Below are 114,974 nucleotides of genomic sequence, written 5' to 3' on the forward strand. Positions count from 1 at the left end.
GACCGTCGCTCCTCCGTCCTGACCGATCACGACGACGGTGTCGACCGGGGGTGGCTCGGCCTCGGGCCGGGCCCCGCACGAGGTCGGCGCCCGGACCACCACGCAGTCGATCGCCGCGGCCGCGTCGACCGACGATGCCCCTGCGGCCCGGAGCTGACGGCGGAGGCCCGACGCCACGGCCTCGGCCACCACGGGTGGACCGACGACCCTCACGGCCGACGAGAGGGGCACGCACAGCGGAGCCTCGTCGAGGGTGGCCGCCTCGGCCCGGAGGCGTGCCAGACGTTCGGCGACCGGGTCGCCCGGCTCGAGGTCGTCCTCGGGACGCCCCTCGAGGACGAGCCCGCTGGAGGCGCGACCCACCCCGAGCACCAGCACCCGGGTCGGACGACGTGCGACGTCGCACTCGTCGAGCCGATCGGCCGTCGGGTACCAGTCGGCCAGCTCACGCGACCGCACCGCCCGGAGGCGCGCGACGACCTCGTCGACGTCGTCGAGGGCGGCCAGGAACCTCGACCGTTCGCGCCGTGCCGTGAGCGTCGCCCCGACGACACGGTCGACGGCCCAGCCGACGAGGACCGCGAGAGCCGTCGCGAGCGAGAGCCCGAGGACGGCAGGCGGCGCGGTCCACGGGACGAGAGCACCGCACGCGGACACGACGGCACCCGTCGACATCGCCGCCACGGGGGTCGCCGTCGGGCGGGGTCTGGCCGGCCCGGACGGCAGCCGGACGCGGGACGGCAGGACCGGTGACGCCGCGGTGGTCGAGGAGTTCATGACTCCAGTGGAGCGGAGCACCGGCCGCGGCGGGTACCGGGTGGTCGGGTCGGGGGAAGGACCGACCACCCTGCCGCGTGGGGAGGAGCCGTGGGTCAGACCACGACGAAGAACTGCTCGCCGATCTCGACCCGGGTGCCACGCGTCACGCGGACGCGGACTCCGGGATCGGCACGGCGGGGCGGGAGGTCACGAGGACGGACGACCGTCCCGTTGCCGGACCACCGGTCGCTGACCCAGAGGGCTCCGGCCTCCTGACCGAACTCCAGATGCGTCTTCGACACGGACTTGCCGGGATCGACGATGCGGACGAGCTGGTCGAAGCGCTCCCCCGGCTGGGGCGTCGGTGCACGGCCGACGAGGCCGGTCCCGTCGACCGTGATGCTCTCACCGGTGCTGAACTGCAGCACGTACTCGGTCCCGAGTGCGCCACGACGGACGATCCGGGTCTCGTCGACGTCGGCGTCGTCGGTCAGGTCGACGGGCGCCCGACGCGGGCGCCAGGACGGAGCCGACGACGACGTGGGAGCAGGGGGGACGTCGGCGACGCTCGGCGTCGCAGTCGCCGCCGGTCGTTCGGCGCGGAATCCCGGGACGTGGTCGATCGGTTCGGGTGCCGGGCGTGGCGTGTCGTCCTGCCGGTCGTCGGCGCCGTCTCGGACGGGTACGTCGTCGCCGGAGCCCGGGCCGTCCGGAGAGGTCCCGGCGTCGTCGGAGCCCGATCCGGCGCCCTCACGGTCCTGTGTAGCGGGACGACGGCGGAGGACGGACTCGTCGTCGGGTCGCCATTCGGGCGGGAGCGGGACGACAGGCCCCGTGAACGACAAGGCAACCGACTGCACGACCGCACCGCATTCGCCGCAGAAGATGTCGTCCTCGTCGATGGGTGCGCCACAGTGCGTGCACCGTTCGGGGACGACGGCGGAGCCCGGTTCGACGAGCGGTACGGGGTCCACGAGCGGTGCGGGCTCGACGAGCGGTACGGGCTCGGGGCGGTCGGAGTCGGGGAGGGCGGGCCGGGACCCGCTCGGGACCGGCGGGCGGAGGTCACGGCCGAGGGCGGCCACCGGGGCGGTGTCGCCGTCCCGCGGCCCGTCGGCCGTCGGCCGCACGAGAGGCGGCGGGCCCGCAGGAGGCGCGACCCGGTCGCCGGGGACGACCTCGGAGGAGGAGTCGGACGAGGGAGCGGACTCGTCCGGCATCACCGTCGCCTCGGGGTCGGTCGCGCCCTCGGTGTGGTCGTTCTCGACCGGCCGGGTTCCGTCAGGGGCGGTGGACGTCTCGACCTCGCCTGACCGGACCTCGCCGTCGTCGTCTCGACGCCCGTGGGACGCCTCGGCGGAGGGGGGTTCGACGGCGGTCACCACGTCGGGAGAGGACTCGTCCGATGCGAGAGGCGTCAACGACGCCGTCCAGAGCGGGGCGGACGAGGGGCGGGGCCCGTTGTCGGGGTGCTCGGAGGGCACTCGGAGCGGTGTCGGCGATCCGACCGTCTCGGGTGCCGGCGTCGCGAGGGCCCCGACGGGGCCGTCGGGGACGGCGGGGATGCCGGAGACGGTGGTGTTGCCGGGGTCAGGGGTCCTCGGGGACTCGGCCCGCGCCTCCTCGGAGGCCGTCGGGCGGTCGTCCTCGCCCGTGGGCACGACGGTTCGATCGTCGACCGGCCACACCGGGGGCTCGGGAGCCGACGCGGGCGCTTCGGACCGGGCGTGATCGACACGGTGAGGCTCGGCCTCGGCCTCGGGCACGCCGGTGTCGGCCTGACGGTCGCGCACCCACCACGGGGGCTGCGCATCGCTGCGGCGGGGGTGCGAGGTCGCATGCGGAGGAGCCTCGGGCAGGTCGGGCGCACTGGTGGCGTCGACGTGCTCGGCGGCGGCGTCGGCCCGACGTCGGGCAGCCGCGAGGTCTGCGCTCGAGACCGCCCGACCGCACTCGCCGCAGAACATCGCGCCGACGGGCAGGGGGCTGGCACAGGTGGGGCAGTACATCAGTCGTTCCTCTGTCGCTCGGGAGGGGTGCGCCCATGGTAACCACGCAAAGACCGGAGCGAGACCGCCGCGGCGAACCGCTGCCGCCTCGTGAGCCCGACGCCGAGGGCGTGTCTCATCTCGGCGACGGCCGTCCAGACGCGGTCGGCGTCGGACTCCGCGGGCGGGTTCGGCGAGAACACCGCACGGTCCGCCACCCGGGCGAGCACCGCAGGACGCGAGCCACCGACGACGGCGGCGACCTCGCTCCGGGTCGCCGCGGGCGGGGTGCGGATGCCGTGGTCGACCACGGCGTCCTGGAACTCGTGCCAGCCGCCGCTGATGCGGTCGGAGGGACTCGTCGCCGTCCGGCGGCGACGACGCCTCCGCGCCTTCAGGACCACGATCGTCACGAACGGGGCCGCGAGCAGACCGGCGACGAGGGCGCTCCAGCCGACGACCCGCACGACCGCCAGGACGATGGCCAACCAGGCCGGGGGCGTCTCGGGATCGTCCTGCTCGGACTGCGGCGGCGTCTGGTCGTCCCGCATCTGAGGGTCCTGGGGTGGGGGCTGGACGACGGACTCGGGCCGGGAGATCTGCGTCGGGTCCTGCACCTGGTCCTCGGGTATGGGACGTTCGGCCGGGTTCGGGTCGAGCGTCACCCAGCCGTACTGAGCGGTGTCGACCTCGATCCAGGCGGTCACGCTCGACCCCGTGACGTCGACGGGGCCCCCGTCCGTCTCGGGGGCGAATCCCATGACGACCCTCGCCGGGAACCCCAGCCGGTCGGCCATGAGCGCGGCGGCCGTCGCGTACTGCTCGGCGTCGCCGATCATGACGGGGTCGGTGAAGAGCTGGGCGATGCGGTCCGCACCGTGCCCGGATCGGCTGACGGGTTCGTCGGCGGTGACGCCGTGGCTCACGTAACCGTCCTCGCGCAGGGCGCTCAGCGCCGCCCGGAGGCGCGCCCCGGGGCCCTGGACCCCGGCGACGTCCTCCTCGAGCGAGGAGGTGAGCTCGTCGGGTACGTCCCGCGGCGTCGGCACGGTGGCGGTCCCCGGTGTGAGCGCGTCGAGTTCGTCGTCGCCGGGCTGGCGGGGCTCGACCGCGTCCAGTCGGTACGAATCGCCCGGCCGCAGTCCGCCGAGGACGGCCGCCGTGCCCGTGAGGTCGTTGTAGAAGAACGCGTCCCGCCGCGCATCCGCCGTGGGTCCTCCGAACGAGACGGATTCGAGTCGGCCGACGGTGGGGAGCCAGAGGTCGTCGTAGGCACCGATCGTGACGTCCACCGCGGTCGCCTGCCCGTCGACCCGGGATTGGTCGACGTCGGACGGCACGCGGGTGAAGAACCCGGAGGCGCTGTCGACCTGGCCGCTGCCGACGCTGTAGACGACACCGTCGTAGGTGTCGAGCGTGGCCACGCGCAGTCGTTGACCGTCACGGAGGCCCGAGACCGTGAGGAGCGTCTGGTCGACGGTGGGCTCCTGTTCGTACGCCCGGAAGCCGCTGAGCGGGCTGACGTGGTCCCGCGGGTCGAACGGTTGCTCGACGACCGTGCGCGCCACGGTCCGCGAGGTGACCGGCGGGATCGCGGCGACGGCGACCGTGCCGGCCGTCCCCGCGACGGCCAGCGTGGCGAACGCACCGACGACGGCCCGGACGGCCACCGGGCGGTGCCCGGCAGACGTCGTGACAGCACGGGTGGTGAGGGCCCCGAGCGCGATGCGACGTCGACGGAGGCGCCACCAGACGACCCAGGCGACCACCGTCACCAACACGGCGAGACCGGTGACGCGGGGCCACCAGGCCTCGCCCGGACCGAGCACGATCGCCGCGATCCAGACGACGACGGGAACGACGACGGCGAGTTCTCCGCGTCGGCTGCGGAGCGCGACGGACAGGCCGACGACCGTGCCGACGAGGACCAGCGCGAAGACCGGCACCAGCAGGGCCTCGTAGCTGCCCACCGGCAAGGCGATGGTGACGAGCTGCTTCCAGCCGAGAGCGGTCGCCGAGACCAACGTCAGGAGGCCCCGACCCGTGGGCAGCACGCCGCCGAAGGCTTGCGACGGCACGGCGAGCGGCACCCCGAGCAACAGGTACGCCACGATCGTCGCCGCGAACACCCACACGCTCGACAGCCGGAGGGCGGCCGTGCCCAGCGCGATGACCACGCCGACGGCGAAGGCGACGACGACGAGCACGACGAAGGCGGCGCTCTCGTACACCGGCCAGAAGGTCACGGTCGCGGCGCCGAGCGAGGCCGCGAACAACGCGACGACCCAGGCGACGAACGGGGCTCGCAGTCGTGACGGCCGCGCGCGGGACCGTGCGCGCGGAGGAGGCGCCGCGGGCCCCGCGGGCGTCCGGACCCCGTCGACGACGCTCATGCGCTCGCCGTTCGGGCGAGCGACTTCTGCAGGTCCTCGAGGAACCCGATGGTCAGCACGGTGAGGTCGGCGATGCGCCTCATGCCGGGGACCGTCTCGGGGTCGCACACGATCGCCACCGCCTCCACCCCCAGGGGGAACTGCAGGGCTGCGGCGCGCATCTCGGTGACCGTCGTCGTGGACCCGACGACGAGGAACGCCACCGAGATCCCCACGACCTGATCACCCGCCACCCGCGCGACGTCGGTGATGGCCAGCGCCGACTCCGCCGACGTGACGACCGCGAGTTCGTCGAGCAGGCGGTTCCGGGTCAGCGTGCTCAGGGAGCGGATCTCGAGGTTCTTCCGCTTGGCGAACTCGGGGGTGGTCTCGCCGACGACGACGCTGACCTCACGCGCGTCACGGATGGCGCGGGCACCGAGAGAACCCGCGACGCTGACGGCCAGTTCGAACTCGTCGTCGTTGGCGAAGTCACCGGCCGCGAGGCTCAGGGCGATGACCAGGTGGCTGCGCCGGCTCTCCTCGAACTGCCGCACCATGTAGGTGCCAGTCTTGGCGGTCGACTTCCAGTGGATGTTCCGTCGTTCGTCGCCCGGCTGGTACTCGCGCAGGGCGTGGAACGAGATGTCGCTGGGCGAGAGGTCACGCGTCGGGTTGCCCTCGAGGTCACGGATGAGACCCGTGCTCGTGCTCGGGATGCCGATGGTGCGAGGGTGCACGAACACCTCGGTGACGCCGGTCCACTCGATCTCGCGTCGGGCGAGGCCGACCGGGTCGCCTCGCACGGTGCTGACCGGACCCACGGCCACGACGCCGCGTCGCGTGGTGGGCAGGTCGAACGACTCGGCGACCTCGTCTCCCGATCGGAGGCTCGGCAGGCCGATCTCGGCGAGACCCGGACCGACGGGGACCTCGACGGACACTCCGAGGATGCGGCGGGCGCTCGCGTTGCGCACCCGCACGGTGCCGGCCGCCGGGGCGCCGACGGCCACGCGCTCGTGCGGGATCTCGAGCGTGATGCGGACGGTGTTCCGTCCGACGAGAGCGAGCCCTGCGACGAGCAGCAGGACGATCGCGGCGAAGCCGACCACCACGAGCTCGGTCCAGCCGAGCAGGTAGCCGACGAGCAGCCCGACCGGTGCGGCGACGAGCATCGACCACCCGAAGGGCGTGACCACCGAGGAGGCGCTGGTGAACGCCCGGCGGACGGAACGGCGAGCCCCACGCGTCGTCCTGACCAGCAGGACGAGCAGGTCCGCTCCGATGCCGGTACGGTCGCCGACGATCCGGGTCCGGGCGTTCGTCAGTCCTTGCGTTCCCGTCGAGAACGCGGAATCGAATCGCTGGTCGGCGCCGCGGGTGCCGACCCGCGGTCGTGTCCGGCCGGCGCGGGACCCGTCCACGGTCGACCCCGGCGCGGGCCGGGCGGCCCGGTCGGTGCCTCGAGGACGCTCGCTCACACGGCTACCCGCTCGGCGGGTGGCGCCGTCTCGATGAGCAGCTGGCTCACGACGCTGGACGGCGTGACCCCGTCGAACTCCGCTTCGGGGTCGAGCACGAGACGGTGGGCGAGCACGGGCTCGGCGAGCGACTTGACGTCGTCCGGGATCACGTAGTGACGACCGAGGGACGCCGCGTAGGTCTTGGCCGAACGGACGAGGGCCAGCGCACCGCGGACGCTCACACCGAGACGGACCTCCTGGGCCGTTCGCGTCCCGTCGACGAGCCGGGCGACGTAGTCACTGATGGTGGGCTCGACGTGCACGGTGCGGGCGAGTTGCGCCATCTCGGTGATGACCCCGGCCTGGACGATCGGGTTGAGGCTGCCCTCGTGGACCCTCGTGGCGGAGCCCTCGAGGATGCGGACGGTCGCCGCGTGATCGGGGTAGCCGATCGAGGTCTTCATGATGAACCGGTCGAGCTGGGCCTCGGGAAGACGGTAGGTGCCGGCCTGCTCGACCGGGTTCTGGGTGGCGATCACCATGAACGGCGAACCCACGGCGTGGCTGACGCCGTCCACGGTCACGCGGCTCTCTTCCATCACCTCGAGGAGGGCGGACTGCGTCTTGGGGCTGGCGCGGTTGATCTCGTCGGCGAGGACGATGTTGGAGAAGATCGGCCCGCGGTGGAACTCGAACCCACCGGCCTTCTGGTCGTAGATGCTGACGCCGGTGATGTCGCCGGGCAGGAGGTCGGGGGTGAACTGCACACGGTTGCTCGAGCCCTGGACGCTCTGGGCGATCGCGCGGGCGAGCGAGGTCTTGCCCGTGCCCGGGAAGTCCTCGAGCAGCAGATGCCCCTCGCTCAGCAGAGCCGTGAACGACAGTCGCACGACGAAGGTCTTGCCCAGCAGCACCTGGTCGACGTTGGCCACCAGTCGCCCGAAGATGTCGGAGAACCAGGTCGCCTGCTCGGGGGTCATGCTCATGTGTCTTCGTTCCTCGATGTGTCGTTCATGGGCTTCAGCTGCAGGTGACCCGTGCGTAGCCGCTGTCGGTCTTGCCGTCGACCGTCCCGCGGATGCGGACCTCCGTCGCCGAGGGATCGACCCGGGACGTCGTCGTGTACGCGCCGTTCCTGTCTCCGGACTGCCAGTTGTCCAGGATGAGGGGCGACACGTTGAACTCGACCGTCGCCGAGAAGTCGAGGTGACCGTTCGACGGCGGGTTGACCACGAGGGGTTCGCCGGGGACGCACGAGACGATGACGGGCCGCACCGTCACGGGCGTCGCGGCCTGACGATCGGACGCGGCGCCACAGAACGTCTCGGAAGCGTCTCGACAGCCTCGGACGTAGACCTGGAGTTCGGTGCCGTATCCCCCGGTGGAGACGAAGCCGTCGGCGGCCAGGGGCTGCCAACCCGTCTGCCCGTTCTGCGACCACTCGAATCGGGCTGCCGTACCCGACACCACGTCGGTCGCGGAGACCCTGACGTCGAAGCGTCCCCCACCGTTCTCGATCGACGCCACGGTCGCGCGAGCAGCACCGGGGGCCTTGAGTGCCGTGGTGCGACCCGAACCCGCGGAACAGAAGGTGCCGTTGTCCGCCTTCACGACGTAGAGGTAGGTGACGCCGTCCTCTGCGGACGAGTCCGTCGCTCCCCCGCCGGCGAGGGGAACGGGGTCACCCGGGGTGTCGCAGGACACCGGCCCGTCCGAGCCGGCGACGCGGACCACCCGGTACGTGGGAGCCGATCCGCCGTTCGCGGTCGACGGCGTCCAGGTGATCTGCACGCCGCCGCTCACGGGGGTGGCCGTGACCTGGGGTACCCCGGGGCTCCCGACGGGTACCACCCGCGTCAGGGACGCCCGGGCCCACGCCGCCTCGCTGTCGACGTCGGCGTCGTTCTTCGCGAAGACGTTCACCGTGTAGTTCTGGTTCGGGACGAGGCCGGGGATGACGCTCTGCTGCACCCCACGGCGAACGGTCTGGGATCCCGTCGTGGGCCCGGACCATTCGACGACGTACGACTGGATCGCGGAGCCCGGCCGGGGATCCGGCGAGTCCGTCCACGTGATCCGGGTGTCGCCCTGGCCCGACGGCACCGCAGTCGCGCTCAGGCCCGTGGGTGCGGCGGGCACGTAGTCGGCACTGTAAGCGGGACTCGGCGCCGATGCAGCGGAGTCCCCGACGCCGTTGGTGGCGACGACCGTGAAGGAGAACCGCTGGCCCGCGGGCAGGTCGGTCAGGGTGCAGACCGTCGCCAGCCCGCAGGCCTTGGAGTACGAGCCCCCGGCCGAACCCGCCCCGGTCAGACGGTAACCGGTCAGCGGCGAGTTGTTGGCCGCGGGAGCCGTGTAGCTCAGGGTGAGCTGTCCCCCCGTGAAGGTGCCCGTTCGGACCGGGGCATTGGGGGCGTTCGGGACGTCCTGCACGCTGATGGTGACGGTGCCCCAGACGTATCGGTCGGGGTCGTCCGTGACGTCGGCGACCTGGTACTGGAGGTTCGTGTCGCCGGGGGCCGCGGAAGCCGCGACCGAGACAGCGAGACTCCGGTTGTCACCGCTCGGCGTGATCGAGACGCCTGCCGGCACGCTCGACCCGTTCAGCCCACGGATCGCCACCACCCGCAGCGCCTGCCCGGGGAAGGGATTGGTCGCCTGGTCGTTCTGCAACACGTCGACCGAGGTCGAGGCCCCGCGCTTGACGACGGCACGATCGGCGGCCGGTTGAGCGAGCGGGCGGGTCGATCCCACGACCGACACGGTGACGGCACCGCTCCGACCCGGGTTGAGGGCATCGCTGACGGCGACGGGGAGCGACCTGCTCGTCCCCTTCGCGGTGCCGGCCTCGGCCGAGACGGTGAGCTTCGACCCGGACAGGTCGAAGCCGAAGCCCGCGACGCCGCCCTGTTCGACCGAGTACCGGAGCTCGTCGACGTCGTCCGGATAGGGGTACGTGGTGAGCCGAGCGAGGTCGAGCGTGCGGGACTGGCCCGGTTCGAGGTCGATCGAGGTGCCGTTGAAGACGGGTGGCTGGTTCTCTCGCGACGTCACCGTGATGGGCAGCACGAGCGACGCCGTCCGACCGTCCGGGTCGTCGGCCGAGCGACCGTCGGTCACCTGGAACGAGATCGAGGCCGTACCCGAGAACAGGTCGGCGGACGTGAACCGGAGGGTCGTGTCGTCGACCACGAGGTCGTCGCCGTTCGAGTTCGTCGCCCGGACCGTCGCGGGGTCGGTCAGTCTGACTCCGTTGGTGCCGGCGGAGATCACGTAACGGTCGAGGTCGATCGTGACGGCCTTCTCGCTCTCGACCGTGATCGGACGGACCGTCCGGTCGACCTGCGGCAGGGCGTCGTCGAAACCGGGCACGACGATGAACGCGTAGGAGCGGACGCCCGGGTCGTCCTTCCTCGAGACCGAGAACGGGACGATCTGGCTCGAATCGGTGATGCGGACGGTCACGCGCGAGTTCGGCGTCACCTCGGCCGTCGAGCCGAATCCCGGGGCAAGTCCGAGGTCGAGCTGCGAGGTGCTGCCGTCCGAGAAGAACACGTTGGTCAGGGGGTTGACCGTCACGGTCTGCCGACCGGCGATGTCGCTGAGTCCGAGCACCGTGTCGTCGGCGAGCGGGTAGTTCAACGGTGCGTCGGGGTCGACGGTCACGGTGACGAAGGTCGAGCTCTGCCCGCCGCGCTCGTTCGACACCGTGTAGACGAGGCCGTACGTCCCGGGGGTCTCGGGGGGCGTCACCGACACCATCGTCCCCGACACGACCTTCGCGACGACACCCTCGCCGTTCGGCTCGACGGCGTCGACCGACAACGCGCCCCCGTCGGGGTCGGAGTCGTTGTCGAGCACCCGGACCGTGATGGAACCCCCGGGTCGCATCGTCACGGCGTCCGCGACGGCGATCGGGTTGCGCGATCCGTCGGCGCGGGTCGAGATCCCCACGCGGACCGTGCCCGTGGCCCGGGCACCCAAGCCGTCCACGACCGCGTAGGTGAAGCTGTCGGTGCCCGCCGAGCTGGCGTTCGCCTGGTACTCGACGTAGTCGGTGCCGACGGTCGACACGCTGCCCTTCTCGGGGTTCGTACCCACCCCGAGCAGCTGGACCGAGTCGCCGTCGGGATCGATGCCGTCGAGCGGAACGCCGATGCGCACGGTCTCGCCTGCGACGACGCGCGCCGTCACCGACTGGGGCGCGGGGGCGGCGTTGCTGCCCGCGTCGACCTCGCGGACCGCGATGGCGACCTGAGCCGAGGCCCGCTGCCCGTCGGGGCCCTCGACGGTGTAGGTCGCCGTGACGTTGCCCGGGGTGGTGGGGGCCAGGTACCGCAGACGGTTACCCGACGCGAAGAGCAACCCGCTGCCGGCCGGGACGTCCCTCTCGAGTCGCGGCACCAGCGTCAACTCGTCGCCGTCGGGCTGCTCGTCGTTGGCGAGGACGTCGATGTCGATGGAGTCCCCCACCCGGACGGTCACCTGGTCGTCGGTCGCGATCGGCGGCTGGGTGATCGCCCGGCGCGGGATCTCGACCACCGTCACGGTGCCGGGCGCGGAGGCGAGGCCGTTGCTGACGGTGTAGCCGAAGGTGACCGGCCCGTCGTCGAGCGGGGCCGCGAGCGTGATGCGGGCGTAGCGCTGATCGAGGGTCTCGACCCTGACCCCGGACGCGGCGGGCACGGCATCGGTCGCCGTGAGCATGAGGACGTTGTTGGCCGGGTCACGATCGGTCGCGACGACGTCGAGCGTCTGCGTGCCCAACGTCTCGACGAAGATCGTCTTGGGCGTCGTGACGGGCGGTGTGCCCGCGTCCGGAGGGGATTGGACGTCCACCCTGACCGTGCCGGTCGCCGTCTGGTCGCCGTCCGTCACGGTGTACTCGAGCAGGTGGGTCCCGGGCACGTCGCTGAGGAACCGGAACGTGCCCTGTTCGTAGTTCGGCGTGACGGTGACGTCGGCCTTCGCCGGGACGCTGTTCAGCTTGACGGTGCCCGTGCCGCCTCGAGCGTAGGTCAGCGGCCGCACGGTCAGCTGCTGGCCCGCGTAGGCCTGCTGCGAGAAGGGCAGGGCTTCGAGGGGCACCTGCCCTGCCCCCATCACGGTGATCGCGAGCGATCCTCGCCCCTCGTCACGGCCGTCCGAGACCGTCAAGGGGACCTCGACGGTCGTGTCGCCCGCACCGGCGTCCTGGTAGACGACGTCCCCCGAGGGCTTGTACGACACTCCCGCCGCCCCTCCTGCCGAGGTCAGGTAGAAGGCGTCACCGTCGGGGTCGATCCAGTCGCCGAGCACCGAGGTGGTGACCCGCCCCGACGACGACACCGACGCCGACGTCCTGCGCGCCTGCTGCGGCGGCGAGTTCTCCGACGGTTGGCGGACGGTGAGGGTGACCGTCGCGCTGGCCTGACCGCCGCGTCCGTCGGAGATGGTGTAGTCGACCGAGAACGTGCCGGAAGCCGAGTCGGTGAGGGTGAGGAGCACCTGTTGTCGGTCGTTGACGAGGTCGATCCGGCCGACGGCATCGTCGAGTGCGGACACGTCGTCGATCACGAGCGGGTCGCCGTTCGGGTCGTAGTCGTTGAGCAGCACGGGCAGGGTGCTCGCTCGACCGGGTCGTGCGCCGAGCGCGTCGTCCACGGCGACCGGTGGTTTCTGGTCGAGATCCAGCTCGGGCGGTTGCTGGTCGTCGTTCTCCTGTTGCTCTTCTAGGTCGCGGTCCTCTTGGAAGAGGTCCGACCAGTTGTCGATGAGCTCGCCGGAACGCTGGACCGCCCACGACCGACCCGACGCCGGATCGTTGAGCACGACCCGGCGCGCGTTGACGTCGAAGACCAGGCTCGCCCCTCCGGTGACCTGGTCGAGGTCGAGGACTCCCCCGCGGGCCGACGCACAGTCGCTCCACGCCGACCCGCCCGCCCAGGCGCCGAAGCGGCAGTCGCCGACGACGACGGGTCGCGCGGGCTTGCCCTCGCGTCCGCCGACGACCTCGGCGACCCGTGAGGAGTCGATCGACACGGACAAGAGGCCGGTGGACGTCGCGACCAGGACCTCGTCGCCCGTGTCGGACCCCGTCTGCAGGGCGAGCCCGCCCGAGGCCCGGTCGGACAGGTCGACCTGCCGTCCGTCGACGACCAGTTCCCCCGTGACGGCATCGAGCACGGCCCAGTGACCGCCGACCGAGGCCACCTGGTACCCGGAGGACGACGAGGCGGGCACGTCGTGCGTCTCGGCGACGTCGGGTGACACCGTTCCGTCGAAGATCGACACCCTGCCGGTGTCGGACGAGTAGGCGACCACACGGCCGTCGGGCGTGACGTCGGTGACCAGTCCCTTGCCGAGGCTGAGATCGGGGTCGACCTCGTTGCTGAAGGACGCCAGGTCCGAGAGCGGTTGGCTCCAGACCTCCCCCGTGCCCTGTGACACGACGAGCACACGGTCCCCGGCGATCGACACGTCGGGCGATTCGGGCGGGAGCGGGACGCTCTCGGCCACCTCGGCCGTGGCGGTGTCGACGACACCGACCGTGGCGTTGCTGCGATCCACGAGCAGGACGTCCTGCTCGCGTTGGACGACCGAGAGGTCGGCACCGGTGCCGCGCACGGCGGAGTTGAGCTGCAGGACGTCGGTGTTCGCCCGACCGATCGCGGCGCGTTCTCCGTTGGCGACCCAGACCGTTCCGTCGGAGAGGTCGACGCGCTGGGCCTCGTAGCCACCGCTGGCCACGGCGACGGTCGTCACGAGCGTGGCCACCACGACCACTCCGACCCCGGTGACGACGGCGGATCGACGACGGGAGGCCCAGTCGAGCAGCCGCCCCATCAGCCCTGACCCGCCGTCGCGCAGTTCTCGTTGCTCTCCGGGCCGGTCGAACCACCGCGGCTCACGGAGACGGTGATGCAGACCTCGTCACCCGGGTCGGCAGGGGTGGCGACGAACCGGTCGGCGGATTGCTGGCTCGTCTGCCCCCCGGTCGAGATGACGTAGGTGTCACCTGCCCGGAGCCCCGGGTCGCTCCAGGTGAAGACCACCGAGGAGCCGTCGCTCGACGACGCGACGTCGGCCACCCGGGGGATGTCGGTCGACGTCGAGCGGACGAGCACCAGCGTCGCGGCGGCTGCGAGACCGATCCCCACCACCGACGCCGCCACGAGGGCCCACGTCACGACGAGCAGCGACCGACGCCGCGTCGGACGTGTACCCGTGCTGCGAGGCACGGCGCGGCTCTGCTGGAGCGAACCGCCGTGCTGCGCCTGGACCTGGGCCTCGGTCGCCCGGCGCCGGCGGCGACGCCGCGAGGCCTGCACGGGGGTCACACCCCGGAGGCGCGTCTTGTCCTCGAGGTCGGCCACGGTCGCCAGGGCCCAGTCGTCGACCGCCACCTCGATGGGGGTCTGCGCGACGCCGATCTCGCTCTCGACCTGCTGGAGCTCGCGCACGAACTCGAGGACGCTGGCCTGGCGGTTCTCGGGGCGCCGCGACATGGACCTCGCGAGCAGTCGCTCGAGGGTGGGAGGGACGTCCGTCCGTCCGGTCGGCACGAGCTTGGCCTTGTCGATGCGACCGATCAGGTCGGACGCGCCGTTCTTGTCGCCGCCGAGGACCTCGAAGGGGCTCCGGCCCGCGAGCAGCGAGTACACCGTCGCCCCGAGGGACCACACCTCGGACTCGATGGTGCCGTTGGTCTCGTCGAGCAGCACCTCGGGGGCCGACCACGGGATCGACATGCCGACGACCTCTTGCGGCTCGCTCTCGCTGAGGGACGCGGCGATGCCGAAGTCGGACAGCACGGGGTGTCCGTAGGCCGTCATGAGGATGTTCGACGGTTTCAGGTCGCGGTGCAGGACGCCCTGCCGGTGGGCCGTCTCGACCGCGCTGCCGATCTTGACGCCGATGCGCAGCACGTCGGCGACGGGGATGCGGTCGCGCCGGTACCGCTCGCTCAACGACGACGAGCAGAGTTCCATCACCAGGTACGGACGGCCGTCGGCCGAGACGCTGGCCTGGAACACCGTGAGGATCGACGGGTGGGCACTCAGCTGGGCCATGAGGTTCGCCTCGGCCTGGAACATCTGGCGGACCTGGTCGTTCACGACCTCGCTGAGCATGACCTTCACCGCGACCTGCCGGCGCGGCATGTTCTGTTCGTAGAGGAACACGTCGGCGAAGCCGCCCGACCCGAGCACGCGCACATGCGAGAATCCCGGCAGGACGGGGGGCGCCGAAGGCAGTCGTCGAGCCACGTCGCCTCCTCTGGGGATCGATGCCGGGTCGGCTGGGCGGAACAGGTCGGCGTCGGTCCGACCGCAGCCATTCTACGTGGGGGTCCCCGACGCCCGAGAGGCCCGTGGGCCCCCCTGTGGACGGACCCGGTCCCCCCATTTCGGGGGCGGGGCCGTCCGTGTCCGCGTGTCGCGCCTACTCGGCGTCCGTCGTCTCGGCGCTCCGGACGTCCACGACGACGGCCGTGACGTTGTCGCGTCCACCCGCCTCGACGGCGGCCTCGACGAGGGCCGTCGCCGCCGGCTCGGCACCGTCGACGCCGCCGAGGAGCTCGGCGATCCGCCCGGCGGACAGTTCTTTGGTCAGGCCGTCCGAGCAGACGAGGAGGCGCAGGCCGGGTCGGGCGGGCACCCTCCAGTAATCCGGACGCGGGTCGACGTCGAACCCGACCGCCCGGGTGATCACGTTGCTGTCGGGGTGCTTCTCGGCGTCGTCCGCGTGCAGGAGCCCCGCGTCGACCATCTCCTGGACGACGGAATGGTCGACGGTCACCTGGCGGAGACGGCCGTCTTCGAACATGTACACGCGGGAGTCGCCCACGTTGAAGACCGTGAAGTCGACCTCGGCGCCTTCTCCCTCTCGTGAGAGGAACGCCCCGGTGGCCGTCGTGCCGACCCCGAGCTCGGTGTCGGCCGCCGCCACCGCGATGTCCTCCGTGGCCACGCGGAGGGCCGTCTCGACGTCGTCCGTGGTGGCGAACGGGCGTGACGCGATCTCGCTCATGCGGCGCACGACCGCGTCGCTCGCCACGTCGCCCGCGCTGTGCCCTCCCATGCCGTCGGCCACGACGAACAGCGGCGCCTCTGCGAGGTAGCTGTCCTCGTTGTGCGCTCGGCGACGACCCACGTCGGTCACCCCCGCCCAGTCGAAGGTGAGCCCCGGGCCGTCGAGGCCGAGGGCGTGGGCGGTCGTGGGGCGGCCGAGCTCTGTCACAGGAGGGGTTCTTTCGTCGGGATGATGCGCTGGGGAGGCAGGATCTCGAGAAGGTTCCCGTCACCTACGTCCACTATCGTGCCTGCACGGGCGACGAGCGACTCGCCTTGCCGGAGAACGACGGGAACGCGTCCGGGCTCGATCACCCGGGTCCCGTTCGTCGAACGCAGGTCGGTGACGACGACGGTGCCCCCGTGCTGGCGCACGTCGACGTGCGCCCCCGAGACCTCGTGTCGCGGAGACGGCACGGTCACCAACCGTGGCAGGGGTCCAGAGCCCACGCGCGGCCCGGTCGGGCGACGCCCCACGATGACGGGCACGTCGAGCGACAGGTCCTGCCCGGCGACCCTCACCCCGTGGAGGCGCGGGGTGGGTCGGCCCGACGGGTTCGGCTCCCCGCTCGTCGGCGGCCGTGCCGGCGGGGAGACCCGGAGGACCGTGTCGTCCGCGTCCGTCTCGTCGACGCCCGAGGGGCGGGCCGGGCGACCGACGACCGTGTCGTCGATCGAGCCGACTCGGTGCCACGATCCTGGTGACTGTTCGGTGGGCATCTCGTTCCTCTCACCGGGGGCTCTGGCGCGGTTCGGCGACCACGACCTCCACGCTAGCGCCCGGTGACCGGTCCGTTCGGGTGCCGCGTCCACACCCGGGCCCAGGCTGCACCACCGCACGTCTCCTCCCCACGCCGGGTGCGGCAGCCGTCGGTTCACACCCGGCCCGTTCTCCGGCGTCCCGACCGGGCGGCCGCCCTAACGTGACGCCATGACCGACCTCGTCCTCGTACCCCCGCTGCCACCCGGCCGTGCCGACGACGACGAACCGCCGGGGCTCGTCCGACTCGACTCCCCCGTGGGACGAATCGAGATCGTCAGTCGGCACTTCGCCGTCGAGGGCCTCGCGATCGAGCGTGAGGGCGTCCTGCCTCACGACGGTCAACCCGAGCGGCCCGACAACCTGCTCGATGCAGCCCGACGTCAGGTCGACGGCTACTTCGAAGGAGTGCGCACGCGCTTCGATCTTCCGCTCCGCCTGGTCGGTTCGAGCTTCCAGCGCTCGGTCTGGTCTGCGCTGCTCGAGGTCGAGTGGGGACGGGCCACGACCTATGGACGACTCGGCGGGACCTTCGGCAATCCTCGGGCCGGGCGAGCCGTCGGTGGAGCGGTGGCGGTGAATCCGCTCCCCCTGCTCGTCCCGTGCCACCGCGTCCTGGGCCGGACGGGCGGCGTCACCGGCTACACCGTGGGCACAGGGGTCGAGACGAAGAAGTGGCTCCTCCGCCACGAGGGCATCGCGTTCCGAGAGGGTCCCGTGCCCCTGGACTGAGACAGAGCCGAAGCGTCGCCGCCCGCCCGGCGATCAGACGGACGCCTGCAGGACCGACTCGGCCACGAGCACGCTCTCGTCTCCGGGTTCGAGCACGAAACCTCGACCGCGGGCCCACTCCGTCAGGTCGCCGATGTCGGCCAGGTCCGGACGATCGGCCAGGAGGGCGCGAACGAGCAACCCCTTGCTCTTCTTGTTGAAGTGGTTGAGGGCTCGGCGTCGGTCGCCCGCGTCCGAGACGACACGGACGTACGTCGACGGCGTCCCCGCCGGCCCCAGAGCGACGTACCCCTCGGATCGCAGGTCGACGACGAGGTCGCCGACGCCTGCCAGGACCGAGGACACGGGCCCTCGCCAGAGTTTCTTCAACGACGTCCGGGGAACCCTCGAGTCGTGCGAGAGCCGGTACGCGGGGATCTCGTCACCAGCCCTGAGCAAGCCGAACAGGGCCGAATGCACGAGTACGTGCCGGTGAGCCCACGTCCACGCGTCGGCACTCATGCCTGCCACACCGAGAGGGTCGAAGAGGACCCCCGTGTAGCGCGACAGAGCGGGCATCGTGGGCGACACGGTCACGAGCCGGTTGCGCTCGACCTCGTGAGCCTGCGTGGGACCGAGTTTGAGGGCAGCGGCGGCCGCCGCGACGTCGGCCGACATCTCGTCGAGCAAGGCCAAGGAGGCGCGGCGAGGGCCGTCGAGCTCGTCGAACGACAGTGCCGTCACATCGAGCCGCGAACCGACGCTGCCCCCGTCGAGTTTGGTCTCGGACGGGGGCAGCAGGAACAGCATGTCGTTCGGTGGTGCAGACGGGCGGAGCTCAGTTGAGCTGTGCGTTGCGCGCGACGACCGTCACGGTGTCGTTCTCGACGGACAGGAAACCGTCGTCGGCAGTCGCCTCGACGGTGGTGCCGTCGGACAACCGGACCCTGACCTGACCCGAGGCCAGGATGGCGAGGATCGGCTCGTGACCGGGAAGGATCCCGATCTCACCCTCGGCGGTGCGAGCGACGATCGACGACGCCTCGCCCGACCACACTTCGTGGTCGGCCGAGACGACGCTGACAGTGAGAGCAGCCACGATCAGCCGTTCTCCTTCTGGATCTGAGCCCACTTCTCTTCGACGTCCGAGATGGAGCCGACGTTGAAGAATGCCTGCGTGGCCACGTGGTCGAATTCGCCGTCGGCGATCGCGGTGAAGGACTCGATGGTGTCCTTCAGCGGGACGGTCGAGCCCTCGACACCCGTGAACTTCTTGGCCATGTAGGTGTTCTGCGAGAGGAACTGCTGGATGCGGCGCGCACGCGACACCGTGATCTTGTCCTCTTCGGAGAGCTCGTCGACACCGAGGATGGCGATGATCTCTTGCAGCTCCTTGTTCTTCTGCAGGATGGCCTTGACCCGGATCGCCGTGTCGTAGTGCGCCTGGCCCAGGTAACGCGGGTCGAGGATGCGGCTGGTCGAGGTCAGCGGGTCGATCGCGGGGTAGAGACCCTGCGACGCGATCTCACGCGACAACTCGGTGGTCGCGTCGAGGTGCGCGAACGTCGTCGCGGGAGCCGGGTCGGTGTAGTCGTCGGCAGGCACGTAGATCGCCTGCAGCGAGGTGATCGAGTGACCGCGCGTCGAGGTGATGCGCTCTTGGAGGACGCCCATCTCGTCGGCCAGGTTGGGCTGGTAACCCACGGCCGAGGGCATGCGACCCAGAAGGGTCGAGACCTCGGAACCGGCCTGCGTGAAGCGGAAGATGTTGTCGATGAAGAGGAGCACGTCCTGCTTCTGCACGTCGCGGAAGTACTCGGCCATCGTGAGGGCCGACAGCGCGACGCGGAGACGGGTTCCCGGCGGCTCGTCCATCTGGCCGAAGACCAACGCGGTCTTGTCGAACACGCCCGCTTCGTCCATCTCGGCGATGAGGTCGTTGCCCTCGCGGGTACGCTCACCGACGCCGGCGAAGACCGACACACCACCGTGGTCCTGCGCGACACGCTGGATCATCTCCTGGATGAGGACGGTCTTGCCGACACCCGCACCACCGAAGAGACCGATCTTGCCGCCCTGCACGTAAGGCGTGAGGAGGTCGATGGACTTGATGCCCGTCTCGAACAGCTGGGTCTTGGACTCGAGCTGGTCGAACTTCGGGGGCTTGCGGTGGATGGGCCAGCGCTCGGTGATCTCGACCGTCTCGTCACCCTCGAGGTTGAGGATCTCGCCCGTGACGCTGAAGACCTTGCCCTTGGTGACGTCGCCGACGGGCACGGAGATCGGCGCGCCGGTGTCGATGACCTCTTGCCCACGGACGATGCCGTCGGTGGGCTTGAGGGCGATGGCACGGACGAGGTCGTCACCGAGGTGCTGGGCGACCTCGAGCGTGATCTGCGTGGTCGTGTCACCGATGGTGATCTTCGTGGTCAGCGCGTTGTAGACGCCGGGGATGGCATCGTGCGGGAACTCGATGTCGACGACGGGGCCCGTGACCCGGGCGATGCGCCCGACGCCGGGAGCCGACTCGGTCGCGACCGGTGCGGTTGCGGTGTCAGTCATGGCTTCTCTCTCTTCGGATGATGATGCTGTGGTGCAGAGCTCTACTTGGCCGACCCGAGGGCGTCTGCGCCGCCCACGATCTCGGAGATCTGCTGCGTGATCTCGGCCTGACGCGCGTTGTTGGCCAGACGGGTGAAGTCGCGGATGAGGGTGTCGGCGTTGTCGCTGGCAGCCTTCATGGCCTTCTGACGGGCGGCGTGCTCGGAGGCGGCCGACTGCAGCATGGCGTTGAAGATGCGGCTCTCGATGTAGACCGGCAACAGGGCGTCGAGGACCTCGGTCGGATCGGGTTCGAAGTCGTACAGCGGCAGGACCTCGTCCTCTCCGGGCTCTTCGATCCCCTCGACGACCTCGAGGGGAAGCAGACGGACGACCTCGGGAACCTGGCTGACCATGTTCACGAAACGGTTGTAGACGATGTGGATCTCGTCCACGCCGCCCTCGGCCGCCTCGGTGAGGAACTTGGAGACGACGGCGTCACCGATCTCTTTCGCCGTGACGAACTCGGGCTGGTCCGTGTTGCCCGTCCACACCTGCTCGGCGTCACGACGACGGAAGGCGAAGTACCCCTGGGCCTTGCGACCCACGAGGTAGTAGACGACCTCTTTGCCCTGGCTCCGCAGCAGCTGCGCGAGCTGCTCGCTCTCTTTCAGCGTGTTCGAGCTGAACGCACCGTTGAGGCCGCGGTCCGACGTGAACACGACGATCGCGGCACGCTCGACCGTCTCGGGCTCGGTGGTCAGCACGTGGTCGACGTCCGAGAACGTCGCCACGGCCGACACCGCGCGGGTGATGGCTCGCGAGTACGGCCCGGAGGCTTTCATCCGGGCCTGCGCCTTCTGGATGCGCGAGGCCGAGATGAGCTCCATCGCGCGAGTGACCTTCTTGGTCGTCTGCGCAGAGCGGATCCTCTGCCGGTAGACCCGGAGTTGGGCTCCCATTACTCTCCTGTTGTCTCGTCAGTCGTGAACGTCGAACGGGCGCGTCAGCGCTTCGTCTTGACGATCTTCTCCTGGTTGACGTCGTCGGCGTCGGTGGCCTCGAACTCTTCACGTCCCACCGAAGCGAGAGGCTTGCCCTCACCGGTCTGGAATTCTTGCTTGAACGAGTCGATGCCGCTCTCGAGAGCCGCGACGATGTCGTCCGACAGCACGTTCTTCTCCCTGAGATCGGACAACACCGACGTGTTCCGGCCCATGTAGTCGAGCAACTCGCGCTCGAAACGCAGGATGTCCGGCACGGGGACCTCGTCGAGCTTGCCGTTGGTGCCGGCCCAGATCGAGACGACCTGGTCCTCGACCGGGTAGGGCGAGTACTGCGGCTGCTTGAGGAGCTCGGTGAGACGTGCACCACGTGCGAGCTGACGACGGCTCGCCGCGTCGAGGTCGGACGCGAACATCGCGAACGCTTCGAGCGAGCGGTACTGGGCCAGTTCGAGCTTGAGCGTGCCGGAGACCTTCTTGATCGACTTGACCTGGGCGTCACCGCCGACGCGCGACACCGAGATGCCGACGTCGACCGCGGGACGCTGGTTCGCGTTGAAGAGGTCGGACTGCAGGAAGATCTGGCCGTCGGTGATGGAGATCACGTTGGTCGGGATGTACGCCGAGACGTCGTTGGCCTTGGTCTCGATGATGGGCAGACCCGTCATCGAGCCGGCGCCCAGCTCGTCGGACAGCTTCGCGCAACGCTCGAGAAGACGCGAGTGCAGGTAGAAGACGTCACCCGGGTAGGCCTCGCGTCCCGGCGGACGACGAAGGAGGAGCGAGACGGCACGGTAGGCCTCGGCCTGCTTCGACAGGTCGTCAAAGATGATGAGGACGTGCTTGCCGCTGTACATCCAGTGCTGACCGATGGCAGACCCGGTGTACGGAGCGAGGTACTTGAAGCCGGCGGGGTCCGAGGCGGGAGCGGCGACGATCGTCGTGTACTCCATGGCTCCGGCCTCTTCGAGGGCACCCTTGACCGAGGCGATCGTGGAGCCCTTCTGGCCGATGGCGACGTAGATGCAGCGGACCTGCTTGTTCTCGTCGCCGGACTCCCAGTTGGCCTTCTGGTTGATGATCGTGTCGATCGCGATGGCCGTCTTGCCGGTCTGGCGGTCGCCGATGATGAGCTGGCGCTGCCCACGACCGACGGGGATCATGGCGTCGATCGCCTTGATGCCGGTCTGCATGGGCTCGTGGACCGACTTGCGCTGCATGACACCGGGGGCCTGGAGTTCGAGGGCACGACGACCCTCGGTGGCGATGTCGCCGAGACCGTCGATGGGTGCGCCCAGCGGGTCGACGACGCGACCCAGGTAGCCGTCGCCGACGGGGACGGAGAGGACCTCACCCGTGCGGGTGACCTCCATGCCCTCTTCGATGCCGGAGAACTCGCCGAGGACGATGGCGCCGATCTCGTCTTCGTCGAGGTTCTGAGCGAGACCCTGCGTGCCGTCCGCGAAGCGGATGAGCTCGTTGGCCATGACGCCGGGGAGCCCCTGGACGTGGGCGATGCCGTCGGCTGCGTCCGTGACGTGGCCGACCTCGGTGGTGGAGGCCTTCGAAGGGTCGTACGACGAGACGAAGTCCTTCAGCGCGTCGCGAATCTCATCCGGGCTGATCTTGATGTCTGCCATTGTGATTCCTATTCGTAGCGAGGCTTCGGGAGGCCTCGAGTCTGTGTGTGAGAGCGTGACTAGCCGGCGAGCTGCAGGCGGAGCAGGCTGAGCTTCGTCGCAACGGTGCCGTCGATGACCTCGTCGCCCACCTGGACGCGGAGGCCGCCGACGACGGCGGGGTCGATGACCTGGTTGATGCGCAGGCTACGCCCGAACTGCCTGGCCAAACCGTGCTGCAACCGAGTGACGTGGGCGTCGTCGAGGTGGACGGCGCTCGTGACGGTGGCGACGAGCTGATCGGACTGGTCGGCGACGATGTCGGCTGCGTGACGGAGGAGCTCACCGATCCGACGGCCACGGGGCTGCTGCACCAGGTGCATCACGATGGCGACCGTCTGACGACTGGCCTTCCCTCCGAGCAGGCGCTCGACGAGGTCCGCCTTGGCGGCGGGATCGCCCAGCTTGGAGCCGAGGGCCAATTCGAGCTGCGAATCCGTGCGGACGGCGGCATCGAAGGCGAAGAGCTCGTTCTCGATGCTGCTGTCGGCAGGCGTGGTCGTCGCGATCGCTCGGAAGGCGACCTCTTCGATGCCGGCGAGCAGATCGTCGGACGACGACCAGCGGCTGCCGACGACCGATACGAGCACCGCTCGCGTCGACTCGGAGAACGACCCGAAGAGCCGGTCGAGCAGCTGCTTCTTCGTCGCCACGTCGACAGCGGGGTCGGCGAGGTACGACTGCAGCTGAACGGAGCCGCCGATGACCCGACCGGCGTCGAGCAACTGCTCGCCGGTCGTCAGGTCGACCGACCCGCCGAGGTCGGACAAGACCGACCGCGCCGAACCGAGTGCTTCTCGGGACATGGAACCCATCGTCAGTTGCCCGCCTTAGCGTTCTCGTCCGCCTCGAGGTCGGCCAGGAAGCGGTCGACCACGGCCGACGCCTTCGCGTCGTCGCTCAGCGACTCACCGATGACGCCGGAGGCGAGGTCGATGGCCAACGATCCGACTTCGGACCGGAGCGAGGCCACGGCGGCCTGGCGCTCGGCCTCGATCTGCGCGTGGGCGGAGGCGGTGATGCGGTCGGCCTCGGCCTGCGCCTGCTGCTTGAGCTCGGCGATGATCTCGTTGCCCTCGGCGCGCGCAGCCTCACGGATGCGAGCGGCCTCGGCACGAGCGTCGGCCAGCTGCTTCTTGTATTCGTCGAGGGCCTTGGCAGCCTCGGCCTGTGCGGCCTCGGCGTGCTTGATGCCGCCTTCGATGCGCTCGGCACGCTCGTCGAGGATCCTGCGGAACTTGGGGATCGCGAAGAGCCCGAAGAACGCGGCGATGACCACGAAGACGACCAAGGACCAGAGGATGTCGTAACCAGCGGGGAAGAAGATGGCGGCGCCTTCGGGCGCACCACCCTCGGCCGCGAGGATCGTCTCGATCATCGGTGTGTCGTCCTAACTGATCAGGAGAAGATGAAGCCGGCGGCGAGGCCGATGAAGCCCAGCAGCTCGGTGAACGCGATGCCGAGGAACATCGTGACCTGCAGGCGGCCGGCCAGCTCGGGCTGGCGGGCCATGGCCTCGACGGTCTTGCCCGCGACGATGCCGATACCGATGCCGGGGCCGATCGCAGCGAGGCCGTAGCCGACGGTCGCGATGTTGCCGTTGATCTCAGCGAGGATCGTGGTGGTGTCCACTTGTGTTTCCTTCCGGTTGGGCGATGCACGTCGGATGACGTGCGTCGTCTGTATTTAGTGTTCTTTCGCCGCGGCCTGTTGGATGTAGACCGAGGCGAGGAGCGTGAAGACGTAGGCCTGCAGCACGGCGACGGCCATCTCGACGATGGTCATCACGAAGCCACCGATGAGGGTGAGAGCACCGAAGGCCATGAAGCCCCCGCTCATGCTGAAGAAGAAGAAGTGCGTCGCCGCGAAGCAGAGCACCAGCAAGAGGTGGCCGACCATCATGTTCAACAGGAGTCGGAGGGCCAGCGAGATCGGCCGCACGATGAAGATGTTGATGAACTCGATGGGCGTCAGCAGGATGTACATGACCCACGGCACACCGGGCGGGAAGAGGGCGTTGCGCAGGAACGTCGCGCCACCGGCCTCGCGGAAGCCCGCGTAGATGAACATGATGTAGGCCACGACCGCCAGCAGCAGGGGCATGGCGATGACCGACGTGCCTGCGATGTTGAGGCCGGGGATGATGCCCGTGATGTTCATGGCGAAGATGCCGAAGAACATGGCGGCCAGCAACGGCAGGTATTTGCGTCCGAGCTTCTCGCCGAGGATCTCCTCGACGATCTGGATGCGGACGAAGTCGAGGCCCAGCTCGGCGATGCTCTGCCCGCGGGACGGGATGAGCCGCCCCTTGCGCAGGGCCAGCCAGAACAGCAGCAACATGACGGCGATCGCGAAGAGGCGGACCAGCATGATGCGGTTCAGCTCGAAGGGGGTGCCCTCGAAGAAGATGGCGGGAGGGAAGAACTCGTCAAGAGTCGGGGCATGGAATCCCCCGTCCCCGTGGCCGGCTTCGGCAGCGGAGAGCAGGTTCACAGCGTTCGCTATCAGCGCTATCTCCTGTGTCGGGGCGAGCACCCTGAAGTGTCGCGACGATTGGTGGGGTTTGTCATCCGTGCACGCTGGAGACGCGGCCGGGGAACGTCGTCAACCCTATCAAGGTAATGGTTGCTTCCACGAATCGGTCGAGGTAATTTCACCGTGTGCACGCATGGTCGTCAGTCCTGCGGAGCAGGGGGAAGCGTGGCATCGCTCACGTACGACAGGCGCCCCCGGACGACCACGAGGGCGTCGACTGCCAGCGTGCCGATGATCGAGACGACGAGGGCCAGGAACAACACGACGTCGTCCACGAACGGTTGGTCGCGCAGCAGGACGAGCAAGACGATGAAGATGACCAGCTTGAGGAGCCAGGCACCCATCACGATGCCGAAGAACGCACCGAGGGTGAAGCGGATCGCCACGAGCATGCTCGCGGCCGTGATCGCCGCGAAGAGGATCGCGAGCCCCACCCCCACGAGGGCGCTCCACAGGCCGTCGGTGCCGGCGAAGAGGTAGCCGAGCCCTCCTCCGACCACGGCGATGACGAGGGCGAGTGCGCCCGTGTACTTGAGGATCTGGGTGAAGATCGAGCTGGCGTTCATGGGTGGTCCTTCGGGTTCGTCAGTTCGGGCACCTCGGCCTTGGCCGCGGTGTCGGTGTCGTGCGGGTCGAGGACGTCCGCGGCGGCGTCGAGCGGGTCGAACCGGTCGGACTCCGTCGTCGACAGGTCACCCGTGCGGGTCGTCTGGACGGCGATCTCGACCTTCTTGCGACGGCTGAGCGGAGACAACGTGGCGGCGGTGCACGCGACCAGGCCGACGCCGAGGAAGACGGCGACCAGGTAGGTCGGCTTCACGAAGAGGAACATCAGGCCCCCGACGGCCGCCACGATCGTCCAGGCGTAGAAGATCAGGACGGCCTGGAAGTGCGAGTGTCCCATGTCGAGCAGGCGGTGGTGCAGGTGCTTGCGGTCGGCGGTGAAGGGGGACTTCCCGGCACTGAGTCGGCGGAGGACGGCCAGGCCGAAGTCGAGCAACGGCACGACGAGGATCGCGAAGGGCAGGACGATCGGGATGAACGCCGGCAGGAGTGCCGTCCGGGAGATCCCGGCCGGGTCGATCTGCCCGGTGACCGAGATCGCACTCGTGGCCATGACGAGTCCGGTGAGGAGCGCACCCGCGTCGCCCATGAAGAGCTTGGCCGGGTGCCAGTTCAGCGGAAGGAAGCCGAGGCAGGCCCCGATCAACACGGCGGAGAGGAGGGCGGCGAGGTTGAAGTACTCGGTCTGGCCGATGGTGATCGAGATCACGAAGCTGTAGACGAAGAAGACGCCGTTCGCGATGATCGCGACCCCGGCCACGAGACCGTCGAGTCCGTCGATGAAGTTCACGGCGTTCATGACGAGGACGATCGTGAGGACCGTGAGGACGAGCGACATGTAGGGCGAGCCGATGGCCAGGCTGCCCCCGATGGGCAACGAGACGAGTTGGACGCCCTGCCACGCGAGGACTCCCGCGGCGACGATCTGGCCCGCCAGCTTGGTCATCCAGTCGAGGTCGTACAGGTCGTCGACGACTCCGATGACGACGATGATCGTGGCGGCGCCGATGATGGCCAGAGGAGGCCCCGCGTCGGCGAAGACGAGACGGAAGTAGTCGACACCCGAGATCAAGGGGAAGACGAACCACGCCGCGAGCAGCGCGACCACGATGCCGGCCCACATCGCGATCCCCCCGAGACGCGGCGTGGGCGTCTGGTGGACGTCCCGCTCGCGGATCTGGGGATAGAGGCGGTACTTGAGGCCCACCCGCCAGACGACGACGGACAACACGAAGCTGACCCCCGCCGAGATCGCCAGCGCGAGGAGGTAGTACCTCACGCGAGGGCGTCGACCCCGACGACGCGGATGATCTCGGCGTCGGACAGGACGCCGTGGCGCACGATGCGCAACACCCCGTCGGCGCCGCCCGTCGCGTCGACGATCGTCGACCCCGTGTTGGCGCCGGCCCGGTGTTCGTACGTGGCCCCCGCGGGGCCGTCGTCGAGGTACACCGACACGGAGTCGCCGAGCATGCGGCGGGCGTCGCCTGCCGTCTCGGCCGCGGGCTGGCCCGTGAGGTTGGCGCTCGACACCGCGAGCGGGCCGGTCTCTTCGAGGAGCTCGAGGGCGATGCGGTGGCTCGGCACGCGCAGGGCGACGGTGCCGCGCGTCTCGCCGAGATCCCAGCTGAGCGACGCCTGCGCACGGAAGACGACCGTGAGCGGGCCGGGCCAGAACTCGTCGAGCAACGGACGGACGACCTCGGGCACCCGGTCGGTGAGAGCGGCGAGGGTCTCTTGGCCCTTGATCAGCACCGGAGGCGGGGACTGGCGACCACGACCCTTGGCGTCGAGCAGGCGCTGCACGGCGGTCGGGTCGAACGCGTCGGCCGCGACGCCGTACACCGTGTCGGTCGGCAGGACGACGAGCTCGCCTCGACCGATGGCACCGCGCGCCATGCGCATGCCGGCGAGGAGTTCGGAGTCGACGGAGCAGTCGTGAAAAGTGGCCATGACCTGACGATGATAGTGCGACGGACCGGGAGAACCCGGTCAGCGCACCGCCGTCGTGGCCCGGTCGCGGCCGGTGAGGTCGGGATGCGTGGCCGGGGAGCGCCAACCGTCGGCCGTCAGGAGGTCGCGGATGGCGCCTCCTTGGAGCTCGCCGTGCTCGATGACGAGCGCTCCGCCCGGGCGCAGCAGCCGCCGGGCCGTGAGGGACAGTGCGCGGACCAGGTCGAGGCCGTCCTCACCGCCGTAGAGGGCGAGCGCAGGATCGTGGAGTCTCACCTCGGGGTCGCGCGGGACCATGCCGACGGGCACGTACGGCGGGTTCGACACCACGACCGAGACCGTGCCGTCGAGTTCGGGCAGGGCGTCGGCGAGGTCGCCCTCGACGAGGCGCGCGTTGTCGACCCCCACCGCGTCGATGTTGCGACGAGTCCAGACGGCCGCCTCGGGAGACAGCTCGACGGCGACGACCGTGGCCGTCGGCACCTCGGAGGCCATCGCCAGGGCCAGGGCACCGCTCCCGGTCCCGAGGTCGACGGCGACGGGTGACGCGTCCGCCACGGAGCGCAGGGCGTCGATCGCCAACTGGGCGACGCCTTCGGTCTTGGGTCGCGGGACGAAGACACCCGGCCCCACGCGCAACTCGAGGTGGCGGAACGACGCCCGCCCCGTGATGTGCTGCAGGGGCTCGCGGGAGGCGCGGCGCGTGATCGCGGCGACCAGCGCCTCCTGCTCGTCCGGCGTCAACGACGCGGCCGTGACGGCCCTCGCCCGCACGGCTCCCCTGGTCAGGCCCGTGACGTGGCCGAGCAGGAGTTCGGCGTCGACGTCGGGCGACGGTACCCCGGCGTCGACGAGGACGGTCGACGCGACCCGGAGGGCCACGTCGACCGTCGTCACGCCGTCGAAGGCCGTGGCGATCGCATCGGTCACGACGCGGTGTCGCCGATCTCGGCGAGACGTGCCTCTTCGTCGGCCTGGATGCACGACTCGACGACCGCGTCGAGCGCACCGTCCATGACGGCGTCGAGGTTGTACGCCTTGTAGCCGGTGCGGTGGTCGGCGATGCGGTTCTCGGGGAAGTTGTAGGTGCGGATGCGTTCCGACCGGTCCATGCCCCGGATCTGGCTCTTGCGGGCGTCCGACGCGATGGCCGCCTGCTCTTCTTGCTGACGGGCGAGAATGCGGGCCCGCAGGACGCGCATGCCCGCCTCGCGGTTCTGCAGCTGGCTCTTCTCGTTCTGCATCGCGACCACGATGCCCGTGGGCAGGTGGGTGATGCGGACGGCGGAGTCGGTCGTGTTGACCGACTGGCCGCCGGGTCCGCTCGACCGGTAGACGTCGATCTTGAGGTCGTTCTGGTTGATGTCGACCTCTTCGGGCTCGTCGACCTCGGGGAACACGAGCACGCCCGTGGTCGAGGTGTGGATGCGGCCCTGCGACTCGGTCGCCGGCACCCTCTGCACGCGGTGGACGCCGCCCTCGTACTTGAGGTGCGCCCAGACGCCCTGCGAGGGGTCGGACGCGTTCGACTTGAGCGCGACCTGCACGTTCTTGTAGCCACCGAGGTCGGAGTCGTCGCTCGCGATCATCTCGGACTTCCAGCCCTTCGACTCGGCGTAGTGCAGGTACATGCGCAGCAGGTCGGCCGCGAACAGGGCGCTCTCGGCCCCGCCCTCGCCGCCCTTGATCTCCATGATGACGTCGCGCCCGTCGTCCGGGTCGCGCGGGATCAGGAGGCGCCGCAAGCGCTCCTGGGACTCGTCGAGCGCCTGCTCGAGGACGGGCACCTCGTCGGCGAACGCCTCGTCCTCCTTCGCGAGTTCGCGCGCGGCCTCGAGGTCTTCAGCCGCCTGCTGCCACGTCGAGTGAGCAGCCACGATGCGGCTGAGCTCGGCGTAGCGGCGGTTGATCTTCTTGGCGCGTGCGGCGTCGGCGTGGACCGCCGGATCGCTGAGCTGCGTCTGCAGGTCGTCGTGCTCGGCCAGCAGCACGGCCACCGACTCGAACACGCTCAGTGCTCCTTGTGGCCGGAGTCGTGTCCGTTCGACGCGGGGACCGACTTCTGGACCTGGACGAGGAACTCGACGTTCGACTGCGTCTCGCGCAGGTTGCGCAGGACGATCTCGAGGGCCTGCTGCTGGTCGAGCCCGGCCAGGGCGCGGCGCAGACGCCAGGTGATCTTGACCTCGTCGGGGCTGAGCAGCATCTCTTCACGTCGCGTGCCCGAGGCGTTGACGTCGACCGCGGGGAAGATGCGCTTGTCGGCCAGGTGGCGCGACAGGCGGAGCTCCATGTTGCCGGTGCCCTTGAACTCCTCGAAGATGACCTCGTCCATCTTCGAACCGGTCTCGACGAGCGCGGTCGCGAGGATGGTGAGCGAGCCACCGTTCTCGATGTTGCGCGCGGCACCGAAGAAGCGCTTGGGCGGGTACAGGGCCGACGAGTCGACGCCACCCGAGAGGATGCGGCCCGACGCGGGTGCGGCCAGGTTGTACGCACGGCCGAGACGCGTGATCGAGTCGAGCAGCACGACGACGTCGTGGCCCAGCTCGACGAGGCGCTTGGCGCGCTCGATGGCCAGCTCGGCGACGGTGGTGTGGTCCTCCGCCGGACGGTCGAACGTCGAGGCGATGACCTCGCCCTTGACCGTCCGCTGCATGTCGGTGACCTCTTCGGGGCGCTCGTCGACGAGCACGACCATGAGGTGGACCTCGGGGTTGTTGATCGCGATGGCGTTGGCGATCGACTGCAGCACGAGCGTCTTGCCCGCCTTCGGCGGCGAGACGATCAGACCACGCTGCCCCTTGCCGATCGGCGACACGAGGTCGATGATGCGGGTCGAGAGCTTCTGGGGCTCGGTCTCGAGACGGAGGCGCTCCTGCGGGTAGAGCGGGGTCAGCTTGCTGAACTCGACGCGCTTGGCGGCCTCGTCGACGGGCTGACCGTTGATCGAGTCGATCCTGACGATCGCGTTGTACTTCTGGCGCCCCTGGCCCTGGTCGCCCTCGCGGGGCTGACGGATGGCGCCGACGACCGCGTCGCCCTTGCGCAGGTGGTACTTCTTGACCTGACCGAGCGAGACGTAGACGTCGCTGGCACCGGGCAGGTAGCCCGTGGTGCGCACGAAGGCGTAGTTCTCGAGCACGTCGAGGATGCCCGCGACGGGGATGAGGACGTCGTCCTCGCCGATCTCGGGCTCGACGTCGTCGTTCTGCGCCCCACGACCGCGCTTGCGGTCCCTCTGACGGCCACGGCCCTGTCGGCCGCCCTCGTCGTTCTGACCGCCGGACTGGGGCCCGTTGCCGGACTGCTCGCCGCGGGCGGCGTCGTTCTTCTCGCCGGCTTCGCGCTGGGCCTGCTGCTCGGCCCTCTGGTCCGCGCGCTGCTGGTCGCCGCGCTGCTGGCCGTTCTGGGGGGCATCGGCCTTCTGGCCACCGTTCTGCGGAGCGTCGGCCTTCTGGCCACCGTTCTGCTGGTTGCCGTTCTGCTGGCCACCGTTCTGGTCGGCCTGGGTCTGCTGCTGACCGCCCTTGCCGCGGTTGCGGTTGCGGCTCCGGCGGCCCCCACCCTGCTGGCCACCGTTCTGCTGGTCGCCGCCCTGCTGGTCGGACTGGCCCTGCTGGTCGGACTGGCCTTGCTGGTCGGACTGGCCCTGGTCGGACTGGCCCTGCGCTTCGGAACCGGCCCCGTCGGAGGGCGCGGACGGGGAGGTCTCGAGGGAAGCCGAGCCGTCGGCGGCCGGGGACTCGACCGACGCACCGGGCTGCGCCGCGTCGGCGGCGACGGACGCGTCGGAGGCGCGGCGCGAGCCGCGACGACGCGACGGGCGCTCGGAGGCGGCCTTCTCGGTCGGAGCCTGCTCGGTCGAACCCTGCTCGGCGTCGGCGGCCTCGACGGCCACGGCCTCGGTGGCGGGCACCTCGACGAGAGGAGTGACACCGGTCTCGCCGGCGTTGACGTGGGCACCGGCGGCGCGGGACTCGGGAGCCCCGGCAGCCGACGTGGCGCGGCGCGAGCCCCGGCGGGCACGGGTCGGTGCCTCGGTGGGCTCGGTGCCCGTCTCGACGACGGGGGCCTCGGCGCCTTCGGCGACGGCGGTCTCGACGGAGGCCTGGACACCGGCGTCGACGACTCCGTCGAGCGTCGGCTGGGGCGCGACCTCGGTGGCCGCCCCCTCGCCCTGCTTCGCCGCGATGGCGGCCACGAGGTCGCCCTTGCGCAGCTTGGAGATGCCGCTGATGCCCAGCGACGAGGCGAGGGCCTGCAGCTGGGGCAGGCGCATGGCGGTGAGTTCGGGCGTGGACGGCGCAGCGGCGCCGTTCTGGACGTCAGTCACGAGTGATGGGTTCCTTTCGCTCCCCCGCGTTGATCGGCGGGGCAGAGCTGGTCACACCTCGTGGCCTCTCACCTGCACTGAACGGGTTCGCCCCGAGGGGGCGACCCTGTGCCGGCTCTGCCCTGAACGAGCAGCTGCCCGGGATGAGCAGGAGGCCTGGGAGGTGCGGTGCGCGCCGACCAGATCGGCAGACGAACACTGCTAGATGTGCACTACGGGATGTGCGACCCGGGGACTCGAAGACTTGTGACCCCACGCGGTAGCCCCTGCGAAGAACTGCGGGGACGAAGCTAGATGCCCAGGAAATCTGAGTTTTCTACCGGGTGCGGCACCACTGTAGCACCTTTGAGATCGACGGCCAGCATCAACGGACGCCACGCCGAGACGGCGTGTTCGCGCACCAGTTCGGCGGCGAACAAGCGCTGTGCCGGGTCGCTGCCGAGGACCAGGAGGGAGGGGCCGGCCCCCGACACGACGGCCGCGAGACCGGCGTCGCGCAGCATGCGGATGAGGGCGTCGGTCTCGGGCATGGCACTGGCGCGATAGCTCTGGTGCAGGCGGTCCTCGGTCGCCGCGAGCAACAACTCGGGACTCTGCACGAGGGCCGCCACCAGCAGAGCGGACCGCGACACGTTGAACGTGGCGTCCTCGTGCGGAACGGAGGCGGGCTGCAGGCTCCGCGCCAGCTTCGTCGAGAGGGTGGATTCGGGCACGAACACGACGGGCGACACTCCACGGTGCACGAGCAGTCGCTTGTGGGACGGGCCGTGCGAGTTCATCCAGGCGATCGTGAGGCCGCCGAACAGCGCGGGTGCCACGTTGTCGGGGTGACCCTCCATCTCGGTCGCCAGGGCGAGCAGAGCCGCGGAGTCGAGTTCGACCGTGCCCTCGAGCAGTCCCTTGGCGGCCATGATGCCCGAGACGATCGCGGCTGCGGACGACCCGAGTCCCCGGCCGTGCGGGATCGCGTTGCGAGCCCGGAGCCGCAGCCCCGGCAGAGGGACGTCGACCGACGCGAAGGCCGCGGCGACGGCCTGGACGACGAGGTTCGAGCCGTCGGTGGGCACCTGACCGGCCCCGACGCCCGTGACCTCGACCGAGACCCCGGGTTCACCGGTCGCCGTGACCTCGAGCTCGTCGTAGAGAGACAGCGCGAGCCCCAGCGTGTCGAAGCCGGGACCGAGGTTGGCCGAGGTCGCGGGGACCTTGACCAGCACCGAACGCCCGACGACCCCGGGGGTCATGCAGAGGCCGGCGCGAGACCGAGCACCTCGGCCACCCGGGCCGTGTCGCTCGCGACCACGGTCGGTTGCACGTCGCTGCCGTCGGCGCGCCGCAGGGCCCATTGGGGGTCCTTCAGGCCGTGGCCCGTGACGGTGAGCACGACGGTGGCCCCGGCGGGGATGACCCCGGCGTCCGCCCGCTCGAGCAGACCCGCCACGCTGATGGCCGACGCGGGCTCGACGAAGATGCCGACCTCGGCCGAGAGGATCTTCTGCGCGGCGAGGATCGCTTCGTCGGTGATGGCCCCGAACCAGCCGTCGGTCAGGTCGCGCGCCTCGAGGGCGAGCTGCCACGAGGCGGGGTTGCCGATGCGGATCGCGCTGGCGATGGTCTCGGGAGCCTTGACCACCTCACCGGCGACGATCGGCGCCGAGCCGGCGGCCTGGAACCCGAACATGCGCGGCAGCTTGGTGGCGCGGCCGATCTCGAGGTCTTCACGGTAGCCGCGCGTGTAGGCCGTGTAGTTGCCGGCGTTGCCGACCGGGATGAAGTGGAAGTCGGGGGCGTCGCCGAGCACGTCCACGACCTCGAACGCCCCGGTCTTCTGGCCCTCGATGCGGTCGTTGTTGACCGAGTTGACGAGGTGCACCGGGTAGTTGGCGGCGAGGTCGCGTGCGATGTCGAGGCAGTCGTCGAAGTTGCCCTGGATCTGCAGCAGCTGACCGTCGTGCGCGACGGCCTGGCTCAGCTTGCCCATGGCGATCTTGCCCTCGGGGACGAGCACGGCGGCCGTGATGCCGGCGTGGGCGGCGTAGGCGGCGGCCGAGGCGGACGTGTTGCCGGTCGACGCACAGATGACGGCCTTGGCCCCGTGTTCGACGGCCTTCGAGATCGCCATCGTCATGCCGCGGTCCTTGAAGGAACCGGTCGGGTTCATGCCCTCGTACTTGACGTAGACCTTCGCGCCCGTGCGGTTCGACAGGGCCGGAGCCGGGATGAGCGGCGTTCCGCCCTCGCCGAGGGTGACGATCGGGGTGGCGTCGGTGACGTCGAGACGGTCGGCGTATTCGCGCAGGACACCCTGCCACTGGTGGGCCATCAGGCTCCTTCGACTCTCAGCACGCTCGTGACGGAGTTCACGACCGTGGCGTTCTTCAGGGCGGTCACCGTGGCGGCGAGGTCGGACTCGCGCGCCCGGTGGGTGCCGATGATCAGCGTAGCGGTGGCCACGGCGTCGCCCTCGCCCGTGACGCCCGGCGTCGCACCCGACGTCTGTTCGACGTTGTGCACGCTCACGCCGTGGTCGCTGAGCACCCCGGCGACCTCGGCGAGGACGCCCGGCTGGTCCGCCACGTCGAGCGTGATCTGGTACCGCGTGGACACGCGACCGATCGGCAGGACGGGCAGGTTCGCGTGGGTGGACTCGGCGACGCCGGGGCCGCCGATGACGTGGCGTCGCGCGGCCGAGACGAGGTCGCCCAACACGGCGGACGCCGTCTCGACTCCCCCGGCTCCGGCGCCGTAGAACATGAGGTCTCCGGCCGACTCGGCCTCGACGAAGACGGCGTTCTTCGCTCCGTGCACGGCCGCGAGCGGGTGGCTCAGCGGAACGAGCGCCGGGTAGACGCGTGCGCTGACGCCCTCGACGCCGTCGTCGTCGACCAGGCGCTCGCAGATCGCCAGGATCTTCACGACGTACCCGGCCTTGCGAGCCGCGACCACCTGGTCGTGCGTGACGGACGTGATGCCTTCGCGGTGCACGGCGGAGAGGGGCACGGCCGTGTGGAAGGCGAGGCCGGCCAGGATGGCCGCCTTCTGCGCCGCGTCGTAGCCCTCGATGTCGGCCGTGGGGTCCGCCTCGGCGTAACCCAGGGCCGTGGCCGTCGCCAGGGCGTCCTCGAGGCTCGAGCCGTCGGTGTCCATGCGGTCGAGGATGAAGTTCGTCGTGCCGTTGACGATGCCCATGATGCGTTGGACGCGGTCGCCGGCGAGGCTGTCGCGCAACGGGCGGATGATCGGGATGGCACCGGCCACGGCGGCCTCGTAGTACACCTGCGCGCCCACCTGCTCGGCGGCGTCGAACAGCTCGGGACCGTGGCTCGCGAGCAGGGCCTTGTTGCCCGTGATGACGTCGGCCCCCGAGTTGAGGGCCTGCAGCACGTAGCTGCGGGCCGGCTCGAGTCCGCCGATCAACTCGACGACGATGTCGGCGCCGACGATCAGCGACTCGACGTCGGTCGTGAACAGCTCGCGCGGCAGGTCGACGTCGCGCGGCGCGTCGACGTCGCGCACCCCGATGCCGACCAGCTCGAGCCCGGCACCCGCGCGCCCGGCGAAGTCGTCGCCCTGCTCGAGCAGCAATCGCGCCACCTGCGACCCCACGGAGCCGGCGCCCAGCAGGGCGACCCTCACGTTGCGGTATTCGATCATGTCAGTCCGTTCTCGGGTGCTTCGTCGGCGGGGTGCGGTGCTCGCACGAGGTGAGGAGGCGCGGATCGCTCAGTCGAGGCCGGCGTCGCGGGCCAGCAGGTCGGCTTCGCTCTCGCCCCGCACGATCACGCGTGCCCGGCCGTCGCGCACGGCCACGACGGGCGGACGCCCGACATGGTTGTAGTTGCTGGCGAGGCTGTGGCAGTAGGCCCCGGTGGCGGGCACCGCGAGCAGGTCGCCGGGGACGACGTCGCCGGGGAGGTAGTCGGCGAGCACGACGAGGTCGCCGCTCTCGCAGTGCTTCCCGGCGACCCGCACGAGGGCGGGCGGGGCCGAGGAGGTGCGGTTCGCGATGCGCACGGAGTAGTCCGCCGCGTAGAGGGCCGTCCTCGCGTTGTCGCTCATCCCGCCGTCGACGCTGACGTAGCGGCGCACCGCGCTGCCCTCGTCGATCGCGACCGAGACGTCCTTGATCGTGCCGACCTCGTAGAGCGTCGTGCCGGCCGGACCGACGATGACGCGTCCGGGCTCGACCGCGAGGAGCGGCACGTCGACGCCGAGGCGGAGGCACTCCGCCTGGACGATGTCGGCCAGGGCGACGGCGAGGTCGTCGAGCGGGCGGGCGTCGTCGGCGCTCGTGTACGCGATGCCGAAGCCCCCGCCGAGGTTGAGCTCGGGCACCGGGCCGGACGCCAGCAGGTCGGCGTGCACGGCGAGCAGGCGGCGGGCGGCCTCCGCGAAGCCGTCCGAGCCGAAGATCTGCGAGCCGATGTGCGAGTGCAGGCCGACGAACTCGAGCGACGGCTGCCGGCGGATCGAGTCGACGATGTCGGCGGTCTCGGAGAGCGGGACGCCGAACTTCTGGTCTTCGCGGGCGGTGGCGAGGTACTCGTGCGTGGAGGCGTGGACCCCCGAGTTGACCCGCAGGCGCACCCGCTGGACGCGTCCGTGCCGTTCGGCCGCCGCGGCGACCCGTCCGACCTCGGCGGCGTTGTCGAGCACGACGGTGCCGATGCCGGCCTCGACCGTGCGGTCGATCTCGGCGAGCGACTTGTTGTTGCCGTGGAACCCCATGCGGGCGGGGTCGACTCCGGCGGCCCGGGCCACGGCGAACTCGCCGCCGGTGCAGACGTCGACGGCCATGCCCGCCTCGGCCACCCAGCGGGCGACCTCGGCGGAGAGGAACGCCTTGGCCGCGTAGTAGACCGTCGCCGTCGTGCCGATGCGGGCCGCCTCGCGCTCGAACGAGCGGACGGCCTCGACCGCGCGGGCACGGGCGTCGTCCTCGTCGAGGACGTAGAGCGGCGTGCCGTACGACGCCACGAGGTCGGAGACGGTGACGCCGCCGAGCACGAGTTCGCCGTCGGAGGACCGCTGGGCCGTGGCCGACCAGACGGCCGGGTCGAGGGCGTCGGCGTCGGTCGGCTCGTGGAGCCAGGCGGGAGCCAGGGGGTTCGGGGACACGCGGACCTCGGGGGTTCGAAGGACGGGGAACGACATCAGAGCCTACCGACCGCCGAGGTGCGTGACGGCCAGGGTCGTGGCGACATGGTCGCCACACCGGAGGTCAGGAGCAGGACCCCTTGGTGCCGATGCCGCTCGACGAGATCGGCAGGCCGGGCGACGTGACGTCGAGGGTCGCCGCCGACGGCGTGACGTCCACGGCGGTGAGGGTGGTGCCCTGGGGCAGGTACTGCGCGGCGCACACGTCGAAGGCGTAGCCGCCGATGAAGGGGGCGAGGTCGAGCGACACCGACGTGTCCCGCAGCGACGCCGTGGTCGGGGTGAGCGAGATGACCCGGCCCTCGCTCGTGATCGAGGGGGTCGCGACGACGTCCACGGGCACGACCGTGTTCACCAGCGGGATCGTGAAGTCGCGGGCGTAGGTGACCTCTCCGTCGCCGAAGGAGATCGCTCCGCCGCTCTCCTGCACGGCCGCGAGCCCGTTGACGGTCGCCGAGTCGGCGGTGACCGTGCCGGTGATGGCCCCGGTCGATCCGCTCAGGTCGGTCGGCACGTCTCGGACGTCGAAGTCGAACGACAGACCACCCGAGGACCCGGCGGACGAGATGGTGGCCTGCTCGATGGTGCCCTGCACCAGCTGCCAGAGCATCGAGAAGCCGCCGATCTGCACGTCGACGGGACCGGCCGCGTCGCCGAGTTGCTGCGAGATCTGCTTCTCGGCCTGGTCCTCGGCGACCGTCCGCACGACGAGGTCGGCGACCACGGCCAGGATCCCCAGGACGACCACGATCCCGAGCAGGACGAAGACGACGATGCCGAAGCCCCGGCCTCGGCGACGGGCGACGGGCTTGGCCTCGAAGAAGTCGGAGTCGATGTCGCTCATCGGGCCATCTTGTCAGCCGGGTGGCGAGGGACGCTCACGCCGCGCCTCCTGCGGTCGAGACCGAGGAGGCGCGGCGCGCGAGGTCACATGCGGTCGGGTGCCGAGACGCCCAGCAGTCCGAGGCCGTTGCGGATGACCTGGCCCGCCGCGTCGTTGAGCCACAGACGGGTGCGGTGCAGGTCGGTGACCTCGTCGTCGCCGAGCGGTGTGACGCGGCACGTGTCGTACCAGCGGTGGTAGGTGCCGGCGAGTTCTTCGACGTAGCGGGCGACGCGGTGCGGCTCGCGCAACTCGGCGGCCTGGACGACGACGCGGGGCAGCTCGGACAGGGCGCCGAGCAGGGCGCTCTCGGTCTCGTGCGTGAGCAGCGACGCGTCGAACGCGTCCCGCGTCACGCCGGCCGCCTCGGCGTTGCGCCCGACCGCACGGGTGCGCGCGTGGGCGTACTGGACGTAGAAGACGGGGTTGTCGTTGCTGCGCTTCGTGAGCAGGTCGAGGTCGATGTCGATCGAGCTGTTCACCGGGCTGCGGACCAGCGAGTACCTGCCGGCGTCGACGCCGACGGCGTCCACGAGGTCCTCCATCGTGACGACGGTGCCCGCACGCTTGGACATGCGCATCGGTTCGCCGTCGCGCAGCAGGTTGACCATCTGGCCGATGAGGATCTCGAGGTTGACGCCCGGCTCGTCGCCGAACGCCGCGCACATCGCCATCATTCGACCGACGTAGCCGTGGTGGTCGGCGCCGAGCATGATGAGGTTGCGTTCGAAGCCACGTTCGCGCTTGTCGAGGTAGTAGGCCAGGTCGCCGGCGATGTAGGCGGCCTCGCCGTCGCTCTTGACGATGACGCGGTCGCGGTCGTCGCCGAAGTCGGTGGTGCGCAGCCAGGTGGCGCCCTCGGACTCGTAGACGTGCCCGAGCTCGCGGAGCCGGGCGATGGCGCGCTCGACGGCCTGGGATTCGTGCAGCTCGTTCTCGTGGAAGTACACGTCGAAGTCGACGCCGAAGTCGTGCAGGGACGACTTGATGTCGGCGAACATGAAGTCGACGCCGGCGGCGCGGAAGACCTCTTGCGCCTCGTCACGCGGCAGGGCGGCGGCGTCGACGCCGGTCGAGGCCACGACGCGCTCGACGATGTCGCCGATGTACTGCCCGCCGTAGCCGTCGTCGGGGGTGGGTTCGCCGAGTGCGCTGGCCAGGAGGCTACGGGCGAAACGGTCGATCTGCCCACCGTGGTCGTTGAAGTAGTACTCGCGGGTGACGAGCGCGCCCTGCGCCTGGAACACGCGGGCGAGGCTGTCGCCGACCGCTGCCCAGCGCACGCCGCCGAGGTGGATCGGGCCGGTGGGGTTCGCCGAGACGAACTCGAGGTCGATGGTGACGCCCCGGTAGTAGTCGCCGCGACCGTAGGACTCGCCCTGCTCGACGATCGAGCGCGCGAGGAGGCCCGCGGCCGCGGCGTCGAGGCGGATGTTGATGAACCCGGGGCCCGCGACGTCGACGTCGGCGACCCCGTCGACCTCGGCCAGGTCGGCCGCGATGTCGGTGGCGAGCTCACGGGGGTTCGTGCCGACGCGCTTGGCGAACTTCATGGCCACGTTCGACGCCCAGTCGCCGTGCTCGCGGTTCTTCGGACGCTCGAGCGCCACGTCGCCCTCGGTCACCGCCACGTCGACGGTGCCTCGGCGTTCGAGGACGCCCTGGACGACGGCGAGCAGGGACGTGGAGAGTTCGGCGGGAGTCACGAGGGTCGATCTTACCGGGAGGCACGGAGACGACGGCGAGCCCGCCGTCGGTGATGATGGAGGGATGAGCCCCGCCTCGACCCGCTCCCCCGTCGTCCTGCGCACCCTCGTCGTGACGGGTGCCCTCGCCCTGACTCTGACCGCCTGCACGGCACCGTCGCAGGCCGCGCCGAGCGCGACCCCGACCACGGGCGAGGAGTCGTCCTCCACCCCCGTCGCGACGCCGACGGCGGCGGCCACGCGCGAGCTCGTGAGCACCCCGTTCGACGTCGACTGCGGCGAGCTGCTCGATCCAGGCTCGCTCGCCTCCTGGTACCCGGGGTTGACGGCCGTCGCCGACGACGAGGCGAGCGGCGACGCGAGCCGCGACGGCGAGGCCCTGCAGCAGGTCGCCGACGCGGACGGCACGACGTGCACGTGGCAGGACTCCAGCGGCGCCACCGTCACGGTCGGTGTCGCGCACTTCGACGCGGACAGCCTCGACGAGCTGGCCAACGACCTCGTCGCGACCAGCAACTCGGTGCCGACCTTCGGCGTCGAGGGCTACTTCGACACCCCCGGTGAGATCGGCACGGCCGAGGCGTTCTCGTCGCCGGCGTTCGTCGTCGCCCGTTCGACGACCTTCCTCGAACCCGGCGACGCCGAGCCGGTCGTGTCGGCCGTGCTGTCGGCGCTGAAGCAGGTCGACTGAGACCGAGGGCGGGAGGCGCGCTCGGGTGAGGGGCGCGGCCTAGGCGACCAGCGCCTCCTGGTCCGTTCGCGAGGCGGAGGACGCGGCGAGGCGCCCCGCCTCGACGGAGGCGGCCAGGGACGCCAACAGTGCCTCGAGCTGGCCGACCGGGGCTCCTCTGTCTTCGGGGTGCCACTGCACGCCGACGACCGGGGCCGAGTCGTGCTCGACGGCCTCGACGGTGCCGTCGGAGGCGCGGCCGACGACGCGGAGTCCCTGGCCCAGGCGACCGACGGCCTGGTGGTGCGCGCTCTGCACGACCGGCTCGGTGCCCAGGGCCCGCGCGAGGCGACTACCGGGCTCGAGCCCGACGGCGTGCGGGTGCATGAGCTGGTCGACCGGCGCGTCGGGGGTGCGGTGCACCCCGTCGTGGTCGTCCAGGTGTTGCACGAGGTCTCCGCCGAGGGCGACGTTGATCAGCTGGTGGCCGCGGCAGACGCCGAGCAGTGGGGTGCGGCGAGCGACCGCGCGGCGCACGACGGCGAGCTGGGCCTCGTCGGCCACGGGGTCGTGGCGACCCTCCCCCGGGTAGCCGGTCGCGCCTCCGTAGAGACGGGGAGAGAGGTCCTCGCCACCGAGGACGACGATCGCATCGGCGTCGGCGGTCACGCGCAACAGCTCGTCGGTGCCGAGGTCGCCCGCGGCGAAACGCGTCGCCTGCCAGCCCGCGGCCTCGGCGGTCGCGCGGACTCGGGAGTTCATGTCGTCGACGTAGGCGTGGTACTCGGGGGCGTGCGGCCGGTGCCGGGCGACCTCGACCACGGCGAGACGCATCGAGGCGACGGCGGGGTCGCTCGGGCGGGTCGACGGGGCGGCGTACGAGGTCATGGCTCCATGCTGCCGTCGGGACGGGCGCCCTGCCAGGTGCGTGTCGTCGCGTTACGCCGCTGCGGCGGCAGCGGTCGCGCCGCCGGCTCCCTCAGGGGTGGTCAGGGCCACAAGGAGGCGCGGGTCCAGCCGTCGCCGTCGCGGTCGTACCGCAGGCGCACCTGGTCTCGGCCCGTGGTGGCCTGCCAGAACTCGATCGAGGTGGGGTCGACCCGCCAGGCCGTCCAGTCGTCGGGGACGAAGGTGTCGTCGGACTCGATCGTGGCCTTGGCCTCGGCGAGGCGACGCCGCGTCTCGGCCTCGTCGGTGATCGGGCTGCTCTGCGGCTGCGTCATCGCGACGGCGCGCGAGTCGGGGTGGCGAGCGGTGAAGTCCTTCTCGCTGACGTCGCGCGGACCGGGCGTCGCCCGGCCGAGCACGCGGACCTGGCGGCCCTGCTCGCGCCAGTACAGGGTGAGCGCCACCCGGGGGTTCTCGGCGATCTGCCGTCCCTTCGGGCTGATCGACGAGGTCGCGAACCAGAGGGCACCGTCGTCGACGTCCTTGAGGAGCAGGGTGCGGGCCGTGACGTCGCCGTCGGACGACGAGGTCGAGATCACCATGGCGTGCGGCTGGGCGACGTCCTGGTCGACGGCCTCGACGAGCCACGCGACGAACTGGTCGACCGCGTCGTCGGCCACGTCGTCGACGTCGAAGGTGGGCAACTCGGGGTGGAAGACCTTGGCGGAGCGGAGACGCTCGCGCAGCGTCGGACCCTCGGGGTCGGTGCGGTCGGAACGGGTGCCGGAGTCGGCTCGGTCGGTGCTGGTGTCGTCGGTCACTCCCCCACGATGCACCTCCCGCGGCGGGGCCGTCCCAGGCCGGACCGATTCGCTGCTAACCTGGACGACGTTCCCGGGCCCCCATAGCTCAGGGGATAGAGCACTGCCCTCCGGAGGCAGGGGCGGCAGTTCGAATCTGCCTGGGGGCACCACTTGTTCTCTCGATGCGACGGCCTTCCGATGCCGCGGTCGAACGGAGCCGGCAGGTCAGTCGGACTGCTGGCGGCGGGCGCGGTCGGCGTCGTCGCGGTCGAGCTCGCGACGCAGGACGCGTTCGGGGACGGCGACGTGCTCGGCGGCCTCGCGCATGCTCGCTCCCCCGGCCCGTAGCTGACGGGCCGCGTCGAGGCGGCGTCTCGAGACGGGGGGCTTCGGGGTCTGCGCCACCCGCGCCTCCTGCCGTTTGCGGGTCTCGGCACGGTGCAGCTCACCGCCGACCTGCTCGTCGAAGCGGGCCAGGGCGGCGGTGACGCGGAAGAAGAAGCGGCCGTAGGCGTTGAGCTCGTCGATCTGCTCGTCGATCGAGCGGAAGGCGACGCCCAGGGCGTCGAGGGTCGCCATCACCCCCACCAGCTCGGCCACCGAGCGGCCGATCCGGTCGACGTTCGTCACGACGAAGACGTCGCCTTCCCGCAGGCTGCCGATCGCCTTGGCGAACTCGGGGCGGGACTGCCTGGTGCCGGTGGCGTGGTCGACGAAGACCCGTTCGCACCCGCCCGCCCGCAGGCGCTCCTCCTGGCGATCGGACGACGGGTCGTCTCGCGAGATGCGGGCGTACCCGACGACGGTCACGGTGGGCCTTCCGGCGAGGCGAGGGTGGACAGAGAGGTGAGGCCCCGCCGACGGCGAGGCCTCGAGGACGTCCGCCCGGAGGCGTGCGTCAGTGGTGGGTCGAACTCAACTGTAGGTGAGCGCGATCACCGCGACGTCGAGCGTGCGGTACGAACCCTCACGCCGGACGGCGGTGCGGACGCGCCCCCGCAGCACCTCGAACAACCCGTCGGACTCGTGCACGAACCCGATCACCCCGGCGGTCGGCGTCGACACGCGGTGGAATCCGTCGCCCAGGGGGACGACCTCCGCTCGGGACGTGCGCTCCAAGACAGCACCCATGATGTCTCCTTCTTCGTTCTCCGGCCCTCGTACCGGGCCGTGATCGCAGCGTACCCCGCATCTGGGGTACAAGTCCCCGTGGGGTTGTCAGACTGGGCCTCTGACTCGTTCCTCGGACAGGCGCGAGGCCTCGCCGTCCGATCAGGCCGGCGGAGCCTCGGGCAGGGCCCCACGACGCCGCCGGCGACCGGCCGCGATCGTGACGCCGACGCTCGCCGCCGTGACGCAGGCGAGGGCGACGACCTCGCGCACCCCGAGTGCCTCGCCGAGCACGACGAGGCCGGCCAGGGCAGCCACCGCCGGCCCCAGGCTCGACAGGACGCCGAACACGCGCGTCGGCAGCCTCCGCAGCGCCACCGACTCGAGCGCGTACGGGATCGCGGAGGTGAGGGCGGCCACCACGAGGAAGACGAGCAGGAGGCGCGGTTCGGCCCGGACGGCCACCGTCGCGTCGTGCGCCCCGAACGGGACGACCACGAGGGCGGCGACCAGCATCGCGGTCGCGAGGGCGCCCATCGGGTCACGGCCTCGCCCCAGGGCGGCGTTCGCGAGGATGTAGCAGGCCCAGAACGCCCCCGCGCCGAGGGCGAGCAGCACGCCGACGACGGGGATCGCCCCGGTCGAGTCGGAGCCGAGCAGCACGACCCCGGCGAGGGCGAGCAGGGCCCAGGCCGCGTCCCACCAGCGTCTCGTCTGCACGAGTGCCACGACCAGCGGACCGAGGAACTCGAGGGTGACCGCGACCCCGAGCGGTACGACGTCGATCGCGAGGTAGATGAGCGAGTTCATCCCGGCGAGGGCGAGACCCAACAGGACCACGCCCAGCCACGTTCGACGGGGCCATCGCCAGGGGCGCGGTCGGAAGACGAGCACCAGGAGCGTCGCACCGAAGGCGAGGCGCAGGCTGGCGGCGCCCAGGGGTCCCAGGGCCTCGAAATGCGTCTTGGCGAGGGCGGCCCCGAACTGCACCGAGACGATCGCCGCGACGGCGAGCAGGGGCGACGGCACACGGCCGAGGGGGCTGGGGTTCACGGGGCTCCGGGTTCGTCACGGGGTGCGCGGCGGCACAGTACGATCGTGGCATGAGCGACGCCTTCTCCGTCATCTCGCCGGTGGTGGAGCTCTTCGGCTGGTTCGGGTTCATCGTCGGCACGCCCTTCCTCCTGGCCGGGTGGGTGCTCCGGCGCCGAGCGACCCGCCTCGAGAGCACCGTCGGCGTGGTCATCCCGCCGCCCGACTGGGCCCGTGCCGCCACCGCCCGATGGATGGACGTCGACGGGCAGCTGCACGAGACGCAGTTCGGCGACGTCCCGGTGACGACGCCGCTCGAGACCGAGCTCACCGTGCACTACGACCCCGACCGACCCCACCGGGCCCGCGTCCACCCCCCGCACGACGACGGACGGGCGCCCCGCACCGTGGGGGTGGTGCTCTACGCCGTCGGGGCGGTCTGTGCCGTCGCGTCGGTGGGCCTGCTCTTCGTCTCCTGACCCGTCTCGCGGCCGGTTCGACGTCACCCCCTGCGGGCACAGGGCACCCCGGGCGGTCTGACGGGGGCCGTCGATAGACTCCCCCGCAACGAGCGAGGGGAGCGTCGTGAGCACGAGATCCACGACCGGCCGACGACCGGCGAGACGAACGGTGACCGCCGTCGCCGCGGCGGTCCTGGCCGTGGTCGGCACGATCGCCTTCGGTGCGGTCCCGGCCCAGGCCGTCGAACCGGTCGAGTTCTCGGGCGCCTACGTGGTCGACCAGGCCGACGTGCTGTCGAGCGCGGACGAGGCCGAGGTGACCGACGCACTCGACCGGCTCGCGACCGACACCGGCGTCAACCTCTTCGTCGTCTACGTCGACTCCTTCTCCTCGCCTTCCGACCGCACGGCCTGGGGCGAGGCGACGGCCTCCCTGAACCAACTGGGTGCGAACGACGTGCTGCTCTCGGTGGCGGTCGACGACCAGTTCTACGACCTCTCGGCCGACACGTCCGTGATCTCGGAATCCGACCGGCAGGCGCTGCAGACCGACGTCGTCGTGCCCGAGCTGCGTGACGGCGACTGGGCCGGTGCCGCCGTCGCCCTCGCCGACGGCATCCGCAGCGACGAGGCCGGGCCCGACCTCAGCTGGGTGCTCTGGGCGCTGCTCGTGCTGGTCCTCGTCGCGGCGGCCGTCGCCGTCGTCGTCGTGGTCCGCCGGGCACGACGTCGACGCAGCGAGTCCGATGCGCAGAAGGCCCGCCAGGACGAACTCGACAAGCGTGCCGCGCGGGTGCTGGTCGCCCTCGACGACGAGTTGACCGCAGGCGCACACGAGGTCGGTTTCGCGGCGGCACAGTTCGGGGACGACGCGGCCCGGCCGTTCGCCGAGGCGCTCGACGCGGCCCGGGTGCACGCCCGCGAGGCGTTCGCCCTGCAGCAGAAGTTGGACGACTCCGTCCCCGACTCCCCCGAACAACGCCTCGAGTGGACCACCCGCATCATCGAGTTGTGCGAGGCGGCCGACGCGTCGCTCGCCGAGCAGTCCGCCGCGTTCGACGAGCTGCGTGAGGCCGAGGGGCGGGCGCCGAGCGACGTGGCGGCCCTCCCCGGCGAGGTCGCGACCCGACGAGCCCGGCTCGCCTCGGCCCGCACCCTCATCGGCGAGCTGACCACGATCTACTCGGCGCGGGCGGTCGCGTCGATCGACCAGAACGACGACCAGGCCGACCGTCTGCTCGAGTTCGCCGACGAGAGGGCCGGTACGGCGGCGACCGCGCTGGCGTCGTCCTCCACGTCGGAGGCCGTCATCGCCGTCCGAGAGGCCCGTCAGGCCCTGGCGCAGGTCGACCAGCTGCTCAGCGCGGTCGACGGGGCCGCCGAGTCGCTGCGGACGGCGGGCAGCACCATCTCGGCCATGACCCTCGACCTGCGGCAGGACATCGCGACGGCCGAGGGGCTGCCCGACGGTTCGGCCCCGCAGGGCGTCGACGTCGCCGGCTCCGTCTCGGCTGCGCGGGCCTCCATCGCGCTGGCCGAGACGACGACCGACGACCCGCTCGCCGTCGTCGCCTCGCTCGGTGCTGCCAACGACCGCATCGACCAAGTGCTGGCGGCCGTGCGCGACGACTCCGAGAAGCAGCGCCGGGCCCAGGCGGCCCTCGACCAGGCGCTGCTGACCGCGCGGAGTCAGATCAGCGCCACCCGCGACTTCATCGAGACCCGTCGCGGCGGCATCGGCCCGCAGCCGCGCACCCGGTTGTCCGAGGCCGAACGTCACCTGGCCACCGCGGTGTCGCTCGCGACGTCCGACCGCGACGCCGCACTGTTCGAGGCCCACCAGGCCGTCCAGTTGTCTCAGGCCGCAGCCGCCGGTGCCGAGGCCGACGTCTCGTCCTACCAGCAGGCGAGCCCGTTCGGCGGCGGAGTCGGCACGCGGGGGTCGGCCGGGGCCGATCTCGGCGGCATCGTCACCGGCATGCTGCTCGGTGGACTCTTCAGCGGGGGTGGCGGCGGCGGCTTCGGCGGTGGCGGCGGAGGCTTCGGCGGGGGTGGCGGCGGCTTCGGTGGGGGCGGTGGCTTCGGCGGCGGGGGTGGCGGCGGAGGCGGCCGCCGCTCGGGCGGCGGCCGGTTCTAGGGTCCGCCCGTCACGGTCCACGGCCCCGTTCCGCCCCAGCCGTTCCATCCGCCCCCTCAGCCCCGAGACAGCAGCACGACCGACAAGACGAGCACCACCCCACGGCACCACCTCTCGAAAGGACGCACCATGGCAAAGCAGTCGATCTTCGGACGCATCGCGCAACTGACCCGCGCGAACATCAACAGCCTGCTCGACCAGGCCGAGGACCCCAGCAAGATGCTGGACCAGATGGTCCGCGACTACACCAACAGCATCGCCGAGGCCGAGGAAGCCGTCGCGACCACCATCGGCAACCTGCGCCTCCTCGAGCAGGACCACGCCGAGGACGTCGCCGCCGCCGCGGACTGGGAGCGCAAGGCCCTAGCAGCGAGCAACAAGGCCGACGAGCTGCGCTCGTCGGGCAACACGGTCGACGCCGACAAGTTCGACGCCCTCGCTCGCGTGGCCCTCGGCAAGCAACTGCAGAGCGAGAAGGAGGCGAAGACGGCAGAGCCGCAGATCGCCTCCCAGACGGACGTCGTCGACAAGCTCAAGACGGGGCTGGGCGGCATGCGGTCCAAGCTCGACCAGCTCGCCGCCAAGCGCGACGAACTGAACGCGCGCTCGAAGACCGTCGAGGCCCAGACCAAGGTCGCCGACGCCGTCCAGAGCATCGACATCCTCGACCCGACGAGCGAGATCAGCCGCTTCGAGGACAAGGTCCGCCGCGAGGAGGCCAAGATGCTCGGTCGTCAAGAGCTCGCAGCCTCGAGCCTCGACGCCCAGTTCGAAGGCCTCGACGACCTCGGGGAGCAGACCGAGGTCGACGCCCGCCTCGCCGCCCTCAAGCTCGGCGCGCTCGACAAGTGAGCCAGCCGCCGCCCGTCACGCCTGCGCCGGCGGACGTCCCGCCGGTGCAGGCGCGCCGGGCGGCACCCCGCCTGATGGGCGTCGACGTCGCCCGCGGCCTCGCCGTGCTCGGCATGTTCGCCGCCCACATGTGGCCGCGGCCGCTGCTCGACGAGCGCGTCTTCGACGGGCGGTCGGCGATCCTCTTCGCGACCCTCGCCGGCGTCTCGCTCGGTCTGATGTCGGGAGGCGCCCAGCCGACGCCCCGTGGCGGTCGAGGGCGGGTCGTCGGTGGGATCGCCATCCGGGCGGGCCTGCTCGTCGTGCTGGGCCTCGCGTTGCAGGCCTGGAACCCGTACCTCCTGGTGATCCTGCCCTACTACGGCGTGATGTTCGTCCTGGCACTGGGGCTGCTCTTCGCCCCCCGGGCCGTACTGTTGGCGGCCGCCGCCCTGCTCGCCGTCGTGGCCCCGTGGCTGGCCTCGTCCGTCCCCGTCGACGCCTACGGCGACACCGCGGTGTCCGGCGCCGCCGGCCTGGCGACCCAGGCCCTGCTCGTCGGCGCCTACCCGGCGCTGGTCTGGACGCCCTTCCTGCTCGTCGGTCTCGTCGCGGCTCGTTCCGACCTGATCCGCACCCGGACCCAGGTCACGCTGATCGTCGCCGGGACGTCGGCCGCGATCGTGGGGTACGCGGCGCGGTTCCTGCCCGGCGCCTCCTCGATCCCCTGGTTCGACCCGGCCGACCACGAAGGCATGCCCGCCGAGATCGTCGGCTCGGGCGGCGTCGCCGCCGCCGTGCTCGGACTGCTCCTGCTCGCCACCACCCCGCGTCGTCCCGTGACGCCCGAGGGTCGGGGACGAGGAGGCGCGGCTGCGGTCGTCCGCACCGTCCTCCGGCCCCTCGCGGCCACGGGCGCGCAACCGCTCACCGTCTACGCGGCCCACGTGCTGATCACCGCGCCGCTGTTCACCGTGTACCGGTTGTCCGACCCGGCCGCCGCCTACGGTCTGCCCCTGGGCCACCTGGTCGTCGCCGTCGTCCTCACGCTCGTCTACGCCACCCTCTGGCAACGGTACGTCGGGCGCGGGCCGCTGGAGCGTGCCGTCGGGGCGCTGAGTCGTCCCTGGGCCTGGAGCACGGGCCCCCGCCCGTGACAGACTGACGCGCGTGAGGTTCGTCGTGGTTCCACAGTGGCAGGGTTCTCCGTCGTCGCGCGCCATGCGGCTCGCCGAGGGTGCGTACGCCGTCCTCGGAGACCTGCCGTCGACGGCCACCACCCTGGTCGAGGTCCCGGTGGGTGCGGGCGACTCGCTCGGCACGCGGGTGCACCGGCTCTCGTCGGTGCTCACCATCGCCGAGTCGGTCGGACGCGAGCTGCGGGCCGACGACTCCCCCGCGATCGTGGTGGGCGGCGACTGCGGCGTCGAGTTCGCCGCGGTCCGCCACGCGGTCACCCCCCGCACCGCCGTGGTCTGGTTCGACGCGCACCCCGACCTCCACAGCCCGCGCAGCAGCGAGAGCGGTGCCTTCAGCGGCATGGTGCTGCGGGCCCTGATCGGTGACGCCACCGAGGACCTCCCGACCATCGGCCCCGGTCCGACGCCCGAACCGCTCGACCCCGCCCGGGTCGTGCTCGCCGGGGCTCGCAGCTACGACGACGCGGAAGACCGCTACATCGAGAGCCGCCACGTCCCCACGGTGTCGTCGCTGGACTTCGACCCGGCCGAGGTGGTCGCCGCCGTCGAGGCGTCCGGCGCCACCGAGGTGTACCTCCACGTCGACCTCGACGTGCTGGACCCGGGGGTGATCGAGGGCCTCCTCGACCCCCAGCCGTTCGGTCTCGAGCTCGGGGTGTTGATCGAGACGATCACGGCCCTGAAAGAGCGCTTCTCCCTGGTCGGCGCGGGCCTGTGCTCGTTCGCGCCGGTCGACGCCGAAGCCGCCTCCGACGACATGGGCCCGATCCTGCGCATCCTCGGAGCCCTGTCCCGATGAGTGCGGGCCCCCCGAGCGCCGACCCGGCCGACCCCGCCGCCTCCGCCGCCGACCGTCCGCGCGTGACGGTGGAGCGGGACGGCCACGTGCTGCTGATCGGCCTCGACCGGCCCGAGAAGCGCAACGCGGCCGACCTGCGGATGCTGCGCGAACTGGCCCTGGCCTACGGCGAACTCGACCGCGACCCCGACCTGCGGGTGGGACTGCTCTTCGCCCACGGCGACCACTTCACCGCGGGACTCGACCTCGGCGACGTCGTGCCCGCGGTCACCGCGGAGGGCCTCGACGTGGTCCCCGAGGGTGGTCTCGATCCGTGGCAGGTCCACGGTCGCCAGGTGGGCAAGCCCGTGGTGATGGCCGTGCAGGGGACCTGCTTGACCCTCGGGGTCGAGCTCGCCCTGGCGAGCGACGTCGTGGTGGCGAGCCGGGACGCCCGCTTCGGTCAGATCGAGGTGAGCCGCGCCATCCTCCCCTTCGGTGGCGCGACGATCCGCCTCCCCCGCCGGGTCGGTTGGGGCGACGCGATGCGGTACCTGCTGACCGGCGACCTCCTCGACGCCGAGGAGGCGCGGCGCATCGGACTCGTGCAGGACCTGGTGGACGTCGGGTCCGCATTCGACCACGCCCGCGACCTGGCCCGTCGCATCGCCGCCCAGGCGCCCCTGGCCGTGCAGGCCACCCTGGCGAACGCCCGGCTCGCGGTCCGTGACGGCGACGCCGCGGCCGAGGCCCGCCTGCAGCCCGAGCTCGTGCGGCTGCTCGCCACCGACGACGCCCGGATCGGGTTCGAGGCCTTCGTCTCGCGGACCGTCGCCGAGTTCACGGGACGGTGACCGCGCCTCCTCGGTCGTGGGCACACGAAAGAACCCGCCCACCCCGAGGGGTGGACGGGCCCGAGAACGAGGCGGATCGGCCTACTTGAAGACGTCCTTGACGTCCTCGCCGACCTTCTTGGCGGAGGCACCGGCCTGGTCCTTCTGACCTTCGGCCTTCAGCTCGTCGTCGCCCTTGCGGTCGCCGAGAGCTTCTTTCGCCTTGCCGGCGATGTCCTGAGCGGCGTTCTTGATCTTGTCGTCGAGTCCCATGTGTGCCTCCTCGTAGGTTGACGCGCTCCCCCGCAACGATCGCGGTGGTGCGCTGATGTGAGGGACGCTACCCGTGCCTCCCGGATCTCGCTCGTGCCGTTCAGGAAAGACCCAGCAGGGTTTCACGAAACGGCCACGTCCGCCCGGGGACCCGCCTGAGAACGCCAGGCCCCGGGCGACTAGCGTCGGGGCCATGACGACTTATGACCTCATCGTGATCGGAGCCGGCGCTGTCGGCGAGAACGTGGCCGACTACGCCACCCGCAACGGCCTCAAGGTGGGGCTCGTGGAAGCCGAGCTCGTCGGGGGCGAGTGTTCGTACTGGGCCTGCATGCCGTCGAAGGCGCTGCTCCGCTCGAGCGCCGTCGTCCGTGCGGCGAAGTCGCTCGACGGGGCCAAGCAGGCCGTGACCGGTGACGTCGACGTCGCCGCCGTGCTGCGTCGCCGCGACTCGTTCACCAGCAACTGGGACGACTCGGGCCAGGCCGACTGGGTCGAGGGCGCCGGCATCGACCTGATCCGCGGGCACGCCACCATCACCGGCGTCAAGGAGGTGACGGTGAACGGCGAGGTGCACCACGCGACGTACGCCGTCGCCGCGGTGACCGGTTCGTCGGCGCTCCTGCCCGACATCCCCGGCCTCGCCGAGGCGAAGCCCTGGACCAGCCGTGAGGCCACGAGCGTCGAGTCGATGCCGCAGAGCGTCGTCATCGTCGGCGGTGGCGTCGTCGCCGCCGAGATGGCCACGGCGTACCAGCAGCTCGGCTCGACCGTCACCCTGATCGCCCGCAGTGGTCTGCTGGGTGGCCAGGAGCCCTTCGCCGGCGAACTCGTGGCCGACTCGCTGCGGGGTCTCGGCGTCGACGTGCGCCTCGGGGTCTCGCCCTCGACCGTGCTGCGCACCGAGCACGACACGGTCGAGGTCACCCTCGACGACGACTCCACGGTCGTCGCCGACGAGATCATCGTCGCGACCGGCCGTGTCCCCCGCACCTCCGACCTCGGCCTCGAGAACGTCGGGCTCACCCCGGGCGACTGGCTCGACGTCGACGACACCATGCTCGTCAAGGGCACCGACTGGCTCTACGGCGTCGGCGACGTCAACCACCGCGCCCTGCTCACCCACCAGGGCAAGTACCAGGCCCGCGCCGCCGGCGAGGTCATCGCCGCCCGCGCCTTCGGAAAGCCCGTGCACGCCGAGCCGTGGGGTGCACACGTCGCGACCGCCGACGACACAGCAGTGCCGCAGGTCACCTTCACCGACCCCGAGGTCGCGAGCGTCGGCCTCACGGCCGACGCCGCCGGCAAGCGAGGCATCGACGTCAAGGTCGTGGACTACGACCTCGCCGCGGTCGCCGGTTCGGCGATCCACTCGGACGAGTACAAGGGCCAGGCGCGGCTGGTCGTCGACGAGTCCCGCGGGGTGATCGTCGGCGCGACCTTCGTCGGCCCGGACGTCAGCGACCTGCTGCACGCCGCCACGATCGCCGTCGTCGGCGAGGTGCCGATCGACCGGCTGTGGCACGCCGTCCCGTCGTACCCGACGGTGAGCGAAGTCTGGCTGCGCCTGCTCGACGCCTACGGCCGTCCGTGAAGAACCCCCTGCTCGACTCCCCGATCTCGAGACTCGGCTGCGCCTGGGCGACGGTCGTCGGTCTCGCGGTCGGGGTGCCGCTCAGCGTGGGGCGGGTCCGCATGGTCGGTGACCTGATCGTGTGCAGCGGCCTGCCCCGCTGGGCGTTCAAGCGGGGAGGCACCTGTGTCGGTCGGGTCTACCTGACCCGGGACAACGACGGGCCACGCGTCCTCGAACACGAGGCCGTGCACGTCCGTCAGTGGCAGAGGTACGGCATGCTGATGCCCGTACTGTACTTCCTGGCCGGCAGCGACCCGCTGTCGAACAGATTCGAGATCGAGGCCGGCCTCGAGAAGGGCGGATATCGATGACCCGCACCGTGATCATCACCGGGGCGAGCAGCGGCATCGGCCGCGAGGCCGCCCGCGAACTCGCGAAGGGCGGCGCCGAGATCGGCGTCGTCGGACGCAACCCGGAACGCACCCAGGCGGTCGCCGACGAGGTGGGCGGGACGGCCTTCCTGGTCGACTACGACCGGCTCGACGACGTCCGGTCGTTGGCCGACCGGTTGCTGGAGCGCTATCCCCGCATCGACGCCCTCGCCAACAACGCCGGAGGTCTCGTCAGCGAACGAGGCCTCACCGCGGACGGGTTCGAGCGCACCCTCCAGTCGAACCACCTCGCACCGTTCCTCCTGACCAGGCTCCTCCTGCCCCGCCTCGTCGAGAGCGGTGGCCGGGTCGTGTCGACGGCCAGCGCGGCCAACCTGCTCGGGCACGTCCGACTCGACGACCTCAACTGGTCGAAGCGTCGATGGGCCGGGGGCTGGCGTCAGTACGGCACGACCAAGATCGAGACCGTCCTGTTCATCCGTGAACTGGCGAAGCGCACGGGCCTCGACGCGTTCTCGTTCCACCCGGGCATCGTGATGACCGGCTTCGGCTCGGATTCACGCTCGATGCGGGTCGCGAACGTCCTGACCAACGGCAACTACGGCATCTCGGCGTCGGCCGGCGCCGTGCCGTTGATCCAGCTCGCCGGGCCCACGACGATCTCGGTCGAGAGCGGCACCTACTTCGACCAGCTGTCGCCGCACGGTCGCCTGCACCGCCAGGCCACCGATCCCCTGCTCGCCGAGGCCCTCTGGGAGCGCACCTCCGAGCTCGTCGGTGTGCCCGCCGAGGTCTAGGCGCGACCACGATACGAGACGAAGGAGGCGCGACCGACGTGGTCGCGCCTCCTTCGTCGTCGAGGGCCTGGCCTCAGGACTCGGACTTGCCGACCCGCCAGTAGCCCATGAAGGCGACCTGGCGCCGGTCGATGCCGACCTCGCTGACGAGGAAGCGTCGGAGCGTCTTGATCGCCCCCGCCTCGCCGGCGAACCAGGCGTACAGGTCGGAGCTGACGGCGGTGCCGCGCGGATCGTCGCCCTGCGGGACGTCCCAGAGGATGTCGTGCTCGATGTCGACCTCGCTCACCTCGACGCCGTGGTGCCAGGCGGTCACGTAGCGGGCGGTCCAGCGGCGGACGGCGACCACCAGGGCCTCGCCGTGACCGGACGTGGCGTCTCGCCTCGGCAGCCAGTGGACGTCGACCCCGGGAGGCGCGACGAGGTCGAGCTCGTCGGCCGCGGTCGGGATCTCGATGAAGACGCACCCCCGGGCGTCGACCGGCAGGGCCTCGACGATGGAGCAGATGGCCGGGGCCGCCGTCTCGTCGCCGGCCAGCAGCACGGTGCGCGCGTCACCCGGTGACCACTCGACGCCGCTGCCGGTGACGCCGCTCGTCGCGTCGGGCCCGATCAGCATGAGTTCGTCACCGACGCGCGCGCGCCCGGCCCAGGCCGAGGCGGGGCCGGTGTCGCCGTGGCAGACGAAGTCGACGTCGACCTCGCGCCTCTCGGGGCGGGCGGCCCGGGCCGTGTAGGTGCGGAAGGCGTTCTGCTGCTCGGGCGGCAGGGCGCGCCACGAGGCGTACCAGTCGTCGGTCGGGAACGTGTCGTAGCCGGTGGCCTCGAGGGGCAGGACGACCTTGATGCGCTGGTCGAGGCCGTCGACGCCGAAGTCGCCCAGGTCGTCACCGGTGAACGTGATGCGCACGAACGACGGAGCGAGCCGACGCACGGCCGCGACCCGGACGCGGTAGGGGCGGTGGGCCGGCTTCGCCGGTCGTTCGACGGTGGCGGCGGACGTGGACGTGCCCGGGGACGTGATCGTCATCGAGGGAGCCGGTCAGGCCGCGGCGGGGGTGCCGACGTGGAAGAGCTGGTGCAGGTCGTGCCGCAGGTCGTAGGCGAACGAGGGCGGGCCGCCGATCCAGACGACGTGGTCACCCGTCGCGACGGTCTCGGGTTCGACGTACATCTCGCCGAGCCACGCACGGACCGCCCGCTCGAGGGCCTGGCCGGGGGCGCAGGCGGTGCCGGTGCCGGGCACGCCCGAGCGGCGGTCCCGCGCGAGCCAGGTGACCGTGACGCGACCCGGCGAGGCGAGCGGCACGACGTCGGCAGCGCTCTCGACCTCGACGAACACCTGGCCCCTCGCGCAGATCGGCAGGACCGAGAGCATCTCTCGCAGGACGGGGATCGAGGTCGCGTCGGCGGCGAACAGGACGCGCAAGGCGTCGTGCGGCAGGGGCGGGTTCTGGTCTACGAAGAGCATGACCCCTTCAATATAGGTAAGGCTTGCCTCATCCGCCACACGGGTCTCTCGATTGACAGCGACCTCGCTGCCGTGATGGTAAGTTCTGACGGGTTCGGGAGTCCGTCAGCGACGCCCGGCGCAAGGGGCCGTGCCGTGTCCGACAGCAACACGGTGACGGATCGCGTGGACCGGTTCAGCAGCGACCGGGACTCCCCCGCCGAACGACCGAGGGGCTCTCCCGCGCCCCCGGTCCCCCGTCGCCGTGGACGATCCGCCACGGCCATCCCCGGAAGGCCCCACCAGGTGCGCACCCTCCCCCTCTCCGCCGCCGTCGCCGCGCTGTTGCTGCTCGCGACGGGTTGCTCGTCCGCCTCGTCCCCCGACGGGTCGGGCACCCCCGACCCCGACGCGACCGTCACCGTCGGCCTCGTGCTCGAGCCGAGCGACCTCGACATCCGCACCACGGCCGGCATCGCGCTCGACCAGGTGCTGATCGACAACGTCTACCAGGGCCTCGTCGGCCGCACGCAGGACAACGAGATCCGCGACGTGTTGGCCGCGAGCCACACGGTCAGCGACGACGGCCTGACCTACACGTTCACGCTGCACGACGGCGTGACCTTCCACGACGGGGCCGCGATGACGGCCGACGACGTCGTCTGGTCGCTGTCCCAGGTCAAGGACGACGCCTCGCTCGCGAGCCATTCCGACCTCGCCGCGGTCTCGACCATCACGGCGCCCGCCGCCGACACCGTCGTGCTGACGCTCTCGCGACCCGACTCGTCCCTGCTGTTCGACCTCACCGGTCGCGCGGGCCTCGTGCTCCAGCAGTCCGCGACGAACGACCTCTCGACGACGGCGAACGGCACCGGCCCCTTCGAGCTGACGAGCTGGCGACAGGGCGACAACCTGCAGCTCGGGCGCTTCGACGACTACTGGGGCACCCCGGCGAAGGTCGCGGGCGTGACCTTCCGCTACGTGACCGACCCGTCCGCGGCGATCAACGCCTCGATCTCGGGTGACGTCGACGTGCAGACCGCGGTCGACGCGACCCTGTCGACCCAGCTCGACGGCGTGGACGGCATCACCCTCGAGAAGGGCAAGACGACCGACAAGTACACCCTCGCGTTCAACAACGCCGTCGCCCCCTTCACCGACGCCAAGGTCCGCAAGGCCCTGCGCCTCGCGATCGACAACGATGCCCTGATCGCCGCCGTCGGCGGGTCGGCGGTGGACCAGGGGGGCCCGATCCCCGAGCTCGACCCCGGCTACGAGGACCTCACGAGCGTCGACTCCTACGACCCCGACGAGGCGAAGGGCCTGCTGGCCGAGGCCGGTCACGACGGTGACCTCTCGCTCACCCTCGAGTACCCCAACGTCTACCCGGCCGCCATCGGCGACGTGCTGACCACGCAACTCAAGGCGGTCGGCGTCACGTTGACGGTGCAGCAGGTCGACTTCAGCACCTGGCTCGACGACGTCTACGTGAACAAGGACTTCGAGCTCAGCATGGTCAACCACGCCGAGACGCACGACTTCGCGAACTGGGCGAACCCGGACTACTACTGGGGCTACGACAGCGCCCCCGTGCAACAGCTCTACGCCGAGTCGATCGCGGCGACCGACCCGGAGGTGGCCGACGAGAAGCTCGCCGAGGCGGCGACGATCGTCTCGGACGACGCACCGGCCGAATGGCTCTACACGGCCACGACGCTGACGGCGATCCACGACGGCGTCACCGGCTTCCCGACGAGCTCGACCACGACCCGCCTCGACCTGGCTGACCTGGCCACGACGGAGTGACCCGCTTCGTCGTCGGCCGCCTGCTCCTCTTCGTCGGGGGGCTAGCCGTCGCCAGCGTGCTGATCTTCGCGACGCTGCGGTTGCTGCCGGGCGACGTCGCCCAGGCGATCGCCGGCACGACCGGCTCACCCGAGCAGGTCGCCGCCCTCCGTCAGCAGCTCGGCCTCGATCGTCCCGTCGTCGTGCAGTACCTCGACTGGGCCGGCGGGCTGCTGAGGCTCGACCTGGGCGAATCGCTCGTCACGGGGACGCCGGTGGTCGACGAGGTGCTCGACAAGCTGGCCGTCACCCTGCCGCTCGCGGGGCTGTCCCTGGTCTTCGGATTGCTGATCGGCATCCCGCTCGGCGTGACGAGCGCGCTCCGCCGTGGCCGCGCCTCCGGGGTCGTCCTCGGCACCGGGGCCCAGCTGCTCGCGGCCGTGCCGGTCGTCTGGGCGGGCATGCTGCTGATCGGCGTCTTCGCCGTGACGCTGCGGTTGCTGCCGACGCAGGGGTTCCCGGCCGACGGCTGGAGCGAGCCCGGGCGGGCCTTGCGCTCGCTCGTGCTGCCGGCCCTCACCATCGGCATCGTCGAGGGGGCCGTGTTGTTGCGCTTCACCCGGTCGGCGGCGCTCGGGGCCCTGGACCAGGACTACGTGCGGACGGCCGCCGCCAACGGCATGACCCGGTCGCGCGCCCTCGTGCGACACGGGCTGCCCAACGTGATGCTCAGCATCGTGTCGATCCTCGGCCTGCAGGTGGCCGGCCTGATCGTGTCGGCCGTCGTCGTCGAGCAGTTGTTCACGCTGCCCGGGCTCGGCCGCATGCTGGTGACCGACGTCGGCCGCCGCGACCTGACCAAGGTGCAGGGTGAACTGATGACGCTGACCACGCTCGTGCTGTTCATCGGCCTCGTGATCGACGTCGTGCACCGGCGGCTCGACCCGCGCCTCCGCGAGGGCGACCGATGAGGCGCGGCGCGTTCGTCCGCGAGCTGCTGCGTCGACCGCAGGGCGCGTTCGGCGCCGGCTGGCTGACCCTGATCGTCCTGTCCGCCGTGGTCAGCCGGTTCTGGACCCCGCTCGACCCCTTCGACACCGACCCCTACTCGGCCTGGCTGACGCCCTCGCTCGGTCACCCCTTCGGCACCGACTCGATCGGCCGCGACATCTTCAGCTACGTCGTCGCGGCGACGGGCACGACGGTCGTGGTCGCCGTCGCCTCGGGCGTGGTCGCCACCGTGGTGGGGGTGGGGCTGGCCGCCCTCGGCTCGTTGACGTCCCGCTGGGTGCGCGAGTCGGTCGCCGTGCTGATCGACGTGCTCGTGGCGTTCCCGACGCTCCTGATCGCCATGGCCCTCGCCGCGGCGTTCGGCGGGTCCCTCACCGTGGTGGTCGTCGCCGTGGGGATCGGCTACGGCGTGACGATCGCCCGGGTCAGCCGGTCCGAGATCCGTCAGGTGGCGCGGACCGACTACGTGCTCGCCGCCCGGGCGAACGGGCTCGGCAGCGGGGCCGTGCTGCGTCGCCACGTGCTGCCGAACATCGCGCCCGTCTTCGTCGTCCAGCTCTCGCTGTCGATGGCCACGAGCGTGCTCGCCGAGGCCGGACTGTCGTTCCTCGGCTACGGCGCCCCGGCCGACACCGCCTCGTGGGGGCGTCTGCTGAGCGACCTGCAGAAGTTCATCGGCGTGCACCCGGGGTCGGTCGTCTGGCCCGGGCTCGCCATCACGCTGACCGTCCTGGCACTCAACCTGCTGGGCGACGCCGTGCGCGACGCCTCCGACCCCCGGCTGCGGTCCCGGCGGACGGGACGTGGCACCCCGGGCTCCCCCACGACACCGGCTCCGTCCACCTCTCGCCCGCGAGCCACCGCCCCGAGCGCCGCAGGCACCTCGACCACCCCGGGGGTCGTCTCGTGAGCCTGGTGATCGACGACCTCACCGTGACCGTCGGCGGCCGCCGCGTCGTCGACGGCCTCTCGCTCGACGTGCCCGACGGTGCGCGGGTCGGACTGATCGGCGAGTCCGGTTCGGGCAAGTCGATGACGACGCTGGCCGTGCTCGGCCTCCTGCCCGACGGCGCCCGCGCGACGGGCAGCATCCGGCTCGACGGACGCGAACTGCTCGGGGCGTCGGAGCGCGACCTGGCCGGCCTGCGCGGCCGCGTCGTCGGCACGGTCTTCCAGGACCCCCGCACGGCCCTCGACCCCGTCGTGACCGTCGGGCGACAGATCGTCGAGCCCCTCCGCCTGCACGGCCGCGTCGGTCGCCGGGACGCCCGCTCGCGAGCGGTGGCCGCGGCCGCCGAGGTCGGCCTGCCCGACCCCGAGACCGTCGTGGACCTCTACCCGCACCAGCTCTCGGGCGGTCAGCGGCAGCGCGTCGGCATCGCCATGGCGCTGATCAACCGGCCGGGGCTCGTCCTCGCCGACGAGCCGACCACCGCGCTGGACGTCACCACGCAGGCCGAGGTGCTCGCGCTCTTCCAGCGCCTGGTCGACGAGCAGCGGACGTCGCTGCTCTTCGTCACGCACGACCTCGCCGTGCTCTCGCGCATCACCGACCACGCGGCGGTGCTGTCGCACGGGCGCGTCGTCGAGCGGGGCCCCGTCGAGCAGCTGCTGCACCGCCCCGAGCACGAGGTCACCCGCGGGCTCGTCGAGGCCACGAGAGCGACGACCTGGAGGTCCTCGTGAGCGACCCGACCACCGCACCCGCGCCTCCTCTGCTCGTCGCCCGGGGCCTCACTCGCACCTTCACCCTGCCGCGCCGTTCGCCCTTCCGACCGGGCCCGGTGCGCCACGCTCTGGTCGACGCCGACCTCGAGGTCGCCGCCGGCGAGAGCGTCGCGCTGATCGGTGAGTCCGGCTCGGGCAAGTCCACGCTGGTGCGCCTGCTGCTGGCCCTCGACAGGGCGACGTCCGGCACGGTGACCTTCGACGGGCGCACGGTCGCCCCCGACCGCGCCTCGCGCCTGCGCTGGCTGCGGCGCCAGACGGGCATCGTCCTGCAGGACCCCTACGCCTCGCTGGACCCCCGCATGCGCGTGGGCGACACCGTGGCCGAGCCGCTGCGCGCCCTACGCGTCGAGGGCGACCACGACCGCCTGGTCGCAGAGATGCTCGAACGGGTTGGCCTCTCGGCGCACGACGCCGAGGCCTGGCCCCACGAGTTCAGCGGGGGCCAACGGCAGCGCATCGCCCTGGCCCGGGCCCTCGTGCACGGGCCGCGGCTGCTGATCGGCGACGAGCCCATGAGTGCGCTCGACGTCACCGTGCGGGCGCAGATCCTCGAGCTGCTGCGCGAGCTGCGCGACGAACGCGGGCTGTCGCTGCTGCTCGTGTCGCACGACATCGGACTCGTGCAGCACCTCGCCGACCGGGTCGCCGTGCTGCGAGACGGTCACATCGTCGAGCAGGGCCTCACCGACGACGTGCTGCGTCGACCGCGGCACGACTACACGCGGACGCTGGTCGACTCGGTGCCGACGCTCGACTGAGCCCCGGCTCGTCAGCGGTGCCCACGCGGCTCACCACATCGGCGGGTGCCGACGCTGCCACCGCAGCCGCCGCTCGAGCTGGGCGCCGAGCGCGAGCAGGACGTCCTCGCGCCCCGGTCGCCCGATCAGCTGCACGCCCGCGGGCACGCCGTCGACCTCGCCCACCGGGAGGCTGATCGCCGGCAGCCCGGCCACGTTGACGAACGACGTGAACGGCGAGTACAGGCACTGCTGCTCGAAGTTGCGTTCGGCGTCCTCGGCGTCGTACCAGCCGAGCGGGCGCGGCAGCATCGCCAGGGTCGGCGTCAGGACGGCGTCGAAGGCCGAGAACCGCTCGACGACGACTCGTTCGAACGCCGCGAGCCCGACGAGCGCCGCCGACAGCTCTCGCGCCGTGACGCGTCGCCCCTGTTCGACCAGCCACCGGGTGACGGGCTCGAGCAGCGCCAGGTCGGCCTCGGTCTCGGCCGGGATGCCCGCCGCCCCCGCCTGCCAGATCGTGCGGAACAACGCCGGGTAGTCGGACGCCGGCAGGGTGGTCTCGTCCACGCCGTGCCCCATCGTCGTGAGCAGGTCGGCGGTCTCGCCGAGGACGCCCAGGAGGCGCGGGTCGACCCGGACGTCGAACGCGTCGTCCCACGGGCTCGTCGTCATGACGGCGACCTGGAAGCGTCCCTCACCCCGCACGGCCGTGCCGAGGTAGGCGCCGTCGGGTGACGGAGGTGCCCAGAGGGCCTGGTGGTGCCGCGGTTCGCGCCCGTCGGGCGACACCATCGCGTCGAGCAGCAGGGCGGCGTCGGCCACCGACCGGGCCAGGGCCCCGCCGACCGGCAGGCCCGCGAGGCTCGTCAGACCCGACTGCGCCGGCACGCGTCCCCGGGAGGGCTTGAGTCCGACGAGGCCCGTGGCGGCGGCCGGGATGCGGATGCTGCCCCCGCCGTCGGACCCGGGTGCGAACGGCAACAACCCCGCGGCGACGGCGGCCGCGGCGCCGCCGCTCGACCCGCCCGCGCCCGTCTCGGGCGCCCACGGGTTGCGCGTCGGAGGGCCCACGAGCGTCTCGGTGTACGCGGTCAACCCGTACTCGGGCGTGGCCGTCTTGCCCACGCTGATCGCGCCGGCCTCGTCGAGCGCCTCGGTGATCTCGGCCGACGTCTCGGGCACCCGGCCCCTGCTGAGGCGTGAGCCCGACCAGGTCGGCACGCCCGCGCGGTCGCTCAGGTCCTTGTCGGCCAGCGGCAGCCCCCAGAGCGGCGCGACCGAGGGGCCTCCGGCGGCCAGGGCGTCGGCCCGCGCGAGGGCGGCCTCGCCGGTCACCGTCACGAACGCGCCGACGTCGCCGTCGAGGCGGGCGATGCGCTCCAGGTAGTGGGTGGTCAGCTCACGGGGCGAGACCTCGCCGCGACGCAGCCAGTCCCACTGCTCGTGGGCGCTCAGGTGGTGGAGTTCGAACACCCGTCGAGCCTAGGCCGCGGCTCCGGCCACGGATCTCGCTTTCTGGTACATTTGTCCCATTCGTGCTCCCCCGGCCGCAGGTCGCCTCCGGGACCGTCGCACGTCTCGACAGGACACCGTCATGGGTTACCTCTTCCTCGCGCTCGCCATCGTCGGCGAGGTCTTCGCCACGAGCTTCCTCAAGGTCACCAGCGGCCCCGACGCCAAGTGGTGGCAGTACGCGGCGGTCGTGGTCGGCTACGTCTTCGCGTTCGCGATGCTCTCGCAGTCGCTGAGCAAGGGCGTGCCGCTCGGCATCGCCTACGCGATCTGGGCCGGCGTCGGCGTCGTCCTCGTCGCCCTCATCAGCTGGATCTTCTTCAAGGAGCCCCTGACCCTCGTCCAGCTCGGCGGCATCGTCCTCGTCATCGGCGGCGTCACCATGCTCGAGCTCGGCGGTCGCCACGAGGCCGCGGCCTGACCCCGTGACCGACACGACGTCGGGTGACGGCCGGGGCCCCGGCGGCTCGACCGTCGGCCCCGGTGGCCAGGCCCTGACCCCGAAGGGCGAGACCAGGAGGCGCGCGCTGCTCGACGGCGTCCTGGCCGTCCTCGAGGCGGGCGGCCCCTCGGCCGTGACGCACCGCGCGGTCGCCCGCGCGGCCGGCGTCCCGGTCTCGGCGGCCACGTACTACTTCGCCGGACGCGACGACCTGCTGCGGGCGGCGCTGCGCCACGCGACCACGGACTGGGTGCGGTCGTTCGACCGCCTCGAGCGCGCCTCCTTGGCCGACCTGGCCGAGACGCTCGTCCGGTACGCGATCACCGAGCGCGGGTCGGCCCGGGCGCAGTACGAGCTGCTGTTCACCGCCATGCGGGACGAGTCGCTGCGCGAGGACGCGGACCTCTGGTACTCGTCGCTCGAACACGTGCTGAGGCGGACCGGCGTGCCGAGCGAGCGGCTCGACGTCGTGGCCCTCGCCGTCGACGGCCTGATCGTCCGCATGCTCTGGCGCGGCGAGCCCGGCACCGTCGACGCGACCGAACGCATGTTGCGGGAGATCGTCGGCCCGCTGCCCTGAGGTTCAGGCGCGGCGGCGCTTCTTGAGCGACTTCTGCATCGTGATCGTGCCGAGCCAGCGGCCGAACTTGAAGCCGACCCGGCCCATGCGACCGACCTCGGTGAAGCCGAGGCGCTCGTGCAGGCCGATCGACGCCTCGGCGTTCTTGTCGGCGATCACGGCGATCATCTCGCGGATGCCCGCGTCCCGGCAGGCCTCGACGAGCGCCTCGAGCAGGGCACGGCCGAGGCCCTTGCCGGTCGAGGCGGCCCGCAGGTAGATCGAGCTCTCGACGGTGTAGCGGTAGGCCGCCTTGCCGCCCCACGGGGTCGCGAGCGCATAGCCGAGGGCCTCGCCGGACGGGTTCACCGCGACGAGGAACGGCATGCCGAGCGTCGTGACGAAGGCGAACTTGCGGCGCCACTCGGCGAGGGTCATCGCGTCCTCGTCGAAGGTGACGGACGAGTTCGCCACGTAGTGGTTGTAGATCTCCTGGACGTAGGGCAGGTCGGCGGGCGTCGCGGGTCGGATCTCGAACGTGAAGCCGGGCTCGACCGGGGCCGGGGGGCGGAGGGCTCGGGGAAGCCGACGCCGGGGCTGGTATTCCTCTTCGAGCACGGGATCACTCTGCCACGCCGGGTGCGGGACCGTCAGACGGCGGGCGGGAGCGTCCAGTCGACGGGGTCGCCGCCCTGGGCGACGAGCAGCTCGTTCGCCCGGCTGAACGGCCGCGAGCCGAAGAATCCGCGCGACGCCGACAGCGGGCTCGGGTGCGGCGACTCGATCGAGGGGACGTCGCCGAGCATCGGCTTGAGCGCCGACGCGTCACGGCCCCAGAGGATGGCCACGAGGGGCCCTCCCCGCGCCGCGAGCACCTCGATCGCGCGCTGGGTGACCGGCTCCCAGCCCTTGCCGCGGTGCGACGCCGTCTCGCCCGGACGCACCGTGAGCACCCGGTTGAGCAGCAGCACGCCGTGGCGCGACCACGAGGTCAGGTCACCGTGCTCGACGACGGGGACGCCGAGGTCGTCGTGCAGCTCGCGATAGATGTTCGCGAGGCTGCGCGGCACCGGGCGCACGTGCGGGTCGACCGCGAACGACAGCCCGATCGGGTGGCCGGGCGTCGGGTAGGGGTCCTGACCGACGATCAGGACGCGCACCTCGTCGAGCGGCTGTCGGAAGGCGCGCAGCACGTCCTCGCCGGCGGGCAGGTAACCGCGCCCCGCGCGCACCTCGGCTCGCAGGTACTCGCCCATGTCGGTGATGCGGTCGGCCACGGGTTCGAGCGCGGTCGCCCACGAGGGGTCGATCTGCTCCGAGAGCGGTCGACGGTGATCGTGCGCCTCGACGGTCACTCGACCCCGAGCGTGCCGACCGAGACGCCGACGATCTCGCCGCCGTCGTCGAGCTGCGGTTCGACCCGCCAGACGCTGCCGGTGCCGAGCACCGCGAGGGCGCCCTCGCCGACGACCAGGGCGGTGTTCTCGTCGATGGCGACGCCACCACGGACGAGTCCCGCCTCGGTGGCGGCGATGAGCCTGGTCAGGGTGCCCCACTGGGCGGCGTGCACGTCGATGGCGAGGTCGACGAGGCCGAGGCCGTCGGCGAGGGTGACCTCGTCGAGGTCTTCTGCCGCGTCCTCGGGGCAGACCGGGACGTCGCCGATCAACCAGCCGCCGAGCACGGCGCGGTCCGCGGCGATCATGGCGCCGGCCGAGAAACCGAGGTAGGGCAGCCCGTCGGCCACCAGGAGGCGCACCTGGTCGATCAACGGAGCGACCGCGTCGAGGTAGGCGGGGGTGAGCCCACCCGCCACGAGCAGGCCGTCGACGTCGCTCAGCACGCGGGTGTCGAACTCGTCCCCGGCGGAGACGATGGTCGTGAGGGCCTCACAGCGCCCCCCGGCGGCCAGCATGGCGGGGTAGCCGTCACGGAACTCGGCGGACGGCGAGTCGTCGGCCACGACGATCAGCACGGCGATGCGCGGCACGCTCCGACCGACGGCGGCACCGCGGACGGCGGCCTCGGCGACGAAGAGGTCGTACAGCTCGGTGTCGTCGGGCGACCAGCCGCCGCCCACCAGGTGGATGCTCACTCGCCCGCCCCCGCTCCGACCTCACGCGTGACGGGCGGCAGTGCGCTCCACGGGAAGGTGATCCACTGGTCGGTGCGCTTCCAGACGAAGTCGGGTTCGAGCACGGTGCGGGGCTTGCTGTAGAGGCAGACCGTGCGGACCTCGGAGGCCACCTCGGCGAGCAGGTCGCGCACGAGCACGAGGGTGCGCCCCGAGTCGGACACGTCGTCGACGACGAGGACCTTCTTGCCCTCGAGCGACGGGGCGTCGAGGGTCGGGGGCAGCAGCACGGGCTCGGGCAGCCGCTCGTCGATGCCCGTGTAGAACTCGACGTTGATCGAACCGCACATCTTGGTGTCGAGCGCGTAGGCCACGGCACCGGCGAGCACGAGCCCCCCGCGGGCGACGGCGACGATCACGTCGGGCGTGAACCCCGCCTGGACGACGTCGGAGGCCAGGTGGCGAGCGGCCTCACCGAACTCGAGCCAGCCCAGCACCTCCCGCTCGGGAGCCTCGACCTCGGGTCGTGCGGGGGCGGCCTGGCTGTCGTCGGGTGGGGTGACCATGCCGACAACCGTAACGCGCGCAGGGCTCCCCGCGTCACGCCGGGACCCAGGCACCCCCGGGAGGCGCGAAGACCGTGTCGACGCCGTCGGACCACAGCAGTGAGTCGGGCTCGCGGTCGGTGACGCCCGGCAGGCCGCCGTCGGCGACGAGCTCGTCGTCGAGGTCGACCAGCTCGGCCCGGCGCAGCGACCAGGTGTCGTGCCGGTTCGGCCAGTACCGGGTGCGCCCGCCGCGGGCGACGTGCATGCCCCAGCGGGCGGTGAGGAACTCGGCGAGCGGGTCGCCGTCGACCACCTCGTCGGTGGGACGGACGGACAGCCGCGACGACGGGTTCGTCCCCGGCCCGAGCCGGGTGCTGCGGTACGTCACGACCCCGTCGACCCGGGACTCGCGCATCGACGCCCAGCGATACGGCAGACCGAGGCCCACGTTCGCCGCGAGCACCGAGACGAGGCGCTGCGCCTCGAGGGTGCGGAACACCACGCCGCGTCGGCCCAGGGCATCGACCGAGTACAGCCGCACGTTCGTCTCGAGGAAGTCCCCGGCCCAGGGCACCGCGGGCAGCGGCCCGAAGGCGCTGCCCGTCAGCTTGAACGGGATGAGCCCGACCCAGGTCGACCCGTCGAACACGTCGGGCCGCGTGCCGGGCGGCAGCAGCGGGGCGACGCGATCGGGCTCGACCCGCCAGTGCGCGAAGGCCAGGCCGCCCCAGTGCTGTCGGATGAACGCGGGGCGGAGCAACGGAGGCGCGGTGCGGGACACCGGATCGGCGTCGGCCCCCGGCATGGTCTGGTCCATGTGGCCCACGGTACGGGCGACCGCCTGGGCGGTCCACAGCCTCGGACGAGCTGCCGCCCCCGGCCCTCCCCGGGCCGCCTCAGAGCTGGCGGACGAGTTCGGGGATGCGACCGCGGAACGGGAAGAAGCCCCGGGAGGCGGACGGCCACGCCTCGCCGTCCCACCGCCGCCGGACGGTGACGAGGTCGATCCCCTCGGCAGAGAGGGCTCCGCGCACGGACGTCAGTCGCTCCTGGACGGGACCGACCGGGGCGTACGGCGTCACCACCGTGTCGAGCCCCTCGGACCGCGCCCACTCGACGACGGCGGCGGGCCGTGCGTCGGTGGGCGTCCGGGCGGGCCGACCGTCGGCGTCCCGCGTCCGTGTCGCCGCGTCGTCCCGAGCGCCCGTCGTGAAGGCCACGACGGCGGCGGAGGCGCCCTGTGGGGACCGGCCTCCGGGGTCGGCGGAGACGGCCACGGCCGACAGCCGCGCGACGAGACCGGGGCGTTCGGCGAGCAGGCTCTCGGGCTCGAGGTCCTCCTCGTGGAGCAGCAGCCCGACCCGCCCATACGGGGAGCCGACGACGTCGGCGGCCTCGACGGGCGTCCGTGGCGGCAACGGCTCCTCGTCGAGGGCCCTGGCCGTGGTGGCGAGACCCTCGGGCGAGAAGCGCCCGTCGGTGAAGCGCGAGATGTTCGAGGCCGTCGCGAGGTAGGTCTTGCCGGCGGTCTGCAGGCCCGCCACCCAGCGCCAGGACAGGGTGTTCGAGGCCGCGTCCCCGTCGAGCAGGTGGCGGTGGAAGAAGTCGGCGCCCAGGTGCCACGGAAGGCCGAGGGTGAAGATCCAGATGCTGGCGAACCACATGCGCGTGTGGTTGTGGAGGTACCCGGTGTCGACGAGCTCGCGCACCCAGGCGTCCATCGCGTCGATGCCGGTGCGGCCGGCGACCGCCTCGTCGTACCCCGCGGGGACGCCGGCGTCGACGGCGCGGTCGACGTCCCGTCGGTACCGCCGCCACACCTCGGGGTTCTGCTCCAGCCAGCCCTTCCAGTAGGTGCGCCAGAACACCTCCTGCACGAACTTCTCCGCCGCACCGAGCGTGTGACGCTCGAGGACTGCGCCGACGACCTCGCGTTCCGTCACGAGACGGTGGCGGAGGTACGGCGACAGCCCCGAGACGGTGCGGCGTGACACCCCGAGGTCGTGGTTCCGGTCACGGGCGTAGGCGGAGCCGGCGAGGGGGAGGAACTCGTCGAGGGCCTCGAGGCCGGCGACTCTGGTCGGGACGATCACACGTCCATCTTGCGACCCCGGACCCGTGGGGGCCCGGGGAACGCCGTCGCGACCAGGAGACGTCAGTGGCGGACGGTGGCCGAACGCAGCGGTTCGAGCTGGTCGATCGGCAGACCGACGTGCGTTCCGCGCAGCAGCCCGAGCAGGCGACCGGCCACGAGACCGACGGCCGCGGCGGCCAGCACCGCCGTGCCCCTCCGACGACCGACGAACGAACGCCACGCGCCCGAGGCCAGGCGAGCGGCCGTGACGCCCGGGACGACGGCGGTGTCGGCTTCTCCCCCGAGGGAGCGTCGCAGCGCGGTCTGGGTGACGCCGCGGTCCACGGCGGCGCCGACGACCGAGCTCCGGCGCGTCCGCGAGGGACGCACGGTGCGCGAGACCCTGGCCGACGAGGTCGACACGACCCGCGCCTCCGGCTCGTCCGCGGCGAGGCGCAGGCACAGCTCGACGAACTCGGCGCCGCGGGGCACGCCCTCACGGGCGTCGACACCGCTGGCCAGGCCACCGACCTGCAGCAGGTCCCATCGTCGGAAGGCCACGGTCGCTCCCGCCACGTCGTCGAAGCCGACGAGGCCGTCGGGTCGCGTACGGGGCGTGCAGTCGACGGCCCAGAGCAGGTCGTCGGGCAGGGCGGACGAGGCCGCACCGGGCCAGGTCGGTTCGGTCCGTCCCACGACCGCGATGACGTCGACCTGGTCGAACGGGGCGGCGAGCGCCCGGGCCCAGCCGGCGTGGGCGACGCAGTCCGCGTCGAGGAACGCGACGACGTCGCCGCGTGCCGACTCGATGCCGGTGTCGCGGCTGCCGGCGAGCCCCGGGGTGCGGGTGTTGTCGACGACGAGCAGGTCGTCGTACCGGTGGCGCAGGTGGTCGCGGAGTCGCGGTGCCCGATCGACGACCACGAGGACGTCGTGCACGTCGCCGTCGCGGAGGACGGAGTCGAGCGCGGCCGTCAGGCCGTCGAAGGGGGTGGATTCGTCGGCGCAGACGACGACGCTGACGCGGGGGGCCGGGGGGACGGAGGGCAGGGAGGTGCGGACGCGGAGGGTCACGGGGGTTCCTCTGGGTTCGTCGACGGTCGCCGTCGCGCCGCAGGGCGTCGCGTTCGGGTGGCGACCCTCGTCGGAGGGTGCGTTCGGGTGGCGTCGTCGGGAGGGGTGGCCCGACGTCGTCGGCCGGCGGTCGATTCGGGCGACCACGGCAGAGGCACGTCCCGGATTCGGGTTCGGGACGTCCTGACCTCCACAACGGTACGGGTCCCTCCTGGGAAGACGAAGAACGAGGGGGTCCCCCGTTCGAGGGGGCCTCGTCCGGGTGACGTCCGGGTGGCGCCCGGGTGGGGGCCGGTCCGCGTCCGCTCCCCCCGGGTGAGGCTCGCCGTCCCACGCGGTTCTGCGGCCCTCCGGGCCCCGGACGGCAGGAGGCGCGGGCACCGTCGGCGACGTCCCCCCGGTCGCCGGGCGGGTCGTCCCCCGCCGGAACCACCCGCTGGTGACCCGTGTGACGCGTCGTCCGCCCACCCGTCGCGCGGTCCGCCCACCCGGTCGTCGCTCCCCCGCGCGCCGGTAGGGTCGGGGCCTGACCCGCCACCACGAGAGGACGTCGACCAGTGCCCCACGGACCGGGAACGCGCCGTCGCGCGGAACGCACGGCGCTCGAGCGCGCGGTCGACGAAGGCCTGTTGATCGTCCGGGCGGCCCTGGTGGTGGCCGTCACGAACCAGATCATCCGCCGTGCCCTGCAGGAGCGCCTCCCGTTCGACGAGGACGTCGCGACGCGGGTCACCCGCGACGAGATCGACCGCCTGACGGCCGAGCAGACGTCGGCCGCGGTGCGCGTCCGCAGACTGCGTCGGATGACCGGGCGGTCGTACGGTCAGTCCCGTCACCAGTTCGACTACCGTCCCGAGGACGCCGACGCCCTGAAGCTCCGCGAGGCCGCGTCGAAGGGCGTGGCCCGGGCGCTGGCCGCCCGCCGGGAGGACGACGACTTCGTGGCCGAGGTCGTCGCGGACGCCCGGTCGCGAGCGTGGGACGACGTCGGGCAGACGGTCGTCGACCGGCTCGGCTGGGCCGCGCGCCCGGCCGACGACTACGACGACGGGCGCCACGAGCGCCTGCGCGACCTCGTCGAGGGCGACCTCGCGGCCCTGCGCGAGAGCCGCACGGACGGCGGGGCCGGCTCGGTCAGTCCTTCTTGACCCTCAGCTCGCCCTTGGCCACCTTGTACGTCGCCGCCTGAGCCACGGGCTTGATGGTCACCAGGTCGAGGTTGACGTGGGCCGGCAGCTCGACCGAGTGCACGATCGACTCGGCCACGTCGTCAGCCGTCAACGGCGACTCGACGTCGCGGTAGACCGCGTCGGCGCGGTCCTGGTCGCCGCCGAAGCGCACGAGCGAGAACTCCTCGGTGTGCACCATGCCCGGCGCGATCTCGATCACCCGGATCGGCTCCCCGGCCAGCTCGAGCCGCAGCACGGCCACGAGGGCGTGCTCGGCGAACTTCGAGGCGTTGTAGCCACCGCCGTTCTCGTAGGCGACGTGACCGGCGATCGACGTGACGGTCACGATGTCGGCGCCCCGCGCCTCCTCGGCTCCGCGGCGGAGCGACGGCAGCAAGGCGGTGACCGCGCGCTTGGTGCCCAGGACGTTGACGTCGAACATGCGCTGCCAGTCGTCGATCGAGCCGTTCTCGACGCTGTCGAGTCCGAACGCCCCACCCGCGTTGTTGACCAGGGCGTGCAACGGTCCGGTCTCCTCGACGTGGGCCCGCAGGGCGGCCACGTCGTCGTCGCTGGTGAGGTCGGCCCGGAACCAGGCCGCCCCCGTCTCGTCGGCGAGCGCCCGGAGGCGGTCCTCGCGTCGCGCGACGGCCAGGACCTCCCAGCCGCGGGAGCGGAACGACCGCACCGTCGCCGCTCCGATGCCCGAGCTCGCTCCCGTCACCACGACCCGCTTCGCCACGTCTGCCTCCTGTTGCCTCGTTCGTGGTCGGCGCCCGCTGCAGGCGCACCGCCCCACGCTAGCGGCCCCGTTACGTCCCGTGTCCGGCATCGTGGACGGTCGGGGGCACGGTCCGTACCGTGGCTGTCACCGCAGACCCCCGCCGACGACCCCGGCCCACGCACCCCGACCGCAGGAGCACACCATGACCGACGCCCAGCCCGCCTGGAAGTTCGAGACGCAGCAGATCCACGCCGGGGCCCAGCCCGACCCGACGACCCATGCCCGCGCCACGCCGATCTACAAGACGACGTCGTACGTCTTCCGGGACGCGCAACACGCGCAGGACCTCTTCGCCCTCGCCGAGAACGGCAACATCTACTCGCGCATCATGAACCCCACCCACGACGTCGTGGAGAAGCGCATCGCCGCGCTCGAGGGCGGGACGGGTGCCCTGCTGGTGTCGTCGGGCCAGGCCGCGTCGACCTTCGCCGTGCTGAACATCGCCGAGGCGGGCGACCACATCGTGTCGTCGTCGTCGATCTACGGCGGCACGTACAACCTCTTCAAGTACACGCTCGCGAAGCTCGGCATCGAGACGACGTTCGTCGAGAACCAGGACGACGCCGACGAGTGGCGCCGCGCCGTGCGTCCGAACACGAAGCTGTTCTTCGCCGAGACGATCGGCAACCCGAAGATCAACATCCTCGACCTCGAGAAGGTGTCCGGGGTGGCACACGCCGAGGGCGTCCCGCTGATCGTGGACAACACGATCGCGACGCCGTACCTGATCAGGCCGCTCGAGCACGGGGCCGACATCGTCGTCCACTCGGCGACGAAGTTCCTCGGCGGGCACGGCACCGTCATCGGCGGCTTCATCGTCGACGGCGGGACCTTCCCGTGGTCGTCCCACGCGGAGCGCTTCCCCGGTCTGACGCAGCCCGACCCGTCGTACCACGGGGCCGTCTACACGCAGGCCGTCGGCGACGCTCTCGCCTACGTCATCAAGGCGCGCGTGCAGCTGCTGCGCGACCTCGGGGCGTCCAACAGCCCGGACACGGCCTTCTCGTTGATCCAGGGCATCGAGACGCTCAGCCTGCGGATCGAGCGACACGTCCAGAACGCGCAAGAGGTGGCGGAGTGGCTCGACGCCCGCGACGACGTCGCCGCGGTGTACTACGCGGGCCTGCCGACGAGCCCCTGGTACGCGGCGGCGAACAAGTACGCACCCAAGGGCGTCGGGGCCGTGCTGTCCTTCGAGCTCAAGGGAGGCGTCGACGCCGGCCGAGCGCTCGTCGACGCCCTCGAGCTCTTCAGCCACCTCGCGAACATCGGCGACGTGCGCAGCCTCGTGATCCACCCCGCCTCGACGACGCACTCGCAGCTCACCCCCGAGCAGCAGCTCACGACCGGCGTCACGCCGGGGCTCGTCCGCCTCTCGGTCGGCCTCGAGAACGTCGACGACCTGAAGGCCGACCTCGACGCGGGCTTCGCGGCGGCGCGCGCCGTCACCCGGGAGGCGCTCCGCAGCAGCTAGGACGGGCGGGGGCCGGTGGGGGCTTGCGCGGTGGACTCGAGGAGGCGCGGTGTGCGTAACAAACGCACCGCGCCTCCTCGGCTCGTCCAGGATGGACGTCACATGGACTGGCAGAGCACACCCGAGGACACCGTCCCGTCGAGCGTCATCAGCGAGCGCACGCGCCTGGCGATGCTCGGCCGGCCGCCGGTCACCGGAGCCTGGCGCGACGGCGACGACCCCGGCGGACGGTCGTTCGTGACCCTGGACGAGCTCGTGCTCGAGAGCGGCGTCACGCTGCCCCGACCGCGGCTCGCCGTCGAGACCTGGGGCGAACTCGACGCCGGGCGGAGCAACGCCGTGCTCGTCTCGCACGCCCTCACCGGCGACAGCCACGTCGTCGGCGCGGCCGGCCCCGGCCACCCCACGGCGGGCTGGTGGAACGGCGTCGTCGGCCCGGGGCTCGCGATCGACACCGACCGCTGGTTCGTCGTCGCGCCGAACGTGCTCGGGGGCTGCCAGGGCAGCACCGGCCCCTCGTCCTTCGCGCCGGACGCCGTCGAGTGGGGTTCGAGGTTCCCGCACCTGACGATCCGGGACCAGGTCGCCGCCCAGGCGGCGTTGGCCGACCACCTCGGCATCGAGCGGTGGGCCGCGGTCGTCGGCGGGTCGATGGGAGGCATGCACGCCCTCGAGTGGGCGATCACGCACCCCTCTCGCGTCGCCCGGCTCGCGGTGCTGGCCGCACCGCCGGTCGTGAGCGCCGACCAGATCGCCCTGAACACGGTGCAGTACGAGGCCATCCGGATGGACGCCGCCTTCGACGGTGGCGACTACTACGACGCCGTCGACGGCCCGTACCGCGGCCTCGCCCTCGCCCGGCGGATGGCCCTGCTCAACTACCGCTCGCCCGACGAACTGAACGCCCGCTTCGGTCGCAGCTGGCAGAGCGAGATCTCACCGTTGGGCGGTCCGGGACGGTTCCAGGTCGAGAGCTACCTCGACTTCCACGGCAACAAGTTCACCCGCCGCTTCGACGCGGGCAGCTACGTGACCCTGCTCGGTGCCATGAACTCGCACGACGTCGGGCGGGACCGGGGCGGCGTGGCGGCGGCGCTGAACCGCATCACGGCTCCGACGCTGGTGCTCGGCGTCGACAGCGACCGGCTCTTCCCCGTGTCCGACCAGCGGGTCATCGCACGACACCTGCGGCACGGCCTGGACGGCGACGGCGTGGCCGTGGTCGAGAGCCCCTACGGGCACGACGGATTCCTCATCGAAGGCGACGCGGTGGGCGCCCAGCTGCGCCGTCTGCTCGACTGACCCCAGTTCGGTGGACACCACGGGGTACAGTTCCGCATCGCGACCGGATCGTTACCCCGACAATCGGCGTTTCGGGCCGTGCACGACCCCCTGAGAGGGGGCTGGGTGTGAAAACATGAGGAGTCGCCAGCCACCCGGCAGCCGTGACGCCACCGTCGGAAGCCACTCACGAATCATGGACATCTTCGCCCAAGAGCGCGATCGTCTGCTCAGCAGCACGACCCGCACCCTGGGGCTCGCCTGCGCGGCAGTCTCGGTCGTGGCCCTGGCGATCCCCGGCGTGACCGACCCCCTGCACCTCGCGGCGATCGCCCCGCTCGCCGCTCTGCTCGTCGTGTCGCTGCTCTTCGTCACCGGGCCGCGCGCCCGCGTCTGGGTCCCGGTCGGGCTGGCCTCGGGAATCGCGGCGACCGTGGTCGCCCTGTTGCCCGCCGGTGGCCCCGACGACGGTCCGCTCGCCACCGCGATCATCCCCCTGGCCGGTGGTGCGACCGCCGCCTTCAGCCTCATGCTCTCGTCCAGTCGCCCACGGCTGACCACGGCGGTCGTGGCCTTCGTCGTCGAACTGACCCTGGTGGCCCTGGCGACCGGCTCGCCGTTCACCTTCCCGGTCGCGGCCGTGCTGCTCGGCTGGGTGTCCTGCTTCGTCACGGGCCTCTGGCTCGGACGCGCCGTGCCCCTGGCGGCACGCCGCATCTACAGCATCGGCAACGCCCACCGGGCCGAACGTCAGGCCAGCGAGACCGAGGCCCAGCGGCGGCAGGGTGCCCGCCTGCTACACGACACCGTGCTGGCCACGCTGACCCTGCTCGCCCACTCGGGGTTCGGCGTCACGCCCCAGGCGCTCCAGGACCAGGCGGCCGAGGACGCACGCCTGCTGCGCCACCTCCGTCTCGGCGGCACGCCGCAGCCGCAGGCGTCGGGCGACTACAGCCTCGAGACGGTCGAGGAGTCCCCGCTCGGTCAGACCCTCGAGTCGGTCAAGCAGCGCTTCGGCCGCATGGGCCTCGAGGTGAGCTGGCACGGCACCGGCCAGGTCCTGCTGCCCACCCACGTGCTCGACGCGTTCCTGCTGGCCCTCGCGGAGTGCCTCGAGAACGTGCGACGTCACGCCGGCGTGACCGAGGCCCACGTCACGATCATCCACGACGACTCGATGGTCCGTGCCATGGTCACGGATGCGGGCGTCGGGTTCGACCTCGCCGGCATCAGCGAAGAGCGCCTGGGCTTCAAGGAGTCCGTCGTCGGCCGGCTGCACGAGGTCGGCGGCAGTGCCCGTCTGTTCTCGTCGCCCGGGTCGGGCACCACCGTCGTCCTGGAGGCACCGCGATGAGCGTCGACGAGAACACCTTCGGGATCGTCCGGGGCCGCCGAGCCGCTCGCGGCCTGCCGATCAGTTCGACCGGAGCGCGATCGCTGCGCCAGGCCCGTGCGGCCGGTGCCACCCTCGGCACCGGGTACCTGGGCGTCGGCGCGGCCGTGGTCGCCGCGCTCCAGGCCGTGTACGGCCTCGCCTTCTTCCTCAGCCACCTCTCGGCCTATCCCGACGTCGCCCCCGTCCTGATCTCGTGGCTGCTCTACGTGGCCACCTTCATCGGCACGGCCGTGCTCGTGACCGTCCGGGGCGAGCGGCTGACCACGGGCGTGTTCGCCGTCATCGGGGTCGTCCTCGCCGTCGTCGTCACGCTGGACTTCGTCGCCATCTGGCCGCTGCACGACGTGGGCGCCTATGCCACGTCGAGCGTCGCCGTCGGCTTCGGCCTGCTGCCCATCGTCACCCTCAGGCCCGTGCGAGAGGTCGTCACGGCCACCGCCCTGCTCTTCGTGGCGTTCGTCGTCATGGTGGCGCTCTCGACCCCCGTGACCAGCGACTCGGGCCCGCAGCAGATCACCGTCGTGGCCCTGGCCGTCCTGCCGAGCGCCATCGCCACCTTCGCGGTGCACCGCTTCCGTCGCATGGTGCAGGTCGAACTCGACCGGGTACTCGTGCAGAGCAACGTGTCACAGCCCCGTTTCGCGGTGGGCATGCTCGCCAGCGACGAACTGGCGCGACTCGACCTCGCGGCCGAGAAGCTGCTCGACGGCGTCGCGAACGGCGACGTGCCCCTGCCCCTGTCGCCCAAGGTCGCGTCGCAGGCCGCGTCGCTCGCCACCGAGCTGCGCCTGCACCTCATCGAGGGCCGGCGCGAGACCTGGCTGCACCACGCCGTCACCGAGTCCGAGTACCTCGGCCGGTCGGTCGCGCTGGTCGACCCGTCGTCGCTCGCCGGCCTGCTCGCCCCGGCACAGCGCGACGGACTGCTCCAGGGCGTCTGGTTGCTGCTCGGCGACTCGAAGAGCCGTGCACCGGGCACGACGATCCAGCTGACCCTCGGCCCCGTGACCGCCGCGTCCCAGTCCTTCGCCGGCCGCAGCGTCTGCGTGCCCGTCGTGCTCTCGACCACGGGCATCCGCCGCAACCGGGTCACGCCCGCCACCTGGAACGCCCTCGAGCGCGCCGGTGAGTACGTCGTCTCGACCCACGAGTCGAGCGTCAAGATCTCGGTCAACTGCATCGTCGACAACCCCGCCGAGGCCTGACCCGCCGAGCGCCCCGCGTGGCCCGGCCCCATCACCACCCCCGCCCGTAGCATGAACCCCACTCCGTCCTGAAAGAAGGTCCCGACGTGTCAGACCACGACGACCGCATCCGCCTCGCCCTCGTAGACGACCACAAGATGCTCCTGGGCGCCCTCAGCGAGTGGATCCGTGGTGCCGCGAGCGACATCTCGATGGTCGCCGCCGTCGCGTCCTGGCCCGAGCTGCTCACGCACCCCGAGTTCCCGGTCGACGTCGTGCTGCTCGACCTCGACCTGAAGGACAACATCCCGATCTCGCTCAAGATCAACACGCTCAAGACGACGGGCGTCAAGACCGTGCTGATGAGCACCTACTCCGAGCCGAACGTGGTGCGCGAGGCCCTCGCCGCCGGCGCCCTGGGGTACCTCGTCAAGAGCGAGGACGCCGAGATGATCGTCGAGGCGATCCGCTCGGCCGCCAAGGGAGAGTCGTACATCTCGGCCGAACTCGACCTGGCCCTCAACGCCGCCGAGGTGGGTGGCGTACCGAAGCTCAGCGCGCAGGAACGCCGCGTCATGGCTCTCTACGGCGGTGGCGAGCCGGTCAAGGCCGTCGCCTACCAGCTCGGCATCAGCGAAGAGACCGCCAAGAGCTACCTCAAGCGCATCCGCGAGAAGTACCGTGTCGCCGGCTACGACGTGGGCACCAAGGTCGCCCTCCGGAAGCGCGCCATCCAGGACGGCATCCTGCTCCAGACCGACACGCCGGCCCAGACCAGCTTCTGACGCCCGGCCCCACGCGGAGAACGGCCCGACCCCCTCGGGGGCCGGGCCGTTCGTCGTCTGCGTGACCCGCGCCTCCTCGGAACCGGGCCGTTCGTCGTCTGCCCGACCCGCGCCTCCTCGGGACCCGTCGTCCCGCATCGGCGGGGCGAGGGAGGCTAGGCCGAGACCGACTCGCGTTCGGCGGCCGTGACCCGTGCCGCTCCGCGCCGGTCGTCGACTCGCTGCATGCCGAAGCTGATCATGGTCAGGACGACCCCGGCCAGGGCGAGCACGACGCCGACCCACCCGGGTGCCGAGAAGCCGAGGCCCGCCGCGATGACCGCGCCGCCGAGGTACGCGCCGAAGCTGTTGCCGAGGTTCATGGCCGAGTGGTTCAGGGCGGCTCCGATGACCTGGCTCTCGCCCGCGACCTCCATCAGGCGGGACTGCACCGACGGGCCGACGCTCGAGCCGACGAGGCCGACGAAGAACGTGCTGACGAAGATGCCGACGATCGAACTCGACGTGAGCGCGTATGCCGAGAGCGCGGCGATGAGGCCGACGAAGCCGAGGTACATGGCGAGCTTGAGCGACCGGTCGGCCAGCCAGCCGCCGAGCAGGTTCCCGATGGTCATGCCGACGCCGACCGTGACGAGCACCCAGGGCACGACGCCCTGGGAGACGCCCGCGCCCTCGGTGACGGCGTTGGCGATGTAGCTGTAGACCGCGAAGAACCCGCCGAAGCCGATGGCGCCGATGCCCATCACGAGCCACACCTGGGGCTGCTTGAACGCCCGCAGCTCGCGCTTCATCGAGGCGGACGCGTCGCCGTCCTGGTGCGGCACGGCGAGGGCGACGGCGGCGAAGGTCAGGGCGAAGATGAGGGCCACGGCGAGGTAGGCGACGCGCCACCCGGCTTGCTGGCCGAGCCAGGTGATCGAGGGCACGCCGATGACGTTCGCGATCGTCAGGCCGCTGAGGACGAGCGCGACGCCCTTGCCCCGGTTGCCCGGCCCCATGATCGACGCGGCGACGATGGATGCGATGCCGAAGTACGCGCCGTGCGGCAGACCCGCGGCGAAGCGTGCGGCCAGCACCCAGCCGAACGACGGCAGCAGGGCCGACGCGACTGTGCCGACCGTGAAGGCGGCGAGGAGCGCCAGGAGCAACTTCTTCTTCGGGAAGTGCGACGACATCGCGGCGATGGTCGGGGCCCCGACGACGACGCCGAGGGCGTAGGCGCTGATCAACCAGCCGGCCTGGGCGATGCCGGCGTCGGCCGACCGCGAGTAGAGATCGGGCAGCAGGTCGCCCGCCATGTTCGGCAGGAGGCCCATGGCCACGAACTCGGTCGAGCCGATTCCGAACCCGCCGAGGGCGAGGGCGATCAAGGCGGCCGTGCGACGACGGCGGGAGAGGTGGGTCACGAGCGGGCCTTTGCGGATCGAGAAGAGCCAGAGGAGAAGGGAGGAACGACCTTCGCTCGTCATCGAGCAGGGCATCTGCGGAGGAGCGACACGTCGCGCCTCCCTCCTGATCGTATCGATTCGACCGGCGGTTGCCAACCGTCCGCCGGGACTCCGACCCGTCCGGCGAAACACCCGCATCCAGCGATCTGGCGTCGAGCCGCTCCGTGCCGCTAGATTCGAGCGTTCCGTTCCTTCCCGATGGGTTCTCGCATGTCCACACCCGGCTCCTCCCCCGCCGCCACCCTCCGAGGGCTCGGGGGCTCCGGCGACCCGATCCGGCCTCCCACGCGGACCCTCGTCGGGGCCCTGACGGTCGTCGCGCTCGTGTTGGTCTCCACGCTGGTCGGCCTGGCGGTTCCCCCTCCGGCGCACGCAGCGACGACGGGGTACGTGACCGGGCACCTGACGGGGACCGATCCCTCGCGCAGCGACTTCATCGCCGAGGCACGGTTGATCCGCCCCGACGGAGCCGAGGTGGGCTCGACCCAGTTCGTCGACCGCACCACGGGCGCCTACACCCTCGAGGTCGTGACCGCCGGTCGCTACACGGTGCTGTTCAAGGACGGCGACACGCGCCGGAGCCAGTACTGGGGTGGAGCCCACGATCTCACCGGAGCCCGCTGGTTCGACGTGGCCGACGGCCAGACCGTCACCGACGTCGACGCCCGCCTGGTCGTCCAGGAGGCCCTGGCGGGGCGTGTGTGGCTCGGCGGGGGTCGTGACGACTTCGCCGCCGTCGGCAACGCCGACATCTCGGTCGTCAACGTCGACACCGGCGACCATTCGTCGGCCCTGACCGACTCGAGAGGCGCCTACTCGGTCGCGGTCGACCCCGGCCGCTACCGCATCCGCGCCTCGGTCAGGCCCTCACCCGACGCGCCGGACCTCTCGACGTCGTGGTTCGGGGGCGCCGCGGCCGAATCCGACGCGACGATCGTGACCGTGGCCAAGGACGCCCGGCTCGCGGGACTCGACCTGCAGGTCGAGAAGTCGGCCGTCCTGACGGGTTCGGTGACCCCGGTCCTGGACGACCCCCTCGACGTCGGCTTCAGCGCAGAAGCGTGGACGACCGACTCGCGAGGTCGTTGGTACCTCGCGACGGGGGCGGCGATCCGGAAGGGGTCGTTCGCGTTCCACGGGTTGCCGGCGGGTGACTACGTCGTGCGGTTGACGGGCCTCCCCCTGAACCGCACCGACGACTCCGCCCCCGCCGTCGCGCCCCGCTACGCACCCGGTGTGGAGAACCGCGACGACGCGACGCGTTACCGTGTCGCCAGCGGCGAGACGCGCTCGGTGGGAACGGTCCTCCTCCCGCCCCTTCGTCAGACCACCACCCGCATCTCCGGCCCCGATCGCTTCGCCGTCGCTGCGGCCATGTCCTCGCGGTTCACCGAGACCGGCGGCACGGTCGTCGTCGCCAACGGGCTGGGCTTCCCCGATGCGCTGTCGGCCGGACCGGCCGCGGCGCATCTCGACGCCCCCCTCCTGTTGGTCACCCCGACCACCGTTCCCGACGTCGTCGCCGCCGAGCTGAAGCGCCTGCGACCGAAGACGGTCGTCGTCGTCGGTGGTCCCGTCTCGATCTCGCCGGACGTCGAGAAGGCCCTCGGCGTCGTGGCCACCCCGACGAGCGGTCCGCGCTCGACGGTGGTGCGGATCGGCGGCGCCGATCGGTACGCGACGTCCCGAGCCATCGCGCGCTATGCCTTCGTCTCGTCCGACGCCCCTGCCGCGACCACGGCCACCTCACCGGGCCGCGTGCTGTACCTGGCCTCGGGTTCGGGGTTCGCGGACGCCCTCTCGGCCGGTGCCGCGGCTGCGGAGGCCGACGCCCCGCTCGTGATGGTGGACGGCCGGGCGGCACGCGCCGACGACGCGACGCGCGAGCTGTGGGGCGATCTGGGCAGCCCTGCAGCCATCAGCGTGGGAGGCCCGCGGGCCATGTCCCCCGGCATCGCCACGTCCCTGTCGGGCACCGACCGCGGCGGGCAGATCGTCGGCGCCGATCGCTACGAGGTGTCCCACCACACCACACGCGGGGCGTTCGACGAAGCCGGCACGGTCTATCTCGCCACCGGCGTCAACTACCCCGACGCGCTGTCGGGCGCAGCCCTCGCAGCCCGGACCTCGTCGCCACTGTTCATCGTGCCGGGCACGTGCGTGCCGGCATCGATCCTGCACGACCTCGACGTCCTCCAGACCGAGCACGTGGTCCTGCTCGGAGGCCAGCAGGCCCTCTCGTCCCGGGTCGACTCCCTCACGGCCTGCTGACGGCGGCGTCCCGTTCCCCACGCCGGACCGACGCGACGGTGGTCCGGCCCTGCGTGATGCGGTCAGGCGTCGCCGAGTGCGGCTTCGAGTCGTTCGACCTTGCCGGTCAGTTCGCCGGTGCGTCCCGGCCGGATGTCGGCCTTGAGCACGAGGGAGACGCGCGAGCCGAAGGCGCCGACGGCCTCGGTCGCGGCCTTGACGACGGCCATCACCTCGTCCCACTCGCCCTCGATCTCGGTGAACATCGACGAGGTGTGGTTCGGCAGCCCGGACGCCCGCACGACCGCGACGGCGGCGGCCACGGCCGAGTGGACCGAGTCGGGCTCGGAGCCGGCGGACGGCCCGCCCTCGGGAGCGGCACCACTGGGCGAGACGGAGAACGCGACGATCATGCGTCCATCCTCGCGTGTGCGGGCCGCAGGCGCCAGAGCGTCACGACCGTCCACCCCAGCAGTCCGAGCTCGAGCACGGCCCGCACGGTGACCACGGCCACCAGGTCGGGTCGCGCGGCGAGCAGGGCGTCGTACTCGAGGGGGTAGACCACCTGGGTCAGCCCCGCGACGACCACGGCCGCCACCGCCGGCACGACGAACCGCGGCCCGCCCGATCGTGCGAGCACGAGCCCGACGACGACGGGCACCGCGAGCCAGGCCACGAACTGCGGCGAACCGACCTTGTTGGTCACGATCAGGGCGACGACGACGGCGAGCGACAACGGACCCAGGAGGCGCGTGGCCGTCACCCCGCGGCGCACGGCCCGCAAGCCCAGCAGCACGACGCCGAGCACGACCGCGGCCATCACGAGGCTCATCGCCTTCGCGGCGAACCCGACCCCGTCGCCGGCGATCTGGTACGTCAGGATCTCGCGGTCGTAGTAGACGAAGGTGCCGGGCACCCCCGCGGCCGCGCGCCAGAGCCAGAGCACGGCTGCGGGCGACTCGACCTGGAGACCTCGACCGGCCTGCTGGCCGACGAAGCCGAACACGTTCCACCCGCTGCCGAGCACGAGCGAGACGGACACCACGACCGCACTCGTCACCGCCGCCGCCACGACGACCTCGACCCGACGACGCAGGGCGAGGACGGCGACCACCACGAGAGCGGCGGGCCAGACCTTGACCCAGGCCGCGATCGTGAGCAGGGCGGACGCCGCCGACGGCCGTGTCGAGACGAGCAATAGCCCCACCAGCGCGATCGAGACCGTGACGGCGTCGATGCGGCCGAGGGCGATCGGCCCGAGGGCGACGAGGAACGCCAGCCACCACCAGGCGGCGACCACGGACCCGGCACGCCGCCGCGCCACGAGCACGACGAAGGCGCCGGCGTTCAGCAGGGACACCAGCACGAGCCACACGGCCCCGTACCCGGAGTCGCCCCCCAGGCGGGCGAGCAGCATCGGCACCGCGGCGAGCAGCGGGTAGACCCACGGTCGGTCGACGCCCACCCAGTCGCCCCCGCCGACGCCCTGCTGCATCCAGGTGCGGTAGACGACGTCGACGTCGCCCAGGGTGCGGTTGCCGCCGACGAGGTTGAGCCGGACGAGCCAGGCGTGGACGAGCACGAAGGCGACGCCGAGCACGACCGGCGACGTCACGAACGACCTCGCCCGGTCGACGAACGTCGTCGGGCCGACGGCGACGGGCCGGGTGCCCGACGTCCGCGCCGCGCGGACGATCGGTGCCCCGGGGGTGGCCGACGAGGGGGGCACGGAGGTCGGCATGCCCACAGGCTAGCCGCCGGCCCCGACGCCGGGCGTCATGCGTCGGCCGACGTCCGCGGTCGCCGGTACGATCCCTCTCATGCGCAGACCCGCCTCCCTCCGACTCGTCGCGACCGCCGCCGCCCTCGTGCTGGCCGGGTCGCTCGCCGCCTGCTCGTCCGACGGGGGCTCGGGTGCCGACGGGGCGGCCGTCGCTCCGGTCACCGACGGCAAGATCACCGTCGCGACGGGTGAACCGGCCTACGGCCCCTGGGTCGAGGACGACGATCCGACCTCGGGCAAGGGCTACGAGGCCGCCGTCGCCTACGCGGTCGCCGAGAAGCTGGGCTACGACGACTCCGACGTGGTCTGGGTGCGGACCACGTTCGACGAGGCCATCGCCCCCGGGCCGAAGACCTTCGACCTCAACCTGCAGCAGTTCTCGATCACCGACCAGCGCAAGAAGGCCGTCGACTTCTCGCCCGCCTACTACGAGACGCGCCAGGCGGTCGTCACCCTGCCCGGCACCTCCGCGGCCGACGCCACCTCGATCGCCGACCTGAAGGGCCTCGCCATCGGCGCCCAGAGCGGCACGACGAGCTTCACCGCCGCCGAGGACGCCATCGACCCCGAGGGCGGCGTCCAGGCCTACAACTCGAACGACGACGCCAAGGCGGCCCTCGAGGCCGGCCAGGTCGACGCCATCGTGCTCGACGTCCCCACGGCCACGTACTTCGTCGAGGGCGGCGTCGTGCTCGGCCAGCTGCCCGCCACCGACGGGGCGAGCGACCAGCTCGGCATCGTCCTGCCGCTCGGCAGCTCCCTGACCGCCGACGTCACGAAGGCCGTCGACGACCTCCGGGCCGACGGCACGCTCGCCGAGCTGCAGAAGCAGTGGCTGGCCGACTACGACGTGAAAGAGCTGTCGTAGCGCCTCGCACGGTCGCGGCCGGCCCGGTGGCCGTCAGCGACCTCGAACTCGACCGGCGCGCGTTCCGTCGACGACAGTCGACCCGCTCCGTGGTGATCGCCGCCGTCAGCACGGTCGCCTTCGCCGCCCTCGCGTGGTGGGCGGTCACCAGCACGCCCGGCTGGTCCCGAGTGCAGTTCAGCTTCCTCGACGGGGCCACCTTCGCGTCGGCCTGGCCCCGCGTGATCGAGGGCCTCTGGCTGAACGTGCGGGTCCTGCTGGTCGCCGCCGTCGGCGTGGCCGTCGTCAGCACCGTCCTGTCGGCACTGCGCACCCTGCGGGGTCCGGTCTTCTTCCCCGTCCGGGCGCTGGTGCGGGGCTACACCGACCTGTTCCGCGGCATGCCGCTGATCATCGTGCTCTACCTCGTCGGTTTCGGCGTGCCGGGCCTCGGGCTCGGCATCCCGCGTCTGCCCGCCGAGTTCTGGGGCACGATCGCGCTGGTCCTCACCTACTCGGCCTACGTGTCCGAGGTCATCCGCGCCGGCATCGACGCCGTCCACCCGTCGCAGCGCCTCGCGGCCCGGTCGCTCGGCCTCAGCCACGCCAAGACCCTTCGCCTCGTCGTATTCCCGCAGGCACTGCGCAAGGTCACGCCCGCCCTCATGAACGACTTCGTCTCGATGCAGAAAGACGTCGGTCTCATCTCTGTGCTCGGAGCGGTCGACGCCGTCCGCGCCGCCCAGATCGAGACCGCGACCGCGGCCAACTTCACGCCCTACGTGCTCGCCGGGCTGTTGTTCGTGCTGCTGGCCCTGCCGACCATCTGGCTGACCGACTGGCTGTCGGCGCGCCTCCGTCGTCGCGAACAGGCGGGCAGCGTCGTTTGAGCATCTCCACCCCCGACCCCACCCCAGGAGGCGCGGTGCCCGTCACCCCCGCAGCCCTCGGCCCCGGCCCCAGCCCCAGCCCCAGCCCCAGCCCCGAGACGGTGCTGCGCCTCGAAGGGGTCCGCAAGTCCTTCGGCGACACGGTCGTGCTCGACGGCATCGACCTGGACGTCGCGCGGGACGAGGTCGTGGCGCTGATCGGCGCCAGCGGCTCGGGCAAGTCGACGCTGCTCCGCACCGTGAACCTGCTCGAGCAGATCGACGACGGCCGCATCGTGCTCGGCGACGACGACATCACCGACCCCCGGGTGCGCGTCGACGCCGTCCGGGCCCGCATCGGCGTGGTCTTCCAGCACTTCAACCTCTTCCCGCACCTGACCGTGCTCGACAACGTCGCCCTGGCCAGTCGCCACGTGCTGCGCCAGCCCAAGGCCGCGGCGAACGAGCGCGCCCTCGAGGTCCTCACGCGCGTGGGTCTCGGCGACAAGGCCGGCGCCTACCCCGACCGCCTCTCGGGCGGTCAGCAGCAGCGGGTCGCCATCGCCCGGGCCCTGGCTCCGCGACCCGCCGTGCTGCTGCTCGACGAGATCACGAGCGCCCTCGACCCCGAGCTGGTGGGCGAGGTGCTCGACCTCGTGCGCACGCTGAAGGAGGTCGGCACGACGATCCTCATGGCGACGCACGAGATGGCCTTCGCCCGCGACGTCGCCGACCGGGTCGTCTTCCTCGACCGGGGCCGGATCGCCGAGCAGGGTCCGCCCGCGCAGCTCTTCACGGCCCCCCGCGAGGTGCGCACCCAGGAGTTCCTCACGCGGTTCACCGCTCACTGACCGGGATCGACCGGCACCGGCCCCGGCACCGGCCCCGGCACCGGCCCCGGGCCAGGGCCAGCTCTGGACCCGGGCCCGGTCCGACTCGGCCCGCTCGGGCGCCCACCGTCTTCACCTGCGCCTCCCAGGTTCTTGCGAAGGAGACACGTCACCATCGGTTCAGCCCCGTGGACTCGCCGCGCGTCACGCCGACCCCTCCGAAGGACGAAGACCATGAAGAAGAAGACCAAGATCGGGCTCGGCGTCGCCGCAGCCGTCGTCGTCGTCCTGGGGGCCACCGCGGCCTTCGCCGGGCCGGCCTTCTACCGCGACGTGATCGTCGGCGAACCCGAGGCCGCGCCCACCGCCTCCCTCACCCCCGGGTCGAGCACGCTCGACCCCAGCCAGCTCGCGGGCGACTGGAGCATCGGTGACGGCAGCACGGCCGGCTACCGCGTCGACGAGGTGTTGAACGGCACCGACGTCACCGTCGTCGGCAAGACCGACCAGGTCTCGGGCACGATCACCGTCGACGGGACGACCATCTCGGCCGCCACCATCGACGTCGACGTCGCCTCGATCGCGACCGACAGCGGCAACCGCGACGACTACTTCCGGGGCACCGCCATGCAGGTGAACCAGTACCCCACGGCCACGTTCACGCTGACCCAGCCCATCGAGGCGGCCGTCCCCTCCGACGGTGACGTGGCCAAGGTCGACGCGACCGGCGAGCTGACCATGCACGGCGTCACGAAGACCGTCACGGTGCCCCTGCAGGCGGCCCTGTCGGGCGACGGCGTCCAGGTGAGCGGGTCGATCCCGGTGACCTTCTCGGACTACGGCGTCGACGCGCCGAGCCTCGGCTTCGTCAAGGTCGAAGACCAGGGGACGGTCGAGTTCCTCGTGGCGGCGACCCCCGCCTCCTGAGTCCCGGGCGCTCGCACGTCGAGCGCCGCACCACGACCTGAGCGCCGCACCGCCGATGTCGGCGGTGCGACGCTCAACTCGTGGTGCCGTGCGCCTGGGCCCGGCTCAGCCCCGGCGCAACAGCTCCGCGATCGTGGCGGGCAGGGCGTCGACCAGACCGAGCACGGTGAACGGTCCCCCGGCACCCGCCCGGGACGCCGCGAGGCCGTGGAGCACCGCAGCGGTCGCGGCCGACCGGGCCAGCGCCTCCTCGTCCGCGGCGATCTCGTCGGCGTGCGTCGCGACCAGGGCGCCCAGGACTCCCCCGAGCGCATCGCCCGCGCCGGCGGTGGCCAACCACGTCGGCGCGCTGGCCGCGACGAGGCGCGTGCCGCCGGGCGAGGCGACGTACGTGCGGTGCCCCTTGACGAGCACCGTGCAGCCCCACTCCCCCGCCGCGCGCTCGGCGGCACCGGCCGGGTCGGCGGCGACGTCGGCGACCTCGCGGCCCGAAGCCTTCGCCAGCTCGCGGAAGTGCGGCGTCAGCACCACCGGCCCGGTCGCCTGCTCGCGGAGCGACAGCGCTCCGGCGTCGAGCACGAGCGGCAGCCCCGAGGAGGCCCCGGTCGCGAAGCCGTGGCGCGTCTCGTCGTCGAGGTGGTCCGGGTCCACGCCCGAGCCGAGCAACCACGCCTGCACGCGACCCGGGCTCGTCACGGCCTCGGGCCGACGGTGCAGCACGAAGTCGGAGGCGCGGGCGGGGCCCAGGTACCGCAGCATGCCGACGCCGGTATGCAGCGCGGCCTCGACGCCGAGCACGGCGGCGCCCGGGTAGGCGCTCGAGCCGATCACGACGCCGAGCACGCCTCGGCTGTACTTGTCGTCGTCGACGGCCGGCACGGCGATCTGGTCGGCGGCGTCGGAGGGGGTCCAGTCGGTGAAGCGGGTGTCGGAGGTCACGCCCCGACGGTAGTCGGCCGAGCCCCGCCCGGCCCCGCCCGGCCCGGCCCGGCCCGGCCCGGCCCCGCCCGGCCCGGCGCGGCCGCGCCCGCCCGACCCGCGCCCACCCAGCCGCGCCCGCCCGACCTGCGCCCGCCGATACGGTGGGTCGATGAGCATCTCACTCCCCGGCCGCACCGTCGTCTTCGACTACGGCGAGGTGATCGCGCGGTTCCCCGACGACGCGTCGCGCCGCCGCCTCGAAGAGCTCGCGGGCGTCGACCCGGACGTGCTCTGGCCCAGCTACGGTCGCCACCGCCACGCCCTCGACCGCGGCACGCTCAGCGCCGGGGCGTACTGGCGGGCCATCGCGGCCGACACCGGCGCCGACTGGACCCGCACCCGCGTGCACGAGCTCTGGGCCGCCGACTTCCCGTCGTGGTTCGTGCCCGAGCCCGGCACGCTCGAGGTGATCGCCGACCTGGCCGACGGCGGCACGCGACTGGCGATCCTCTCGAACGCCGGTCTCGACTTCGCGTCGCCGTTCCGCCACTCGCCCCTCGGCGAGCTGTTCGAGCAGGTCTTCGTCAGCGCCGAACTCGACGACCTCAAGCCGTCGGCCACGATCTTCGAGCACGTCCTCGCCGAACTCGGAACAACGGCCGCCGACACGGTGTTCATCGACAACAGGTCCGACAACGTCGAGGCCGCCCAGGCGCTCGGGATCATCGGGCACCTGTTCACCGGGCCCGAGCCGCTCCGACGCTTCGTCGAGGGGCTCGCGACCCTCCCCACCGAAAGGCGATGACCACACTCGTGACGAACGCAGCACAGACGGCACCCGCCCCCACGACCCCCTCCGACTCCCCCGTCGGCCTCTTCGACCCCATCACCCTGCGCGGCCAGGCCTTCCGCAACCGCCTCTGGGTCGCGCCGATGTGCCAGTACTCGGCCGAGCTCGAGGACGGCGTCCCCACCGACTGGCATCTCGTCCACCTGGGCTCGCTCGCCCGAGGAGGCGCGGGTGCGGTCATCGCCGAGGCCACGTCGGTCACGCCCGAGGGTCGCATCTCGCCGCAGGACCTCGGTCTCTGGAACGACGCCCAGGTCGAGGCGTTCCGCCCGATCACGTCCTTCATCCGCTCGCAGGGTTCCGTGCCCGGCGTCCAGCTCGCGCACGCCGGCCGCAAGGCCTCGACCTTCCGCCCGTGGAGCGAGACGCAGGGCACCGTCCCCGCCGAGCAGGGCGGCTGGACCACGGTCGCTCCGTCGGCCGTCGCCTTCGAGGGCTACGACGAGCCCGTCGCGTTGACCACCGAGGCGGTGAGCGACCTCGTCGAGGCGTTCCGCGTCGCCGCGCGCCGCTCGATCGACGCCGGCTTCGAACTGATCGAACTGCACGCCGCCCACGGCTACCTGCTGCACCAGTTCCTCTCGCCGCTGAGCAACTCGCGCGACGACCAGTACGGCGGGTCGCTCGAGAACCGTGCGCGCTTCCTGCTCGAGGTCGTCGCGGCCGTCCGGGCCGAGGTCGGCGACGAGTACCCGTTGCTCGTCCGTTTCTCGGCCACCGACTGGGCCGACGGCGGCTGGGACGAGGACGACACCGCCACCGTCGCGGCCTGGGCGCACGAGGCCGGCGCCGACCTGTTCGACATCTCGACCGGCGGCCTCGTCGCCGGCGTGAGCATCCCCGTGGGCCTCGGCTACCAGGTGCGCTTCGCCGAGCACGTCCGGACGCAGGGGCGCGTCGAGACCGGCGCCGTCGGCCTCATCGTCGGCGCCGAGCAGGCGAACGAGGTCGTGGCCAGTGGCCAGGCCGACGTCGTGCTGATGGCGCGCGAGTTCCTGCGCGACCCGCACTTCCCGCTCCGCGCCGCGGCCGAGCTCGGGATCGAGCTCGACTACACGCCGCCGCAGTACCAGCGGGCGCCGTTCCGCGCGCACTGAACCGGGCGCGGCCGGCCGAGCACGGCCAGCCGCCCGGGGGCCGTGACGGTCCCGGACGACGCGACCCGCGCCTCCTCACCCCTCGGGGTCAGGAGGCGCGGGTCGTGTCGTCTGCGCGGGCTCGCTCAGCGACGCCGGGTCGCGTCCTGGACCTCGCCGATCAGCTCTTCGAGGATGTCCTCGAGGAACAGCACGCCGCGCGTGGCACCGGTCTCGTCGAACGAGCGGGCGACGTGGACGCCGCTGCGGCGCATGGTCGCCAGGGCGTCCTCGAGCTCGGTCCCCTGGAAGATCGAGATCAGCTGACGGATGCGCTTCGGCGGCACCGGGTCGGCGAACTCGTCCTCGTCGAGGTCGATGACGTCCTTGAGGTGCAGGTACCCCGTGGGGTCGCCGCCGTCGTCGACCAGCACGTACCGCGAGAAGCCGCGTTGGGCGACCGCCCGCTCGACGTCGTGCGGCGTGGCGTCCTCGGGCAGGGTGACGAGCTCGGCCATCGGGACGGCCGTCTGCGCGACGGTCTTCTCGGTGAACTCGAACGCCGCGCGCACCGTGCCGGTCGCGTCGGTGATCATGCCCTCGCGCTGCGACTGGGCGACGATCGTCGCGACCTCGTCGACCGTGTAGGCGCTGGTCGCCTCGTCCTTCGGCTCGACCTTGAAGGCCCGCAGCACGGCGTTGGCCGAGTGGTTGAGGGCCAGCACGACCACGTGCAGGACGCGCGCGATCGCCACGAGCGGCGGGGCCAGCAGGAGGGCGGCACGGTCCGGGAGGGAGAACGAGATGTTCTTCGGCACCATCTCGCCGAACACGACGTGCAGGAACGACACGAGCACGAGCGTGATGACGAAGCCGACGACGCTGACCAGCTCGGGGCTGAGCCCGGTCCAGGCGAGCGGCCCCTCGAGCAGGTGGTGGATCGAGGGCTCGGACACGTTGAGGATCAGCAGAGAGCAGATGGTGATGCCGAGCTGCGTCGTCGCGAGCATCATCGTCGCGTGTTCCATGGCCCACAGCGTGGTCTTCGCCGCGCGACTGCCGGCCTCGGCCTTGGGCTCGATCTGCGAACGACGAGCCGAGATGACGGCGAACTCGGCGGCCACGAAGAACGCGTTGCCGGCCAACAACACGACGAGCCAGACGATGCCCCACCAGTCGCTGCTCATCGGGTCACCTCTCTCGTGCGGACCGCGCGACGGTCGTCCTCGACGCCCGTGCGCACCTTCTCGGGCAGCACCTTCGGGTCGCGTCGGCCCGACCGGTCGCGCTCGTCACGCCCGTCGCGGCGGCCCGGCTCGGTCGCCGTGGCCTCGACCACGTCGTCGGGCGTGGGCGTGAAGCGGATGCGATCGATGCGCCGCCCGTCGAGCCGCCCGACGCGGAACGCGCCGTCGTCGGTCTCGACGACGTCGCCGACCTTGGGCAGGCGGCCCAGCTCGCTCATCAGCCAGCCGCCGACGGTCTCGTAGGGGCCGTCCTCCGGCACCTTGACCGAGGCGCGCTCGAGCAGCTCGTCGGGACGCAGCAGACCGGGGAAGGTCAGCCAGTTGCGCGACCGGACGACGTCGACCCGGCTGCGGTCGTGTTCGTCGCTGACCTCGCCGACGAGCTCCTCGATGAGGTCCTCGAGGGTGACGACACCGGCGGTGCCGCCGTACTCGTCGACGACGACGGCCATCTGGTAGCCGCGACCCCGCACCTCGCCCAGCAGGTTGTCGAGGGTCATCGTCTCGGGGACGCGGACGGCATCGGTCAGCAAGGCGGACACGGGCACGTCGGCCCGCTTCTCGCGCGGCACCGAGACGGCCTGCTTGACGTGGACCAGGCCCACGACGTCGTCGATGCCGTCGTCGGTCACCGGGAACCGCGAGTAGCCGGTGCGTCGCGCCAGTTCGAGGACGGTCTCGGCCGAGTCGCCGCGCGCGACGGTCGAGAGCCGGGGCCGCGGGGTCATGACGTCGGACGCGGTGTGGTCGCTGAACACGAGCGTGCGGGCGAGCAGGGTCGCCGTGTCACGGTCGAGGCTGCCCTCCGTGGCCGAGCGTCGCACCAGCGACGACAGCTCTTCAGCCGTCCGGGCGCCCGACAGCTCTTCTTTCGGTTCGATGCCCATGGCGCGCAGCACGGCGTTGGCCGTGTTGTTGAGCAGGGCGACCGCGGGCTTGAACACCGTGGTGAACAAGACCTGGAACGGGATGACCAGCTTCGCCGTCTTCAGCGGCAGGGCCAGGGCGAAGTTCTTGGGCACGAGCTCGCCGATGATCATCGACAGCAGGGTCGCGACGACGATCGAGACGATCGGGGCACCGACCGCGACGACCCCCTCGGGCACGCCGACCGCGGTGAGCGGCGGCGACAGGAGGCGCGAGATCGCGGGCTCCATCGTGTAGCCGGTCAGGAGGGTCGTGAGCGTGATGCCGAGCTGGGCGCTCGACAGGTGCGTCGACGTGATGCGCAGCGCCCCGATGGTCGGGGCGAGCCCCTTCTCACCTCGGGACTGACGGGCCTCGAGGTCGGACCGGTCGAGGTTCACCAACGAGAACTCGCTGGCGACGAAGAGTCCGGTGCCCACGGTGAGCAGCAGGCCGAAGGCGAGCAGTATCCACTCGTTCACCGGGTTCCGTCACCCCGCTCGGAGGGCATGGCGCCCGAGGTCAGGAGGCGCGGCGTGCGATGGTGCGTGGGTGCGGTCGTCTGAGACGGAGGGTCATCCATAGACGGGAGATCTTACGGCACGTGCACGCTTTCCGTCGCTCGACCTCGGCCCCGTCTCACCAGCTGACGGGGAGCGCCTTGCCCTCTTCGTAGCCGGCCGCCGACTGGACGCCGACGAGCGCTCGCTCGGCGAACTCGGGGACCGACCGAGCCCCCGCGTAGGTGAAGGAGCTGCGGACGCCCGAGGTGATCATGTCGAGGAGGTCCTCGACTCCGGGACGCAGCGGGTCGAGGTAGATCTTCGACGACGAGATGCCCTCGGCGAAGAGCGTCTTGCGGGCCAGTTCGTAGGGGTCGAGGCGCTCGAAGCGACCGCGCACGGCCTTGGTCGAGGCCATGCCCCAGCTCTCTTTGTAGAGGCCGCGCTCGTCGCTCGCCAGCTCGCCCGGCGCCTCGATGGTGCCGGCGAACCACGAGCCGATCATCACCGACGACGCACCCGCCGCGAGGGCGAGCGCGACGTCGCGGGGGTAGCGCACCCCGCCGTCGGCCCAGACGTGCGCGCCGAGGGCACGGGCGGTGGCGGCCGTCTCGAGCACGGCCGAGAACTGGGGGCGGCCGACGGCCGTCATCATGCGGGTGGTGCACATGGCGCCCGGCCCGACGCCGACCTTGACGATCGAGGCGCCGGCCGCGACGAGGTGGCGGACGGCCTCCTCGGTGACCACGTTGCCGGCGACGATCGGCAGGCCCAGGCCGAGGGCCGAGACCGCCTTGATGGCCCGGATCATGCCGTCCTGGTCGCCGTGGGCCGTGTCGATCACGAGCACGTCGACGCCCGCGGCGGCGAGTGCCCTCGCCTTGCCGGCGACGTCGCCGTTGATGCCGACCGCCGCGGCGACGCGCAACCGGCCGTCGGCGTCGACCGCGGGCTGGTAGATCGTCGACCGCAGCGCGCTCTTGCGGCTCACCGTGCCGACGACCCGACCGTGCCGCAGCACGGGCCCGAAGTGGATGTCGGCCGCGACCATGCGGTCGAAGGCGTCGCGGGGGCTGTCGACGTCGTCCGCGTCGAGCGAGGTCAGGGCGCCGTGCAGCAGGTCGCCGAGCACCGCGTCCCGCGGGGCCGTGGCCAGGCGCGAGGTGGCGATGCAGCCGAGGTACGCCCCCGTGCCGTCGTGCAGGACGATGCCGTGGCCCTCGACGGCCGGGACGACGGAGAGCGCCTGCTCGACGGTCTGCCCCGCGTCGAGCGAGTACGGCGTGTCGTAGTCGACGGGCTGGTCCTTGACCCAACGGATCGCGGCGTCGAGGTCTTGCAGGTGCATGTCCTGCGGCAACACGCCGAGGCCGCCCCGACGCGCCAGCGTCGCCGCCAGGCGCGGGCCCGTGACCGAGTTCATGTTGGCCGACACGATCGGGATCGTGGCACCGGTGCCGTCGCCCGGGGAGAGGGACACGTCGAGCCTGCTGGTGATCGACGACCGGCTCGGGACGAGGAACACGTCGGAGTAGGTCAGATCGTGCGTGGGGGTCGTCTCGTAGAACCGCATGGGTCCACGGTAATCCCTGTGAGTCGTCCCGCCGAGGACCGGCCGTTTGCGCTTAAGGTGGAGGGGGTGGGCGTCGCAGCCCACGCACTGATCAACAATCAACGGAGAGTGGGCGATCGGCTGTGTCAAGCCACGTGACCGGTACAACTGACGACGGCGCTGCAGCCGAGTTCGGGGCCAACGAGTGGCTCGTCGACGAGCTCTACGAGCAGTGGGTGGTCGACAAGAACTCGGTCGACGAGTCGTGGTGGCCGATCCTCGAGGCCTACACGCCGCCCGAGGGCGGATCAGCCCCCACGTCGCCCTCCGCACCGTCCGTCGAGACCGCACCCGCGCCTCCTGCGTCGTCCGCTGCCGCTCCGGCCGCTGAGGCGACCGCACCCGCCGCCGCTGCGACCGCCGGCCAGAAGGCCGCCGCGCGCACCACCTCGGTCGAGCCGGCGGCGAAGCCGATCCCGGCCCAGGTGCCCGACAAGGCCAAGGCGAAGCCCGCCTCGGCCGGCGAGCAGCCCACGCCCGAGGCCGAGAACGTGGTCTCACCGCTGCGCGGCATGGCCAAGTCCCTCGCCACGAACATGGACGCCAGCCTCACCGTGCCCACCGCGACGAGCGTCCGCACGATCCCGGCGAAGCTGATGATCGACAACCGCATCGTCATCAACAACCACCTCAAGCGCGCCCGCGGCGGCAAGGTGTCGTTCACCCATCTGATCGGTTGGGCCCTGGTCCAGGCCCTGAAAGAGTTCCCCAGCCAGAACGTCTTCTACGACGAGGTCGACGGCAAGCCGTCGGTCGTCACCCCCGCGCACGTCAACCTCGGCCTCGCGATCGACATCCCGAAGCCCGACGGCACCCGGGCCCTGCTCGTTCCCGGCATCAAGAAGGCCGAAGAGATGCACTTCGGCGAGTTCCTGACCGCCTACGAGGACATCGTCAAGCGCGCCCGCGACAACAAGCTCGCCGCGGCGGACTTCCAGGGCAACACGATCTCGCTGACCAATCCCGGCGGCATCGGCACCGTCCACAGCGTGCCCCGCCTGATGAAGGGCGCGGGCGCCATCATCGGTGCCGGTGCACTCGACTACCCGGCCGAGTTCCAGGGGTCGGCCTCGAAGACGCTCGTCGAGCTGGGCATCGGCAAGACCATCACGCTCACCAGCACCTACGACCACCGGGTCATCCAGGGGGCGGGCTCGGGCGAGTTCCTCAAGAAGGTGCACGAGCTGCTGATCGGGCAGCGCGGCTTCTACGAGGACATCTTCGCGGCGCTGCGCATCCCCTACGAGCCGATCCACTGGAACGCCGACATCAACGTCAACCTGGCCGAGCGCGTCAGCAAGACGGCCCGCGTCCAGGAGCTGATCAACAGCTACCGCGTGCGCGGCCACCTGATGGCCGACATCGACCCGCTCGAGTACCGCCAGCGCACGCACCCCGACCTCGCGATCGAGAGCCACGGGCTCACCTTCTGGGACCTCGACCGCGAGTTCGTCACCGGTGGCCTGGGCGGCCGTACCCACGCCCTCTTGCGCGACATCCTCGGCATCCTGCGCGACTCGTACTGCCGCACCATCGGCGTCGAGTACATGCACATCCAGGATCCCGCGCAGCGCAAGTGGATCCAGGACCACCTCGAGGTGCCCTACACGAAGCCCTCGCACGACGAGCAGATGCGCATCCTCGCGAAGCTCAACGAGGCCGAGGCCTTCGAGACCTTCCTGCAGACGAAGTACGTCGGCCAGAAGCGCTTCAGCCTCGAGGGCGGCGAGTCCACCATCTCGCTGCTCGACACGGTCATGCAGCACGCCGCCCGCGAAGGCCTCGACGAGGTCGCCATCGGCATGGCCCACCGCGGCCGCCTCAACGTGCTGACGAACATCGCCGGCAAGACCTACGGTCAGATCTTCCGCGAGTTCGAGGGCACGCAAGACCCCAAGACCGTGCAGGGCTCGGGCGACGTCAAGTACCACCTCGGCACCGAGGGCGAGTTCACGAGTGCCGTCGGCGAGACCATCCCCGTGTACCTGGCCGCGAACCCGTCGCACCTCGAGGCCGGCGACGGCGTGCTCGAGGGCATCGTGCGCGCCAAGCAGGACCGTGGGACGCCCGGGGCCTTCAGCACGTTGCCGATCCTGATCCACGGTGACGCGGCCATGGCCGGCCAGGGCGTCGTGGTCGAGACGCTGCAGATGTCGCAGCTGCGCGGTTACCGCGTCGGCGGCACCATCCACATCGTCATCAACAACCAGGTGGGCTTCACCACCCCGCCGTCCGAGTCGCGCACGTCGGTGTACTCGACCGATGTCGCGAAGACGATCCAGGCTCCGATCTTCCACGTGAACGGCGACGACCCCGAGGCCGTGGCCCGCGTCGCCGAGCTCGCGTTCTCGTACCGTCAGCAGTTCAAGCGCGACATCGTCATCGACCTCGTGTGCTACCGCCGACGCGGTCACAACGAGGGAGACGACCCCTCGATGACCCAGCCGCTGATGTACAACCTCATCGAGCAGAAGCGCTCGGTGCGCACCCTCTACACCGAGGCCCTCGTCGGCCGGGGCGACATCACGCAAGACGAGTACGACGGGGCGCACCGGGACTTCCAGGAGCGCCTCGAGCGCGCCTTCGCCGAGACGCACGCCGCGCAGACGGGGTCGATCCCCGTCGTGACGAACGACGACGGTGACGTCGCCGACCTCGAGCGTCCCGTCGCCCAGCAGGACGACGCCCGGGGCGAACCCGAGACCACGGGGGTGTCGCTCGAGCTCGTCCACGACATCGGTGACGCCCACGACAACCCGCCGGCCGGGTTCTCGGTCCACCCCAAGCTGCAGCAGTTGCTCAAGAAGCGCGTCGACATGAGCCGCAACGGCGGCATCGACTGGGCCTTCGCCGAGCTGCTCGCCTTCGGCTCGCTGCTCACCGAGGGCACCCCCGTGCGCCTCGCGGGCCAGGACAGCCGACGCGGCACCTTCGTGCAGCGGCACTCGGTGCTGCACGACCGCGAGAACGGCCAGGAGTGGCTGCCGCTGCAGAACGTCGCCGACAACCAGGCGAAGCTCTGGATCTACGACTCGCTGCTCAGCGAGTACGCGGCCATGGCGTTCGAGTACGGCTACTCGGTCGAGCGGGCCGACGCGCTCGTGCTGTGGGAGGCGCAGTTCGGCGACTTCAGCAACGGCGCCCAGACGGTCATCGACGAGTTCATCTCGTCGGCCGAGCAGAAGTGGGGTCAGCGCTCGAGCGTCGTCCTGCTGCTGCCGCACGGCTACGAGGGGCAGGGCCCCGACCACTCGTCCGCCCGCATGGAACGCTTCCTGCAGCTCTGCGCCGAGGACAACATGACGATCGCGCGGCCTTCCACACCCGCGTCGTACTTCCACCTGTTGCGTCGTCAGGCCTACGCCCGCCCGCGTCGTCCGCTCGTGGTCTTCACCCCGAAGGCCATGCTGCGGTTGCGTGGAGCGACCAGCGGGGTCGACGCCTTCACCTCGGGTCGCTTCGAGCCGGTGCTCGACTGCACGCGGGTCTCCGAGCCCGAGTCGACCAAGCGCGTCGTGCTGCACAGCGGCAAGATCCACTACGACCTCTCGACCGAGCTCGACAAGCGAGGCGTGCAGAACGACGTCGCGCTCGTCCGCCTCGAGCAGCTCTACCCGCTGCCCCTCGACGAGATCCGCCGCGTGCTCGACCGCTACCCGTCCGCCGAACTCGTCTGGGCGCAAGAAGAGCCCGAGAACCAGGGCGCCTGGCCGTTCGTCGTGCTCGAGCTGCAGAAGCACCTCGATCGACAGATCCGCGTGGCGTCGCGTCCCGCGTCGGCCTCGCCGGCCGCCGGCTCGAACAAGGCGAGCGCTGCGCAGCAGGCGACCCTGATCGCCGAGGCGCTCGACCTGTAGACGGTCCTCGCCCGCACGACCGTGGCCGCGCCTCCTTCAGGAGGCGCGGCCACGGTCGTCTCGCGCGTCGGCAACTCAGGAGAAACGTGCCCGCCGGGGACGGCCCCGGGCTGAACGACGGCAAGAGTCCTGACGTGCCGACGCGGATCGATTCGGGGCCGCGGGACGGGCCGACGGACGGCGCTTGCACCGGCACCGGTCCGCCCGGGTTCGAGTCCGCGCCCCGCTGTCGGCAACTCAGGACTCCTGCTGCCGCAGCGGGCGCAGACACCCCGATGTGCAGCCGTTCTCCGGAATTGCCCACACACACGCCTGCGACGAACGGCGCCCGCATCGACATCGCACCGGCACCGGCACCGGCACCGGCATCGGCATCGGCATCGGCATCGGCATCGGCATCGATGGTCGACCCCGGGAGCGGACCCGTGCCGCCTGTCGGCAATTCAGGACTCCTGCGAGCGCAGTCCCAGTCCAGCCGCGTCACGACGACACCGGCCAGGAGTTACCGGCGCACGACGCACGAGGCACGACGCGTCACCCGCGACACCGCTGGCCGCGGAGGGAGTCGGCACCGCGGCGAGGGATCGCGCCTCAGGGCTGGGCCGTCACCGGGACGGCGCGGCCAGCACCGGGAGGGCGGTCAGCGTCAGGAGGAGACGGGACCGCCGCGGTCAGATGAGCTTCGAGTAGCGGACGCCGGCCTCGTGGTAGCCGCGCTTGCGGTAGAACCGGTTGGCCGAGTCGGTCGCGGCAGCCGAGACGGCGTTGAGAACGCGCGCCTGGTGCCCGCGGGCCCAGGACTCGAAGTGCCCCAGCAGGTACGAACCGACGCCGTCGCGGCGGGCCTCGGCCGACACGACGAGCAGCAGGAGCTCGGCCGTCGGCGCGTCGTCGTTGTACGCCCACACCACGTGACCGCCGGCCACGGCGGTGATGCGCCCGTCGTCGCCACGGACGACCCACGTCTCGTGCCCCGCGTCGGCCGTGAGCCGCGTCAGGCGCGCGGACAGGACGTCCGCGTCGAGCGTGTAACCGAGCAGGCCGATCAACGACACGAGGTCGTCGAGGTCGCTGGTGGTCGGGATGCCGAGGGGCTGCACCGTTGCGGTCATGCCACGACGCTAGCGCAGCCGTTCGTCATGTGACGACCGGCCGGGCACGGAGCGCGACGACTAGCGGTGGGCGGACTGCAGCTCGCGCAGGCGCGCAAGCACCGTGGCACGCAGGTCTTCGGGTGCCGTCTCGCGGCAGGCCCGCTGGACGGCCTCGGTCAGCACGACGCCGACCTTGTGCTCGCCCGAGCAGTCGCCGCAGTTCGCCATGTGCTCGCGGATGTCGGCCGCGTCCTCGCGGCACAACTCGTTGTGCAGGTAATCTTCGAGCTCGGCCTTGGCCTTGGTGCAACCACAGTCGGTCATTTCTTTCCGCCCTTCGACGAGCCGACGGGAACGGCGATGCCACGATCGCGTGCGTAGTCGGCGAGGAGTTCACGGAGCAGGCGACGGCCGCGGTGCAGGCGGCTCATCACGGTGCCCACGGGGGTCTTCATGATGTCGGCGATCTCTTGGTACGAGAAGCCTTCGACGTCCGCGAAGTACACGGCCATGCGGAAGTCTTCGGGGACCTTCTGCAGGGCGTCCTTCACGGCGCTGTCGGGGAGGTGGTCGATCGCCTCGGCCTCGGCCGAGCGGGTGGAGCCGGAGGCGCGGGTCGCGGACTCGGCGCCGCCCATCTGCCAGTCTTCCAACTCGTCGATCGTGCCCTGGTACGGGTCGCGCTGCTTCTTGCGGTACGTGTTGATGAACGTGTTGGTCTGGATGCGGTAGAGCCAGGCCTTGAGGTTCGTGCCCTGCTGGAACTGCGCGAACGCCGCGTAGGCCTTGACGAACGTCTCTTGCACGAGGTCGCTCGCGTCGGCCGGGTTGCGCGTCATGCGCATGCCCGCGGCGTAGAGCTGGTCCATGAACGGCAGCGCCTGTTCTTCGAACAGGGCGCGCTTCTCGGCGTCGGCGTCGACCGCCTCGAGGGCGGCGTCGACGTCGGCCTCGGTCGGTTCGACGGCGGCGGTCGGTGTGGGCTCGTGGCCCTCGGGGGTGCTCATCAGGGCCGATTCTAGTTCGGCGACGGTGATTTCCCTCGGTGCGAGTGCGACAGGCACAGGTCCTCCAGGTTCTTGCTGCATTACTGTGGTGAACCGATGCAGGTGTACAGGTATTCCGGGCCCGAGTTCTCTCCCTACGGCGACGGGAAGGTTCCCGAGGTCGACGAGGGGCGCTGGGTCGCGCCCACCGCCTCCGGGCCGTTGCGCGCCTCCTCGTCCCTGCCCGGGTCGAAGTCCCTGACGAACCGCGAACTCGTGCTGTCGGCGCTCGCCTCGTCGCCGTCGACGCTGCGGCTGCCGCTGCACTCCCGCGACACGGCGCTCATGATCGAGGCGCTCAAGGCCCTGGGCACGACGGTCGCCGAGTTCCCGAACGACTCCCCCTTCGGCCCCGACCTGGTCGTCACGCCCGGCGAGCTGCAGGGCGGCGCGACGATCGACTGCGGCCTGGCCGGCACGGTCATGCGCTTCCTGCCCCCGGTCGCCGCACTCGCCCTCGGACCGGTCACCTTCGACGGCGACGCCGGAGCCCGCAAGCGCCCCATGCGCACGACGATCGACGCCCTGCGCTCCCTCGGCGTCGAGGTGAACGACGACGGCCGGGGCGCGCTGCCCTTCAGCCTCTACGGCACCGGCGAGGTCGAGGGCGGCGACGTCGAGATCGACGCGTCGGCCTCGAGCCAGTTCGTCTCGGGGCTGCTGCTCTCGGCCCCGCGCTTCGAACGCGGCCTCACCCTGACCCACACCGGCGAACGCCTGCCGAGCCTGCCCCACATCGAGATGACGATCGACGCGCTCGCCCAGCGCGGGGTCGAGGTCGCCTCGCCCGCCGTCGGCACCTGGATCGTGCCGCCGACGCCGATCGCAGGGCGCGAGGTCGTCATCGAACCCGACCTGTCGAACGCGGCGCCGTTCCTCGTGGCCGCCCTGGTCGCGGGCGGCACCGTGTCCGTCCCGCACTGGCCCGCCGACACGACCCAGGTCGGGGCCGACCTGATCGACCTGCTGCCGCTCTGGGGTGCGTCCGTCACGCTCGACGGCGACACCCTCACCGTCGACGGCGGCGTGGGCCTCGTCGGCGGCGGCTCGCTGCCCGGCGTGGACGTCGACCTGTCCCGCGGTGGCGAGCTCGCCCCGGCGCTGGTCGCCCTCGCCGCCCTGGCGTCGGGCCCGAGCACGATCACCGGCATCGGCCACCTGCGCGGCCACGAGACCGACCGCCTCGCGGCCCTCGCCGCCGAGATCAACGCCCTCGGAGGCGCGGTGACCGAACTCGAGGACGGCCTGCGCATCGAACCGTCCCCGCTTCACGCGGGCCAGTGGCGCACCTACGAGGACCACCGCATGGCGACGGCGGCGGCGATCATCGGCCTCGCGGTCGAGGGGGTCGAGCTCGACGACGTCCGGGTCGTCGGCAAGACGCTGCCGCAGTTCGTCGAGTTGTGGGACGAGATGCTCGGCCGGTCCGTCCGCCAGAGCCCCGCCGACATCGACCTGCTCGGCTTCCTCTAGGCGCCGGGCCGACGACGATGAGCGGGGCACGGCGCAGGACGAGCGGGGCACGGTCGACGATGAGCGAGGCACGATGAGCTGGTGGAGCGACGGCGACGACGCGGAGGACGAGGGCGACTACGCCCAGTACGACGAGAGCTCGGTGCGGGTGCGCCCGAACCCCAAGGGCAACAAGCCGCGCACCAAGCAGCGCCCGGCCTACGCGAACGCCGAGGAAGGCGTCGTCTGGACGGTCGACCGTGGCCGCTACGGCGTGCTGATGGACGCCGGCACCCCCGACGAACGCGAGATCACGACGGCGCGGGCCCGCGAGCTCGGCAAGAAGAGCGTCGTGACCGGTGACCGCGTCGGCGTCGTCGGGGACACGAGCGGCTCCGAGGGGTCGCTCGCCCGCATCGTCAAGGTGCACGACCGCTCGACCCTGCTGAGGCGCAGTGCCGACGACAGCGACGCCGTCGAGCGCGTCATCGTCGCCAACGCCGACCAGATGCTGATCGTCGTGGCCGCTGCCGACCCCGAGCCCCGGCCCCGCCTGGTCGACCGCTACATGGTGGCGGCGTTCGACGCGGGGGTCGAACCGATCCTCTGCATCACCAAGACCGACCTCGCCGACCCGGCACCGTTCGCGGCGCACTTCTCGTGCTTCGACCTGCGCATCGTCACGACGACCTCGACCTCGTTCGACGAGGTCGCACCCGGCGGGCAGGTCTCCCCCGCGCTCGACGAGCTGCGCGGCGTCCTCGACGGCCACGTGACCGTCACGGTCGGCCACTCGGGCGTCGGCAAGTCGACCCTCGTCAACGCCCTGACCGGGTCGCGTCGCGAGGTGGGCGTGGTCAACGCGGTCACCGGTCGCGGACGGCACACCTCGTCGTCGACCGTGTCGTTCAAGGTGCCGACCGGCGGCTGGATCGTCGACACCCCCGGCGTGCGGTCGTTCGGACTCGGGCACGTCGACCCCGAGAACATCCTCAAGTCGTTCGCGGCGCACGCGATCCCGGCCGAGGGCGAGCCGGTCGACGGCATCCCGCTGGCCGAGGCCCACGACTGGGAGATCGTCGACCGCATCGAGGCCGGCGAGCTCGGCGACGTCGGCCGCGAACGGCTCGAGTCGCTGCAGTCACTGCTCGCATCCAAGGGCGGCGTGAGCGCGCGCGACCTCGCGGCCGCGGCCGACGACGCCCGCAGCGACGAACTCGGCTAGCGCGCCGACGCGTCGCACCGCACTCGGTCGCTCGGCGTCGGCCGATCCGCGCTGGGGCCGACCGCGCGACATCGCACCGCGTTTCGTGCGGCACACCTGGACTAGTCGCGGTGCCGTGCACGAAACGCGGTGCAGTGAGGTGCAGGGCGGGCCGGGGCGGACCGGGGCGGCGTTGAGGTGCGGCGCGGGGCCTTGCGGTGCGGCGCGGGGCGGGGCGGCGGTGCAGGAGGCGCGGGGCGGGCCGGGGGCGGCGGTGCGGTGGGTGCAGGAGGCGCGGGCCGGGCCGGCGGACAGGGCGCGGACGAGCAGGGCCGGCTGGGTACGCTGACGGGGTGACCGATGCTGCCGAGCCGACCCGCGCCTCCTCGTCCGACCGATCCACCGGGACGCCCTGGGCGGACGACCTGGCGCTCGCGCTCGAGCTGGCCGACCTGGCCGACGCGATCAGCACCGAGCGGTACCGGTCGGCCGACCTGCACGTGTCGCTCAAGCCCGACCGCTCGCACGTGACCGACGCCGACCAGGCCGTCGAGCGGGCGATCCGCGACCGGGTCGCCGCCGCGAGGCCCGACGACACCTTCTACGGCGAGGAGTACGGCCACGACGCTCCCTCGCACCGCCAGTGGGTGGTCGACCCGATCGACGGCACGGCGAACTTCCTGCGCGGGGTGCCGGTCTGGGCGGCGTTGATCTCGCTCGTCGTCGACGGGGTGCCCGTGGTGGGCGTGGTCAGTGCTCCCGCGCTCGGCCGGCGCTGGTGGGCGACGCAGGGCGGCGGGGCGTTCTCGACCGAACACGACGGGCCGCTGCGGGTGTCGGGCGTGCGCGACCTGGCCGACGCGTCCCTGAGCTTCAACGGGCTCGAGTACTGGATCGACGCCGGGCGCCTGCCGCAGCTGCTCGACCTGACGAGCCGCGTCTGGCGGACTCGGGCCTACGGCGACTTCTGGTCGTACATGTTGGTGGCCGAGGGCGCGCTCGACGTCGCGGGCGAGTTCGACCTGCAGCCCTATGACATGGCGGCCGTGGCGGTCGTCGTCGAGGAGGCCGGCGGACGTTTCACCAGTGCCGACGGGCTGCCGGGCCCGTGGCACGGCACCGCGATGGCGACGAACGGACTGCTGCACGCGAGCGTCCTCGGGGTCGTGGCCGCGCCTCCTGCCTGATCGGCACCGGCGGACGAGGTTCATCCCTGCGACGGAGGGCGACTCAGCCCTGCGCTTATGTTCACGCAACGTGCGGGCGGCTTGACTGATCACACGACGTCACCGGCTCCGCACAGGGGCACCGAGCAGCTCGGGCAGGGTCGTCAGGGGCTCCGCCGCCCGTGTCCCTGCACGGGCGGCCGGGCCTCGCCAACCGCGTCACCGACCGCGTCACCAGCCGATCGAAAGGCCCATCATGTTCGTCACGCCCGCCGTCTCCGTCTCCGCCATCACCAACACCGTCGCCGGCTCGATCGATCCCGCGTCGATCGCCCTGCCGACCACGCGTCAGGTCGACGTCACGAGCTACGTCGTCGAGGCCTTCGCCCGCCTCTGACCCGACCGCCACCCGACGGTCCGCCGCCCGACGGTCCGCCGTCTGACGGTCTGCCGCCCGACGGTCCGACGACCTGGGAGGCGCGGGCCCCCGAGGAGGCGCGGGTCGCCTCCCCGACAGCGGTCGCCGGCTATGAGGCCGCGGCCCCCTCGCCCACGCGCCCCTTCTTGCGGGCGCGCAGGTCCATCAGCCCGAGCACGAGCGCCACGGACACCAGGGCGATCGTGACGAAGAAGCCGTTGCGGTAGGCCTCGTGGTAGACGTCGAGGTTCGCCCCGTCCGCTCCCCCGGAGCCGGCGATGACCGAGTAGAACGTCGAGACCGCCGCCGCCGTGCCGATGGCCGTGCCGGCCCGCTGACCGACCTGCCCCATCGAACCGGCGACGCCGCCCATCTCGACGGGCACCTCGGCCAGCGTCAGCGTCTGGTTCGGCGAGATGACGAAGCCACCGCCGGTGCCGGCGATCAGCATGCCGATGCCCATGGCGTAGGGCGTGATGTCGCGCGGGGTGAGCACGGCCGCGAGCAGCAGGGCGACGAAGCCCACCGCGACCAGGACCAGCCCGAGGACTACCAGGCTGCGGCCGAACCGGTCGACGAGGCGTCCGCCGTAGAACGCCGCGACGGCGCTGGTCAGGGCGAACGGGATGGTGACCATGCCGGCGTAGACGGGTTCGAGGCCGAGCCCCTGCTGCAGGTACAGGGTCGTCAGCAGGAAAGTCGCGGGCAGGGCGCAGAAGTAGACTGTCGCGATCAGGGTGCCGTTGCGGTACGACGCGAGCGAGAACAGGCTGAAGTGCACGACCGGCGACTTACCCCGGGCCTTGTAGCGCTGCTCCCACCAGACGAAGGCGGCGCCGAAACCGACGAAGCCGATCAGGAAGAGCCAGCGCAGCGGGTCGTCCCCCTGGCCGGTCGTCAGCACGAACGGCAGCATGAGGGTGAAGATCGTCAGGCCGAGCAGCACGATGCCGAACAGGTCGAGCTCGTTGTGGCCGTTCGAGGCCGTGCGGGTCTTCGGCAGCAGCTTGAGGGCGAAGAAGATGGCGATCAGGCCGAGCGGGATGTTCATCCAGAACAGCAGGCGCCAACCGTCCTCCGGGCCGCCGATCGCGATGAGCAGGCCACCGAGGGTCGGGCCGAACGCCGTGCTGACGCCGATGATGGCGCCGAAGAAGCCGAACGCGCGACCGCGCTCCTTGCCCTGGAAGAGCTGCTGGATGAGCCCGAGCACCTGCGGCATCTGGATTCCGGCGGCGACGCCCTGCAGGATGCGCGCGGCGACGAGCAACTCGATGGTCGGCGCGAGGGCGCAGAGCAGGCTCGCGACGGTGAACGAGGTCAGGCCGATGACGAACATCATGCGGCGCGACTTGAGGTCGCCGAGACGGCCGGACGGCACGAGCGAGAGGCCGAAGGCGAGCGCGTAGCCGGCGACGATCAGCTGCAGGGCGGTGGGGCCGGCGCCGAGCGACGCCTCGATGCTGGGCAAGCCGACGTTGACCTTCGACAGGTCGAGGATCGTCAGGGCGGCGACGCCGACGCAGACGGCGAAGGCGCGCCACTTCTGGCGTTCTTCGTCGGAGCGGGCGGCGCGGCCGGAGGCGGGGCGGGCGGCGTCGGCGCCTCCCGGGGCAGGGGTGTCGGATGTCTTCGTCATGGGATCGTTCCGTCATACACCGTGCACGGCCTGCAACGACGCGGGTGCCCACGGAACGCGGGGGGCGCGGGTGCGCCGACCCGCGCCTCCCCGGCTCCGTCGGTCGAGGGGACCGAGAGCCGAGGAGGCGCGGGTGGCGACGAGGGTCAGGCCGCCTTGATCAGGCCGTTCGGGTTGAGGACGTACTTCGTGGCCGCGCCCTGGTCGAACTCGGCGTAGCCGCGCGGGGCGTCCTCGAGGCTGATCGCCTGGGCGTGGACGTTCTTCGCGATGCTCGTGCGGTCGTGGAGGATCGCCATCATCAGCTGCCGGTTGTACTTCATCACCGGGCACTGGCCCGTGGTGAACGACAGCGACTTGGCCCAGCCGGTGCCGAGGCTGAGCGACAGCGAGCCCTTCTGCGCGGCGGCGTCGATGCCGCCCGGGTCGCCGGTGACGTAGAGCCCCGGGATGCCCATGGCGCCACCGGCCGCGGTGATGTCCATCAGCGAGTTCAGCACGGTGGCCGGTGCTTCTTCGCCCGAACCGCCTCCGTGGCCCTTGGCCTCGAAGCCGACCGCGTCGACGGCGCAGTCGACGAGGGGTTCGCCGAGGATCTGGTCGATCTGCTCGCCTGGTTCGCCCTTGGTCAGGTCGACGGTCTCGCAGCCGAAGCTGCGCGCCTGGGCGAGGCGGTCGGCGTTCATGTCGCCGACGATGACGACGCTGGCACCGAGCAGCAGGGCACCGGTGGCGGCGGCGAGGCCGACGGGGCCGGCTCCGGCGACGTAGACGGTCGAGCCCACCTCGACGCCCGCGGTGACGGCACCGTGGAAGCCGGTCGGGAAGATGTCGGACAGCATCGCCAGGTCGAGGATCTTCTCCATGGCCTGGTCGGCGTCGGGGAACTTGAGCAGGTTCCAGTCGGCGTAGGGCACGAGCACGTACTCGGCCTGGCCGCCGACCCAGCCGCCCATGTCGACGTAGCCGTAGGCGCTGCCGGGGCGGTCGGGGTTGACGTTGAGACAGATGCCGGTCTTGCGTTCCTTGCAGTTGCGGCACCGGCCACAGGCGATGTTGAACGGCACCGAGACGATGTCGCCGACCTTGATGAACTCGACGTCGGGGCCGACCTCGACGACCTCGCCGGTGATCTCGTGGCCGAGCACGAGGTTCGTCGGGGCGGTGGTGCGGCCGCGGACCATGTGCTGGTCGGAACCGCAGATGTTGGTGGCGACCGTGCGCAGGATCGCGCCGTGGTTGACCTTGCGCCCGACGTTGGCCGGGTTGACGCCGGGGCCGTCCTTGAGCTCGAAGGTCGGGTAGTCGACGTCGATGACCTCGACCTGGCCGGGGCCCTTGTAGGCGACCGCGTGATTCGTTGCCATGGTGATCCTCCTTGATCACGAGCGAGCACGGGACGTGCCCGTCGTCGGCAGGCTATTGCGCGGGTCGGGCGGTGCGCCCGAATCACAGCCAGCGTTCAGGCGGACGATCAGCGACGCGTGTCGCGGTACGGCCCGCTGCACCCCCGTTCGGGGGCCACTTCGCCGGATCGGGCAACATATGTACCCCGTCTGGCCGTCCCGTGTGTGAGTATTGGTCACGGCGCAGAGTCGCGGGGAGCCATCAGGGTGCCGGGAGGCATGGTCCGTGCGACGACTGCCGGGGTGCCTGCCGCGGTGCCCGCACCCGATCAGGACAGGACCTCAGCCACGTGGAACTCCGTGACTACATCCGCATTCTCCGCAAGGGCTGGATCTTCATCGCCGCCCTCACGCTCGTCGGCCTCGCCGCCGGGGCGCTGAGCTCGATCCTGGCCACGCCGACCTACGTGTCGTCGACCCGGCTGTTCGTCTCGGTGCAGGCGCAGGACTCGTCGACCACGGTCGACGCGGTGCAGGGCAGCAGCGCGGCCCAGCAGAAGGTCCGGTCGTACGTCGACGTCGTGACGAGCGACGCGGTGCTCGACCCGGTCATCGACCAGCTCGGCCTCGACACCACGGCCGCGGGCCTCGCCTCGAAGATCACGGCCGAGTCGCCCCTGAACACCGTCTTGATCAACATCACGGTCACCGACACCGACGCCCAGCGCGCGGCCGACGTCGCCAACGCGGTGGGCGCCTCCCTCACGGACGTCGTCGTCAACGAGCTCGAGACGCCGACCGGTGGAGGCGCGAGCCTGGTCAAGATCGCGACGATCGTCCCCGGGTCGGTCGCCTCGGCCCCCTCGACCCCGCGCACCACGCTGAACCTCGGCCTCGGCCTGCTGATCGGCCTCGCCCTGGGCGTCGGAGCGGCCGTGCTGCGCAGCACCCTCGACACCCGCATCCACGGGTCGCACGACGTCGAGCTCGTCACCGATGCGCCGATCGTGGGTGGCATCAGCTACGACCCCGGGGCGAAGAAGCACCCGCTGATCGTGCACGTCGACCCGCGCAACCCGCGCGCCGAATCGTTCCGCACCCTGCGGACCAACCTGCAGTTCGTCAACGTCGAGTCGGCCAGCCGCTGCTTCGTCGTCACCTCGTCGCTGCCCGGCGAGGGCAAGACGACCACGACGGCCAACCTCGCGGTGGCCCTCGCCGAGACCGGTGCCACGGTGGCCGTCGTCGACGGCGACCTCCGCCTGCCGCGCCTCGCCGACACCCTCGGGCTCGAGGGCGTCGTCGGCCTGACCGACGTGTTGATCGGTCGGGCCGACCTCCAGGACGTCCTGCAGCCCTGGGGCCGCGGCACGATGTACGTGCTGCCGGCCGGCCGCGTTCCCCCGAACCCGAGCGAGCTGCTCGGCTCGAAGGCGATGTCGTCGCTGATCGAGTCCTTGACGACGTCGTTCGACTACGTGCTGATCGACGCGCCTCCGCTGCTGCCGGTGACCGACGCGGCCATCCTCAGCAAGCTGACCGGCGGGGCGATCGTCGTGTCGGCCGCGGGCCGCACGACCCGCAACGAGCTGCAGTCCGCGCTGCGCAACCTCGAGCACATCGGCAGCAAGGTGCACGGCATCGTGCTGACCATGCTGCCGACGAAGGGGCCGGACGCCTACGGTTACGGCAACTACGGGGCGTACTACGGCATGGAACAGGACGCCCCCGAGGCGGGCGTCGGCGACCTGCCCGTGGCCCCGAAGACGAGCTCGCGCTCGGCGAAGTAGGCGGCCCCGTGTCTTTCGTGATCCCCCGCCGCACCTCGACCACCTTCTCGCTGCTGACCGTCTGCACCGGCAACATCTGCCGGTCCCCCCTGGCCGAGCTGTACCTCCGCCGCGGTCTCTCGTCGTGGGACGACGTCACCGTGTCGAGCGCCGGCACCATGGCCGTCGACGACGACGTCATGCCCGACCAGGCCCGGGCCCTCGCCCGGTCCTTCGACCTGGAGCCCGACGACCACCGGGCCCGGTTCCTGTTCGAGCGCGACGTCCGCGATGCCGACCTCGTCGTGGCGCTCGCCCGCGAACACCGCCGGGCCGTCGTCTCGATGCACCCCCGCGCCAGCCGGTACACGTTCACCCTGCGCGAGGCCGCCCGCCTCGCCCGCGACGTGACCGACGCCGAGCTGGTCGACGCCCTGCCCGCCGACGCGTCCACCGTGGCCGACCGACTGCGCGCGACCGTGGCCCTGCTGGCCTCCCGCCGTGGCACGGTCGAGGCACCGGACGACGCACTGGACGACGACGTCGTCGATCCCTACCGCCGGTCGGACGAGACGTTCACCGAGTCGGGTCGCCAGCTGGTGCCCGCGGCCGACGTGCTCGTCGACCTGCTGACCCGCGCCGCCGCCCTCGACGGGGGTGACCGCTGATGCCCGACGCACGCCGCAAGAGGGGCTCGCGCGCACGCGCCCGCCGCCGCCTGGCCATCATCGGGATCGGGGCCTTCGTCCTCGTCGACCTCGGACTCGTCGTCCTGGCCCTGAACCGCGAACCGTCTGGTCTGGCTGCCGACGCCGAGCCCGCCGCCACGTCGACGCCTCGCCCGGTCGAGACCGAGAGCACGCCGTCGCCCACCGCGACCCCCACCGCCGCCGCCGAGGCCGTGACGCCGACGCGCCTCCTGTCGGTCGTCGACGCGGGGACCGCCTGGCGCGCGCAGGCCGCGAGCTGCACCCCCGGCACCGTCGCGTCGCCGCCCGTCGTCGAACAGACGACGTCGGGAGGCGCCACCTGGTCGGCCACGTCGGTCGAGACCGGTGGCTCCCTCGCCGGTCTGGACCGCCTGCAGGCGACGGACGCGTCGTCGGCCTTCGTCGTCGGCCCCGCCGGGGACGACTGCGCACCGGCGTTCGCCCAGACCTTCAGCGGGGGTGCCGAGTACCGCGACTACCCCGAGCGACTGGCGGCGTCGTGGTACGTCGCCCGGACCGCGCCCGGCAGCGTGCACTCCCCCTCGGGTGACCGTGCGGCCCCGTGCCCGACCGTCGTCGACCTCGCGGTCGTGAGCGACGCCGAGGCCGGTGTGCTGTGCAGCGACCGGACGTTCTTCCGCACCGGTGACGGCGCGACCACCTGGGACGCGGGCACCGTCGTCGACGGTGCCGTCGCCGTCACCGCCGCCTCGGGCTCCTACCTCGTCGCCTCGACTGGTGCCGCCGACTGCGACGGCACGGCCGTCGTGACGCCGCCGACCGCGTCGGGCGCGGCCGCGACGACTGTGGGCTGCGCGCCGGCGTCGTCCGAGACGCCCGGAGCGATCGCGCTCTCGGCTTCGGCGGCGGCGGTCTGGCTCTGGGCCGACGACGTCGTGTCGGTGTCGACGGACGGCGGGGTGACCTGGTGATCGACCGGTTCATGGCCTCACCGGCGCGACGGACCGCCCTGCAGGTGGGGCTCGACGCCCTCTCGTGGGTCGTCGCGATCTTCTTCGCCGTGTCGCTGCGCTACGACTTCTGGTACGGCGACGTCACCTGGCGGGCGGTCTTCGGCGTCGCCGCCGTGACGGTCGTCGTCGGGGCGGCACTCGGCTACGCGACGGGGCTCTACCGTCGCCGGTTCGTGCCGGGCAGCTTCGCCGAGGTGCGCACCATCGTCACGGTGGTCGTCGCGACCGGGCTGATCGTCGGCATCCCCGTCCTCGCGATCGGGACCGAGATCATGTTGGCGCGCAGCACCGTGTTCATCGCCATGCCGGTCGTCTTCGTCTTCATGGGTGCCCTGCGCTACGTGGCCAGGCTCTACGTCGAGACGCAGAGCCGCCCCGGCGAGAGTGCCCAACCGACGCTCATCTTCGGAGCGGGCCGTCTCGCCAACCACCTTGTCCGCCGCATGCTGACCGACCCGGCCTCGCCGTACCTCCCCGTCGGCCTGATCGACGACGACCGCACGCGGTCGAGCCTGCGCATCGAGGGCGTCCCCGTCCTCGGGACGAGACAGGACCTCGTCGCCGCCGCCGAGCGGAGCGGGGCGAAGGCGATCATCATCGGCATCGCGAAGGCCGACGCCCCCCTGCTGCAGGACATCACCGACCGAGCCGCCGAGGCCGGTCTCCGCGTGATGGTCCTCCCGCTGCTCGACGAGATCCTCGAGGGCAAGTCGCGGCTCGGCGACGTGCGCGACATCGCCATCGAGGACATCATCGGCCGTCACCCGGTCGACACGCAGGTCGAGTCGATCGCGGGCTACCTGGCGGGCAAGCGCGTCCTCGTCACGGGAGCCGGCGGGTCGATCGGCAGCGAGTTGTGCCGCCAGATCGCCAAGTTCGGCCCCGCCGAGCTGATCATGCTCGACCGTGACGAGACCGGTCTGCAGCAGTCGCAGCTGTCGATCTCGGGCAACGGCCTGCTCGACACCAAGGAGGTCGTGCTGGCCGACATCAGGGACCCGGAGGCACTGCGAGCGATCTTCGAGGACCGTCGACCCGAGGTGGTCTTCCATGCGGCGGCGCTGAAGCACCTGCCGATGCTCGAGCAGTACCCCGACGAGGCGTGGAAGACGAACGTGCTCGGCACCCAGAACGTGCTCGACGCGAGCAAGGCCGTCGGGGTGACGACGTTCGTCAACATCTCGACCGACAAGGCGGCGAACCCGACGAGCGTGCTCGGGCACTCGAAGCGCCTGGCCGAGCGGCTTACGGCCTGGACCGCCGACGAGACCGGTGCCCGCTACCTGTCGGTGCGGTTCGGCAACGTGCTGGGCAGCCGCGGGTCGATGCTGCCGGTGTTCACCTCGCTGATCGAGGCCGGTGGCCCGCTGACGATCACGCACCCCGACGTGACGCGGTTCTTCATGACCATCCCCGAGGCGTGCCACCTCGTGGTGCAGGCGGGCGGGATCGGCTCGCCCAGCGAGGTGCTCATCCTCGACATGGGCGAGCCCGTGCGCATCCTCGACATCGCCGAACGCATGATCGCCATGTCGGGCCGGGACATCGGCATCGTCTACACGGGCCTGCGCGAGGGCGAGAAGATGCACGAGGAGCTCGTCGGCCTCGGCGAGAGCGACAACCGGCCCGTGCACCCGAAGATCTCGCACACCACCGTGCCGGCGCTGCACCCGTCGCAGCTCGACGGTGTGCACGCCCACGTGGGCCCGTGGACGGCGGAGCTCGCGTTCGACCCGAAACAGGAAGTTCCCGAGTGACCGAACGGATCTACATGAGCTCGCCCGATGTGGGCGAGCTCGAACAGCAATACGTCCTGGCGGCCATGGCGGGCGGCTGGATCGCGCCCCTGGGGCCCGACGTCGACGCGTTCGAGGCCGAGGTGGCCGAGCGGGTGGGCGTCGAACACGGCGTGGCCCTGAGCTCGGGCACGGCGGCCCTGCACGTCGCTCTGGTGGCATGGGGCGTCGGCCCCGGCGATGTCGTGCCCACGTCCTCGATGACCTTCGCCGCGACTGCCAACGCGATCGCCTACACGGGTGCCGAGCCGTACTTCGTCGATTGTGACCCCGACACCGGCAACATGGACCCCCGACTGCTCGCCAGCGTTCTCGACGAGCTCGCGGCCTCCGGTGAGCGCGTGGGCGCGGTCGTGCCAGTCGACCTGCTGGGCAAGGCCGTCGACTACACCGCCATCACCGAGCTCACCGATCGGCACGGCGTACGGCTTCTCGCCGATGCTGCAGAGTCCCTCGGCGCGTCTCACCGGGGACGGGCGGCCGGTTCATTCGGCGATGCGTCCGTGGTCTCGTTCAACGGCAACAAGATCATGACGACGTCGGGCGGCGGCATGTTGCTGACCGACGACGGCGACCTGGCACAGCGCGTGCGCTACCTGTCGACGCAGGCGCGACAGCCCGTCGTCCACTACGAGCACACCGAGATCGGCTACAACTACCGTCTCAGCAACTTGTTGGCGGCCCTTGGACGGGCACAGCTGACCCGGCTCGACGAGATGATCGCCCGGCGCCGGGAGATGCGTGAGCTGTACGCCTCGCTCTTCGCCGGGGTCGAGGGTGTCGAGATCTTCGGTCGCGACGGCGACGAACTCGACAACGTCTGGCTGACGTCGATCCTCGTCGACCGTTCGGTCACCGGATGGGCGCCGGCCGATCTGTCGGCCTGGTTGGCCGAGGTTCAGATCGAGTCGCGACCGTTGTGGAAGCCCATGCACCTGCAGCCCGTGTTCTCCGCCGCTCGCGCCAAGGTCACGGGTGCGTCCGAGCGACTCTTCGCACGGGGGCTGACCTTGCCGAGCGGCTCTGCGCTCGACGCCGACCAGCGGAAACGGGTCGTCGACCGCATAGCTGCCTTCATGGAGACCGCATGACACCGTCGTGGATCGAAGCGGGACTGAAGCGAACTTTCGACGTCATCGTCGCCGGCGTCGGACTCGTCTTGACGTCACCGCTTCAGCTGGCGCTTGTCGGCGTCGTGGCCCGAAAACTTGGTCGGCCGGTCTTCTTCGTCCAGCCTCGGCCCGGCAAAGACGGCCAGGTCTTCGACCTCGTCAAGTTCAGGACGATGCTGCCCGTCGACGAGGCACGCGGTCTCGTGACCGATGACGACCGCATGACGAGGTTCGGAGCGCTGCTGCGGTCCACGAGCCTGGACGAACTGCCCACGCTCTGGAACGTCGTGCGAGGCGACATGAGTTTGGTTGGCCCACGTCCCCTCCTCGTGCAATACCTCGACCGCTACTCCCCTCGGCAGGCGCGTCGTCACGAGGTCCGCCCAGGTGTCACCGGCTTGGCTCAGATCAATGGGCGCAACGCAATTTCGTGGGACGAGAAGCTTGAGCTCGACGTGATCTACGTCGACACACGATCGTTCCGGGGCGACTTGCGAATCCTGGCGCTGACGGCCTTTAAAGTCCTCAAGCGACAGGACGTTACGGAGGTAGGCGCCGTGACAGTGACCGAATTCCACGGTTCTAGGCAGGCTAGCTCGTGACGATCGACGTCATAGTCGTTGGCGCTGGCGGGTTCGGGCGCGAAGCGCTCGATGTAGTCCAGGCCATGGTTATGCAAGGACCCGACAACATTCGCATCCTCGGGGTGGTCGATGATGCTCCAAGTGAGCCAAATATGTCGTTCCTGGCTCAACGCAGGATTCCTATGCTTGGACCTCTCGAAGCTTTGCTTGCCCAACCCATCGCCGTCCAATACCTCATCGGCGTCGGTTCGCCGCGGGTGAGGGAGTCGATCGCAGGTCGGCTGGACGGAGCGCAGCGAGCTCCTTTCACAGCCATTCACCCCTCCGCGACCGTTGGCTCTCAATCCCGTCTGGGTCCCGGCTCGATCGTATGTGCGGGAGCCCAGGTATCGACAAACGTGACGGCGGGGCGGCACACGCACATCAACCCGGCCAGTGTCATAGGCCACGACACTGAGCTCGGGGATTGGGTATCGGTCAACCCCGCAGCCGTGATTAGCGGCGACGTGCGCGTCGGTCCCGGCACCCTGATCGGAGCGAACGCGACTGTGTTGCAGGGATTGACGATAGGGGCCCGCGCCGTGATTGGAGCAGCTGCCTGCGTCGTCCGTGACGTGCCGCAGAACGCTACCGTGAAGGGTGTTCCCGCTCGATGACGGAAACCACTACGGCAGCCAGCGGACGAAGCCTACTGGCTTACGGCCTCGGCAAGATCATCCCTGGGCTGCTGCTTTTTATGGCTGTTCCGCTCTGGACTAGAATTTTTGGGCCTGAGCAATACGGCTTTTATTCCATTGCCTGGAGCGTCGCGCTCTTTTCTAGCTCCCTGTTCACGGGTTGGATACGGCAGGCCCTCCTACGCCACACGGGCAACGAAGGCGCAACGCTTCGCTCGCTCCCCCGCTGGACGATTCCCGCCGCAAGCGTCTTGGCGTCCGTACCTGTAGCCCTTCTCGTGGCCGTTCAGCTCCGACATGTCGGAGATGGACGTACATTCATCATCTCGGCAATCCTCTTTACCGTCATCAATTCGGCTTACACGGTCCTGCAGGCCTCAGCACAGCGCCAAGCCCGTTCGACGACTTACACCTTGGCCGAGATCGTGAGGGTTGGCGGAGCGGTCCTGGCCAGTCTCGCGGTTCAAAAAATTCTAGGCCTCGAGGGCGGGACTTCAATCCTAATCGGCTTTTGCCTGAGCAGCATTAGTGCTGTTGGCGTTCTTCAATGGCGCCAAATTGCAAAGGGCAAGCCTCATTCTTATCGACCGGAACGCACACGGGGCGACTCCACGCTTGCCACATTCTGGCGATATGGCTGGCCCATGGCTATCTGGCTTGCAGCGTCAACGCTCCTGCTGTACCAGGACAGGGTCATCATCGGTTCGGTTCTCGGCCCCGCCGCTGCTGGTGAGTACGCGGCTGTCGCAGATGTCATAGTGCGAGGATTCGCCATGGTGAGTTTTCCTTTGACGATGGTTAGCCACCCTCTCATCATGGGTGCTTGGAATCGTGGCGAGGCAAGTTCTGCCTTGGCCATCAATCGGACCTTCAAGCGATATCTCATCGGGCTGTCAGTCGTCATTGTGCTGTCCGGCTGCCTGTTCGGCCAATCCGTTCTCGAACTGATCCTCGACATTCGAATAACCGAGCCTTTGCTGGTCCCCCTCCTCCTCATCGGCGCCGCTCTCTGGCAACTTGGACTCATGACGCACAAGGAACTCGAAGTCGAGAACCGAACCCGTCTCATGGCGATCCTCATCGTTTCTGTTGCAGCATCAAGCGCTGTCATAAATGCGTTTCTGACCGCACAGTCGGGCATTGTCGGCCCGGCGGCCGTATTTGCAGCCGGGGCCGGCGCCTACGTGCTGATCACCTACAGCCTGGGAGCCCGGCTACGCAAGAGGAGCATTCATGTCTGACCCCAGCATTTCAATCATCGCCGTGTCTTACTTCGGTGCGGCCGACGCTCGGCTCCTCGTCGATTCGCTCCTTCCACAGGACTTCGACGACTGGCAGCTCGTCATCGTCGACAATTCCGTCGATCCCACCGAGCGCGAACTCCTTCAGGAGTTGGCGTCCGACGACGCTCGTATTCGTATTCTTTTCAGTGGCAAGAACCTGGGTTACTTTGGTGCAGCTCATCATGCATTCGACGTGGTCTCTCCGCTGGGCGACGTGGTGGTCATGAACACGGACGTCGTGTTCGGGGGCCCGACCGTTCTGGGACAGCTTCGACGTGAGTCCTTGAGCCGAGACGACCTCGGCGTCTTAGCCCCGGCAATCATCAGCGAGAGAAGCGGCCGCGATCAGAACCCTCATCTCGTGGCAATGCCCTCGGTACGTGTAGCTGCAATGAGGCGCTGGGCAACAGCCACGCCTCTTCTCACCCAGCTTTCGTTGTTGTTGTCCGACGTCAGGAGACGCA

104 protein-coding genes and 1 tRNA gene (2 of these 105 cut by a window edge) are annotated in these 114,974 nt (G+C 71.3%); 46 read left to right on the plus strand and 59 right to left on the minus strand.

Features of this window, described 5'->3' with window-relative positions; translation table 11 throughout:
- The 9 genes from OVA02_RS12885 to OVA02_RS12925 form a co-directional block, all read right to left on the minus strand.
- Positions 1-777, minus strand: partial view of a hypothetical protein gene (locus tag OVA02_RS12885; protein WP_267658638.1) — the 5' portion only. 84 nt of this gene lie to the left of the window's left edge; only the first 777 of its 861 coding nucleotides appear in the window; the start codon lies at positions 775-777; its stop codon lies beyond the left edge, outside the window.
- Positions 778-872: 95 nt separating this feature from the next.
- The gene (locus tag OVA02_RS12890; protein ID WP_267658639.1) at positions 873-2,768 is read right to left on the minus strand and encodes a zinc-ribbon domain-containing protein; all 1,896 of its coding nucleotides are present in this window, start codon (positions 2,766-2,768) and stop codon (positions 873-875) included.
- Positions 2,768-5,140: a transglutaminase domain-containing protein gene (locus OVA02_RS12895; RefSeq protein WP_267658640.1), complete on the minus strand. Its 2,373-nt coding sequence runs from the start codon at positions 5,138-5,140 to the stop codon at positions 2,768-2,770. Before OVA02_RS12895 ends, OVA02_RS12890 begins: the two co-directional genes overlap by 1 nt.
- Positions 5,137-6,543 (minus strand): DUF58 domain-containing protein, encoded by a 1,407-nt coding sequence (locus tag OVA02_RS12900; RefSeq protein WP_173150992.1) that lies wholly within the window; start codon positions 6,541-6,543, stop codon positions 5,137-5,139. The genes OVA02_RS12895 and OVA02_RS12900 overlap by 4 nt, the downstream gene beginning before the upstream one ends.
- 53 nt (positions 6,544-6,596) lie before the next feature.
- Positions 6,597-7,568, minus strand: coding sequence for an AAA family ATPase (locus OVA02_RS12905; protein ID WP_200412587.1), 972 nt, complete (start codon positions 7,566-7,568; stop codon positions 6,597-6,599).
- A gap of 34 nt (positions 7,569-7,602) precedes the next feature.
- Positions 7,603-13,407, minus strand: a complete 5,805-nt coding sequence (locus OVA02_RS12910; protein WP_267658641.1) for an Ig-like domain-containing protein — start codon at positions 13,405-13,407, stop codon at positions 7,603-7,605.
- Positions 13,407-14,771 carry a serine/threonine-protein kinase gene (locus OVA02_RS12915; RefSeq protein WP_267658642.1) on the minus strand — a complete coding sequence of 455 codons (1,365 nt, stop codon included), beginning with the start codon at positions 14,769-14,771 and terminating at the stop codon, positions 13,407-13,409. Before OVA02_RS12915 ends, OVA02_RS12910 begins: the two co-directional genes overlap by 1 nt.
- Before the next feature lie 232 nt (positions 14,772-15,003).
- Complete coding sequence (locus tag OVA02_RS12920; protein ID WP_123570230.1) at positions 15,004-15,801, minus strand: PP2C family protein-serine/threonine phosphatase; 798 nt, start codon at positions 15,799-15,801, stop codon at positions 15,004-15,006.
- Positions 15,798-16,352 (minus strand): FHA domain-containing protein, encoded by a 555-nt coding sequence (locus OVA02_RS12925; RefSeq protein ID WP_267658643.1) that lies wholly within the window; start codon positions 16,350-16,352, stop codon positions 15,798-15,800. The genes OVA02_RS12920 and OVA02_RS12925 overlap by 4 nt, the downstream gene beginning before the upstream one ends.
- Before the next feature lie 211 nt (positions 16,353-16,563).
- Between OVA02_RS12925 and OVA02_RS12930 the strand changes: the two genes are divergently transcribed.
- On the plus strand, positions 16,564-17,124 hold the full coding sequence (locus OVA02_RS12930) for a methylated-DNA--[protein]-cysteine S-methyltransferase (RefSeq protein WP_192123380.1): 561 nt from the start codon (positions 16,564-16,566) through the stop codon (positions 17,122-17,124).
- 33 nt (positions 17,125-17,157) lie between these two features.
- On the opposite strand, the gene OVA02_RS12935 is transcribed toward OVA02_RS12930, so the two are convergent.
- The 21 genes from OVA02_RS12935 to argS form a co-directional block, all read right to left on the minus strand.
- Positions 17,158-17,913, minus strand: coding sequence for a YaaA family protein (locus tag OVA02_RS12935; protein WP_123570233.1), 756 nt, complete (start codon positions 17,911-17,913; stop codon positions 17,158-17,160).
- A 28-nt stretch (positions 17,914-17,941) separates the two neighbouring features.
- Positions 17,942-18,202 (minus strand): F0F1 ATP synthase subunit epsilon, encoded by a 261-nt coding sequence (locus tag OVA02_RS12940; RefSeq protein ID WP_043594515.1) that lies wholly within the window; start codon positions 18,200-18,202, stop codon positions 17,942-17,944.
- Positions 18,203-18,204: 2 nt separating this feature from the next.
- On the minus strand, positions 18,205-19,665 hold the full coding sequence (atpD, locus tag OVA02_RS12945; protein ID WP_043594513.1) for a F0F1 ATP synthase subunit beta: 1,461 nt from the start codon (positions 19,663-19,665) through the stop codon (positions 18,205-18,207).
- Between the two features lie 41 nt (positions 19,666-19,706).
- Positions 19,707-20,606, minus strand: a complete 900-nt coding sequence (locus tag OVA02_RS12950) for a F0F1 ATP synthase subunit gamma (RefSeq protein WP_056045889.1) — start codon at positions 20,604-20,606, stop codon at positions 19,707-19,709.
- A 44-nt stretch (positions 20,607-20,650) separates the two neighbouring features.
- Positions 20,651-22,288, minus strand: coding sequence for a F0F1 ATP synthase subunit alpha (gene atpA, locus OVA02_RS12955; RefSeq protein WP_056045891.1), 1,638 nt, complete (start codon positions 22,286-22,288; stop codon positions 20,651-20,653).
- Positions 22,289-22,347: 59 nt separating this feature from the next.
- The gene (locus OVA02_RS12960; protein WP_056045895.1) at positions 22,348-23,142 is read right to left on the minus strand and encodes a F0F1 ATP synthase subunit delta; all 795 of its coding nucleotides are present in this window, start codon (positions 23,140-23,142) and stop codon (positions 22,348-22,350) included.
- A gap of 2 nt (positions 23,143-23,144) precedes the next feature.
- Positions 23,145-23,705, minus strand: a complete 561-nt coding sequence (locus tag OVA02_RS12965) for a F0F1 ATP synthase subunit B (RefSeq protein ID WP_056045898.1) — start codon at positions 23,703-23,705, stop codon at positions 23,145-23,147.
- Positions 23,706-23,725: 20 nt separating this feature from the next.
- The gene (gene atpE / locus OVA02_RS12970) at positions 23,726-23,959 is read right to left on the minus strand and encodes an ATP synthase F0 subunit C (protein ID WP_043594505.1); all 234 of its coding nucleotides are present in this window, start codon (positions 23,957-23,959) and stop codon (positions 23,726-23,728) included.
- A gap of 54 nt (positions 23,960-24,013) precedes the next feature.
- The gene (gene atpB / locus OVA02_RS12975) at positions 24,014-24,820 is read right to left on the minus strand and encodes a F0F1 ATP synthase subunit A (protein WP_043594504.1); all 807 of its coding nucleotides are present in this window, start codon (positions 24,818-24,820) and stop codon (positions 24,014-24,016) included.
- A gap of 182 nt (positions 24,821-25,002) precedes the next feature.
- Complete coding sequence (locus OVA02_RS12980; RefSeq protein WP_123570236.1) at positions 25,003-25,428, minus strand: hypothetical protein; 426 nt, start codon at positions 25,426-25,428, stop codon at positions 25,003-25,005.
- Positions 25,425-26,705: an MraY family glycosyltransferase gene (locus OVA02_RS12985; protein WP_123570237.1), complete on the minus strand. Its 1,281-nt coding sequence runs from the start codon at positions 26,703-26,705 to the stop codon at positions 25,425-25,427. The genes OVA02_RS12980 and OVA02_RS12985 overlap by 4 nt, the downstream gene beginning before the upstream one ends.
- Entirely contained in the window at positions 26,702-27,379 is a 678-nt protein-coding gene (locus tag OVA02_RS12990; protein WP_267658644.1) for an L-threonylcarbamoyladenylate synthase, read from the minus strand. The genes OVA02_RS12985 and OVA02_RS12990 overlap by 4 nt, the downstream gene beginning before the upstream one ends.
- A gap of 39 nt (positions 27,380-27,418) precedes the next feature.
- Complete coding sequence (gene prmC / locus OVA02_RS12995; protein ID WP_267659707.1) at positions 27,419-28,276, minus strand: peptide chain release factor N(5)-glutamine methyltransferase; 858 nt, start codon at positions 28,274-28,276, stop codon at positions 27,419-27,421.
- Positions 28,277-28,305: 29 nt separating this feature from the next.
- Positions 28,306-29,388, minus strand: coding sequence for a peptide chain release factor 1 (prfA, locus tag OVA02_RS13000; RefSeq protein WP_056045910.1), 1,083 nt, complete (start codon positions 29,386-29,388; stop codon positions 28,306-28,308).
- 2 nt (positions 29,389-29,390) lie between these two features.
- Entirely contained in the window at positions 29,391-31,661 is a 2,271-nt protein-coding gene (gene rho / locus OVA02_RS13005) for a transcription termination factor Rho (RefSeq protein WP_267659708.1), read from the minus strand.
- A 344-nt stretch (positions 31,662-32,005) separates the two neighbouring features.
- Positions 32,006-32,959 (minus strand): homoserine kinase, encoded by a 954-nt coding sequence (gene thrB / locus OVA02_RS13010; RefSeq protein ID WP_123570242.1) that lies wholly within the window; start codon positions 32,957-32,959, stop codon positions 32,006-32,008.
- Complete coding sequence (thrC, locus tag OVA02_RS13015) at positions 32,956-34,038, minus strand: threonine synthase (protein WP_056045920.1); 1,083 nt, start codon at positions 34,036-34,038, stop codon at positions 32,956-32,958. The genes thrB and thrC overlap by 4 nt, the downstream gene beginning before the upstream one ends.
- Positions 34,038-35,369: a homoserine dehydrogenase gene (locus tag OVA02_RS13020; RefSeq protein WP_056045923.1), complete on the minus strand. Its 1,332-nt coding sequence runs from the start codon at positions 35,367-35,369 to the stop codon at positions 34,038-34,040. Before OVA02_RS13020 ends, thrC begins: the two co-directional genes overlap by 1 nt.
- Positions 35,370-35,438: 69 nt before the next feature.
- Complete coding sequence (gene lysA / locus OVA02_RS13025; protein ID WP_199859511.1) at positions 35,439-36,869, minus strand: diaminopimelate decarboxylase; 1,431 nt, start codon at positions 36,867-36,869, stop codon at positions 35,439-35,441.
- Positions 36,870-36,936: 67 nt separating this feature from the next.
- Positions 36,937-37,716 carry a DUF2993 domain-containing protein gene (locus OVA02_RS13030; protein ID WP_123570245.1) on the minus strand — a complete coding sequence of 260 codons (780 nt, stop codon included), beginning with the start codon at positions 37,714-37,716 and terminating at the stop codon, positions 36,937-36,939.
- Positions 37,717-37,799: 83 nt separating this feature from the next.
- On the minus strand, positions 37,800-39,461 hold the full coding sequence (gene argS / locus OVA02_RS13035; protein WP_123570246.1) for an arginine--tRNA ligase: 1,662 nt from the start codon (positions 39,459-39,461) through the stop codon (positions 37,800-37,802).
- Between the two features lie 64 nt (positions 39,462-39,525).
- Between argS and OVA02_RS13040 the strand changes: the two genes are divergently transcribed.
- Positions 39,526-40,152 (plus strand): hypothetical protein, encoded by a 627-nt coding sequence (locus tag OVA02_RS13040; RefSeq protein WP_267658645.1) that lies wholly within the window; start codon positions 39,526-39,528, stop codon positions 40,150-40,152.
- Between the two features lie 39 nt (positions 40,153-40,191).
- Here OVA02_RS13040 and OVA02_RS13045 read toward each other — a convergent pair whose 3' ends face one another.
- Both OVA02_RS13045 and OVA02_RS13050 read right to left on the minus strand, forming a co-directional pair.
- Positions 40,192-41,019, minus strand: coding sequence for a gamma-glutamyl-gamma-aminobutyrate hydrolase family protein (locus tag OVA02_RS13045; protein WP_267658646.1), 828 nt, complete (start codon positions 41,017-41,019; stop codon positions 40,192-40,194).
- A gap of 101 nt (positions 41,020-41,120) precedes the next feature.
- Complete coding sequence (locus OVA02_RS13050) at positions 41,121-41,840, minus strand: pyridoxine/pyridoxamine 5'-phosphate oxidase (RefSeq protein WP_158612839.1); 720 nt, start codon at positions 41,838-41,840, stop codon at positions 41,121-41,123.
- A gap of 77 nt (positions 41,841-41,917) precedes the next feature.
- Between OVA02_RS13050 and OVA02_RS13055 the strand changes: the two genes are divergently transcribed.
- Positions 41,918-41,992: transfer RNA gene (locus tag OVA02_RS13055), tRNA-Arg, on the plus strand.
- 55 nt (positions 41,993-42,047) lie between these two features.
- Here the strand turns inward: OVA02_RS13055 and OVA02_RS13060 are convergent.
- The 3 genes from OVA02_RS13060 to OVA02_RS13070 form a co-directional block, all read right to left on the minus strand.
- A complete protein-coding gene (locus OVA02_RS13060) occupies positions 42,048-42,632 on the minus strand; it encodes a recombinase family protein (protein WP_159825252.1) in 585 nt (194 codons plus the stop codon).
- 105 nt (positions 42,633-42,737) lie between these two features.
- The gene (locus OVA02_RS13065) at positions 42,738-42,953 is read right to left on the minus strand and encodes a hypothetical protein (protein WP_148053617.1); all 216 of its coding nucleotides are present in this window, start codon (positions 42,951-42,953) and stop codon (positions 42,738-42,740) included.
- 141 nt (positions 42,954-43,094) lie between these two features.
- On the minus strand, positions 43,095-43,985 hold the full coding sequence (locus tag OVA02_RS13070; RefSeq protein ID WP_267658647.1) for an EamA family transporter: 891 nt from the start codon (positions 43,983-43,985) through the stop codon (positions 43,095-43,097).
- A gap of 50 nt (positions 43,986-44,035) precedes the next feature.
- Between OVA02_RS13070 and OVA02_RS13075 the strand changes: the two genes are divergently transcribed.
- The 6 genes from OVA02_RS13075 to OVA02_RS13100 all read left to right on the plus strand — a co-directional run bounded on the left by OVA02_RS13075 (position 44,036) and on the right by OVA02_RS13100 (position 50,224).
- Complete coding sequence (locus OVA02_RS13075; RefSeq protein WP_043596924.1) at positions 44,036-44,443, plus strand: hypothetical protein; 408 nt, start codon at positions 44,036-44,038, stop codon at positions 44,441-44,443.
- 106 nt (positions 44,444-44,549) lie between these two features.
- Complete coding sequence (locus OVA02_RS13080) at positions 44,550-46,562, plus strand: TPM domain-containing protein (RefSeq protein ID WP_267658648.1); 2,013 nt, start codon at positions 44,550-44,552, stop codon at positions 46,560-46,562.
- A 129-nt stretch (positions 46,563-46,691) separates the two neighbouring features.
- A complete protein-coding gene (locus OVA02_RS13085; protein ID WP_056045949.1) occupies positions 46,692-47,414 on the plus strand; it encodes a PspA/IM30 family protein in 723 nt (240 codons plus the stop codon).
- Complete coding sequence (locus tag OVA02_RS13090) at positions 47,411-48,550, plus strand: DUF418 domain-containing protein (protein ID WP_267658649.1); 1,140 nt, start codon at positions 47,411-47,413, stop codon at positions 48,548-48,550. The genes OVA02_RS13085 and OVA02_RS13090 overlap by 4 nt, the downstream gene beginning before the upstream one ends.
- A 13-nt stretch (positions 48,551-48,563) precedes the next feature.
- Positions 48,564-49,391 (plus strand): arginase family protein, encoded by an 828-nt coding sequence (locus OVA02_RS13095; protein ID WP_307785086.1) that lies wholly within the window; start codon positions 48,564-48,566, stop codon positions 49,389-49,391.
- Positions 49,388-50,224 (plus strand): crotonase/enoyl-CoA hydratase family protein, encoded by an 837-nt coding sequence (locus OVA02_RS13100; protein WP_267658650.1) that lies wholly within the window; start codon positions 49,388-49,390, stop codon positions 50,222-50,224. The genes OVA02_RS13095 and OVA02_RS13100 overlap by 4 nt, the downstream gene beginning before the upstream one ends.
- An 81-nt stretch (positions 50,225-50,305) precedes the next feature.
- Here OVA02_RS13100 and OVA02_RS13105 read toward each other — a convergent pair whose 3' ends face one another.
- Positions 50,306-50,476 (minus strand): CsbD family protein, encoded by a 171-nt coding sequence (locus OVA02_RS13105; RefSeq protein ID WP_043595102.1) that lies wholly within the window; start codon positions 50,474-50,476, stop codon positions 50,306-50,308.
- Between the two features lie 193 nt (positions 50,477-50,669).
- Between OVA02_RS13105 and OVA02_RS13110 the strand changes: the two genes are divergently transcribed.
- The 3 genes from OVA02_RS13110 to OVA02_RS13120 are packed head-to-tail and all read left to right on the plus strand — an operon-like array spanning position 50,670 to position 53,241.
- Positions 50,670-52,070: a dihydrolipoyl dehydrogenase family protein gene (locus tag OVA02_RS13110; RefSeq protein WP_267658651.1), complete on the plus strand. Its 1,401-nt coding sequence runs from the start codon at positions 50,670-50,672 to the stop codon at positions 52,068-52,070.
- Positions 52,067-52,423, plus strand: coding sequence for a Fe-S oxidoreductase (locus OVA02_RS13115; protein ID WP_267658652.1), 357 nt, complete (start codon positions 52,067-52,069; stop codon positions 52,421-52,423). The genes OVA02_RS13110 and OVA02_RS13115 overlap by 4 nt, the downstream gene beginning before the upstream one ends.
- A complete protein-coding gene (locus OVA02_RS13120; protein ID WP_267658653.1) occupies positions 52,420-53,241 on the plus strand; it encodes an SDR family NAD(P)-dependent oxidoreductase in 822 nt (273 codons plus the stop codon). Before OVA02_RS13115 ends, OVA02_RS13120 begins: the two co-directional genes overlap by 4 nt.
- Positions 53,242-53,314: 73 nt before the next feature.
- Here OVA02_RS13120 and OVA02_RS13125 read toward each other — a convergent pair whose 3' ends face one another.
- A complete protein-coding gene (locus OVA02_RS13125) occupies positions 53,315-54,271 on the minus strand; it encodes a siderophore-interacting protein (protein WP_056045971.1) in 957 nt (318 codons plus the stop codon).
- Between the two features lie 12 nt (positions 54,272-54,283).
- Positions 54,284-54,712, minus strand: a complete 429-nt coding sequence (locus tag OVA02_RS13130; protein WP_056045975.1) for an SIP domain-containing protein — start codon at positions 54,710-54,712, stop codon at positions 54,284-54,286.
- 285 nt (positions 54,713-54,997) lie between these two features.
- Between OVA02_RS13130 and OVA02_RS13135 the strand changes: the two genes are divergently transcribed.
- The 5 genes from OVA02_RS13135 to OVA02_RS13155 are packed head-to-tail and all read left to right on the plus strand — an operon-like array spanning position 54,998 to position 59,976.
- On the plus strand, positions 54,998-56,497 hold the full coding sequence (locus OVA02_RS13135) for an ABC transporter substrate-binding protein (protein WP_056045977.1): 1,500 nt from the start codon (positions 54,998-55,000) through the stop codon (positions 56,495-56,497).
- Positions 56,494-57,447, plus strand: coding sequence for an ABC transporter permease (locus OVA02_RS13140; RefSeq protein ID WP_267658654.1), 954 nt, complete (start codon positions 56,494-56,496; stop codon positions 57,445-57,447). Before OVA02_RS13135 ends, OVA02_RS13140 begins: the two co-directional genes overlap by 4 nt.
- Positions 57,444-58,397 (plus strand): ABC transporter permease, encoded by a 954-nt coding sequence (locus OVA02_RS13145; protein WP_267658655.1) that lies wholly within the window; start codon positions 57,444-57,446, stop codon positions 58,395-58,397. The genes OVA02_RS13140 and OVA02_RS13145 overlap by 4 nt, the downstream gene beginning before the upstream one ends.
- Positions 58,394-59,173 (plus strand): ABC transporter ATP-binding protein, encoded by a 780-nt coding sequence (locus tag OVA02_RS13150; RefSeq protein WP_267658656.1) that lies wholly within the window; start codon positions 58,394-58,396, stop codon positions 59,171-59,173. Before OVA02_RS13145 ends, OVA02_RS13150 begins: the two co-directional genes overlap by 4 nt.
- Complete coding sequence (locus tag OVA02_RS13155; RefSeq protein ID WP_192123352.1) at positions 59,170-59,976, plus strand: ABC transporter ATP-binding protein; 807 nt, start codon at positions 59,170-59,172, stop codon at positions 59,974-59,976. The genes OVA02_RS13150 and OVA02_RS13155 overlap by 4 nt, the downstream gene beginning before the upstream one ends.
- A gap of 30 nt (positions 59,977-60,006) precedes the next feature.
- On the opposite strand, the gene OVA02_RS13160 is transcribed toward OVA02_RS13155, so the two are convergent.
- Entirely contained in the window at positions 60,007-61,431 is a 1,425-nt protein-coding gene (locus OVA02_RS13160) for an amidase (protein ID WP_200413112.1), read from the minus strand.
- Between the two features lie 121 nt (positions 61,432-61,552).
- Between OVA02_RS13160 and OVA02_RS13165 the strand changes: the two genes are divergently transcribed.
- Positions 61,553-61,891 carry a DMT family transporter gene (locus OVA02_RS13165; RefSeq protein ID WP_056045992.1) on the plus strand — a complete coding sequence of 113 codons (339 nt, stop codon included), beginning with the start codon at positions 61,553-61,555 and terminating at the stop codon, positions 61,889-61,891.
- Positions 61,892-61,895: 4 nt separating this feature from the next.
- Positions 61,896-62,492, plus strand: a complete 597-nt coding sequence (locus OVA02_RS13170; RefSeq protein WP_267658657.1) for a TetR/AcrR family transcriptional regulator — start codon at positions 61,896-61,898, stop codon at positions 62,490-62,492.
- A 3-nt stretch (positions 62,493-62,495) separates the two neighbouring features.
- Here the strand turns inward: OVA02_RS13170 and OVA02_RS13175 are convergent, their stop codons facing one another.
- The 7 genes from OVA02_RS13175 to OVA02_RS13205 form a co-directional block, all read right to left on the minus strand.
- Complete coding sequence (locus OVA02_RS13175; protein WP_056045998.1) at positions 62,496-63,089, minus strand: GNAT family N-acetyltransferase; 594 nt, start codon at positions 63,087-63,089, stop codon at positions 62,496-62,498.
- Positions 63,090-63,121: 32 nt separating this feature from the next.
- Entirely contained in the window at positions 63,122-63,826 is a 705-nt protein-coding gene (locus OVA02_RS13180; RefSeq protein WP_056046001.1) for a uracil-DNA glycosylase, read from the minus strand.
- Positions 63,823-64,566 (minus strand): Type 1 glutamine amidotransferase-like domain-containing protein, encoded by a 744-nt coding sequence (locus tag OVA02_RS13185; protein WP_267658658.1) that lies wholly within the window; start codon positions 64,564-64,566, stop codon positions 63,823-63,825. The genes OVA02_RS13180 and OVA02_RS13185 overlap by 4 nt, the downstream gene beginning before the upstream one ends.
- Complete coding sequence (locus tag OVA02_RS13190; RefSeq protein ID WP_267658659.1) at positions 64,563-65,111, minus strand: phosphoribosyltransferase; 549 nt, start codon at positions 65,109-65,111, stop codon at positions 64,563-64,565. Before OVA02_RS13190 ends, OVA02_RS13185 begins: the two co-directional genes overlap by 4 nt.
- 34 nt (positions 65,112-65,145) lie before the next feature.
- Positions 65,146-65,910, minus strand: a complete 765-nt coding sequence (locus tag OVA02_RS13195; protein WP_235452558.1) for a YqjF family protein — start codon at positions 65,908-65,910, stop codon at positions 65,146-65,148.
- Between the two features lie 79 nt (positions 65,911-65,989).
- Positions 65,990-67,186 (minus strand): FAD-binding domain-containing protein, encoded by a 1,197-nt coding sequence (locus OVA02_RS13200; RefSeq protein ID WP_267658660.1) that lies wholly within the window; start codon positions 67,184-67,186, stop codon positions 65,990-65,992.
- A gap of 62 nt (positions 67,187-67,248) precedes the next feature.
- Positions 67,249-68,241 carry a glycosyltransferase gene (locus OVA02_RS13205; protein WP_267658661.1) on the minus strand — a complete coding sequence of 331 codons (993 nt, stop codon included), beginning with the start codon at positions 68,239-68,241 and terminating at the stop codon, positions 67,249-67,251.
- 557 nt (positions 68,242-68,798) lie between these two features.
- Between OVA02_RS13205 and OVA02_RS13210 the strand changes: the two genes are divergently transcribed.
- Positions 68,799-69,389, plus strand: a complete 591-nt coding sequence (locus OVA02_RS13210; protein WP_192123341.1) for a hypothetical protein — start codon at positions 68,799-68,801, stop codon at positions 69,387-69,389.
- Here the strand turns inward: OVA02_RS13210 and OVA02_RS13215 are convergent.
- Positions 69,376-70,152, minus strand: coding sequence for an SDR family oxidoreductase (locus OVA02_RS13215; protein WP_233568346.1), 777 nt, complete (start codon positions 70,150-70,152; stop codon positions 69,376-69,378). The genes OVA02_RS13210 and OVA02_RS13215 overlap by 14 nt on opposite strands.
- A 184-nt stretch (positions 70,153-70,336) precedes the next feature.
- Here OVA02_RS13215 and OVA02_RS13220 point away from each other — a divergent pair, with 184 nt between their 5' ends.
- The 5 genes from OVA02_RS13220 (at position 70,337) to OVA02_RS13240 (ending at position 76,314) form a co-directional block, all read left to right on the plus strand.
- A complete protein-coding gene (locus OVA02_RS13220) occupies positions 70,337-71,668 on the plus strand; it encodes a bifunctional o-acetylhomoserine/o-acetylserine sulfhydrylase (protein ID WP_159825286.1) in 1,332 nt (443 codons plus the stop codon).
- Between the two features lie 102 nt (positions 71,669-71,770).
- A complete protein-coding gene (gene metX / locus OVA02_RS13225) occupies positions 71,771-72,970 on the plus strand; it encodes a homoserine O-acetyltransferase MetX (RefSeq protein ID WP_267659709.1) in 1,200 nt (399 codons plus the stop codon).
- Positions 72,971-73,145: 175 nt separating this feature from the next.
- Positions 73,146-74,303: a sensor histidine kinase gene (locus OVA02_RS13230; protein WP_056046025.1), complete on the plus strand. Its 1,158-nt coding sequence runs from the start codon at positions 73,146-73,148 to the stop codon at positions 74,301-74,303.
- The gene (locus OVA02_RS13235) at positions 74,300-75,550 is read left to right on the plus strand and encodes a hypothetical protein (protein ID WP_056046027.1); all 1,251 of its coding nucleotides are present in this window, start codon (positions 74,300-74,302) and stop codon (positions 75,548-75,550) included. Before OVA02_RS13230 ends, OVA02_RS13235 begins: the two co-directional genes overlap by 4 nt.
- An 86-nt stretch (positions 75,551-75,636) precedes the next feature.
- The gene (locus OVA02_RS13240) at positions 75,637-76,314 is read left to right on the plus strand and encodes a response regulator transcription factor (protein WP_043593728.1); all 678 of its coding nucleotides are present in this window, start codon (positions 75,637-75,639) and stop codon (positions 76,312-76,314) included.
- Positions 76,315-76,469: 155 nt separating this feature from the next.
- On the opposite strand, the gene OVA02_RS13245 is transcribed toward OVA02_RS13240, so the two are convergent.
- Positions 76,470-77,720, minus strand: coding sequence for an MFS transporter (locus OVA02_RS13245; RefSeq protein ID WP_267658662.1), 1,251 nt, complete (start codon positions 77,718-77,720; stop codon positions 76,470-76,472).
- A 252-nt stretch (positions 77,721-77,972) separates the two neighbouring features.
- Between OVA02_RS13245 and OVA02_RS13250 the strand changes: the two genes are divergently transcribed.
- Positions 77,973-80,033, plus strand: coding sequence for a cell wall-binding repeat-containing protein (locus OVA02_RS13250; protein WP_056046028.1), 2,061 nt, complete (start codon positions 77,973-77,975; stop codon positions 80,031-80,033).
- A 62-nt stretch (positions 80,034-80,095) separates the two neighbouring features.
- On the opposite strand, the gene OVA02_RS13255 is transcribed toward OVA02_RS13250, so the two are convergent.
- Entirely contained in the window at positions 80,096-80,425 is a 330-nt protein-coding gene (locus tag OVA02_RS13255; protein WP_056046030.1) for a thiamine-binding protein, read from the minus strand.
- Positions 80,422-81,753: a glycosyltransferase 87 family protein gene (locus OVA02_RS13260; protein WP_082460396.1), complete on the minus strand. Its 1,332-nt coding sequence runs from the start codon at positions 81,751-81,753 to the stop codon at positions 80,422-80,424. The genes OVA02_RS13255 and OVA02_RS13260 overlap by 4 nt, the downstream gene beginning before the upstream one ends.
- A gap of 79 nt (positions 81,754-81,832) precedes the next feature.
- Here OVA02_RS13260 and OVA02_RS13265 point away from each other — a divergent pair, with 79 nt between their 5' ends.
- The 4 genes from OVA02_RS13265 (at position 81,833) to OVA02_RS13280 (ending at position 85,268) form a co-directional block, all read left to right on the plus strand.
- Positions 81,833-82,663 (plus strand): transporter substrate-binding domain-containing protein, encoded by an 831-nt coding sequence (locus tag OVA02_RS13265; RefSeq protein ID WP_056047620.1) that lies wholly within the window; start codon positions 81,833-81,835, stop codon positions 82,661-82,663.
- A gap of 26 nt (positions 82,664-82,689) precedes the next feature.
- Positions 82,690-83,532, plus strand: a complete 843-nt coding sequence (locus OVA02_RS13270; protein WP_056046032.1) for an amino acid ABC transporter permease — start codon at positions 82,690-82,692, stop codon at positions 83,530-83,532.
- A 101-nt stretch (positions 83,533-83,633) separates the two neighbouring features.
- On the plus strand, positions 83,634-84,362 hold the full coding sequence (locus OVA02_RS13275) for an amino acid ABC transporter ATP-binding protein (RefSeq protein WP_056046034.1): 729 nt from the start codon (positions 83,634-83,636) through the stop codon (positions 84,360-84,362).
- A 213-nt stretch (positions 84,363-84,575) separates the two neighbouring features.
- The gene (locus OVA02_RS13280; protein WP_267658663.1) at positions 84,576-85,268 is read left to right on the plus strand and encodes a YceI family protein; all 693 of its coding nucleotides are present in this window, start codon (positions 84,576-84,578) and stop codon (positions 85,266-85,268) included.
- Between the two features lie 105 nt (positions 85,269-85,373).
- Here OVA02_RS13280 and OVA02_RS13285 read toward each other — a convergent pair whose 3' ends face one another.
- Complete coding sequence (locus tag OVA02_RS13285) at positions 85,374-86,207, minus strand: ADP-dependent NAD(P)H-hydrate dehydratase (protein ID WP_267658664.1); 834 nt, start codon at positions 86,205-86,207, stop codon at positions 85,374-85,376.
- A gap of 151 nt (positions 86,208-86,358) precedes the next feature.
- Between OVA02_RS13285 and OVA02_RS13290 the strand changes: the two genes are divergently transcribed.
- Positions 86,359-86,994, plus strand: coding sequence for an HAD family hydrolase (locus OVA02_RS13290; RefSeq protein ID WP_123570291.1), 636 nt, complete (start codon positions 86,359-86,361; stop codon positions 86,992-86,994).
- On the plus strand, positions 86,991-88,136 hold the full coding sequence (locus OVA02_RS13295) for an NADH:flavin oxidoreductase/NADH oxidase (protein WP_267658665.1): 1,146 nt from the start codon (positions 86,991-86,993) through the stop codon (positions 88,134-88,136). Before OVA02_RS13290 ends, OVA02_RS13295 begins: the two co-directional genes overlap by 4 nt.
- Positions 88,137-88,261: 125 nt before the next feature.
- Here the strand turns inward: OVA02_RS13295 and OVA02_RS13300 are convergent, their stop codons facing one another.
- The 3 genes from OVA02_RS13300 to OVA02_RS13310 all read right to left on the minus strand — a co-directional run bounded on the left by OVA02_RS13300 (position 88,262) and on the right by OVA02_RS13310 (position 92,344).
- Complete coding sequence (locus OVA02_RS13300; RefSeq protein ID WP_056046041.1) at positions 88,262-89,302, minus strand: hemolysin family protein; 1,041 nt, start codon at positions 89,300-89,302, stop codon at positions 88,262-88,264.
- A complete protein-coding gene (locus OVA02_RS13305) occupies positions 89,299-90,750 on the minus strand; it encodes a hemolysin family protein (protein WP_267658666.1) in 1,452 nt (483 codons plus the stop codon). The genes OVA02_RS13300 and OVA02_RS13305 overlap by 4 nt, the downstream gene beginning before the upstream one ends.
- Before the next feature lie 157 nt (positions 90,751-90,907).
- The gene (locus tag OVA02_RS13310; RefSeq protein ID WP_267658667.1) at positions 90,908-92,344 is read right to left on the minus strand and encodes a GuaB1 family IMP dehydrogenase-related protein; all 1,437 of its coding nucleotides are present in this window, start codon (positions 92,342-92,344) and stop codon (positions 90,908-90,910) included.
- A gap of 122 nt (positions 92,345-92,466) precedes the next feature.
- Here OVA02_RS13310 and OVA02_RS13315 point away from each other — a divergent pair, with 122 nt between their 5' ends.
- Entirely contained in the window at positions 92,467-96,240 is a 3,774-nt protein-coding gene (locus OVA02_RS13315) for a multifunctional oxoglutarate decarboxylase/oxoglutarate dehydrogenase thiamine pyrophosphate-binding subunit/dihydrolipoyllysine-residue succinyltransferase subunit (protein ID WP_267658668.1), read from the plus strand.
- A gap of 671 nt (positions 96,241-96,911) precedes the next feature.
- Here OVA02_RS13315 and OVA02_RS13320 read toward each other — a convergent pair.
- The 3 genes from OVA02_RS13320 to OVA02_RS13330 are packed head-to-tail and all read right to left on the minus strand — an operon-like array spanning position 96,912 to position 98,341.
- A complete protein-coding gene (locus OVA02_RS13320) occupies positions 96,912-97,352 on the minus strand; it encodes a GNAT family N-acetyltransferase (protein ID WP_173151032.1) in 441 nt (146 codons plus the stop codon).
- A gap of 60 nt (positions 97,353-97,412) precedes the next feature.
- Positions 97,413-97,658, minus strand: a complete 246-nt coding sequence (locus OVA02_RS13325) for a zf-HC2 domain-containing protein (protein WP_043593711.1) — start codon at positions 97,656-97,658, stop codon at positions 97,413-97,415.
- Positions 97,655-98,341: a sigma-70 family RNA polymerase sigma factor gene (locus tag OVA02_RS13330; protein WP_082460271.1), complete on the minus strand. Its 687-nt coding sequence runs from the start codon at positions 98,339-98,341 to the stop codon at positions 97,655-97,657. Before OVA02_RS13330 ends, OVA02_RS13325 begins: the two co-directional genes overlap by 4 nt.
- A gap of 96 nt (positions 98,342-98,437) precedes the next feature.
- Between OVA02_RS13330 and aroA the strand changes: the two genes are divergently transcribed.
- The 4 genes from aroA (at position 98,438) to OVA02_RS13350 (ending at position 102,599) form a co-directional block, all read left to right on the plus strand.
- A complete protein-coding gene (gene aroA / locus OVA02_RS13335; RefSeq protein ID WP_267658669.1) occupies positions 98,438-99,853 on the plus strand; it encodes a 3-phosphoshikimate 1-carboxyvinyltransferase in 1,416 nt (471 codons plus the stop codon).
- Between the two features lie 73 nt (positions 99,854-99,926).
- On the plus strand, positions 99,927-101,057 hold the full coding sequence (gene rsgA / locus OVA02_RS13340) for a ribosome small subunit-dependent GTPase A (RefSeq protein WP_123570299.1): 1,131 nt from the start codon (positions 99,927-99,929) through the stop codon (positions 101,055-101,057).
- Between the two features lie 404 nt (positions 101,058-101,461).
- On the plus strand, positions 101,462-102,223 hold the full coding sequence (locus OVA02_RS13345; protein ID WP_267659710.1) for an inositol monophosphatase family protein: 762 nt from the start codon (positions 101,462-101,464) through the stop codon (positions 102,221-102,223).
- Positions 102,224-102,458: 235 nt separating this feature from the next.
- Complete coding sequence (locus OVA02_RS13350) at positions 102,459-102,599, plus strand: hypothetical protein (RefSeq protein ID WP_267658670.1); 141 nt, start codon at positions 102,459-102,461, stop codon at positions 102,597-102,599.
- Positions 102,600-102,729: 130 nt separating this feature from the next.
- Here the strand turns inward: OVA02_RS13350 and OVA02_RS13355 are convergent, their stop codons facing one another.
- On the minus strand, positions 102,730-104,259 hold the full coding sequence (locus tag OVA02_RS13355; RefSeq protein WP_159826375.1) for an MFS transporter: 1,530 nt from the start codon (positions 104,257-104,259) through the stop codon (positions 102,730-102,732).
- 146 nt (positions 104,260-104,405) lie between these two features.
- Positions 104,406-105,626 carry a formaldehyde dehydrogenase, glutathione-independent gene (gene fdhA, locus OVA02_RS13360; RefSeq protein WP_056046055.1) on the minus strand — a complete coding sequence of 407 codons (1,221 nt, stop codon included), beginning with the start codon at positions 105,624-105,626 and terminating at the stop codon, positions 104,406-104,408.
- Positions 105,627-105,955: 329 nt separating this feature from the next.
- Here fdhA and OVA02_RS13365 point away from each other — a divergent pair, with 329 nt between their 5' ends.
- The 9 genes in view from OVA02_RS13365 to OVA02_RS13405 are tightly spaced (at most 14 nt apart) and all read left to right on the plus strand, a layout consistent with a single transcriptional unit that may run on beyond the window.
- Complete coding sequence (locus tag OVA02_RS13365; RefSeq protein ID WP_056046057.1) at positions 105,956-107,395, plus strand: polysaccharide biosynthesis tyrosine autokinase; 1,440 nt, start codon at positions 105,956-105,958, stop codon at positions 107,393-107,395.
- A gap of 8 nt (positions 107,396-107,403) precedes the next feature.
- Complete coding sequence (locus tag OVA02_RS13370; protein ID WP_056046059.1) at positions 107,404-108,042, plus strand: low molecular weight phosphatase family protein; 639 nt, start codon at positions 107,404-107,406, stop codon at positions 108,040-108,042.
- Complete coding sequence (locus tag OVA02_RS13375; protein WP_267658671.1) at positions 108,042-109,016, plus strand: hypothetical protein; 975 nt, start codon at positions 108,042-108,044, stop codon at positions 109,014-109,016. The genes OVA02_RS13370 and OVA02_RS13375 overlap by 1 nt, the downstream gene beginning before the upstream one ends.
- Positions 109,013-110,815, plus strand: coding sequence for a polysaccharide biosynthesis protein (locus OVA02_RS13380; RefSeq protein ID WP_267658672.1), 1,803 nt, complete (start codon positions 109,013-109,015; stop codon positions 110,813-110,815). Before OVA02_RS13375 ends, OVA02_RS13380 begins: the two co-directional genes overlap by 4 nt.
- Before the next feature lie 14 nt (positions 110,816-110,829).
- Positions 110,830-111,945: a DegT/DnrJ/EryC1/StrS family aminotransferase gene (locus OVA02_RS13385; protein WP_267658673.1), complete on the plus strand. Its 1,116-nt coding sequence runs from the start codon at positions 110,830-110,832 to the stop codon at positions 111,943-111,945.
- On the plus strand, positions 111,942-112,568 hold the full coding sequence (locus tag OVA02_RS13390; protein WP_267658674.1) for a sugar transferase: 627 nt from the start codon (positions 111,942-111,944) through the stop codon (positions 112,566-112,568). The genes OVA02_RS13385 and OVA02_RS13390 overlap by 4 nt, the downstream gene beginning before the upstream one ends.
- Entirely contained in the window at positions 112,565-113,206 is a 642-nt protein-coding gene (locus OVA02_RS13395; protein WP_267658675.1) for an acetyltransferase, read from the plus strand. The genes OVA02_RS13390 and OVA02_RS13395 overlap by 4 nt, the downstream gene beginning before the upstream one ends.
- The gene (locus OVA02_RS13400) at positions 113,203-114,468 is read left to right on the plus strand and encodes a lipopolysaccharide biosynthesis protein (protein ID WP_267658676.1); all 1,266 of its coding nucleotides are present in this window, start codon (positions 113,203-113,205) and stop codon (positions 114,466-114,468) included. Before OVA02_RS13395 ends, OVA02_RS13400 begins: the two co-directional genes overlap by 4 nt.
- Positions 114,461-114,974: the 5' portion of a glycosyltransferase gene (locus tag OVA02_RS13405; protein WP_267658677.1), read on the plus strand. It continues 371 nt past the right edge of the window; the window shows 514 of its 885 coding nt (coding positions 1-514); its start codon is at positions 114,461-114,463; its stop codon lies beyond the right edge, outside the window. The genes OVA02_RS13400 and OVA02_RS13405 overlap by 8 nt, the downstream gene beginning before the upstream one ends.

Origin of the sequence: Frigoribacterium sp. SL97 (genome assembly GCF_026625765.1) — a bacterium.
Classification (GTDB): domain Bacteria; phylum Actinomycetota; class Actinomycetes; order Actinomycetales; family Microbacteriaceae; genus Frigoribacterium.

Bases quoted from the DNA above. Each gene is read 5' to 3' on its own strand.
- OVA02_RS13325 (WP_043593711.1), bottom strand. From the start codon at position 97,658: ATGACCGACTGTGGTTGCACCAAGGCCAAGGCCGAGCTCGAAGATTAC.
- OVA02_RS13130 (WP_056045975.1), bottom strand. From the start codon at position 54,712: ATGCTCTTCGTAGACCAGAACCCGCCCCTGCCGCACGACGCCTTGCGC.
- OVA02_RS13165 (WP_056045992.1), top strand. From the start codon at position 61,553: ATGGGTTACCTCTTCCTCGCGCTCGCCATCGTCGGCGAGGTCTTCGCC.
- OVA02_RS13295 (WP_267658665.1), top strand. From the start codon at position 86,991: ATGACCACACTCGTGACGAACGCAGCACAGACGGCACCCGCCCCCACG.
- fdhA (WP_056046055.1), bottom strand. From the start codon at position 105,626: ATGGCAACGAATCACGCGGTCGCCTACAAGGGCCCCGGCCAGGTCGAG.
- OVA02_RS13400 (WP_267658676.1), top strand. From the start codon at position 113,203: ATGACGGAAACCACTACGGCAGCCAGCGGACGAAGCCTACTGGCTTAC.
- OVA02_RS12925 (WP_267658643.1), bottom strand. From the start codon at position 16,352: ATGCCCACCGAACAGTCACCAGGATCGTGGCACCGAGTCGGCTCGATC.
- OVA02_RS13310 (WP_267658667.1), bottom strand. From the start codon at position 92,344: ATGCGGTTCTACGAGACGACCCCCACGCACGATCTGACCTACTCCGAC.
- atpD (WP_043594513.1), bottom strand. From the start codon at position 19,665: ATGACTGACACCGCAACCGCACCGGTCGCGACCGAGTCGGCTCCCGGC.
- OVA02_RS13230 (WP_056046025.1), top strand. From the start codon at position 73,146: ATGGACATCTTCGCCCAAGAGCGCGATCGTCTGCTCAGCAGCACGACC.
- OVA02_RS12905 (WP_200412587.1), bottom strand. From the start codon at position 7,568: ATGAGCATGACCCCCGAGCAGGCGACCTGGTTCTCCGACATCTTCGGG.
- lysA (WP_199859511.1), bottom strand. From the start codon at position 36,869: ATGTCGTTCCCCGTCCTTCGAACCCCCGAGGTCCGCGTGTCCCCGAAC.
- OVA02_RS12965 (WP_056045898.1), bottom strand. From the start codon at position 23,705: ATGATCGAGACGATCCTCGCGGCCGAGGGTGGTGCGCCCGAAGGCGCC.
- OVA02_RS13020 (WP_056045923.1), bottom strand. From the start codon at position 35,369: ATGATCGAATACCGCAACGTGAGGGTCGCCCTGCTGGGCGCCGGCTCC.
- OVA02_RS12935 (WP_123570233.1), bottom strand. From the start codon at position 17,913: ATGCTGTTCCTGCTGCCCCCGTCCGAGACCAAACTCGACGGGGGCAGC.
- OVA02_RS12960 (WP_056045895.1), bottom strand. From the start codon at position 23,142: ATGGGTTCCATGTCCCGAGAAGCACTCGGTTCGGCGCGGTCGGTCTTG.
- thrC (WP_056045920.1), bottom strand. From the start codon at position 34,038: ATGGCCCACCAGTGGCAGGGTGTCCTGCGCGAATACGCCGACCGTCTC.
- metX (WP_267659709.1), top strand. From the start codon at position 71,771: ATGGACTGGCAGAGCACACCCGAGGACACCGTCCCGTCGAGCGTCATC.
- OVA02_RS13120 (WP_267658653.1), top strand. From the start codon at position 52,420: ATGACCCGCACCGTGATCATCACCGGGGCGAGCAGCGGCATCGGCCGC.
- OVA02_RS13260 (WP_082460396.1), bottom strand. From the start codon at position 81,753: ATGCCGACCTCCGTGCCCCCCTCGTCGGCCACCCCCGGGGCACCGATC.
- OVA02_RS13280 (WP_267658663.1), top strand. From the start codon at position 84,576: ATGAAGAAGAAGACCAAGATCGGGCTCGGCGTCGCCGCAGCCGTCGTC.
- OVA02_RS12950 (WP_056045889.1), bottom strand. From the start codon at position 20,606: ATGGGAGCCCAACTCCGGGTCTACCGGCAGAGGATCCGCTCTGCGCAG.
- OVA02_RS13125 (WP_056045971.1), bottom strand. From the start codon at position 54,271: ATGACGATCACGTCCCCGGGCACGTCCACGTCCGCCGCCACCGTCGAA.
- OVA02_RS13290 (WP_123570291.1), top strand. From the start codon at position 86,359: ATGAGCATCTCACTCCCCGGCCGCACCGTCGTCTTCGACTACGGCGAG.
- OVA02_RS13320 (WP_173151032.1), bottom strand. From the start codon at position 97,352: ATGACCGCAACGGTGCAGCCCCTCGGCATCCCGACCACCAGCGACCTC.
- OVA02_RS13330 (WP_082460271.1), bottom strand. From the start codon at position 98,341: ATGAGCACCCCCGAGGGCCACGAGCCCACACCGACCGCCGCCGTCGAA.
- OVA02_RS13350 (WP_267658670.1), top strand. From the start codon at position 102,459: ATGTTCGTCACGCCCGCCGTCTCCGTCTCCGCCATCACCAACACCGTC.
- rsgA (WP_123570299.1), top strand. From the start codon at position 99,927: ATGAGCTGGTGGAGCGACGGCGACGACGCGGAGGACGAGGGCGACTAC.
- OVA02_RS13105 (WP_043595102.1), bottom strand. From the start codon at position 50,476: ATGGGACTCGACGACAAGATCAAGAACGCCGCTCAGGACATCGCCGGC.
- OVA02_RS13195 (WP_235452558.1), bottom strand. From the start codon at position 65,910: ATGGACCAGACCATGCCGGGGGCCGACGCCGATCCGGTGTCCCGCACC.
- OVA02_RS13190 (WP_267658659.1), bottom strand. From the start codon at position 65,111: ATGGTCACCCCACCCGACGACAGCCAGGCCGCCCCCGCACGACCCGAG.
- OVA02_RS13220 (WP_159825286.1), top strand. From the start codon at position 70,337: ATGACCGACGCCCAGCCCGCCTGGAAGTTCGAGACGCAGCAGATCCAC.
- OVA02_RS13100 (WP_267658650.1), top strand. From the start codon at position 49,388: ATGAGTGCGGGCCCCCCGAGCGCCGACCCGGCCGACCCCGCCGCCTCC.
- OVA02_RS13255 (WP_056046030.1), bottom strand. From the start codon at position 80,425: ATGATCGTCGCGTTCTCCGTCTCGCCCAGTGGTGCCGCTCCCGAGGGC.
- OVA02_RS13030 (WP_123570245.1), bottom strand. From the start codon at position 37,716: ATGAGCGACATCGACTCCGACTTCTTCGAGGCCAAGCCCGTCGCCCGT.
- OVA02_RS13250 (WP_056046028.1), top strand. From the start codon at position 77,973: ATGTCCACACCCGGCTCCTCCCCCGCCGCCACCCTCCGAGGGCTCGGG.
- OVA02_RS13390 (WP_267658674.1), top strand. From the start codon at position 111,942: ATGACACCGTCGTGGATCGAAGCGGGACTGAAGCGAACTTTCGACGTC.
- rho (WP_267659708.1), bottom strand. From the start codon at position 31,661: ATGCGCCTGCCCCAGCTGCAGGCCCTCGCCTCGTCGCTGGGCATCAGC.
- OVA02_RS12930 (WP_192123380.1), top strand. From the start codon at position 16,564: ATGACCGACCTCGTCCTCGTACCCCCGCTGCCACCCGGCCGTGCCGAC.
- OVA02_RS13300 (WP_056046041.1), bottom strand. From the start codon at position 89,302: ATGAGCAGCGACTGGTGGGGCATCGTCTGGCTCGTCGTGTTGTTGGCC.
- OVA02_RS13045 (WP_267658646.1), bottom strand. From the start codon at position 41,019: ATGACCTCGTACGCCGCCCCGTCGACCCGCCCGAGCGACCCCGCCGTC.
- atpA (WP_056045891.1), bottom strand. From the start codon at position 22,288: ATGGCAGACATCAAGATCAGCCCGGATGAGATTCGCGACGCGCTGAAG.
- aroA (WP_267658669.1), top strand. From the start codon at position 98,438: ATGCAGGTGTACAGGTATTCCGGGCCCGAGTTCTCTCCCTACGGCGAC.
- OVA02_RS13355 (WP_159826375.1), bottom strand. From the start codon at position 104,259: ATGACGAAGACATCCGACACCCCTGCCCCGGGAGGCGCCGACGCCGCC.
- OVA02_RS12980 (WP_123570236.1), bottom strand. From the start codon at position 25,428: ATGAACGCCAGCTCGATCTTCACCCAGATCCTCAAGTACACGGGCGCA.
- OVA02_RS13265 (WP_056047620.1), top strand. From the start codon at position 81,833: ATGCGCAGACCCGCCTCCCTCCGACTCGTCGCGACCGCCGCCGCCCTC.
- OVA02_RS13065 (WP_148053617.1), bottom strand. From the start codon at position 42,953: ATGGGTGCTGTCTTGGAGCGCACGTCCCGAGCGGAGGTCGTCCCCCTG.
- OVA02_RS13375 (WP_267658671.1), top strand. From the start codon at position 108,042: ATGCCCGACGCACGCCGCAAGAGGGGCTCGCGCGCACGCGCCCGCCGC.
- OVA02_RS12990 (WP_267658644.1), bottom strand. From the start codon at position 27,379: ATGGCCACTTTTCACGACTGCTCCGTCGACTCCGAACTCCTCGCCGGC.
- thrB (WP_123570242.1), bottom strand. From the start codon at position 32,959: ATGACCCCCGGGGTCGTCGGGCGTTCGGTGCTGGTCAAGGTCCCCGCG.
- OVA02_RS13235 (WP_056046027.1), top strand. From the start codon at position 74,300: ATGAGCGTCGACGAGAACACCTTCGGGATCGTCCGGGGCCGCCGAGCC.
- OVA02_RS13145 (WP_267658655.1), top strand. From the start codon at position 57,444: ATGAGGCGCGGCGCGTTCGTCCGCGAGCTGCTGCGTCGACCGCAGGGC.
- OVA02_RS13075 (WP_043596924.1), top strand. From the start codon at position 44,036: ATGAGCGACGCCTTCTCCGTCATCTCGCCGGTGGTGGAGCTCTTCGGC.
- OVA02_RS12910 (WP_267658641.1), bottom strand. From the start codon at position 13,407: ATGGGGCGGCTGCTCGACTGGGCCTCCCGTCGTCGATCCGCCGTCGTC.
- OVA02_RS12890 (WP_267658639.1), bottom strand. From the start codon at position 2,768: ATGTACTGCCCCACCTGTGCCAGCCCCCTGCCCGTCGGCGCGATGTTC.
- OVA02_RS13385 (WP_267658673.1), top strand. From the start codon at position 110,830: ATGAGCTCGCCCGATGTGGGCGAGCTCGAACAGCAATACGTCCTGGCG.
- OVA02_RS12895 (WP_267658640.1), bottom strand. From the start codon at position 5,140: ATGAGCGTCGTCGACGGGGTCCGGACGCCCGCGGGGCCCGCGGCGCCT.
- OVA02_RS13040 (WP_267658645.1), top strand. From the start codon at position 39,526: ATGAGCCCCGCCTCGACCCGCTCCCCCGTCGTCCTGCGCACCCTCGTC.
- OVA02_RS13110 (WP_267658651.1), top strand. From the start codon at position 50,670: ATGACGACTTATGACCTCATCGTGATCGGAGCCGGCGCTGTCGGCGAG.
- OVA02_RS13085 (WP_056045949.1), top strand. From the start codon at position 46,692: ATGGCAAAGCAGTCGATCTTCGGACGCATCGCGCAACTGACCCGCGCG.